The organism is Enterococcus gallinarum NBRC 100675 (assembly GCF_001544275.1).
GTDB lineage: Bacteria > Bacillota > Bacilli > Lactobacillales > Enterococcaceae > Enterococcus_D > Enterococcus_D gallinarum.
On sequence record NZ_BCQE01000008.1, the window covers coordinates 1 to 115343 of the forward strand.

95 protein-coding genes, 3 pseudogenes and 1 riboswitch (1 of these 99 running past the window's edge) are annotated in these 115343 nt (G+C 40.8%); of the genes and pseudogenes, 22 read left to right on the top strand and 76 right to left on the bottom strand.

From position 1 onward, the window contains the following. The 5 genes and pseudogenes from EG2_RS19505 to EG2_RS05745 all read right to left on the bottom strand — a co-directional run. Positions 1-470: pseudogene (locus EG2_RS19505) on the bottom strand (cell division protein FtsK); the annotation flags it as partial. 24 nt (positions 471-494) lie between these two features. Next, entirely contained in the window at positions 495-851 is a 357-nt protein-coding gene (locus tag EG2_RS05730; protein WP_060813904.1) for a hypothetical protein, read from the bottom strand. Positions 852-918: 67 nt separating this feature from the next. Continuing rightward, a complete protein-coding gene (locus tag EG2_RS05735) occupies positions 919-1371 on the bottom strand; it encodes a hypothetical protein (protein ID WP_060813905.1) in 453 nt (150 codons plus the stop codon). 1 nt (position 1372) lies between these two features. Then, on the bottom strand, positions 1373-1738 hold the full coding sequence (locus EG2_RS05740) for a hypothetical protein (RefSeq protein WP_060813906.1): 366 nt from the start codon (positions 1736-1738) through the stop codon (positions 1373-1375). 227 nt (positions 1739-1965) lie between these two features. Further along, complete coding sequence (locus EG2_RS05745; protein ID WP_139243382.1) at positions 1966-2211, bottom strand: hypothetical protein; 246 nt, start codon at positions 2209-2211, stop codon at positions 1966-1968. Between the two features lie 47 nt (positions 2212-2258). Between EG2_RS05745 and EG2_RS05750 the strand changes: the two genes are divergently transcribed. Further along, positions 2259-2852 (top strand): hypothetical protein, encoded by a 594-nt coding sequence (locus tag EG2_RS05750; RefSeq protein ID WP_060813908.1) that lies wholly within the window; start codon positions 2259-2261, stop codon positions 2850-2852. Positions 2853-2928: 76 nt separating this feature from the next. On the opposite strand, the gene EG2_RS05755 is transcribed toward EG2_RS05750, so the two are convergent. The 7 genes from EG2_RS05755 to EG2_RS05785 all read right to left on the bottom strand — a co-directional run bounded on the left by EG2_RS05755 (position 2929) and on the right by EG2_RS05785 (position 10584). Next, the gene (locus EG2_RS05755) at positions 2929-7203 is read right to left on the bottom strand and encodes a VaFE repeat-containing surface-anchored protein (RefSeq protein ID WP_060813909.1); all 4275 of its coding nucleotides are present in this window, start codon (positions 7201-7203) and stop codon (positions 2929-2931) included. Between the two features lie 171 nt (positions 7204-7374). Beyond that, positions 7375-8343 carry a LysM peptidoglycan-binding domain-containing protein gene (locus tag EG2_RS05760; RefSeq protein WP_060813910.1) on the bottom strand — a complete coding sequence of 323 codons (969 nt, stop codon included), beginning with the start codon at positions 8341-8343 and terminating at the stop codon, positions 7375-7377. Between the two features lie 227 nt (positions 8344-8570). Continuing rightward, positions 8571-8780, bottom strand: a complete 210-nt coding sequence (locus EG2_RS05765; protein ID WP_249024274.1) for a hypothetical protein — start codon at positions 8778-8780, stop codon at positions 8571-8573. 176 nt (positions 8781-8956) lie between these two features. Continuing rightward, entirely contained in the window at positions 8957-9241 is a 285-nt protein-coding gene (locus tag EG2_RS05770) for a hypothetical protein (protein WP_060813911.1), read from the bottom strand. Positions 9242-9267: 26 nt separating this feature from the next. After that, positions 9268-9546, bottom strand: coding sequence for a hypothetical protein (locus EG2_RS05775; RefSeq protein WP_060813912.1), 279 nt, complete (start codon positions 9544-9546; stop codon positions 9268-9270). A gap of 220 nt (positions 9547-9766) precedes the next feature. Further along, on the bottom strand, positions 9767-10279 hold the full coding sequence (locus EG2_RS05780) for an LbetaH domain-containing protein (protein ID WP_139243300.1): 513 nt from the start codon (positions 10277-10279) through the stop codon (positions 9767-9769). A 74-nt stretch (positions 10280-10353) separates the two neighbouring features. Continuing rightward, positions 10354-10584, bottom strand: a complete 231-nt coding sequence (locus EG2_RS05785; protein ID WP_060813914.1) for a hypothetical protein — start codon at positions 10582-10584, stop codon at positions 10354-10356. 171 nt (positions 10585-10755) lie between these two features. Here EG2_RS05785 and EG2_RS05790 point away from each other — a divergent pair, with 171 nt between their 5' ends. Then, the gene (locus EG2_RS05790) at positions 10756-10956 is read left to right on the top strand and encodes a hypothetical protein (RefSeq protein WP_060813915.1); all 201 of its coding nucleotides are present in this window, start codon (positions 10756-10758) and stop codon (positions 10954-10956) included. A 113-nt stretch (positions 10957-11069) separates the two neighbouring features. Here the strand turns inward: EG2_RS05790 and EG2_RS05795 are convergent. Then, positions 11070-11312, bottom strand: a pseudogene (locus EG2_RS05795) (hypothetical protein); the annotation flags it as partial. Between the two features lie 1211 nt (positions 11313-12523). Continuing rightward, complete coding sequence (locus tag EG2_RS05805; protein WP_060813918.1) at positions 12524-12895, bottom strand: hypothetical protein; 372 nt, start codon at positions 12893-12895, stop codon at positions 12524-12526. 186 nt (positions 12896-13081) lie between these two features. Here EG2_RS05805 and EG2_RS05810 point away from each other — a divergent pair, with 186 nt between their 5' ends. Beyond that, positions 13082-13375 (top strand): hypothetical protein, encoded by a 294-nt coding sequence (locus tag EG2_RS05810; RefSeq protein ID WP_249024275.1) that lies wholly within the window; start codon positions 13082-13084, stop codon positions 13373-13375. Positions 13376-13608: 233 nt separating this feature from the next. On the opposite strand, the gene EG2_RS05815 is transcribed toward EG2_RS05810, so the two are convergent. The 3 genes from EG2_RS05815 to EG2_RS05825 all read right to left on the bottom strand — a co-directional run bounded on the left by EG2_RS05815 (position 13609) and on the right by EG2_RS05825 (position 17902). Then, on the bottom strand, positions 13609-15447 hold the full coding sequence (locus EG2_RS05815; RefSeq protein WP_060813919.1) for a glucosaminidase domain-containing protein: 1839 nt from the start codon (positions 15445-15447) through the stop codon (positions 13609-13611). Between the two features lie 93 nt (positions 15448-15540). Then, on the bottom strand, positions 15541-16905 hold the full coding sequence (locus tag EG2_RS05820; RefSeq protein ID WP_060813920.1) for a C40 family peptidase: 1365 nt from the start codon (positions 16903-16905) through the stop codon (positions 15541-15543). Between the two features lie 400 nt (positions 16906-17305). Continuing rightward, the gene (locus EG2_RS05825; protein WP_003126028.1) at positions 17306-17902 is read right to left on the bottom strand and encodes a TetR/AcrR family transcriptional regulator; all 597 of its coding nucleotides are present in this window, start codon (positions 17900-17902) and stop codon (positions 17306-17308) included. A 103-nt stretch (positions 17903-18005) separates the two neighbouring features. On the opposite strand from EG2_RS05825, the gene EG2_RS05830 reads away from it, so the two are divergent. Beyond that, positions 18006-18608 carry an ECF transporter S component gene (locus EG2_RS05830; protein WP_060813921.1) on the top strand — a complete coding sequence of 201 codons (603 nt, stop codon included), beginning with the start codon at positions 18006-18008 and terminating at the stop codon, positions 18606-18608. 181 nt (positions 18609-18789) lie between these two features. Here EG2_RS05830 and EG2_RS05835 read toward each other — a convergent pair whose 3' ends face one another. The 13 genes from EG2_RS05835 to EG2_RS05895 all read right to left on the bottom strand — a co-directional run bounded on the left by EG2_RS05835 (position 18790) and on the right by EG2_RS05895 (position 34028). Continuing rightward, positions 18790-19149 carry a DUF1304 domain-containing protein gene (locus tag EG2_RS05835; protein WP_060813922.1) on the bottom strand — a complete coding sequence of 120 codons (360 nt, stop codon included), beginning with the start codon at positions 19147-19149 and terminating at the stop codon, positions 18790-18792. 123 nt (positions 19150-19272) lie between these two features. Beyond that, on the bottom strand, positions 19273-19911 hold the full coding sequence (locus EG2_RS05840) for a nitroreductase family protein (protein ID WP_060813923.1): 639 nt from the start codon (positions 19909-19911) through the stop codon (positions 19273-19275). Positions 19912-19925: 14 nt separating this feature from the next. Beyond that, on the bottom strand, positions 19926-20327 hold the full coding sequence (locus EG2_RS05845; protein WP_060813924.1) for a MarR family winged helix-turn-helix transcriptional regulator: 402 nt from the start codon (positions 20325-20327) through the stop codon (positions 19926-19928). 143 nt (positions 20328-20470) lie between these two features. Then, positions 20471-23125, bottom strand: coding sequence for a cation-translocating P-type ATPase (locus EG2_RS05850; RefSeq protein ID WP_060813925.1), 2655 nt, complete (start codon positions 23123-23125; stop codon positions 20471-20473). An 805-nt stretch (positions 23126-23930) separates the two neighbouring features. Beyond that, a complete protein-coding gene (locus EG2_RS05855; RefSeq protein ID WP_060813926.1) occupies positions 23931-24875 on the bottom strand; it encodes a cation diffusion facilitator family transporter in 945 nt (314 codons plus the stop codon). 346 nt (positions 24876-25221) lie between these two features. After that, positions 25222-25683, bottom strand: a complete 462-nt coding sequence (locus EG2_RS05860; RefSeq protein ID WP_225585845.1) for an arginine repressor — start codon at positions 25681-25683, stop codon at positions 25222-25224. 184 nt (positions 25684-25867) lie between these two features. Continuing rightward, entirely contained in the window at positions 25868-26557 is a 690-nt protein-coding gene (locus tag EG2_RS05865) for a Crp/Fnr family transcriptional regulator (protein ID WP_249024277.1), read from the bottom strand. Between the two features lie 23 nt (positions 26558-26580). Beyond that, positions 26581-27516 carry a carbamate kinase gene (arcC, locus tag EG2_RS05870; protein ID WP_060813927.1) on the bottom strand — a complete coding sequence of 312 codons (936 nt, stop codon included), beginning with the start codon at positions 27514-27516 and terminating at the stop codon, positions 26581-26583. Between the two features lie 16 nt (positions 27517-27532). Beyond that, positions 27533-28555: an ornithine carbamoyltransferase gene (gene argF / locus EG2_RS05875; RefSeq protein WP_172461442.1), complete on the bottom strand. Its 1023-nt coding sequence runs from the start codon at positions 28553-28555 to the stop codon at positions 27533-27535. Between the two features lie 51 nt (positions 28556-28606). After that, positions 28607-29830, bottom strand: coding sequence for an arginine deiminase (arcA, locus tag EG2_RS18760; RefSeq protein WP_060813929.1), 1224 nt, complete (start codon positions 29828-29830; stop codon positions 28607-28609). Positions 29831-29872: 42 nt separating this feature from the next. Beyond that, positions 29873-30988: an aminotransferase gene (locus tag EG2_RS18765; protein WP_060813930.1), complete on the bottom strand. Its 1116-nt coding sequence runs from the start codon at positions 30986-30988 to the stop codon at positions 29873-29875. A gap of 11 nt (positions 30989-30999) precedes the next feature. Next, positions 31000-32412 carry an arginine-ornithine antiporter gene (arcD, locus tag EG2_RS05890; protein WP_060813931.1) on the bottom strand — a complete coding sequence of 471 codons (1413 nt, stop codon included), beginning with the start codon at positions 32410-32412 and terminating at the stop codon, positions 31000-31002. Positions 32413-32972: 560 nt separating this feature from the next. Then, the gene (locus EG2_RS05895) at positions 32973-34028 is read right to left on the bottom strand and encodes an LCP family protein (RefSeq protein ID WP_060813932.1); all 1056 of its coding nucleotides are present in this window, start codon (positions 34026-34028) and stop codon (positions 32973-32975) included. 414 nt (positions 34029-34442) lie between these two features. Here EG2_RS05895 and EG2_RS05900 point away from each other — a divergent pair, with 414 nt between their 5' ends. Together EG2_RS05900 and EG2_RS05905 are read left to right on the top strand one after the other, a co-directional pair. Beyond that, entirely contained in the window at positions 34443-36167 is a 1725-nt protein-coding gene (locus EG2_RS05900) for an ABC transporter ATP-binding protein (protein WP_060813933.1), read from the top strand. Further along, positions 36164-37918 (top strand): ABC transporter ATP-binding protein, encoded by a 1755-nt coding sequence (locus EG2_RS05905; RefSeq protein WP_060813934.1) that lies wholly within the window; start codon positions 36164-36166, stop codon positions 37916-37918. Before EG2_RS05900 ends, EG2_RS05905 begins: the two co-directional genes overlap by 4 nt. 78 nt (positions 37919-37996) lie before the next feature. On the opposite strand, the gene EG2_RS05910 is transcribed toward EG2_RS05905, so the two are convergent. The 6 genes from EG2_RS05910 to EG2_RS05935 all read right to left on the bottom strand — a co-directional run bounded on the left by EG2_RS05910 (position 37997) and on the right by EG2_RS05935 (position 44202). Continuing rightward, positions 37997-38269: a GNAT family N-acetyltransferase gene (locus EG2_RS05910; protein WP_003126008.1), complete on the bottom strand. Its 273-nt coding sequence runs from the start codon at positions 38267-38269 to the stop codon at positions 37997-37999. Continuing rightward, positions 38269-38532 (bottom strand): (4Fe-4S)-binding protein, encoded by a 264-nt coding sequence (locus EG2_RS05915; protein ID WP_060813935.1) that lies wholly within the window; start codon positions 38530-38532, stop codon positions 38269-38271. Before EG2_RS05915 ends, EG2_RS05910 begins: the two co-directional genes overlap by 1 nt. 320 nt (positions 38533-38852) lie before the next feature. After that, positions 38853-41042: an alpha-galactosidase gene (locus EG2_RS05920; RefSeq protein WP_060813936.1), complete on the bottom strand. Its 2190-nt coding sequence runs from the start codon at positions 41040-41042 to the stop codon at positions 38853-38855. Between the two features lie 25 nt (positions 41043-41067). Continuing rightward, complete coding sequence (locus tag EG2_RS05925; RefSeq protein ID WP_060813937.1) at positions 41068-41889, bottom strand: carbohydrate ABC transporter permease; 822 nt, start codon at positions 41887-41889, stop codon at positions 41068-41070. Next, positions 41886-42761, bottom strand: a complete 876-nt coding sequence (locus EG2_RS05930) for a carbohydrate ABC transporter permease (protein ID WP_021150076.1) — start codon at positions 42759-42761, stop codon at positions 41886-41888. The genes EG2_RS05925 and EG2_RS05930 overlap by 4 nt, the downstream gene beginning before the upstream one ends. 154 nt (positions 42762-42915) lie before the next feature. Continuing rightward, positions 42916-44202 carry an ABC transporter substrate-binding protein gene (locus EG2_RS05935; RefSeq protein WP_060813938.1) on the bottom strand — a complete coding sequence of 429 codons (1287 nt, stop codon included), beginning with the start codon at positions 44200-44202 and terminating at the stop codon, positions 42916-42918. A gap of 168 nt (positions 44203-44370) precedes the next feature. On the opposite strand from EG2_RS05935, the gene EG2_RS05940 reads away from it, so the two are divergent. Both EG2_RS05940 and EG2_RS05945 read left to right on the top strand, forming a co-directional pair. Further along, the gene (locus EG2_RS05940; protein ID WP_060813939.1) at positions 44371-45888 is read left to right on the top strand and encodes a response regulator transcription factor; all 1518 of its coding nucleotides are present in this window, start codon (positions 44371-44373) and stop codon (positions 45886-45888) included. Further along, complete coding sequence (locus EG2_RS05945) at positions 45885-47570, top strand: sensor histidine kinase (protein ID WP_060813940.1); 1686 nt, start codon at positions 45885-45887, stop codon at positions 47568-47570. The genes EG2_RS05940 and EG2_RS05945 overlap by 4 nt, the downstream gene beginning before the upstream one ends. Positions 47571-47821: 251 nt before the next feature. Here EG2_RS05945 and EG2_RS05950 read toward each other — a convergent pair whose 3' ends face one another. Further along, positions 47822-48868: a hypothetical protein gene (locus EG2_RS05950; RefSeq protein WP_060813941.1), complete on the bottom strand. Its 1047-nt coding sequence runs from the start codon at positions 48866-48868 to the stop codon at positions 47822-47824. A 776-nt stretch (positions 48869-49644) separates the two neighbouring features. Between EG2_RS05950 and EG2_RS05955 the strand changes: the two genes are divergently transcribed. Both EG2_RS05955 and EG2_RS05960 read left to right on the top strand, forming a co-directional pair. Continuing rightward, positions 49645-51126: a helix-turn-helix domain-containing protein gene (locus EG2_RS05955; protein ID WP_060813942.1), complete on the top strand. Its 1482-nt coding sequence runs from the start codon at positions 49645-49647 to the stop codon at positions 51124-51126. A 458-nt stretch (positions 51127-51584) separates the two neighbouring features. Beyond that, the gene (locus EG2_RS05960; RefSeq protein WP_060813943.1) at positions 51585-52472 is read left to right on the top strand and encodes an Rgg/GadR/MutR family transcriptional regulator; all 888 of its coding nucleotides are present in this window, start codon (positions 51585-51587) and stop codon (positions 52470-52472) included. 106 nt (positions 52473-52578) lie between these two features. Here EG2_RS05960 and EG2_RS05965 read toward each other — a convergent pair whose 3' ends face one another. The 4 genes from EG2_RS05965 to EG2_RS05980 all read right to left on the bottom strand — a co-directional run bounded on the left by EG2_RS05965 (position 52579) and on the right by EG2_RS05980 (position 56179). Further along, the gene (locus EG2_RS05965; RefSeq protein ID WP_060813944.1) at positions 52579-53763 is read right to left on the bottom strand and encodes a glycoside hydrolase family 3 N-terminal domain-containing protein; all 1185 of its coding nucleotides are present in this window, start codon (positions 53761-53763) and stop codon (positions 52579-52581) included. Positions 53764-53915: 152 nt separating this feature from the next. Next, the gene (locus EG2_RS05970; RefSeq protein ID WP_029486579.1) at positions 53916-54446 is read right to left on the bottom strand and encodes a folate family ECF transporter S component; all 531 of its coding nucleotides are present in this window, start codon (positions 54444-54446) and stop codon (positions 53916-53918) included. Between the two features lie 26 nt (positions 54447-54472). Continuing rightward, positions 54473-54571, bottom strand: a riboswitch (THF riboswitch). 181 nt (positions 54572-54752) lie between these two features. Continuing rightward, positions 54753-54935 carry a hypothetical protein gene (locus EG2_RS05975; RefSeq protein WP_003125992.1) on the bottom strand — a complete coding sequence of 61 codons (183 nt, stop codon included), beginning with the start codon at positions 54933-54935 and terminating at the stop codon, positions 54753-54755. A 20-nt stretch (positions 54936-54955) separates the two neighbouring features. Next, positions 54956-56179: an MFS transporter gene (locus tag EG2_RS05980; RefSeq protein ID WP_115241650.1), complete on the bottom strand. Its 1224-nt coding sequence runs from the start codon at positions 56177-56179 to the stop codon at positions 54956-54958. 258 nt (positions 56180-56437) lie between these two features. Here EG2_RS05980 and EG2_RS05985 point away from each other — a divergent pair, with 258 nt between their 5' ends. After that, positions 56438-57094 (top strand): Crp/Fnr family transcriptional regulator, encoded by a 657-nt coding sequence (locus EG2_RS05985; protein ID WP_060813946.1) that lies wholly within the window; start codon positions 56438-56440, stop codon positions 57092-57094. Between the two features lie 68 nt (positions 57095-57162). Here EG2_RS05985 and EG2_RS05990 read toward each other — a convergent pair whose 3' ends face one another. The 14 genes from EG2_RS05990 to EG2_RS06055 form a co-directional block, all read right to left on the bottom strand. Beyond that, positions 57163-57555 (bottom strand): OsmC family protein, encoded by a 393-nt coding sequence (locus EG2_RS05990; protein WP_060813947.1) that lies wholly within the window; start codon positions 57553-57555, stop codon positions 57163-57165. Beyond that, positions 57552-58442: an ATP-binding cassette domain-containing protein gene (locus tag EG2_RS05995; RefSeq protein ID WP_060813948.1), complete on the bottom strand. Its 891-nt coding sequence runs from the start codon at positions 58440-58442 to the stop codon at positions 57552-57554. The genes EG2_RS05990 and EG2_RS05995 overlap by 4 nt, the downstream gene beginning before the upstream one ends. Next, on the bottom strand, positions 58439-59311 hold the full coding sequence (locus EG2_RS06000) for an ABC transporter ATP-binding protein (RefSeq protein ID WP_060813949.1): 873 nt from the start codon (positions 59309-59311) through the stop codon (positions 58439-58441). Before EG2_RS06000 ends, EG2_RS05995 begins: the two co-directional genes overlap by 4 nt. A 5-nt stretch (positions 59312-59316) precedes the next feature. Next, on the bottom strand, positions 59317-60147 hold the full coding sequence (locus EG2_RS06005; RefSeq protein ID WP_060813950.1) for an ABC transporter permease: 831 nt from the start codon (positions 60145-60147) through the stop codon (positions 59317-59319). Beyond that, positions 60144-61106: an ABC transporter permease gene (locus EG2_RS06010; RefSeq protein ID WP_005470889.1), complete on the bottom strand. Its 963-nt coding sequence runs from the start codon at positions 61104-61106 to the stop codon at positions 60144-60146. The genes EG2_RS06005 and EG2_RS06010 overlap by 4 nt, the downstream gene beginning before the upstream one ends. 310 nt (positions 61107-61416) lie before the next feature. Next, positions 61417-62997 carry an ABC transporter substrate-binding protein gene (locus EG2_RS06015; RefSeq protein WP_060813951.1) on the bottom strand — a complete coding sequence of 527 codons (1581 nt, stop codon included), beginning with the start codon at positions 62995-62997 and terminating at the stop codon, positions 61417-61419. 15 nt (positions 62998-63012) lie between these two features. Then, complete coding sequence (locus tag EG2_RS06020) at positions 63013-63828, bottom strand: MetQ/NlpA family ABC transporter substrate-binding protein (protein WP_060813952.1); 816 nt, start codon at positions 63826-63828, stop codon at positions 63013-63015. A 266-nt stretch (positions 63829-64094) separates the two neighbouring features. Beyond that, entirely contained in the window at positions 64095-65186 is a 1092-nt protein-coding gene (locus EG2_RS06025) for an aminotransferase class I/II-fold pyridoxal phosphate-dependent enzyme (protein WP_060813953.1), read from the bottom strand. A 321-nt stretch (positions 65187-65507) separates the two neighbouring features. Then, the gene (locus EG2_RS06030) at positions 65508-66461 is read right to left on the bottom strand and encodes a homoserine O-succinyltransferase (protein ID WP_060813954.1); all 954 of its coding nucleotides are present in this window, start codon (positions 66459-66461) and stop codon (positions 65508-65510) included. Positions 66462-67094: 633 nt separating this feature from the next. Further along, on the bottom strand, positions 67095-67865 hold the full coding sequence (locus EG2_RS06035) for a C39 family peptidase (RefSeq protein ID WP_249024278.1): 771 nt from the start codon (positions 67863-67865) through the stop codon (positions 67095-67097). A 215-nt stretch (positions 67866-68080) separates the two neighbouring features. Then, positions 68081-68695, bottom strand: coding sequence for a hypothetical protein (locus EG2_RS06040; protein WP_060813956.1), 615 nt, complete (start codon positions 68693-68695; stop codon positions 68081-68083). Positions 68696-68950: 255 nt separating this feature from the next. Beyond that, complete coding sequence (rsmA, locus tag EG2_RS06045; RefSeq protein WP_060813957.1) at positions 68951-69853, bottom strand: 16S rRNA (adenine(1518)-N(6)/adenine(1519)-N(6))-dimethyltransferase RsmA; 903 nt, start codon at positions 69851-69853, stop codon at positions 68951-68953. After that, complete coding sequence (gene rnmV, locus EG2_RS06050; protein WP_060813958.1) at positions 69850-70425, bottom strand: ribonuclease M5; 576 nt, start codon at positions 70423-70425, stop codon at positions 69850-69852. The genes rsmA and rnmV overlap by 4 nt, the downstream gene beginning before the upstream one ends. Continuing rightward, positions 70415-71188 (bottom strand): TatD family hydrolase, encoded by a 774-nt coding sequence (locus EG2_RS06055; RefSeq protein WP_060813959.1) that lies wholly within the window; start codon positions 71186-71188, stop codon positions 70415-70417. The genes rnmV and EG2_RS06055 overlap by 11 nt, the downstream gene beginning before the upstream one ends. Before the next feature lie 187 nt (positions 71189-71375). Between EG2_RS06055 and EG2_RS06060 the strand changes: the two genes are divergently transcribed. Together EG2_RS06060 and EG2_RS06065 are read left to right on the top strand one after the other, a co-directional pair. After that, a complete protein-coding gene (locus EG2_RS06060) occupies positions 71376-72056 on the top strand; it encodes a hypothetical protein (protein ID WP_060813960.1) in 681 nt (226 codons plus the stop codon). A gap of 360 nt (positions 72057-72416) precedes the next feature. Next, complete coding sequence (locus EG2_RS06065) at positions 72417-73277, top strand: metallophosphoesterase (protein WP_060813961.1); 861 nt, start codon at positions 72417-72419, stop codon at positions 73275-73277. 66 nt (positions 73278-73343) lie between these two features. Here EG2_RS06065 and EG2_RS19890 read toward each other — a convergent pair whose 3' ends face one another. From EG2_RS19890 to EG2_RS06140, 15 genes are all read right to left on the bottom strand, one after another. After that, entirely contained in the window at positions 73344-75101 is a 1758-nt protein-coding gene (locus EG2_RS19890) for a metal ABC transporter permease subunit (RefSeq protein WP_082709527.1), read from the bottom strand. 1 nt (position 75102) lies between these two features. Beyond that, complete coding sequence (locus tag EG2_RS06075) at positions 75103-75825, bottom strand: metal ABC transporter ATP-binding protein (protein ID WP_060813962.1); 723 nt, start codon at positions 75823-75825, stop codon at positions 75103-75105. Between the two features lie 341 nt (positions 75826-76166). Further along, positions 76167-77132 (bottom strand): D-2-hydroxyacid dehydrogenase, encoded by a 966-nt coding sequence (locus EG2_RS06080; RefSeq protein ID WP_060813963.1) that lies wholly within the window; start codon positions 77130-77132, stop codon positions 76167-76169. Beyond that, complete coding sequence (locus EG2_RS06085; RefSeq protein ID WP_060813964.1) at positions 77129-78448, bottom strand: APC family permease; 1320 nt, start codon at positions 78446-78448, stop codon at positions 77129-77131. The genes EG2_RS06080 and EG2_RS06085 overlap by 4 nt, the downstream gene beginning before the upstream one ends. A 96-nt stretch (positions 78449-78544) precedes the next feature. Next, positions 78545-79768, bottom strand: a complete 1224-nt coding sequence (locus EG2_RS06090; RefSeq protein ID WP_060813965.1) for an MFS transporter — start codon at positions 79766-79768, stop codon at positions 78545-78547. Positions 79769-80129: 361 nt separating this feature from the next. Next, entirely contained in the window at positions 80130-80714 is a 585-nt protein-coding gene (locus EG2_RS06095) for a YczE/YyaS/YitT family protein (protein ID WP_003125961.1), read from the bottom strand. Between the two features lie 107 nt (positions 80715-80821). After that, entirely contained in the window at positions 80822-82312 is a 1491-nt protein-coding gene (locus EG2_RS06100; protein ID WP_060813966.1) for a response regulator transcription factor, read from the bottom strand. Next, entirely contained in the window at positions 82296-84041 is a 1746-nt protein-coding gene (locus tag EG2_RS06105; RefSeq protein ID WP_003125959.1) for a sensor histidine kinase, read from the bottom strand. Before EG2_RS06105 ends, EG2_RS06100 begins: the two co-directional genes overlap by 17 nt. Then, on the bottom strand, positions 84034-84654 hold the full coding sequence (locus EG2_RS06110) for a YesL family protein (protein ID WP_060813967.1): 621 nt from the start codon (positions 84652-84654) through the stop codon (positions 84034-84036). Before EG2_RS06110 ends, EG2_RS06105 begins: the two co-directional genes overlap by 8 nt. A gap of 196 nt (positions 84655-84850) precedes the next feature. Beyond that, entirely contained in the window at positions 84851-86323 is a 1473-nt protein-coding gene (locus EG2_RS06115; RefSeq protein ID WP_060813968.1) for an ABC transporter substrate-binding protein, read from the bottom strand. Positions 86324-86345: 22 nt separating this feature from the next. Continuing rightward, positions 86346-87266 carry a carbohydrate ABC transporter permease gene (locus EG2_RS06120; protein WP_060813969.1) on the bottom strand — a complete coding sequence of 307 codons (921 nt, stop codon included), beginning with the start codon at positions 87264-87266 and terminating at the stop codon, positions 86346-86348. A gap of 13 nt (positions 87267-87279) precedes the next feature. After that, complete coding sequence (locus EG2_RS06125) at positions 87280-88161, bottom strand: ABC transporter permease (protein WP_086269301.1); 882 nt, start codon at positions 88159-88161, stop codon at positions 87280-87282. Positions 88162-88409: 248 nt separating this feature from the next. Further along, entirely contained in the window at positions 88410-89267 is an 858-nt protein-coding gene (locus EG2_RS06130) for an ROK family protein (RefSeq protein WP_060813970.1), read from the bottom strand. A gap of 5 nt (positions 89268-89272) precedes the next feature. Beyond that, positions 89273-91957: an alpha-mannosidase gene (locus tag EG2_RS06135; protein ID WP_060813971.1), complete on the bottom strand. Its 2685-nt coding sequence runs from the start codon at positions 91955-91957 to the stop codon at positions 89273-89275. A 32-nt stretch (positions 91958-91989) separates the two neighbouring features. Next, the gene (locus tag EG2_RS06140) at positions 91990-93279 is read right to left on the bottom strand and encodes a glycoside hydrolase family 125 protein (RefSeq protein ID WP_060813972.1); all 1290 of its coding nucleotides are present in this window, start codon (positions 93277-93279) and stop codon (positions 91990-91992) included. 155 nt (positions 93280-93434) lie between these two features. On the opposite strand from EG2_RS06140, the gene EG2_RS06145 reads away from it, so the two are divergent. Both EG2_RS06145 and EG2_RS06150 read left to right on the top strand, forming a co-directional pair. Then, entirely contained in the window at positions 93435-94505 is a 1071-nt protein-coding gene (locus EG2_RS06145; RefSeq protein WP_060813973.1) for a GntR family transcriptional regulator, read from the top strand. A gap of 18 nt (positions 94506-94523) precedes the next feature. Continuing rightward, on the top strand, positions 94524-96692 hold the full coding sequence (locus EG2_RS06150; RefSeq protein WP_060813974.1) for a GH92 family glycosyl hydrolase: 2169 nt from the start codon (positions 94524-94526) through the stop codon (positions 96690-96692). Between the two features lie 265 nt (positions 96693-96957). Here the strand turns inward: EG2_RS06150 and EG2_RS06155 are convergent, their stop codons facing one another. Next, on the bottom strand, positions 96958-97773 hold the full coding sequence (locus tag EG2_RS06155; RefSeq protein WP_060813975.1) for an HAD-IIB family hydrolase: 816 nt from the start codon (positions 97771-97773) through the stop codon (positions 96958-96960). A gap of 166 nt (positions 97774-97939) precedes the next feature. On the opposite strand from EG2_RS06155, the gene EG2_RS06160 reads away from it, so the two are divergent. Then, complete coding sequence (locus tag EG2_RS06160; protein WP_060813976.1) at positions 97940-98935, top strand: ROK family protein; 996 nt, start codon at positions 97940-97942, stop codon at positions 98933-98935. A gap of 109 nt (positions 98936-99044) precedes the next feature. Here EG2_RS06160 and EG2_RS06165 read toward each other — a convergent pair whose 3' ends face one another. Further along, complete coding sequence (locus EG2_RS06165; RefSeq protein WP_003125943.1) at positions 99045-99425, bottom strand: VOC family protein; 381 nt, start codon at positions 99423-99425, stop codon at positions 99045-99047. A gap of 292 nt (positions 99426-99717) precedes the next feature. Here EG2_RS06165 and EG2_RS19945 point away from each other — a divergent pair. The 4 genes and pseudogenes from EG2_RS19945 to EG2_RS06185 form a co-directional block, all read left to right on the top strand. Then, positions 99718-100236: pseudogene (locus tag EG2_RS19945) on the top strand (FAD/NAD(P)-binding protein); the annotation flags it as partial. 1387 nt (positions 100237-101623) lie between these two features. After that, positions 101624-102562, top strand: a complete 939-nt coding sequence (locus EG2_RS06175) for an AAA family ATPase (RefSeq protein ID WP_060813978.1) — start codon at positions 101624-101626, stop codon at positions 102560-102562. Positions 102563-102564: 2 nt separating this feature from the next. Further along, positions 102565-103590, top strand: coding sequence for a DUF58 domain-containing protein (locus EG2_RS06180; protein ID WP_060813979.1), 1026 nt, complete (start codon positions 102565-102567; stop codon positions 103588-103590). Continuing rightward, positions 103587-105737, top strand: a complete 2151-nt coding sequence (locus EG2_RS06185; RefSeq protein WP_060813980.1) for a transglutaminase-like domain-containing protein — start codon at positions 103587-103589, stop codon at positions 105735-105737. The genes EG2_RS06180 and EG2_RS06185 overlap by 4 nt, the downstream gene beginning before the upstream one ends. A 96-nt stretch (positions 105738-105833) precedes the next feature. Here the strand turns inward: EG2_RS06185 and EG2_RS06190 are convergent, their stop codons facing one another. Continuing rightward, on the bottom strand, positions 105834-108491 hold the full coding sequence (locus tag EG2_RS06190; protein ID WP_060814024.1) for a cation-translocating P-type ATPase: 2658 nt from the start codon (positions 108489-108491) through the stop codon (positions 105834-105836). Positions 108492-108839: 348 nt separating this feature from the next. On the opposite strand from EG2_RS06190, the gene EG2_RS06195 reads away from it, so the two are divergent. Next, the gene (locus EG2_RS06195) at positions 108840-109574 is read left to right on the top strand and encodes an NADPH-dependent oxidoreductase (RefSeq protein WP_060813981.1); all 735 of its coding nucleotides are present in this window, start codon (positions 108840-108842) and stop codon (positions 109572-109574) included. A 231-nt stretch (positions 109575-109805) separates the two neighbouring features. Here the strand turns inward: EG2_RS06195 and pepV are convergent, their stop codons facing one another. Further along, complete coding sequence (gene pepV, locus EG2_RS06200) at positions 109806-111230, bottom strand: dipeptidase PepV (protein WP_060813982.1); 1425 nt, start codon at positions 111228-111230, stop codon at positions 109806-109808. A 170-nt stretch (positions 111231-111400) separates the two neighbouring features. Between pepV and EG2_RS06205 the strand changes: the two genes are divergently transcribed. Beyond that, on the top strand, positions 111401-112228 hold the full coding sequence (locus EG2_RS06205) for an NAD(P)H-hydrate dehydratase (RefSeq protein WP_060813983.1): 828 nt from the start codon (positions 111401-111403) through the stop codon (positions 112226-112228). A 26-nt stretch (positions 112229-112254) separates the two neighbouring features. On the opposite strand, the gene EG2_RS06210 is transcribed toward EG2_RS06205, so the two are convergent. After that, positions 112255-114315: a beta-galactosidase gene (locus EG2_RS06210; RefSeq protein WP_060813984.1), complete on the bottom strand. Its 2061-nt coding sequence runs from the start codon at positions 114313-114315 to the stop codon at positions 112255-112257. A 4-nt stretch (positions 114316-114319) separates the two neighbouring features. Beyond that, positions 114320-115343 carry the final stretch of an alpha-galactosidase gene (locus tag EG2_RS06215; RefSeq protein WP_060813985.1) on the bottom strand. Its footprint extends 1205 nt past the window's final position, so only the last 1024 of its 2229 coding nucleotides appear in the window; the start codon falls outside the window, past its right edge; the stop codon is at positions 114320-114322.

Sequence of the window (115343 nt, forward strand, 5' to 3'; positions counted from 1 at the left end):
CTACCCATTTTTAAAAATCGTTCGTGAAAACGCCCACCATCTAAAGGAAAAGAAACCACTAATTCTTGTTTCTTTTGATAAAAATAAACTTTTGGTAATCTCATTTTTTCCCTTGTTTGTTTCTCACTAACTTGTTTCTTTGTATAAACAAACCGATTATCAATTAACATTCGAGCAAGTAACTGACGCCAATAAACAGAGGCAAAATATCCTTCTTTTAATCGCGACCAACGCATCAACCCTAAAATCAATCCACTAACCAGCAACAAATACAACACAATACTTATTCCAGGAATAAGATACATTTGCCAATTTGAATACGTACTTAAACGTGGATAAAATACTTTCCAACTAAACCAACCTAACAGAATCAAAAATGGGAACAAAAAGAAACCATAATAGCAAAACCATAAATAACGATTGAAATAGCGAATTCGCCGACCACGATACTTGAAAAAATGAGCTTCCAATTGTCACATTCCTCCTTTCTGTTTTTACTTCTTCTGTGCTAAAAACTTTTGACAAAAAGCAACTAATACTGGAATATCACATTTAATAAAAAACCATAATCGAAAAAGATTTAATCGATTTTTATATGGGTGTGCACACATATTACATATTCGTACTACACGAATCCAAACCACTTCCTGATGGTCTTGTTTCCACTGGTACGGTAATGAAAAACGAACAAGATCACGTAAAAACATACACTGCCCAATCACCGCACAAATATACTCATTTGTTTGTACAAAAATCGTTGGATTGTCTCCAAAATACTCAATCAATTGTTGGATATTTTGACAACAAGCCACAATCTCTCGAAGTGTTTGATTGGTTTTATCTGAATTCAAAATCTCCCCTTCCTTCTACCTTAGATAAAAAGAGTAGGAAGACTTCTTCCTACTCTTTCAAAAAAACTTATTTTTTCTCTTTTTCCTTAGAATCAACACTTAGTTGTTTTTGATCCAAACCTTTTTCTTGTGATTGTTTCGGATTAGGATTATTTATTGGAGCTTCTGCTTTCTCTAATCCTTTCGCATAAACCACTAAATCTGCATACTCTCGATTCCCATCTTGTGCTGGAATATACATCAAATGATATTCTGGATCAATTAATCGAACAGGATCACGTCGTTTAAAACCAGTCAAATCCGCATCAGGTGGAAATTTAACCCGACGAGCGATTTTCGGTTGCCCTGGATTTCCAAAAATAAGATTTGCGTGTTGTTTTTTGATCTCACCTGTATATTCTTTCATCTCATTATCAAATACACGATCAGGCTCTTCTAATGCGCCAAAGCGTACGGCTCCCAAACAAGTTTCATCTAATGCTTCTGTAATATCATAATTATTTGAAAATTTTAATCCCATCTTACAAAACCTCCTCAATTTTTACACCAGTTAAAAAGACACCAACATCTTGATAGCCAGTTGTTCGACGTTCTGTTTGTCCCATATCATTTGTTTCACGACTGGTTACTCGTTCTTTACGGAAAACAAAATAAGCTTCTTCAAATGAAATACGTACCTCTTTTTCTGGTAATCGTAATTTTCTATCTTCTTCAGCTGTGAGATAAACAAAAAAAGCAGGTTGATCTTCTCGCGAACACTCTGCTTGTAGTTGAACATATCGCCCAGACACACCATTAATTGCCTTTGGTGGATTAGGTTCCCGTGCCCCCAATAAAAATACCTGACCTAAAAACTCTTTCTTCATACGTAACGCTTTTTCTGCCATATAATTTTTCCTCCTCTTAAAATTCACAATCAATTCTAAACGACTCTATATTACACAATGGAAAATAATGTTTAACAGCAAATGGCTCATCACCAGGAGACATATCTACTATTAACATCCCGTCTCATTCATGCACAGAAATATCAGTACACTCCTCATACGTACATTCTTTTCCACTCAAAAAACAAATCTTTATATTTTTCTTTTCCATATTCCTTTTTCCTCCATTATTTTCTTTTCTGTAAAAACCAAGCAATAATTCCTTTTCCATCTTCCAACACAAACTGATGATATATTTCCCTAGCAACAATCCACACACATGCTAAAATAAAGAAAATAATAATACTACTAAAGATGCACTCAGCCTTACTGTCAAACGGAAAAAGATACATCATATTTGAAAATCCCATAATTAAGAAACCAATTGATACAAACAAAAACTCTACAATCATACAAAAGAATATTTCTTCCAACTCTTTTACAACCTTTCTAACTTTTTATAAAAAAGGAGATTATTTTTATGAACACTTTTATTCAACAACTATTTTCAAATGAATTACACATTGTCATCTCAAGTATAGTTTCAATCGTCACTATTATTTGGTCCATTTCTAGCTTTTATTTAAAACATCGTTATACAAGAAAAAAGAAAAGCACTGAAATACTAACAAAAGAAATATTTATCCCATTTGAATCTTCAATTGAAAATTATCTGTTTCAAAAAATTACAAGAAAAAATATTCTAGAACGAAAACAAACAATTCAACATCTAATCCAAACAGTTGAAAATAAAAATATAGACTTTTATTTGCCTTATGAACTTATTTATTTTGCCAAAGAAGTACAAAAAATAATTAACACAAATAAACATTTGAAAAAAATCCCCTTCAAAGTACAAATAATGTATTTTGAATTCTCATACTGCTACCTAACAGAACTAAATAAAGTAAGAAAACAATTAGGAGTAGCTAAACGTGATTTCTTCTATAGAAGAAAAAAGAAACTGTATTATCACATAATTATATTCTATCTCTTTTGTGTCCTTAAATTCTTATTTATTACACTCAGTATTTTATGGTGTATCCTCATGATCATTTACTACTCAACACAATAATTTATTTGCCTTTGATAAAAAATTCTTTCTAAAAACCAAACAAGCGGCTAGTTGTCTAACCGCTTGTTCGTTCTTTTTAGTCTTTGACCTTGTATAAGTCATAACCAATCAAGCCTACCGCAAGGACAAAGATCATGCCAATCATGATCCATAACCCATTGTCTTCAGAGCCTGTTTTTGGCAACATTGGAACCATAACTGCTTCTTTGACTTCTGGTTGTAGTTGTTCTGGTTTCACTGGTTGTGGTGGTTTTGGCGCTTCCACAATTTGAACCGTTTGATCTTTATTCGTTAGATCGACATTGTGTTTCGCCACTTCTTCAAACGTTTCTTTCTCATCTTCCGTTTTCGCTTGCAGCCATTCCGCAAAACTCAAGCCTTTTCCTGCAAGATTCCGACCATCAACTAAGAATTCAAACAAGAATTCCATGGTTTCTTTGTCTGCCGTAAAGATTTTTTCTGCATGTGTGCCTTCAAATGGCATGCCGTCTGGTGTTAAATAGCCTTGGACAATCAGCTTATACAACTGCCCGATTGCTAGACCATCTACTTTGACCCATTCCAACACGGTTTGATTTGGCAAAGCGAAGATCTCTTTTCCACCATTTTTATTGGTGGCTTTGGTGGTAATGGTTGGATTAACGATTTTGATGGTTTGGTCTTTATCGGTAATGTCTGCGTGAGAGGCTAATAACACACCGTCTCTAAACAGATCTTCAAAGACCACAACTTCTTTTCCACGTAACGCATGTGCGTCTAGAATAAAGTCTAGATTGACTGTACCATCCGTTGTTTCTGCTACAAACGTTAAGCTACTTGTGACTTCTTTTCCATCTACTAGCACTGGTTTTTCCGTTACTTTATCCATTAGAACACCGTTAACTGTGTATGTTTTTCCAACGATCAAATCATGGTATTTCACAGCGTCTGTAATGGTGACTTTCGTTAATGGATTAACCACTTTTAAGCCAGTTGGTTTATGCGTAGCCGTTGTACGTACACTTGGGTTCGTCACACGTACAGTCTGGCCTTGGTCATTGATATCTCTATGGTTTGCCAGTTCTTCATCATTTCTAAAGAGACTTTCAAACACGACGATTTCACGACCGTTTAAGCCCGTTAGATCAAAGTTAAATGGTACGATCACCGTTTCATTTTCTGCTTTGGCAATAAAGCCAACACTCGTTTCTACCGTATTTCCATGTACAAGCAACGGTTCACCAGTTGCTTTATCCATTAAGATCCCTTTGACCAAGTAAGCTTTTCCTGGAAGGATCTCATTAATTTCAACGGTATCATTTAAGGTAAACAGCCCCGTTGGGTCTGCGACCGTCAAACCATCTTCAAAAACAGCAGTCGTATGAACCGTTGGATTGTTTACCCGAACACTTTGATTGTCATCATTGATATCCGCATGTGCCGCAACTTCAATGCCATCACGGAAAAGTTTTTCAAAGACAACGATTGTTTGACCTTTCAGAACACTAGCATTAACCACAAATTCAAGATCTTTTGTGCCATTGGCTTTGTCTGCAATAAAGGTCAAGGTACTTGTGATTTCTTTGCCATTTTGTAAGATTGGCGCATTCGTTGCCTTATTCATCAATACCCCTGAAATAGTGTATTCTTTTCCGACAAACAAGTTCGTATACGAAACACTGTCTTTAACGACGATCGTTTCTAATGGATCAACCACTTTTTCACCATCGGCTTTATTTGACGCTTGTGTTTCTAATTTTGGTGGAATCAAGTAATTACGTACAGAAACCAATAAGGTTTCCCCATCATCTGGCGCATTTTGTTTGAATGTAACAGTGAATGCTTGTTTGCCTGTATTTGGTTGGAAACTTTCTAATGGTGCATTTTCGGTAAAGTAATAGTTATTGGCAACCAGACCTTTTACTAAAATCTCACCATTTTGATCGGTAGTATACTCACCAATTGCTTGGCCTTTTCCGTTATATAGCGTAAAAGTCACACCTGCAAGCGGTGTTTTCTTCTTGTTCCATTCTTCATACTTGAACAATTTCACGTTTTTCCGTGCTTGTCGGTTCGCAAAATGGATCACTTTGATCGGTTCTGTATCATTGGTAATCGAGAACACCAATGGGTTTTGATTCAAAACGTAATTTACGGGCGCCTTGATTTCTTCCAAACGATAGCGATCTTTTCCATAAGTAAGTGTACCGTTAGTTAGGAAAAAGCCTTTTTCATTGGTTTTAAAGATATCCGTCGTTTCTGTATCATTTGGAATCTCCATTGTGACATAACGATTGGCTAAGGTATCAAAAATCTTGAATTCTGTATTGGCAAGTGGAATCACTTTTCCTGTTTCTTGATCCACTTTTACCACTTTAAGACGTTGTTCGATTACTTTGTCTTCTAAAACATAATGGAAGGTTTGCCCTTGTTCAGAAATTGTGACTTCGAATGGTTCAAATAGTTTATACCCTTCTTTTCCTTTGGTTTCAGAAAGAATGTACGTATCGAAGACAACAGTATTTTTACCAAAGCTAGCGTAACCATCTTTGTCTGTGACAACTGTTTTCACCACTTGACCAGTTGTTTTTGACATCAAAGAGATTTCAATACCAGCTAATTTTGGTTTGTTGTCTGGATTCGTTGAATCGACTAAGTCTTTATTCGCAACTTTCACTAAATCAATGGTGCCTTTTATCACATGATCTTTTGCAGTCGCATTGACAGTTTTTCCAGGTTCAACAACAATTTCAATTGTTTCATCAGAAAGTGCATAGCCTTTTGGCGCTTTAATTTCTTTTAAAACATATTTGCCAGGATCAAGGTCTTTAATTTCTGCTTGTACTTTGCCATTGACATTTTTCAACGTGATTTCTTTGATTTTCTTTCCATTTGCTTGATACAAGCCATACACCGCATTTTCTAAAGAAGCTGCGCCTTGTGCTTTCACACCGGTTTCCGCATCTTCTTTAAAGACACGAATGTTTCCTTGTTTCAAAATAGTCAAATTGACAACAGAGTCACCAGGTTCAAAAGGATTCAATACACCAATTGTTTGGGCACCTGGACGACGATACGCTAATGGCGCACCTAATGCTTCAATCTGATTGAAGTGAATTTTTGCCTTTTCTGGTGCTTCTTTTGTGACTGTGATCCATGCTTCATTCCCATGAATAGATACATTGACACCTTTTGGCTTTTGAATGTCTTTTACACGTTGTAAAAAGTCATTGCCACTTTTTACTTTTAACGTTTCGCCAATTTTTACCGTATGTGTTTGATTATGAAAAGTAGCTCTTACATCAAAATTATTAAGCAAACGTTGAATTTCTGCTTTTCTACGATCATAGTCAATACGGATATTTTTAATTGGAATTTTTGTGCCCAAAGCTTCCCAAATCATAAATTGTGCCGCAATGTATTGTTCATCGGATTTGTCTTTGTTTGTGACATATCCTAAATAAGAGATCAAGCTTGTTTTTTTCCGTACATTTGAATTTTTCAAATAGTTTTCTAAAGCAGTAGCTGTATAAACTTGACCTTCTGCGGCTGCGACACCAGGCTCAATACAAAACGCCACTTGTCCATTAATCTCAAAACGAACCATGTAATTTAAAGTGAAGTTTGGATTATTCGGACTAGAAGTAACACCAATATTTTCGCCCCAATCAATTTTTCGACCACCTAAAACAGCTGTATTGGTTGCACGTCGCACCCGTGCACTTCGAGCGATTTGTGGTACAATCAATGTATCTTCTTTTGAAAAAGTAGGAGAAACAACCTCTTTTTTCATTGTCTCTTTTTGCGTAGCACCTGATTCCTCAACTTTTTTCAATTCAGGTTCACGAGATTCTGTCGAAAGAGCTGTCTTCTCTTCTTTTTCAGAAGAAAGAGAAGTATTAGAATCCATTTCTTCTTTCGTTGATTCAATCGGAGTCGTTACCTCCTTTGAATCTTCTAATAGAACTGGTTCTGTTCCTTCATTTATTTCAGTAGAACCACTTTCTTCTAATGAATTTTCCTTTTCAGGAATTGCTTGAACTTCAGGTGTTTCTACTGTAGTTTCTTCTGCCACAACTGGACTATCTCCTGGTTGTTGGCTTTTCCCGATGGTTTCATCGAGTACTGTTTTTTCATTCGTTGAAGGTGCTTCTGTTGTTGGAATAACTTCTGATTGTGTCTCTTCTTTGACGGCCTCTTTTGATAAAGCAGATTGTACTTCTACTTCATTTGAAGTAGGAGAAACTTGGGAAACACTTGTTTCTGAAGTTATTTCTTCCGCTTGTGTTGTCAATGCCCCAGTCAAAAAGGCTACTTGACAAAAAGCTGCTAATAAAGCTACTTTCAACCAATGCTTTTTGTTTCTTGCCATCACAAGAAACCTCCTTCCTTTTATTTTTTAATGTGAGGGTGCTCTCACACGAATATGGATCATTAAAGAAACCTCCTCTTCTTATAAAGAAAAAACAAAAAAGAACCTAAACAAACCAGATTTGTTCAAGTTCTCTCGCTTTCTCTTCTTAATTTTTATATAAATACACTATTAATTGTTTTCACCTGCATTTGCCACATCGCCTGCTTCGTGGAAATCAACTGTCCATTTCCCAATTGGAATACCAGCTTTATTAGCAACTTCACCACCACCAAATCTCATACCATACCATTTACTACCTTCATCTTTAATTTCTTTCCAACCATATGACATAGCTTCATCTAATGAATCAAAAAGCATGCCACTATTACCAATTGTTACAGGATCTGGTGTAAGATCTTCAGGAAGTGAGGAATCAATTACTCCATAATTTCCTGTTTCACTTGTATTTGTCGTTCCATTATCAGTTACTGGTTGTGTTGGTTGATTTGTTTTTTGTGTTTCTCCTGACTGATTCGTTTCAGTAGCTGGAGTTTCAGTGTTTGTTTCTCCAACTGTTCTATCCGGAGTTGAATTTTCGTTTGACTGACTTGTGTTTTGTTCAGACGTATTTACTTTTGGTGTCGCTTCTTCGATTTGACTTCCTACATTAGAAGCAGAAGGTGTCCCTTGAGTTGTTGGATTTTCATTCTTAACAGTAGGATTTTCTGACTGATTTTGAGTTTCTTGTGTAGTGGCTGTTCCACCTGTATTTCCTACTGGTTTAGTCACATCATTTTTCTCTTGATCCGTCACTATACTTTGAACCAATGTTTCTCCTTTTGCATTTGTCGCAGTGACTACATTTCCATCAAAAGTTAAGGTGTTTCCTGCATAGATTAGATCCACATTCGCAATCTTATTCAACTCTGCTAATTTTTGAATGGTAATATTTGTTGCTTGGCTAATGCCACTTAACGTATCTCCCCAAACAATGGTGTACTTGTTTCCTTGAGATTTCGCAATATCCGCTTTGATTTGATCAACTGTTCTTGGTATCCAAATACCATCTATTTCGGAAGCATGTGCTTCTGAACCTCCAGTCACAAATACCACACCAGCTGCAGCCCCAACAATCATACTCAATAACATTTTTTTCATCGATTTTTTCCTCCTTATGTTATAATAAATTTATTCGATGAATAACGAACATTCATTTTATTTTTAAAGTAAAAAATGTTCGCCTCTTTAATCATTTTAATTTATACTTTTTCACTTTTCAAGCCCTTGTTTTTCTTGTATTTCCATATAATTTTATCTTTCAAGTGATAGATCTTTCGTAATCTGTAAAAAACCACTCCTGTTCATTTTATTCACAATCGATCTTTTTAACTTGTAGTTTTATTTTCTTTTGAAAACATTGCTTTTGATAACGAACAACCTGTCTGATTAAAATGAATCAATTTTTTTGTTTCGCTTGACGATTTTACCGTACGGTTAGTTCTTAAAGGAATAAACGTCTTAATTCGTGATTTTTGTTTTTGTAATTTCTTTTCCTCTAATTCTGCTTGATACACATCAAAATTAAATCTTCCCATCTTTTTTTACCCCTATTCTTTTATTTTCTCTTTTTTATATCGTTGGTCGTACATAGGGAAAGGATAATCCTTGTGTTTGACTCAGTGTTGGAATCACCTCCATCATGACATACTTGTCATCAGCACTATCGATTAATTATCGTTTGCATCTATCCCCCTTTTTATGTTTCTCACTTTCATTCCTTCTCGATTTCTCCTTCCTCATCCAACGGGAAAGGATCCCCTTCTTTCTGCATATAAATATGACGTTCCATATCTATACCAGATCGCAACAACTCTTCTCTTTCCATCTCAATCGCCCCAAGAATAACGGACACCGGTATTTCTAACATATGAGAATAACGAGCTACATAGCCCATACACAAATTTAACGCATCGAATAGATCCAAATTGTATAGCGTAGTTTTTTCCTGCTTTTCGAAAAGCTCAACACAGAAAAAACAATCGGACGTTGTTTTCATTTTTTCGCATTTCTCCTTTGCGTTTTTTATCCAATCAATTCACTAAATCGGTAAAAGAGATAAATCTCCACATCGTTCTCAAGCAACCACTCTACGCCTATTTCCCAATAAGCACCTTTTTCTACTGCACGGAATACATGTTCTTCAAAATTTTCAGGTATGACGATCAAGCCATCTTCTTTGTAATCAACCACGATTGCTTTGAAAACCCCTTTATCAATTCCACAGCTTTCCTCATAAGAAACCACACGGACAATATCACCATGTTTTACGTCTTCGACTTTTTCCAATTGTTTTAAACTCATCAAAAATCCTCCTTTGATTTATTTCCTTGATAGGCTGAAGGGTACGGGCGTTTGTCAGGATAGTTAGTTGTTTTCTCAAAAAAGCCATTTTCTGTTGGAGTTTATCGATTTTCATGCGTTTTCTATTTGTCCATGCTCATAGAAAGAAGATTGAAACACCCGTACCCGTCAACCTACCAAAAGACTTACCTCATGTTACATACAACTCGTTTTTTCATACTCAGTAATACAATTTAAAGCCAACCAACTCAGATAACGATCTACCAATCAATCGTTCCTGCCCATTATAACGACGTCCATTTACAAGAAAAGCTGTTTGATATGCCCAAGAGTTACTTGCTAACACCGTTCTTGCACCAATTTCTGCAAAATCTGTGGCACGAGCATTCTCACAAATCAATGCATGATCTCGAATAATAGCACTTCCTGAAACATACGCATTCCCTTTAACTACTGCATGATCTTTTACGATCGCTTTAAACGTAATTTCTGCATTTCCTAATATCCGAGCATCTCCTTTCACCATTGCGTCTTGTGCAACATACGCATGATCACTAACGATTGCATTGTCATATATCCAACAATCACCATATTGGCTTAGATTAGACAAATTCCGAACATATCCTCCGTATTGTCCTTTTACAACATCACCAAAATTCTTCAGTGATCGAATTCGATAAAGAACTTCTCCCTTAAATAAAATTGTTTGATCTGTTAATTCATATTTTTTCACAGCTCCTTCCTCACTTCCTTTTGTATATAAAAAAGCTGCCTGAATAGACAACTTGAATTTTCCTTGCGTACCTTTCATTTTTTACTAAAAACAAAATAAATCTTATTTTTACCTCCTAATGTTCGATCAATTCTTCGCAACGAAGAAAAATCTTTCATTTGACTATAAAAAATCCTTCTTTCTTTTTCCTTCTTGAATAAAAATAAGCAGTCATCAAAAGAAAGTTCTTTTCGATTTGTGGCTTCCATGTATGCAATCAAATACTGTTCACTAAATAATTCACTCTGATTACTTAAACACACCATTTTCCCTCCTTTTAAGCCGATTAACAAAGTTTTTCAGTCATTTTTTTCTGTCCTAACATTAAAATGATATGTTACAATCTCAGTGATTACTTCATTCATTTTGTCCCTTCTAGTTCATCAACTTTCTCACCCCATTCAAGTAAAGCTTGAATGAACTAGGAGGTGAACAAAATGATTGAAGTGATTCAAAACATCATGATACGAATAATCATGATAATCGAATTTGCTTGGAAACATAAAATAGGAACAGCTTTTTTTCTACTCCTATTTTTCGGCAGCTCTATTAGTTATTTCTTTTTTAGAGTTCTTCCTGAAGCAATATTCGAACTGTTGTTAGAAGTAATGGAAAGTATAACCACTATTACCTTCTAACAAAAACAGGCCTAGTTAGAATTCTCTAATTAGGCTTATTTTGATACAACAATTGATTGTATCAATCAAAAAGAAAACTTTTGTTTTCCTCTTGATTCGTACAATCCATTCTTTTATGGTTGAACAATGTCATTTTCAATTTCCCATTCAAACCATTCTGCAAAATCTTGTTTAAAGCCATCAACTCGGTATTTATTTTGTAAATAGGCATCTTCTGAAGTTGCAGGATCTAAGTAGGTTGGTTTATTTTCTGGACGAGCATACACGCCTATCCACGTCTTGTAGTCCCCTTCGAAATAACTATCTACTAAGTATCCTTTCTTTCTGAGAATCTCTCGAACTTGTTCCTCAATCTCTTTTCGTACATCCGGTTCCACTTCTTCCATTGTTTTTCACTTCCTTTTTATTTATTAAAAAAAGCTTCCATTGATCGGAAGCTACATTCTTCTTTTCATTCTTTTTTCAAAAAATCCTCATATTTCCTTCTTATTTGTATCTTAATCTGATAGCAAAAATATTAAAGAAAGAAGTTGGTCATTGTCATCACCATCAGTTTACTCCTACAGTAAACTGAAAGGAGGGTTTGAAATGAAACCCAAAAACTTAGTAAAAACTGGTTTCATTGTTTTTCTAGCTTGTATACTCATTCATTACATCCTAGAATTTCTATTGAAACATCCTATAGCATTCATTCTTGTTATTTTTATAGGAATAAATACTTTTAAACAAAAGAATCAGTTAAAACTGGCTCTTTTTTATTTTTTTCAACGCCTAAACAACAACCAACTCTTTCTTTAGATCCTTTACCGAAATTCACTTCTATAGAAAACGAAGATGTTGAGATTAAGACTGATAATGATCCTCGTATTTCTTTCAAGATAAATCGGGATCAAGATGGATACCCTATATGTTGTCCATGAAGTTGCGGTTAAGGATAGAAAGAATAGAACATTTTTATTCTATTCGGTCAATGATCCATCACTTATTGATTACTCAACGAATAAAATAAAAAAGCCTTTGTTTTCTTTTACAAAGCCTCTATCTTCTTAGTCTTGTTTAGCCGGGGAAATGGACACACTGATAGCGTATCATTCGACGCTGCGTTTTTTTTAAGAGAAATTCTTAAAAAAGACCGTACTAGTCCCGCATTGTCCGATTATTTCCTCAGAAAAGATCCCTCAATTCTGTAGAAATAATCCCATCTTCTTGCTGGTTCCATTTCCCCAAACAAGAATTTGGCCGATCCACCTACCCTGACCGTTACTACGCCCTCATCACCGCGTGTTGACCGTGTAAGCATTCCCCACAGATCCCCGAGTCTCCATGACCTGGATTCCCGACGCTGCAGCGGACGACATATGCACTAAACATATGCCAGGTGTCGCTGTGCCTTTTTGATTAGGAAGCACTACAGACCTGTACTCATCTGTAGCTTATCAGGCTAACTCCCGCTAGGATTTTATATATATATGATTGGATTGTGACCTAGCAACTTATATTTATATGTTATGAATAAATGAAGTAAGTATCTTTTATTTTGAACAAAATGATCGACTCAAAAAGAGTGCTAATTTAAATTGGCTTGACGTATATATTTTCTACGTCGTTCTTTTTGATAGTGTCGTTCTAATTTATTCACTTCCCAAAAAGGAAGATTCAGGAGACGAGCAATGACTTTTTTTGATTTATTCAATCGGACTAGCTGTTTGTATTCTTCGTACTTTGTACGCCTCACTACTTCCATAAACTGGATCCAACAAATCGTTACTCGTAAATAAGGAATGTTTTTCCGCTTCAACAATCGCTTCGTCTTTAATCGGGCAATATCCATTGCATTCTTTTTAGATTTATCGAATGTTGTTATATGAAACACATGCATCTTATTTTCGCCATTTCGTTGAACAGCTACCGTTTCAATAACCCATTGAAAAAGTTCCATTGGGTACCTCCATATAAAAAATACTTTGAAATGTAAAGAGCTATTACTAACTCTTTGCACTTCAAAGTATAATCCACCTTAGAACTGCCGACAAATTGGCAAACTGTAGCCGATTTTGAGTCACTAAATCCAGATAATGATTTTATGCTTTCTGATTCGTTACAAACAAAATTTCTGGCGGCTGTTGTGGAGTCTAAACAAGACTTTGCAGATTTCGACAGTTATCTTGCATTGGTTCAAGACAGTTTAGCATCGAATTTTGGTACCAACGCGACATTTTTACCGGTTCCTGGTACTCAAACCCAAATGGTTGATTTTGCTGCAACTGTAGAAGGGTTGAACATACATTACTTATATTATGTAACGGAAACCGATAACAATTATGTTCAATTGTATGGTTGGACCTTAGCAAGTCTTTTTGATTCCTCAAAAGATGAACTAACAAAGATCATGGATAGTTTCCAGGAGCTCCCTCAATAAAGGTATGAATGCAGAACAGCCGTGGTTTTAAACTCAAATGAACAAAGGAAGGAGACCAACACTAAAATTGTGCGGTCTCCTTCCTTCATTTGGAAGTTTTTTACAATTTATTTTTTTCTCATACTTCCTTTATCTGGCAGCTATAGGAGTATTGCCCTCTCTGTGCCTTCATCTTTGTGCTTCTATCTTTGTACTTTCATCTTAATGTTTCTATCTATTGCCTATTATTAGGGTCATTTGCTGACGATCAATCGTTGTCCCACAAAAATCAATGATCCGCTGATATTGTTCCATTGCATCAGCTGATTGATTGAGACCCCATAGCTCTGTGCAATTCCCCATAAGGTATCTCCTGATTTTACGGTATATGTCTTAGAACTAGAGGTACTGCTGACTTCTTTCACATAGGCACCACTGACCCAGCCTTTGCCTTCCACCCGGTACCAGGTACTGTTGCCATTAACACTGGTTCCTTGTTTTTGGGCCACTGCCTTAAAAGTCGCATTGTTGGCTAATGACCCTACGACACTAGCACTAGTTGATGGATTGGAACGGATATTCAAAACTGCGGTGGTTTTGAATTGCTTGTTGATGGTTTGCTCTGAATTATTGCTGTTATTGTTGGACCCTGCCTCAGTAACATACGCGGCACTGACCCAGCCTTTGCCTTCCACCCGATACCAGGTACTGTTGCCATTGACGCTGGTTCCTTGTTTTTGGGCCACTGCCTTGAAGGTCGTATTGTTGGCTAATGACCCCACTACACTGGCACTGGTCGAAGCATCTGAACGAATATTCAGCGCTGCCGTGGTTTTGAATTGCTTGTTGATGGTTTGTTCTGAATTATTGCTGTTATTGTTGGATCCTACTTCCGTCACATACGCGGCACTGACCCAGCCTTTGCCTTCCACCCGATACCAGGTACTGTTGCCATTGACACTGGTTCCTTGTTTTTGGGCTACTGCTTTGAAGGTCGTATTGTTGGCTAATGACCCCACTACACTGGCACTGGTCGAAGCATCTGAACGAATATTCAGCGCTGCCGTGGTTTTGAATTGCTTGTTGATGGTTTGTTCTGAATTATTGCTGTTGTTGCCATTCCCGCTACCGCCACCGGTCGCGGAATCAAATTGTGTCAAATTGTAGGTTTCGATCAAATTATTCAGCTTGCCGGCATAAGTCGTATCTGTCGCATACCTTCCTTGAAGCCATTGGGTGGCATCACGATAGGAAGAGGTATTGGATTTCCAAGCCCCACTGTAAAAATAAACGCCTGGTGAAAAAGAAGTCGTTTTTAAGACATGGGCATTATCTTCAAATGATTCCTTTAAAGACGGATATTTGCGGAATTTTGCAACGATCTCATAAAGATTGCCGTTACCATCATCTTCCATTGTTCGCATCTCAACATATTGACCATTGTATGAACCTTTGATCCCAAACATATTGTTTGCTTGTGTCGTAAGTGTGGATTGTCCCCATCCTGATTCAAGGATCGCTTGTGCTATCATGACGGAGGCATAAAGATCGTTGACACTTGCTACTTGTTGCGCCATTGGTCCTACTTGCTGGATGAAGGCTTGTTGTGTATTAGATCTTGCCATCACACGATCGATGTTAGGCATGATCTTTGTTTCTAATGCAATTCGCTCTGCCTCTGACAACATTGGGATCTCACTTGTCGATTCTGCAGAATCAGCGTCACTGGTAGCCTCCGTTGCTAGAGGTTCTTCTGAAGACTCGCTGGTTGCTGACTCACTTGATGATACTGTGGGACCTGTGTCCTCCAGCGATGTTTCGGTTCCAGTATCTTCGGTGGTCGTTACTTGACTCGCTTGTGATTCATCTACTGAATCGTGAGAATCGGCTGTATCATCCGACGAAGCTACCGTAGGCTGGTCAACCACTTGTACACCTGTGTCCTTCGCTTCTTCAACAGAAGTTGCGAGCACACTAACCGGTACTAAATTCAGAGTACTAACGAGAGCGGTAGTGGTAGCAGCTCCTTTCCGGTACAATTGACTGCGTTTTTGCCGTTGCAACTCTTTGCGGATCTGTTTTCTGCTTTTCATTTTTCTCTCCTTCTACTAGCGCTGATTCATTCTGCCCATGGGGTTCAATGAGAATCAGTTCCACTGGATCAAGTATTTATAAAGATAAAATAATTAATTGACTCTAACTGCAAAGCTTGGAGTGTAGTATGCTGTATTCCCCACAGAAACGGTCTGTCCTGGACGAGGGGCATGAATGTACTGGTTGCCTCCTAAAGAGATGGCTACATGGTGGGTACTGCCGGCAGCACCCCAAAACAGTAAATCACCAGGTTGCGCTTGACTAACAGAAATCATTGTACCAGCAGTTTCTTGCGGTACTGTCCAGCCACCGATATCTTTTCCGGTTACTTGTAAATAGACATAGCGGGTAAATCCTGAACAGTCAAAACTATCTGGTCCTTTTGCTCCCCAGACATACGGCTTACTGAGATGATTGTAAGCTTCTGCTACGATCGCAGCTCCAACGTTCCCAATTGGCGCAGATGGCGTCGGAGGTGCAGGCTTAGAGCTAGGAACAGGCTGAGGATCAGGATTTCTGTTGCTTTCCGTACTTGCTGCCGTCGAAGAAGAATCTGGAGTAGTTACGGGGCTTGTTTCATTATTCGTTGGTGTTTCTTGGATATCCCCTTGAACATCAGCGGATTCTCCTTGAGCAGAACGTTCGGTTTCAGAAGAATCAGCTGCAGAAATCGAAGAATTTTCAGAAGACTCGGTAGTCGTTGGTATGAGCTGATCTTCAGCCGCTGCCTGCTGTCTTGCTGCGACCCGCTCTGATTCTTCTCTTATTCGAGTTTGTTCTGCCTCATAGGCTTCTTTTTGAGCGATCAATGCTTCCTTTTCACTTTCTTTATTTGCTTGCCGTAAAGCAAGGTTTGTCTGCAAGACATTCAGATCTGCTTGCTTGGACGCCAGCTTCCCTTTTTGGGCTTCCAGCTGGCCTTGCATTTGCTGCATTTCCGCCATTTTGGTTTCTGCTTCATTTTTCTTTGTCTCAACAGCTGCTTGGTCCGTTTGTTGCTGTTGGATCATCTGATTATTGGCATTGACGATCGTTGTCATTCCGTGGAACCGCTGAACAAAGTCACCGAAAGATTCGGAATCCAAAAGCACGGAAATAAAGCGATCACTTTTCCCATTGACTTGAGTGTCTCGTGCTTGATTCTGGATCGCTACTTGTCGTTTCTCGATCCGAGCTTCCAAATCAGTCACTTCTTTTTCTAAATCATTGATTTCATTCCCTAGTTTTTTCTGCTGAGCGATTAATTCAGCAGCTTGTTCATTGATGTCAGACACTTCATTTGTTAACTGATCTATTTGTATCTGCACCGATTGATGCTGTTGTTGCAATTCGGCTACTTCGTTATTTTTTTGCTGAATCAATTGATCGTAATCATCGGCGAACACGGTGGTTGGGATGACAGGACTTGTCAGCGCTATTGCACAAATGCACAAAGATGATACAAGTTTCTTTTTCATTTTCTCCTCCAATTCGTCAATTTTAATCATCAAATTACATTTATTTGACATTTATCATTTTAACATACTCCTATTCACAACCCAATTGATTTCCCGTTTACATTTTCATTACAAGTAAAATCACTTGTTTTTTAATTCTTAATAGTTTCTTAAAAAACGCTCCACCTTCCATTATGATCACTTTTCGAAGAGACATCTAAGTTGGCGAGTTTATTAAATCCAGTAGTATCTGAAGATACAAACCGTTCTTGATTTCAAAAAGATTACAAAGCCATAGAAAAAAGCCGTAACAGAAGAATTCAATACAAAAAAGTCCGGAGATCGTTCTATATCAATCAAACTTGAGAAAGGTTATTTCTCCATTTTTTGTATTATCTTCTATCACAGCTTCTAAAATCTTTTATTGGTACGGCAACAGTGTTCGCATCACTTGGATTTGATGATCGATTTGTTCTTCTTGAATATGACCCGTCAAAGCTAAAATACCCAGACCTTCGATAACAAACATATAGTTCTCTGCGATTGCTTCCAGATTCCGATCGGCAATCACGCCTTGCGCGACCCCAACTTGAAAAATCTCTTGGATCGTGCGTTTCGTCTCAGTCAACTGCGTTTGCTGCAACGAACTCGTCTCGACTGACTTATGCGTATAATAATACTCATACGTCGCTCGCAGCATGCTGTCGGATATGCTATGAAGCAATCGGTATTTATGGTCCTCAAAATATTTCGTCAAGATGGTCTCGAAAGAAGCATTCGCTTTGATCATTGCTCGAACTTCATTAAACCGTCGTTGCGAACGTTGTTGCAGCACTTCTAAGAAAATCGCATCCACCGATTGAAAGTACAGATAGATTCCGCCGCGACTAATGCCGCATTCTTCGATGATGTCTTGCATCGTCGCATCGATCAATCCTTTCTTGCTGAATACTACTTTGGCACTTTCCAAAATTGCTTCTCGTTTTTGTCGTTTTTTTTCTTCGATCGGCTTTTTCATGCTTCCACCTCACTTTATTAATGACACCTGTGTCATTTTATTGTATAATCATCCTAACATAAAAATGACACGAGTGTCATTCTATAAGAAAGGGTGTTTTCTCATGAACACAAAAAACAAAACGTATCGTTTAGTGATCCGTGCAATTCTAACCGCAATCATTATTTTACAAACTATGGTACCTTTCCTTGGCTTTATTCCTATCGGCATCACTAGTCTGACGATCATTCATGTCACGGTCATTGTTGCTGCCATTGTTTTAGGAACGAAAGATGGGATGTTTATCGGCTTGGTTTGGGGGATTTTCACGATTATTCGGGCATTCACTTCCCCTACGACCCCTTTGGATATCACAGTATTCACTAATCCGATCATCTCAGTTCTGCCAAGGATCTTAGTAGGTCTCGTCGCTGGTATATTGTTTACTTGGCTCTATCGTAAAACAAAGAAAGTCGTTCTTGCTTCTATTGTAGCAGCTATCTTTGGTACCCTTACCAATACGGTTCTTGTGTTAACGTTGATGGGAACCCTGTACACTAGTTTGGTGGCAACTACCTATGGTGTTGATGCTTCCGCTTTGTTTGTCACATTAGGAGCTATTGCAGTGACTAACGGCGTTTCTGAAGTGATCACAGCAGTGATCCTGACACCAATATTAGTCAAAGCGCTTTTCGCAGCCACCAGTTTACGTCCAGAAAACCGCTGAGCAAAAGTCCGATTCTTTTAGGTTTGTATCGTTAGCTTTATCCTATCATTTTTTACGACAAGTGCAAACTTGTCCTCTCATTTAACAAATGAAATCAACAAAAAAACCTCTCACTAGCAACGGTTCCATCATTTAACGGAACACATAACTGTGAGAGGTCATTTTGATTATCTTTCAGAAATCAGAAAAAAGTTGCTATCAATGCGAGGATTGCTAATCCGCCTTGTGTCAATATGATTTTTTTGTCACTAGTGATGCTGCCATACAGAGCAACTAAAATGATATAAATCAAAAGCAGGCGACTCAATTCGACAGGAGAAGCGGAAAGAAACACGCTATAGAGCAAGCCGATGCCGATTAACCCATTATAGATTCCTTGATTTTTGAACAATGTATTCAGTGAAGGGCGTTCTAATTCTTCTTTTGATAAATTGAAAACCCGTTGCGTTCTCTTTGAAGTAGTCGCAAAAGTTTCCAAATACATGATAAATAGAAATTCAAGTGCAACGAACACGATTAAACCTATAGTAATAGTGGACATTTTGCTTCCTCCTTTTTAATCTGGTTTTCTTTATTATAAAGTAAAACAAGCAATCTTCCGTCCTTCATGCTTCTTAGCAAACACAAAGACAAGCGGAAGACCACATAGAAAGTAAGAGTAGATTTATTTAAATGTCGTGATTTTTTCTGCATCCAAACGAATTGATTCATAGCCTAATTCTTCGGCTTTACCAATTGATAGAATCATAACTGGAACGTAGCGTTCTGGATCGACATCAAAAGCCTCTGCTAATTGATCTGCTTCAAAACCACCAATTGGATTCGTTTCGTAGCCATGGGCACGCGCGACTAACATCAGCTGCATTGCCGCTAAGCTGGCATCAACTTTTACGATGGAGCTCATTTGATCTTTCGTGAAGCTTTTGTAGTAAGGAATGATCGTTGCCAATTGTTGGTCTCTGACTTCTGCCGGCATTTTCCCTGCTTCAACTGCTTGATTGTAAATTTCTTCCCCGTATTCATAACAAGCTAAATCACCAAAAATCAAGATCATGGCTGCCGAGGTGTCGTTTTGACGTGTGTTGAAGCGGATCAGTGGTTTTAGTTTTGCTTTTTGCTCAGCACTTTCAACGACAACAAAACGCCATGGTTGCATATTAACAGATGAGGGGGCAGTCGTTGCTTCTTGAATCATCGTTAACATTTCCTCATGAGAGATTTTGACCGTCTCGTCATAGACACGGACGGATCTTCTTCCAAAAGTGATATCTGAAAAATCGTTGTTTACTCTATTGGTTGACATATTAGTAGCCTCTTTCATTTCATTAATTTATTCAACAACTGCAAAAACGCAGCTGCTTCTTCTTCGGTCAGCGATAGTGCGAATGCTTCCTTCTCTTGGTGGTTCTCGCATGCAGACAGCTCTTGTTTGGCTTTAGGTGTTATTTCCACAAAGACTTCACGATTGTTGTCTTTGTTCCTTTCCCGCACTACATAATTCTTTTGTTCTAAAATTTTTAGATGTCTCGTAACTGCTGCACTATCGATCTTTAATTCAGTCTGTAAGTCAGATTGCGAACAACGTCCATTTTCTTTGATGAACATCATTAATTCATATCGAGTCAGACTGAACCCGGTGCTTTTTTCAAAAGTTGCCGTCAATTCTTGATTGGCAATTTTCAACTGATAAAGCAGGCGGCTGATTTCTCTTAGCTGCATGGAATGCTCCTCTCTAATAATTGACTCATCAATCGTTGACTCGTCAATAATAACTTTTTTTCTTGCTTTTGTAAATAATTTCCTGCGATAGACAAAAAGCAAACAAAAAAACCAACATCATCGTTGGTTTTCTTGCTGTTTTTTCACTTCAACTGAAAGGCTTTTTTCAATCCCATTACAACCAGTGTGGAAAGACTAGCCGCTAGGAAAATGATTCCCCATGTGCCAGCTTGCAATGGTGAGGTTCCTAATAATTCATTCATGAAAGGGAGATAAACAGCTGACAACTGCAACCCGATCGAAAGGATCAGTGCGCCGATCAACGCTTTATTCTTAAAAAAAGACTTGTCTAATCCAAATCCGCTTTGCTTGCGAACATTAAAAATATGCATCAGTTGTGCGATCGCCATAAAGGTAAACGTGGCGGTCTGGGCATAAGCTAATTCATGATTTGTTTGTATCAAAAAGCTAAAAAAACCAAATGCCGTCAAACCGATCACTATTCCGCTTAAAATAATTCGACCTAAGAATCGTTTATTGACCAAACTGTCTTCTTTGGAGCGAGGCTGACGTTTCATCAGGTCTTCTTCTGCAGGTTCAAAGGCCAACGCCATCGCAGGAGCGATATCAATCACTAGATTCAAGAACAAAATATGCAGCGGTTGAATTGGCATGGGAAGAAGAAAAATGACACTTAGAAAGATCGTCACGATTTCGACCATATTACAAGAAAAAAGGAAAGAAACGTATTTTTTGATATTGTCAAAGATGATCCTTCCTTCTTTGATTGCATCGACGATCGTCCCAAAGCGATCATCAGTCAAGATCATATCAGAAGATTCCTTAGCTACTTCCGTGCCGCGAATGCCCATCGCGATCCCAATATCGGCACCATTAAGAGCAGGAGCGTCATTCACGCCATCACCAGTCATAGACACGATCTCTCCTTCTTCCCGCAGTGCTTTGACTAGTTGAAGTTTATTTTCCGGTGAAACCCGAGCAAATACAGCCACTTCTTTGATCCGTTCATTAAACTCTTCTTTTCCTGCCAAGGCGTCGATCTCTTTTCCCGTCATCGTCTTATCAAAATCGATCAAACCAATTTCTTGTGCGATCATGGAGGCTGTTTGCGGGTGATCACCTGTGATCATTTTGACACGAATCCCCGCTTCTTGAGCGATTTTGACAGCTTCTTTAACATCTGTTCGTGGTGGATCAATGATGCCAACAAAACCTTGGATCTCTATATTATCCAATGATTCTGTCAACTCGGACTCCGACAAACCACCCTGATAGTTACTGATTTGTGCCACCGCAATCACTCGTTGCCCATTGGAAGCTAGTGTATGATTGATGTCATTCAACTGCTCTTTCACAGATCGATCGACGGCAGCTTTCTCGATCAAAACATCTGGCGCACCTTTCATGATCAACGTTCGCTGTTCTTTTTCATAGACGGTGATCATAAATTTGTTTTCTGAATCAAAAGGAAGCTCAGCAATTTTTTCAATGCCTTGATCCATCAGTGTTTGACGATCGATACCTTCTTTTTTACCTAATACAACAAATGCTCCATCGGTTGGATCTCCTAGGACCTCAAACTGGCCATCCGTTTCTTTCAAAGAAGCGGACGTACATAGTGCACCGTTTTCAATCATCGCTTGAAGTGCCGGCTCTTCATTGACTGAGATTTCTTGTCCTTCTTTATGGAAGCTCCCCGTCGGTTCGTACCCTTTACCGGTCACAGTGTATTGCTCTCCATTACTTAGAATGATCTCAGCGATCGTCATCTGATTTTCTGTCAATGTCCCGGTTTTATCACTGGCAATGATACTCGTAGCGCCCAAAGTCTCAACCGCTGAGAGAGTTTTGACCAATGCTTTGTGTTCAGCCATGATCCGCATGCCGCGAGAAAGAGTAATGGTTGAGACAGCGGGCATTGCTTCTGGAATGGCTGCTACTGCAAGGATGATCGAGATATGCAGCATTTCCACCAAAGGCTGATCCGTTAGAAGACCTGCAATTAGGACCGTCACGGCGGCAAAGAGTGCCGCAATAATAATTGCTTTTCCTAATTTATCCAACTCGATATCCAAAGGTGTTTTCGCGCTTTTGTTTCCAGTCAGCATATCGCTGATTTTTCCGACTTCCGTTTTCATTCCTGTGGCTGTAACGACGGCATAGCCATTTCCTCTTGTCACTGCTGTTCCTGCAAAAACAACATTGCGGCGATCACCTAAAGGGACGTCTTCATCATACTGTTCTTCCGCATTTTTCTCTACAGCTTCGGACTCGCCCGTCAATGCGGACTCAATACAGGCTAAATTGCGGCTTTCCAGCAAACGTGCATCGGCAGCGATTGCATCACCTTCTGCCAAAACGAGAATATCCCCTGGAACGATCGCAGCAGATTCGACTTCCATCACTTGCCCATCACGAATCACTTTTGCGGTAGTGTAAATCATTTCCTGAAGGGAATCAATTGACTTTTGTGCACGCAACTCTGTCACAAAACCCGTCATCACGGCAATTACCACCGCAATCAACACAGCAATTCCTTCTATCGTTTCTCCCATTGCAAAAGAGAGCAATGCGGCGGCTAGTAATAAATAAACGATCAGATTATTTAAATTGTGCCATAACAATTTCCAAGGGGAAGTCGATTCTTGTTGCTGAATCGTATTTTCACCATATGTATCTAGCGCTTCTTTTGCGCCTTGCTTACTAAGCCCTTTCGTCTGATCTGAATGAAAGTATTCGAGTGTTTCTGTCGGTGTTCGTTGATAAAAATTTTCCATCTATTCTCCTCCTCGTATAAGTATCTTCTATTTCTATAGCTCTGTTTTTATAATGAGATTTTGTCCATGACAAATTATGGCTTCAAGTAAAGTTGTGTCACTTGTGCTTGGAGTCAGGGCGTATGATTGACAAAACGGAAAAATCAAGCAAGGATTGCTTCTTTCGTATGTTGTGAGGGTGTTTGTAATCTTGATCGAATGCGAATACAGATGGGAAAACGCCTCCACAAGTTTTTTACAAGTTGATTGGAACACAGCAATTGAAAATCATTGGTTTTAGAAAGGGAAATCTGGGTACTTTGTAAAAGGGTGTCTTCAGATAAGGATGTTTACTTTGTGAAAAAAACTGTTTTTCTATCTTTAAGTTATCATGGATTAAAAGACAGGTAAATTATTTTGCTTGAAAAATATCAATATCATTAAGATAAAGAACAAATTTTATGTAAATTTGAATTTAAAATAAAGAGAATCAAGATTTCCGATTTCTCTTCACAAATAAATCTGATCAAGCAATCCCTTTCCTTGTGAAATAAATAAAAATAACAACTATTTTTTTAATAAGAATTTCTTTCTCTCGCGCTTTTCCACCTGAATCTATTCGTTTTAAATCAACCCGATTTAATCCACGACCCCCAGAAAAAGGAGTGATTCTCTTGAAGAAATCAGCCTGCCGCAAGTATTCATTTGAAATACTATGAATGGTTTGAGAGTAGCAGTGAATCATTTAACCCCAGATATTTATCATCTAGAGGAAAACTAACCGCTGCTTAGTAAAAAAACCAATTCCTTTGAGGTCTTCTTCCCCTCATGGAATCGGTTTTTTCACCTGTTCTTGCTGCTGTCTTTCTGTCTCTAAGTAAATATATGTTTTTTTCGGAGCTAATTCCGTGCGAATTTCTTGTTCCAATTGATCGATCACCTCATAGTCACTCGAAGTTACTTTAGGAGAAATCGTCAATTCAGCAACGATCAGTAATTCATCTGGACCTAAATGCAGAGTACGCAAGTCAAACACTTCAGCTACTTCCCTAGACGATAATACTTGACGAATTTTTTTCAGATCACTTTTCGAAGCACTCTCTCCGATCAATAAACTATAAAATTCTTTCCCTAAAAAACCAGCTACAATCACTAGAAGGACCCCACCAATGACGCCTCCTAAAGAATCAAAGATGGGGTTGTTGGTGATTGCTGTCAATAAAATACCCACCAATGCAATGCTCACGCTGATCAATGCAAACAAGTCTTCTGTAAAGCCTAAAAGGATCTCGCTCTCTCGACTTTCTTTCAAAAAAGCGATCAGCGGCTGTTTATCCGTGTTTTGCTCTTTGATTTCTTGCCATCCACTTTGGACTGCTGAACTTTCAATAAAAAAACCAGCAAAAAGAATGGCTGCAACTAGTTGAATGTTCACCACTTCGTGGGTAGGATCCAAAAGATCCTGACTTGCCTCCATGATTGCCAACAGGCCACCACCGAAAAAGACTGTCATTGCCACAACCGTACTAAAAAAATAAGTCGCGCGCCCCTCACCAAATTGATAAAGTTCACTTCGGCCGCGCCGTGCTCGTTTTTCGCCGATTGCTAGTAATCCCTGATTGAGACAATCAATGACACTATGAATGCTTTCATTCATCAGCACCGCACTGCCGCTGAATAGAAATCCAATGATTTTGACCACTGCTGCAATAATATGCGTGACTAAGACAATCCCTCGTGCCTGTCGTTTTTCTTGATCGGCCTCTTTCATTTTCCATGTCTCCGTTCTGTCCACTTTTATCAAGTGTTTCCTTCTGCTTATTTAAGAATAGCACCTTCCAACAGAGGAGGAAAACAATTGCGCTTAGCGCTAACGAGACCCAGAAATAGAATTCAACTTTTTTAATACAAAAAAAGAGACAAGTGAGCGGTGCATTCTCCTTCGAAAGCTGGCTACAAGTGAGAGGATTGCGACAGTAACTGTCACTCTCCGGCTTGTCGTTCCGAGTGAATCGCGGTGCTTTTTTGTCTCTGGTTGATTCTGTATTCATTTGTTCCATGCTTGTTCGTGCCGAGAGGCAGTGGTTGTCAAGCATTGGTGATGGGCATGGTCCCCACTAGTCGATATATTTTTCTAAGTGATGAATCAACTGTGTGGCTTGCTCTTTAGATGGCGAGAGAATCAATAATACATCAAAGCCGGCCATCGTGGCAACAATCCCTTCAAGGTCCATCTCATCTAAATAGTTAGCAATAACGTCCGCCCCATTGCTGACAGTATGGATCACTGTGATGAACTCCACTTGTTCAATTGACTTCAAGTATTCATTCATCGATAGCTTCAGCTTTTCGGTCACATCTGCTTCCGCTGTAGCAATCATCGTATACTTCGTTTTGCCTTCTTTCGTATAAGTTTTTGCGATATTCAACTCCCGCATATCTCTTGAAATAGTCGCTTGTGTGGAACACACGCCTTGTTCGTTCAATAAGCGCATCAATTCTTCTTGTGTCTCTACTTCTTGGTTGAGGATCAAACGCTTGATAATCGCTTGTCGCTGGTTTTTCTTCAAAATGATCACCTGCTTCTACTCTATCCATTATCTGCGGATACGCCATGTATCCGCATTCAAAAAACTATCACTGATGGACACTCGGGTCACTTAAAAGTAAGCGAGATCGATCATCCGTAAATCAGCTGCTTGCCACAGTAGTTGTTTGGAAAATCGATCCCACCCTTTAATGATTGTCGTCACAGTGCTGTTATTATTCATCTAATTGGAAAAACGCATCATCGATAAAAATCAATTCTTTATATTGGTAGGAAATTTTTTTCTGTTTGATCAATTGTTTCAGCACTTGACTAACCGTTTCTCTCGTCGTACCGCTGAATTTCGCAAGATCGTTGATCATGATCGGATAAGGAATATACCAAGACTCATCCAGCTTTCCATGCTTTTTCATAAGGATCGCTAGTGTATTGATGACACGATCATGGGCACTGGAAGTAATACAGTATTGCATTCTGGTCACTTGCTGCTCCAGTACTCGACCTTGTTTCTTAACGATCATTTTCAATAATTCTCGATCTGCTACCATCAATTGTTCCAAAACAGCAGTTGCCACATACGCGACTTCGATTTCTGTCACCGCAATGGCAGAAAAGTCATGACACGCTGCTTCAAAAAGGCCATTTACCGGAAACAGTTCACCTTCACTGATGAAATCCGTATAAAAGAAAGAATCGGTTTGATCATTTTTTTCGATACGAATCAGTCCGCTACACAGAACAAAAATACGATCACGCAAATCTCCATCGTTGAATAGAATCTGCCCTTTAGGAAAGGTTCGGTAATACATATTTTCTTCCAATCGTTCCCTGTTTTCTTGCGTCAGCACTTTTAGACAATCAAAATTGTCTTTTACGTATTCTCGCATGTTTCCACTAATATCCATCACTCCAATACTTTGTTTGCCAGTTAATCAGAAATGATACGAGTCCCTGTTTCGTGATCAAAATCAGCTAGGTCTTCTAACGAGGTAATGATCGCAACATTGTTTTTGCTAACCTGTACAAAATCCATCGCTGCTTGAACTTTTGGCAACATACTTCCTGGCGCAAAGTGACCTTCCTGGATGTATTGTTCCAGTTCTGTCAAATTGACTTGGTCTAACCATTGCTCATTATCTTTTCCATAGTTTAAGGCAATTTTAGAGACACCTGTCAAAATAATCAACTCTTCTGCCTCCAAGACCTCTGCCAGTTTCTCTGAAGCAAAATCTTTGTCGATCACGGCTTCGACTCCTCGTCCTGATTCAGTAACGGGTATCCCTCCGCCACCTGCACAAATGACAATAAAATCGTTGTCGACCAATGCACGAATGCTGGCTTGGTCATGGATTGCAATCGGTTTTGGGCTGGCAACGACTTTACGCCAACCGCGACCGGCATCTTCTTTAAAGATCGCATTGGTTTCTGTCATCATCTGCTGCGCTTGCTCTTCAGTCAAGAAAGGTCCTACTGGTTTTGTCGGATCGGCAAATGCTGGATCCTTTTCACTGACTACTACTTGAGTGACTAGCGTTGCTACCTTTGTTGGTAAACCTTCTGCTGCTAATTCTTCTTCCAATGCATTCTGCAACCAATAACCGATACTTCCCTGAGTCATAGCCACACAAGTATCTAATGGCATCGCAGGATTTTTGGGAGAGTTTGCTGCTTGTTGCTGTAATAAGAGATTCCCAACTTGCGGTCCATTTCCATGGGTGATCACTACTTGGATCTCTTGCTTGATCAACGCAACTAAATGTTTGGCTGTTTGCCTAAGCGCCTGTTGCTGCCCTCTTGCGCTAGGATCATCGGTCAAGATCGCATTTCCACCTAATGCGATGACTACTGTTCTTTTATTCGTCATGGTATCCCTCGTCCTCTCACACTCTTGGAATAAATAGATTTCCTAAAGTAGCGGCCATGATTGCTTTGATCGAATGCATCCGATTTTCAGCCTCTTCAAATTGACGGCCATATTTGCTGCGGAAGACTTCATCAGTGATCTCCATTTCTTTGATCCCAAATTCTTCTTCGATTTTCTTTCCGTAGACAGTATTTGTATCATGGAAGGCAGGCAAGCAATGTAAAACAATCAAGCGGTCGTCTGGTGTACCTGTCGCTTTGATCAAATCCATATTGATTTGGTAGTCTTTCAGTAAGTTGACCCGTTCGGTGAACTTGTCTTCTTCACCCATTGATACCCACACGTCCGTATAAAGGACATTCGCACCACGAACACCTTCAGCAGTGTCATCTGTGATCATCAATTGGCTACCAGATTTTTTGGCAAATTCGTTGGCATAACGAACAACATCGTCTTCTGGGAATAAAGATTTAGGTGCACAGATTCGAACATTGACTCCAAGAATCGCACCAGTAACTAACAAACTATTCGCCATATTGTTACGGCCATCTCCCACATACACCAACGTGATGTCTTTCAACGTACCAAAGTTCTCTTTGATCGTCATGAAATCAGCGATCATTTGGGTTGGATGCCATTCATCTGTTAATCCGTTCCATACAGGAACACCCGAGTACTTCGCTAAGTCTTCGACAACTTGCTGGCTAAAGCCACGAAATTCGATTCCATCAAACATACTGCCTAACACTTTAGCGGTGTCTTCTACAGATTCTTTTTTTCCTAGCTGAATGTCATTAGCACCCAAGAATTCTGGGTGAGCACCTAGATCGATGGCAGCTGTCGTAAAGGCCGCCCGTGTCCGGGTCGATGTTTTTTCAAAAAGCAGAGCAATGTTTTTTCCTTCTAAATAGCGGTGCGGGATATTTCTTTTTTTAAGTCCTTTTAAGTGAATCGAAAAGTCAATCAGATACTCGATTTCTTCTTTCGTAAAATCTTTTTCTGCTAATAAACTTCTTCCTTGAAATACTTGTTCCATTATTCATTCCTCCTATGATACCGTTAGTCTTTATTTTTGTAAATTTCAGGTTGCTCAAAGATCTTCTCTGATAAATGGCATGCTCATACAGCGTGGACCGCCACGTCCGCGGACTAGCTCACTTCCAGGGATGTAATTAAGTTTGACCCCTGCTTCAACTAGTTTTTCATTCGTGATCAAGTTCCGGTCATAGACGACTACTTCTCCTGGTGCAATCGTCAACGTGTTCGAGCCATCATTCCATTGTTCTCTGGCAGCTGCTGTGATATCTCCACCTCCGCAACGAATGAGTTCCACTGCATCTAAATCAAGATAACGGCAAAGAATCCGTTCCAATGTTTCTTTTTCTTCATAGATTTTGATTTGGTCATTTTGTTTGGAGATGGAATAAACCGTTAACTCGCCTTCGATTTCCGGATGGATAGTGAATTTGTCATAATCCACCATTGTAAAGACCGTATCTAAATGCATGAATTTACGCTCTTCACCGATATTGAAAGCTAGCACATGTTCAAAAGTCGGTTCTTTCTCAAATAATTTTTTCGCCAATTTTTCAATTGAAGCGACATCTGTGCGTTGTGAAATCCCAACAGCTAACACTTTTGATGACAAGACTAATTCATCGCCACCTTCGATTCGAGTGGATTCATCCCGATTGTATAAAAGATGCTCGGCTTCTTTTTTGAAAATTGGATGATAGTTAAAGATATACTTGCCGTACAATGTTTCCCGTCGTCTCGTTTCTAAGTACATCCGATTCAAGGAAACACTATTTCCGATCGTAGCAAATGGATCGCGGGTAAAGTACAAGTTCGGCATTGGATCGATCAGAAACGGATACTGATCGTCTACAAGATCGGTCAGGTTCTGATGGCCAGCGATCTTCATTTCATTTTTCCTCAATCCTGCCATCGTTCGGTCGATCAGTTCACGATTATCAGAGATCGATAGTAAATATTCTTCAATCACTTTGCGGGTGTTTTCACTTTGGATGTTTGCTTCCTGCAAGTACTCTGCAACAAATTGTTCCTTGAGTCCTGTAGAGGTCAAAGATTCAGCTGCTAAATCTTCTAAATAAAGCACATCAACCCCTTTATTTCGCAATGTTTCGGCAAAGAAATCATGTTCTTTTTGCGCTTGCTGTAAAAAAGGAATATCATCAAACAGCAATTGTTCCAAATAATCCGGCATTAAATTTTCCAATTCTTTTCCTGGACGATGAAGCATCACTTGTTTTAATCGTCCAATCTCTGAAAAAACGTGAATAGGTTCATTCATTTTTTCATCCTCCTCATTCCTATACAATTTGTTTCCCGTTTTCTATGAAACTTTTTTTAAATAGTCTGAGAGTAATCTCAAACCAGTTTCTAGCGTCTCTTTCTTACAGCAATAACCTAAGCGGGCGTACCCTGGTACCCCAAAAGCTGTTCCCGGAACAAGCAAAACTCCAGTTTCTTCTAATAGATCCACACAGAATTGATAGTCCTCTTGTTGGATCTTCAACTTGATAAATGCCGTAGAAACATAATGGGGAACGATTAATTCCACTTTCGGTTCTTGGTCTACCCACTGCTTGACGATGGCAAGATTCTCTGCGACGATTTTCTTGTTTCGTGCGATAATCTGCTCTTTGTTTTCCAATACTTGAATCGCTATTTCATCAGCGATAACACCGCCACAAATCATCGTATAATCTCGGTATTTACGAAAATGTTCCGTGAGTTCTTCACTAGCGGCAGTCCAACCGATACGAATGCCTGGCGTTGAGTAGGTTTTTGACAAAGAGTTGGTGGCAATTCCCTTCTCATAGCAATCGACGATGGAACAAAATGTGCCTTCTTCTGTTAATGGTGCATAGACTTCGTCTACTAAAATGTAGGCATCTACTTCTTTAGCGATAGCGACAATCTGCTGTAATTGCTCTTGATCAAATAGCGTACCGGTGGGGTTATTCGCGTTATTTAAGCAGATCATTTTTGTTTCAGGTTTCACTTTGGCTTTCAAAGCTGCTAGATCAAGCTGCCAGTTTGCTTGATTTAATTCAACAAAGTCTACTTCTGCCCCAAATGCTTTTGGCAAATCATAGAGTTGCTGATACGTTGGCCGCATGGAGACAACATGATCCCCGCTTTCGATCAAAGCGAATAGTGCCAAGAAATTTGCTCCTGTAGCTCCGTTTGTCTGTAAAATATTCGCTGGTGTCATGTGTTGGTATAATGAAGCGACGAGTTCTTTGAACCGATCCGATCCTTCGATCCAGCCATAATCTAAAGGTTGCTGCGCGACACGTTTCAAAAATTCTATGCTCGTTTTGCCACTGAAGGCCATGATTTCCTCTAGCGTCAGTGCTTCGATAGAACTTTGGGCAATGTCATAGGTTGCTTTTTTCTCCCAGATATTCAACCATTCCTCGACACCAAAATTAGCAATATCCATAATCAACCCCCTTATACTGAAATCATTCCAGTAGCGATTGCTACGATCGATAATACTGCTGCTAAACTGACCACAGCCATGACAATTTTTTGCCTATTGCTAATTTGATAGTTGTTCTCTTTGCATGCCCGTAAGTAGAAATAGAATCCTGGTAAATAGGCGATGCTGCATAAGAGAACATAGGCAAAGCCTGCTAATGTGATCCCAATGATCTGAAAGGCCGTTGCGACTGCACCAATAAACAACTGTTTATTGTCTTTTTGCTGATAGGAATAAATCATTTGATAGATCCCCACGAGCAAGTAACAAATCAAAATCGCTGCGGTACACATCGAATAAGCAAATTGATACGCATAATCGGTCACAAGGAACGTTAACAAGAACACGTTCGTCAATGCAGCAGTGATAAACAATGAATAACTTGGGGCTTGTTTTCGATTGACCTTGCCCCAACTTTTTGGCAGCATCCCATCGCGGGACATCAATAAGGTTGTTTCGACTGGTAACATCGTCCATGACAGCCAGCAACCAATGATGGAAATGATTAGGCCGATATTGATAAAGGCTGCACCCCACTCTCCAACCATATAGCGCAAAATGTTGGCCATTGCTGGTTGTGGTAACGCCATCAATTCAGCTTGCGACATGACGCCGTATGGCAATAAGGAAGCTAGCACATAGATGACTAGCAAGGAAAGCAAACCGATGACTGATGCTTTTTGGGCATCTGACCGTTTTTCCGCACGATTGGCTAAAACACTTGCCCCTTCAATCCCAACAAAGACCCACATCATCACCATTAGACAACCTTTGATCTGTGTCCAGAGACTGACAGAAGCACCACTTTGTAGTGAGCTGCTGACGTTTCCCCAGAAATCTGCTGAGAAAATATCGACATGAAAACTAACGAGTGCGATAACCATAAATAAAAACAAAGGAACTAATTTACAGATCGTAACAATCGTGTTGATAAATGAAGCGCTCTCAATTCCGTTATTCACCAGAAAGGTCAATACCCAAATAAAAACACTTGCCAGTAAGATAGACGGAATATTTTGTCCTCCCTTGAATGCGGGTATAAATTCACCAATGGCACTCATGAGCATTGTCGCGAAGGCGACGTTTCCTAGCCAGGCAGAGAGCCAATAACCCCAGCCACTGATAAAACCTCCTAATTTCCCAAATGCCGCTTCTGCATACCCAAAAATACCGCCGTCTAAATCTGGTCGTTTGGCGCCTAAATTATTCAATGATAAAACTAATGCAAGAATGCCAATTCCGACGATGATCCAGGCGATGATTGCAGGTCCAGGAGCAGCGGACATCGCTAAGTCATTCGTGATACCGAAGATTCCACTACCAATGGATGAACTGACTACTAAGGCAATCAAGCCGACTTTACTGATTCCTCTTTTCTTTTCCATTGTTCTCCAACTTTCTTTAGTATTGTGTAGTAACTTGCATAAATCCCACTTGCAAAAAAAATCACAAAAAGCATTAAAACCAATCTACCTAAATGAAATACTCTCTCGCCTCTTTCCTTTTATTTATTGATTTTTTCAGCTGAAATCAATCACTCTTCTTCCTGAGAAATAACACTTATTTATCAGGTACATGTATATGATAACCAGTTAAAAACGCTTACATTGTGATTCAGTTATCATTTCCAATGCCAAAAAATTGGCATTATTCATCCGTAATGAATAATCGCTTTTATCCTCTTTTTTTACCCATTTTTTACTCCTCTATCTCATAATCATTCAGAGATTTTTTTCTAAGAATTTCATTAGAAAAATTGAATAGCGTCTATTTTTTGAAGAAAATCAATCATTTTCTAACTACCTATCAAAAACCACTCTCTTCTCAAAGATCTATGAATTTATTGCATAGGACCGCCAAAAATAGCCCTTTTAGAAACAAAAAAAAGAAACGCCGCAGCGTTTCTTCTTTTTGTTATTTCCTATTATAAAAGAACATCTTTTCATTAATAGTTTGTACTTGTATCCGTAGTAGTCCCTTGATTTTCTGTTGTCGTCTCATCTAATTGACCCAATGCTTTCAGCATATCATTACGGATCTCATTATAGGAGTAATCTTGAATATAAACGACTGACTGGCCATCATTTGAAAAACCGTCATACCATTCAAAAGTGTGCGTATTTATTTCAAAACCAGAAAGCATATTTCCCGCTAGAGAAACTAAGTCCTCAAACCTAAAATTCGTGTTGACATTATCTGAAACAGAATCAAGAATTTCTTGATATTTCGTAACATTATTAATTTTCAAAGCCTTGTGAATAGCTGCTTCAATCACTTCTTGTTGTCTGTTTCCACGATCAATATCCGAATCCATTTTTCTAATTCTGGCAAAAATCAAGGCTTGCTCACCATTAAGCTGTTGTTTACCTTTTGGAATTAAGGTTTCTCCAGAGTTGTCTGAAGCGTAGTCAGTATTAATATCATAGGGAACATTGACGGTAATTCCTCCAATCGCATCAATGATCTTTTTGAAACTGATAAAATTGATGTTGACGTAATAATCAATTGGCAGATTCAAATAGTTTTGGACAGTCTCAATTGTCGCATCTTCTTCCCCAACAGTATAGGCACTATTTATTTTTGCTGCGTCTACAATATTTCCTTTACCATCATAAATACTTGTCCATATATCTCTGGGAATACTAATCATATCAATCTTCTTATTTTCACCATCGTACACCATATAAATTAAACTATCTGTACGTGCCGAATCTAAATGATCCACTTCTTCTCTTTCTTCATCGTTGTCGATCCCCATTAACAGGATCCCAAATTTAGAATCAACATTTGCTGATTTCAATGAATTGTCTTTTTCTTTATTGGATTTGATCACAGCGGATTCTTTAAACATTTTATCCACAGAATTTTTTGCAGCATAATACGTATATCCTGCAAATAAAAAGACCCCTGCAATCGCAAAAAGTACGACGCCTCCTATGATTCGGCGCTTATTACGAGCTTTGCGGGCCCGCTGTTTGCTGAATTTCGACTTTCTATCCATAGTGCCTCCTTCATGTTTCCTACTTCATTCTCCCCGATTGTACCAGATTTTGTTTTCAGCGCCTATTTTTTTAAGATATTTTATATTTTTGCTGTGAATTTTTATGCTAATGCAAATTTGTTCGAAAAAAATTTCCTATGATTTTTCCTTGAAAAAATCTAAAAAGATCATAGCCAAGTAGAGTATCATACGCAGTATTTATCGTATAATTATCAAAAAAAATGAAAATCAATCGGTTATTTCTGAAATAAGAATGAAACTTTCTTTTCTTTCTTGATTGCTCCCCCTCAGTTTGGAACTATGGTAAGATATGCTAGAAACGAAAGACTTTTTATTCGTAAGTTCACAGTGGAGAATTCCTCTCCTGATGCATTTTTTCTTTCATTGACTATTTTATTTTTACAGGAGGTTTTTATGATTGGATTATTACGCTATGCCAAAGACTATCGTAAGCAGATCGTCTTAGGTCCTTTTTTTAAGTTTTTAGAAGCTGTGTTTGAACTGGTTTTACCACTCCAAATGGCTGCACTCGTCGATCAGGGAATTCGCCAAAACAATTGGTCGAAAGTAGTTGAAATGACCCTCTGGATGATTGCGATGTCCGTCATTGGGATGATCTGTGCGGTCATCTGTCAATACTATGCAGCCACTGCTTCTCAAGGTTTTGGCACGGAATTACGCAATACATTAATGAAAAAAATCAATTTGTTGTCACACAATGAATTGAATCTATTTGGAACAGATACGTTGATCACTCGAATGACCAATGATATCAACCAAATGCAAGTTGCATTGGCTATGTTGATCCGTTTAGTCGTCAGAGCACCTTTTTTGAGTATTGGTTCAGTGATCATGGCGTTTGTCATCGATTGGCAAGCGGGCTTGATTTTCTTATGTGTGCTGCCGCTTTTTTGTATCATTTTATTTTGGATCATTAGCAAGACAGTGCCGTTATATAAGAAAGTTCAGATCCGCTTGGACGAACTAAATGAACTAGTCAGCCAAAATTTGAGCGGTATTCGCGTGATTCGTGCTTTTGCTCGAACAAAAACTGAGACCAAACGTTTTGACCAAGCCACGGATGATTTGACCAATGTTTATATTCGTGTGACCAATCTTTCTGCATTATTGACCCCGGCCACAACTATGATTATGAACGTAGGAATCATTGCACTCTTTTACTTTGGCGGTTTCAAAGTGAATATCGGAAACTTGGAACAAGGGGAAGTACTGGCGTTGGTCAATTATATGAACCAAATGCTGTTGGCACTGATCGTTGTATCGAATCTCGTCATCATTTTTACTCGCGCTGCTGCTTCGGCTTCACGAATCAATGAAGTTCTTGATACAGAACCATCGATTGATGATAGTTTATCTGAGGTTTTTATGGATCAACAAAAACAGGCAGGTGCCCTTCGTTTCGAACATGTGGACTTTCGCTTTTCACCTAACTATGGCTTAGCATTAAAAAATATCGATTTTGAGATTGCCCCTGGCACAACTTTGGGCATCACTGGTCCAACTGGCAGTGGGAAATCAACATTGACGCAACTGATCCCGCGTTTTTATGACACAGCTGCTGGTAAAGTGATCGTTGATGGACAGGACGTACGCAAGTGGCCGCTGCAGCAATTAAGACAAAAAATTGCCATGGTTCCTCAAACGGCTGTTCTGTTCACTGGAACGATTCGTGAAAACTTACAATGGGGAAAAAAAGATGCGACAGACGAGGAATGCTGGCAAGCATTAGAGATCGCCCAAAGTCGCGACTTCGTCGAAGCACTACCGCAAAAGTTGGATACGCCGATTTTTGAAGGAGGCAAGAACTTTTCTGGTGGGCAAAAACAACGCTTAACGATTGCTCGAGCAATTATTGCTAAACCTGATATATTGATTTTGGATGATTCATTAAGTGCGCTAGATTACCAAACAGATCTGGATCTGCGGATGGCTTTAAAAGAAAAAATTCGCGGAACGATCATCATCATTTCTCAGCGTGTTCGTTCGATTCAAGACGCACAGCAGATCTTAGTATTAGATCAGGGAAATCTGGTCGCCAAAGGCACCCATGACGAGTTGATGATCACTTCCAAAGCTTATCAAGAAATTGTGGCATCTCAAGAGGAGGAAGAAGAATGAAAAAGAAATCATTTGATTGGTCTGCCTTCCGCCGCTACCTCCCCTATCTCGCTGTGTATGCAAAAGAAACTTGGACTGCTGTCGTTTTAGGGATCGTTGCTGGCATCTCAACGGTTTTTATGACTTATGAAATAGGTCAGGCTGTCGATAAAATGATTGGTCCCAGCAAGGTTCATTTCGAAGAACTTTATCGCATTCTCGCGTTGTTTGGCGGTGTAGTGATCGTTACTGTTGTCAGTCAATGGCTGATTCAACGATTAGGGAATCGAGTGGCCTATCTGTCTGTCGCTGATCTGCGCAAAGAAGGTTTTGCTCATTTAAATACACTGCCCTTGCGTTATTACGATCAAACGTCTCACGGGAATATCGTCAGTCGTTTTACCAATGACATGGATAATATCTCGATTGCGGTTGCTGCTGTCTTCAACCAATTATTCTCCGGTATCTCTGTTGTGCTGATTGCCTTGGTAGTCATGGTTAAGATGAGTGTGCCACTGACTCTCGTCGTTCTTGTTTCAACACCGATCATCTTTTTAGTCAATTGGATCGTGGCACGAACATCACAAGCAGATTTTGCGCGTCAACAAGAGATCGTCGGTGAAATTTCTGGATTCGTTACCGAAATGATCGGCAATCAAAAAATTGTCAAAGCATTTGAACGAGAAGCGATCAATCAAGAACAGTTTGAAATGATCAATGACGAATTAAACCTTCGTGGTCGAAAAGCACAGTTTTCTTCCTCGTTAACCAATCCGCTTTCCCGTTTTGTTGACCATCTCTCCTATCTGTCTGTCGGTTTCGTCGGTGGTTTATTGTACTTTTCAGGCTCGGGTCTGGTAACAGTTGGGATGATTTCAAGCTTTACGATCTATTCTAGCCAGTTTTCAAAACCATTTATTGAACTGTCAGGCATCACCACTCAGATTCAGACTGCATTAGCTGGTTTGGCACGAACCTTCCAGTTATTGGATCAAGTACCAGAAAGTGCGGATGACACAGCAACACAAACGATGAAGGAAATCAAAGGCAAAATCGACTTTGAAAATGTGGCTTTTGCTTATGATCCAGGACAAAAACTGATCGAAAACTTTTCTTTTACAGCTGAACCAGGTGAAACGGTAGCAATTGTCGGAAAGACCGGTGCTGGTAAATCGACACTAGTCAATTTGCTAATGCGTTTCTACGATGTTGATCAGGGAACTATCCGAGTAGACGGCGTCGATATTCGTCAATTGCAGCGAACAGCGTTACGAAAGAGTTTTGGCATGGTCCTTCAAGACACATGGTTGTTCGATGCTTCTTTAAGAGAGAATCTCCAATATGGCAATGACACGGCTACCGATGAAGAAATATACGATGCTTTAAAAAATGCATATATGTATGAATACGTTATGCGGTTACCAGATAAATTGGATACGCCGATTGGGCAACAAGGCATCAAGATTTCCGATGGGCAGCGACAATTACTGACCATTGCTCGTACTATGATCAGTAATCCCCCGATGCTGATCCTCGATGAAGCCACAAGTTCAGTCGATACACTGACAGAAAAGAAAATTCAGGATGCCTTTTTGAAAATGATGGAAGGAAAAACCAGTTTCGTCATTGCCCACCGCTTATCAACGATCCGTGCGGCTGATAAAATTTTGGTTATGGATGCCGGACAAATCGTCGAACAAGGTACTCATGAAGAATTGTTAGCGGAAAAAGGGTATTATTACCGTCTCTACCATGCTCAATTTCAACATTAACAGTCATATTTTGATAGATTAACGCCAAAAGAAGTGGTTCTCTAAAAGAACCACTTCTTTTTTTAAAATTGAGAATTGTTATTTACTCCAAACATCGCTATATTCCGGTTTACGTTCAAACTCTTTTTTTGCAAATGGACAGAGTGGAATGATTGTTTTCTTTTCCGCGCGCGCTTTTTCTACCCCTTTTGCCACTAACTTTTCCGCCAGTCCTTGACCACGATAGGCTGGATCGACAAATGTATGATCAATGATCATTCGTTTTGTTCCTGCATTCGACCAAGTCATTTCGCCGATCTCTTTCTCGCCGTCTAATAAGGCAAAACGATTTTTTTCTTCTTTAATTTCCATTAGTTTTCTCCCCTTTGAATAAATTTTAATGCGCCGCTTGGACAAGATTGGATCACTTGAGCAACTTGTTCTTTTTGACCATTATCGGGAATGACCCACGGTCGACGTCCTACCTCAAAAACAGTTGGATTACCTCTAACACACTTCCCACTGTGAATACAAATGTCTTTGTGATAATAAACATCAAATGCTGAGCCATGATATTTGCGATACCCATCAGCAAGCAACTGTTCCTCTGGGTGTTCTTTTAAGTGCTCTGTCATTGTTTTCCCTCCGTCACTGCTTGACTTTTATTGACCGCCTTCATCATAAGCTAAATCAACAAAAAAATAAAACAATCGCCATTTATACGTAAAAGATTTAGCAGAAAAAATCAACTCTATTAGAAAAAACTGCAACATAAGCACTTCAACAAACAAACGATCCGAAGACACATCGAATCCTCTCTACAATCCGATCCTCGTCCCTAGTCACAGAGAGAAGAATTCTTTCTTAAGTCCAGTTTGGATCGTTTCGTCTGTTTTTGCTTCTGTTACAGCTCTATTCGCTTGATTTCATTTGATAGTGATTACTGAAAAGAACCTTAGTCATTATTGATCGCTGTTAGATGAACCATTTGTGTTGCATAGTCGCCGGATAAAGCAGGATCAATATAGAAACCGATCTGCATCAATTCATCGCCGCCGATTTTATTTTTCCCCATTTGATACAATGTATCTGCTGCTAATCCCGCCAATTTGAGAGTGATTAGCGGTGCAGATGCTTCGGCTAATACACGGAAATAGAAAACAATCGCTTCTTGTTTATCTTCAGAAACGTACATCCACGCAGTATCATTTCCTACAAAAGGACTCAGCAAGCGAATAAACGTGCCATATTGGAAGAGTTGTCGATGTTTTTTATAAAAGGCAACTTGCTCTTTGATGGCTGCTTTTTCTTCATCGGTCATTGTCGTCAAATCCAGCTCATAGCCCAAGACACCAGACATTGCAACGTTTCCACGGATCGCTAAGTCAGTGATCCGCTGTGTCTGATGGTTAGGCACTGCTGAAACATGCGAACCCATGCTAGAAGCCGGATATGACAGGCTGGTTCCATACTGGATTTTCAAACGGGCCACCGCATCGGTATTATCACTCGTCCATATCTGCGGCATGTAATACAAGAAACCTGCATCAAAACGACCGCCCCCGCCAGAGCATCCTTCAAACAAAATAGTAGGATGAGCAGCTGTCAATCGTTCTAAAAAGTCATACAGACCTAAAATATAGCGATGGAACACCTCCCCTTGCTGGGTAGGATCTAACAACAATGAATAGACATCCGTCATATTGCGATTCATGTCCCACTTAATATAATCAATGGGTACTTCGTTAAATAGAAGGGCTAACTGATCAAAAATATGTTTCCGAACATCTTCTCTAGAAAAGTCCAATACAAACTGACTGCGACTTAATGCTGGAGAACGTCCAGGTACTTTTAAGGCCCACTCGGGGTGCTGACGATACAACTCGCTCGCTTCTGAGATCATTTCCGGCTCTAACCAGAGACCGAATTTCAAGCCCTTCTGATGGACTTTTTCCGCAAACCCTCGCAGACCAGAAGCTAACTTTCCTTTATTCTCATACCAGTCACCCAGAGAAGTCAAATCATTTTCTCGTGCACCAAACCAACCGTCATCCAAAACAAACAATTCAATCCCCAATACCTTCGCTTCATCGACGATCTGCTCCAGTTTTTCTTCATCGAAATCAAAATAAGTGGCTTCCCAGTTATTGATCAACGTCGGACGTTCAGTCAGCTGATACTGTCCACGAATAAGATGACTATTATAAAAGCGATGATAGGTTTGTGACATTTGGTTGAGCCCTTGATTACTATAAACTGTAACCACTTCTGGTGATTGGAAGCTTTTCTGAGGCGGTACTGTCCAGGCAAATCGATAACTGTTGATGCCCATGATGAGCCGCGTTTGATCATAAGGGTCTTTTTCGATAATCGTTTCGTGATTGCCGCTATACAGTAAACTAACGCCATAGCATTCTCCCGAGAATTCTGTTGTAGCGGGATCTGCCAGAATAACGAAAGGATTCTGTTGATGGCTGCTGGAACCTCGCTTGCTGTCCAATTTCTTGATACCTGTCTGAACTGGTTCTCGACTGATTTGCCGTTCTTTCGCCCATGCGCCATTCAATTGAATCAAATCAAGCGGTCGGTTGGGAAAATCCAGTGATTGACTGGCTAGTTGATGGATAACGATTGGTTCAAGACCGTCATTTTTTAAGGCACTTGAACGAATGATTGCTGAGGTATCAGTAAAAATACTATAGTTCAAAACTAATTCAAGCGCGGCAACTTCATCTCGCAATATGATTTGCAACGTTTCGATTTCTTGCGGAGCACCGTGAGTTTGAGGCAAACCCGCAAGTGCTGGTTTGCCTTGACTGATTTCATGGCTTTGATAGATAAAATGCGCAACATGACTGCCATTTGGCAGTTGGATATCATATGCCGCTTCACGAAAATCACCGAACCCATTCCCAGGAAATTCCATCATCAGCGTATCCAGCGAGAATAAGCGATCATTGCTGCCTGCTGGATTTGGCGAAAAAGAACGATCTAATCGTGGGTAACGATAATGGCCAGAATAATGGGTAATTTTCTTTCCAAAGTAGATATGCGCTAAATTTCCACCTTCTTCGATCTGCATCACATAACTGATTTTGTTGTTGCTTAAATGAAAAATTTGGTTTTTTTTATCAAAATGGATCATTTCATTTCCTCGTTTTCTCTTTTCTTTACTTCACAGAACCTAACATGCCTTGTACGAATTGTTTTTGTAATACGAAAAAGATAATCGCTGTTGGCAAAGTAGCGATCACGATGCCGCACATCATCATGCCGTAATCCGGTGTATAGGAAGCCCCCATTGCAGATAAAACCAACGGAACTGTCCGTTTATCCGGTGATTGCAAGGCAACTAATGGCCACAAGTAGTTGTTCCAGCTATTCATAAAGGTTATGATCGCTGCTGCTGCATAAGTATTTTTGGCAGTAGGCATATAGACTCGCAAGAAAATACTTAACTCATTTAGCCCATCGATGCGGGCTGCTTCTACTAATTCTTTAGGAAAAGCTTTGATATTTTGGCGGAAAAAGAAAATCAGGAATGCTGTACAAACAGAAGGTAAAATGACCACTGCAAAAGTATTGATTCCGATTGGGGTTCCGCTAAGCTGACTAAACATGCGGTATAAAGGAATCATCAAAGCCGCAAAAGGAACCATCATCGATAAGAGTAAAATATTGAAAATGCGATCTTTTGTTTTGGTTCGATAGATCTCGAACCCATAGCCTGCCATGGAAGAAAACAGCAATGCGAAGACGGTCGTAATGACCGCAATCACTGCAGAGTTGCCCAAAGCACGAGTGAAGTTCAGTTCAGAAGCAAATAAATTTTGGAAATTGATCACCAACTGATCACCGATCATGATTTTTCCCGCCACAATGTCAAAGGTTTGATTGGTCATTCCCAATACCATCCAGACAAATGGAAAGACGGAAATAAAGGCCAAAAGACCTAGGAAAAGATACTTTAAGCTTAAAGAGAGTGTTTTCAATTTTCTTTCCCTCCTAATTTTGTTTGGATAACGGATAAGACCACAATAGCGATCACGATCACAAAGGATACTGCCGCCGCATAGCCAAAGTTCGGGGTGAATTTATAACTTAAATTGTAAATGTACTGCGAGAGCGTGGTGGTTGCATTGGCAGGTCCCCCACCCGTAATATTTTGTACTTCGTCAAATAACTGCAATGTTCCGATCGTTGAAGTAATTGTTGTGAATAAAATGATCGGCCGTAAATTAGGAATAGTTATCTTGAAAAGTTGATCCCATTTAGTAGCACCATCAATTTCAGCAGCTTCATAGATGCTAGGATCAATGTTTTGCATACCAGAAATAAAGAAAATCATATTGTAGCCTGTCCAGCGCCAAGTAATAGCAAAAATAATCAAGACTTTTGCCCAGAAGGGATCCGTTAGCCATTGAATCGGCACCTCAATCAAATGAATTTGCATTAAAAAATTATTGACTAACCCATTCGCTGAGAATAAACTTTTCATGATCAACGAGTAAGAGACCAATGAAGTGATACAAGGTAAAAACAAGGCTGTTCGGAAAAGACCTTTGAATTTTAATTTTTTGTCATTTAATATGTTCGAGACGATCAATGCCAAAAACAGCATGATCGGTACTTGGATCAATAAGTATAAAAATGTATTACCAAAAGCTTTCTTGAAGGTTGAGTCACTCAGCATCCGCTGATAGTTTCCCAAACCGTTGAATGACATCGTTGTCGGCGGTCCCGACTGGAAAGACGTAAAAAGAGCTGAAATCATAGGAACAAATACTAATAGTGTAATCAAGATCACAGGCAAAGAAATAAACGCGTTTCCATTCGCAAACCAATTTTTCGATTTATTTTTCATGGTGATTCCTCCTTCAAACGACACTATGGCACCAATCTAATGACTATACGAACGATTGCTGCTCAACAATCTCCTCTAATGGGAAATTAGTGGTACCAGCAGCTATCGTTCGTATCTGATTTGTTGATTATGAAACCATAGCTAAATGATTTGCTCAGTTTGCGATTTGTGCTTCTACTTGTGTTTGTGCATCTTCTAGTACTTTATCGATATCTTCCCCATTGATTACTCGCTGCAAGCTTTCTGTCAATACAGATTCGATCGCATAAGTATGATTGCCGTAGTTGACGGCCGGGATCTCTTGTGACCATTGAGAGAAGTCTTGGAAAACTTTTTGTCCTCCATAAAAATCAAGTCCTGAAGTATATTCTTTTGTCTCTTCGGCAGCATTCATCGTTGAAACCAGCCCAATTTCAGTTGCCAATGTTCCCATCAATTCTTTATTTGAAGCAAACGTATTCGCTAAAAAGTCTTTCGCATTCTCTTCACCAGCTACGCCTTTAATGACATACCACCCTGCTCCGCCAATACTTGATGCGTTCACTGAATTGCCACCAGCAAGTGCCGGAATCGGTGCAATCGCCCATTTGCCGCTTTGATCTTCAGCCCCTTGAATCGTACTAGAATACCAAGCGCCTGTTGGTGCTGCAGCAACATTTCCGGATTGGACTGCATTGACGCCGCCATCCCAATCAGAGACTTGTTCAACTAAGCCTTCATTCAGTAGTGTCGCCAATACATTCAAGCCGGCTTTGAATGATTCGTTGTCTTTGATCGTTACTGTGGTGCCGTCTTCACCGGTATACCATTCACCAGCTGACTGCATGATGATCCGTGCCAATCCCAAATCGCTTGGATCCAGAGACATCATGGCATGTCCCGTTTTCTCTTTGACATCTTTGGCAATTTGAATAAAGTCATCCCAGGTAATATCTTGGAGATCAGCAGCTTCATATCCTGCATCTGCTAAATAATCTGTACGATAAAACAGCCCTGCTACCCCACTATCAAAAGGTACACCGTAGATCACATCATCGATTTTGTTGACGGCGAATTTGTAGCTGGAAAAGTCATCTTCATTGACAATATCAGTTAAGTCGCTGAAAGCATCCGGATAGGAAGATAAATAGCCTTGAATACGATAGTCTTCGATCAAAACGATATTTGGCAAGCCATCCGTATTGCCTGATGCTAGACTAGTGTTCAACTTTTGAACGATGTCATCTTGTGACATGGTCACTACTTCCACATCAACATCCTTGTTTTCATAAACCTTTTTCGCTTCATTGACAGCTTTGATATTGAAAGTCTCATCCCAGGCCCAAACTGTAACCTTATCAGAAGAACCTCCAGTGTCACCAGTACTTTCGTTGTTGCTGCCACAAGCTGTCAATGTCAATACAGTAGCGGCAGTCACAAGTGATGCAAGCAATTTTTTCATTTTTCTCCCTCTTTCCTTTTAATTACATTTTTACTATACACTGGAGTTGTAAACGGATACAATACGTGTGAAAGAGCTTACTAAAATAGTCCAAAAATAGAAAATTTTTACCAATACCTTTCTTTTTTGAAAGCGTTTATACTAGAATAAAGAAATAGGGGGGATACCATGCATCATTTACATACAGTCTTGCTTGTGGATGACGAGACCACTATTCGTGATGGATTAAAACATATGATTCGTTGGGAGCAAGAAGGTTTTCGCTTGCTGGGAGATGCAGCAAACGGACAGGAGGCTCTAACCCTGATCCAGCAATTACGACCAGAGATCGTGATCACAGATTTAAAAATGCCGCAAATGGACGGCATCCAATTAACAACCATCATTCAACAACAATACCCAACTATCCATTTTCTGGTATTGAGCAGTTATGATGATTTTCACTATGTCAGTCAATCTTTTAAGAACGGTGCCATTGATTACTTGTTAAAGCCAACATTGACGCCTGCTTTGTTTCTGAAAGCCCTAAATACCATCCGCGAAAAAATATCTGATACCCGTCAAATAACCGCTGAGGTTCCATTGCAAGAATCTTTGAATCGCTATCTGGCTGGGTATGAAGAACCACTTACTCCTTTTGCTGACTATCTTGAAATAGCTATGAAACAGCATCTATGTTTTCTTTATACGAATGTCAGTTATTTTCGTTCTACTGAGCAGCTTTTTCATGCATTGACAGAATTCTCGCAATCGAATTCTCGCTTGAAAACATTGGCGTTCAAGACCAGTAATAATGATGCGGGACTATTGATCAGTTACGCAGAAGAAAGTGATTTTTTTGCTTCTTTGAAAAATTGTTTGGACCAGTTGAACTATACCGAACCAAATGCTTTTTTTACCCTTGGATGCCCGTTTGAATCGATTGAAGACTTGCGTTCGGCTTTTCTGACTCTCAAAGATAAAAGTCGTGAACAATCGTTTTTTTATAAGCAGCAGCGGCTTGTCTTGGAACAAGAGCTTTTTTTGTATATGGAAAGTGATCGTTTTGATACAAAAAAATTTTTACGGGCATTATTAGACAATAATTTTTTATTGGGGATTACACGTATCGAAGACTATTTCAATGAGATGATTCTATCAAATGTCGATCCTAACTTTCTGAAGCAGCAGGCCAGCAGTATTTTTTATACGCTGTTGTCCCGCTTAGAAGAAGAATTTCCAACAGCTCCCCGCTTTAGTCGCTTGCGAGCGGAATTTCTCCATGAGATCGGACATGTCTTGTATTTAGAAGATTTTTCCGATTTGTTATTGTCAACGATCGATGAGGTACGTCTGCAATTGACGACACTTTCCCCTATGGATGAAGATGACTTACTGGTCTCGATCCAGCGCTTCATTCAAGACAATTATATGAAGAGCCTCTCACTATCTGAGTTGGCAGAAACGTTCCACTTTAGTTATACCTACTTGTCAGCTTTCCTTTCTTCAAAATTAAAAATGAGTTTCTCCGATTATTTGAAAAATACTCGTCTAGAAAAAGCCAAAGAGTTGCTGATCCAATCTGAGTTGAATTTGTCAGAAATCAGTGAAGCAGTTGGTTATTCCGATATCAGCTATTTTTCTCGAATCTTTAAAAAAGAATTTCAAGTCACTCCTTCTAAGTATCGGCGGTTGAACCAATTATGAGAATCCAACAGTGGCTCAAAAAAAATGAATTGTTCAGCCGAATCTTTTTGTTTGTTGTGGTAGGAGTAATCAGTGTTTGTTTACTGACAGTGATCGTTATCTATGGACGGTCCAAAGATGCTTATGTGGCTTCGTATCAGAGCTCGAACCGCTTGCTTTTGGATAAGATCCAAGAAGATTATGAGCGCTTGAATGAGAATATCAATCGTATTTTTGATGTCGTCGATGAGAGCAAAGCCGTAGAAAATTATTTAAAAGGACAGCTAAATCAGGGAAGAACGATTTTAGAACTCAATGAGCAATTGAAAGATACTCGCTCGCTTTTTCAAACGATTCCTTCCAACTTGGTCTTGATTGGAACGAACGGACGATCATTCTTTCAAAATGATGCTGTCCGAAATCAGTCGGTTGAAACTTTTTTGGCAAGTAAATTTACGCAGCAAATCAATGAAAATGAGGCTATTAGTCAATACTATTTTCTGGAGCAAGGGTTGAGTACTTCTACGAGCCATTCACCAGGACTGATGTACGTACGGAAATTAATGAAAGACGATGCTTTATTCGGTTACGCATTGATTTTTTTGAAAGAATCTGATTTTTCTTCTATTTATCGGCAGTTGTTAGACACAACATTGCATACCATCTACGTGGTCAATGATCAAGGACAGATCTTGTCCACTTCTGAAGAACAAAAACTAGGAACAGCTTTTGATCCAGCAATGATCGAAGTGAAAAATGATTCTGTTAATCAAATGCCTCTTTATTCTTATCAATTCACATTTTATGATCTGCTAGATGAATCTCATTTAGTACGTAATATGAATCTGATCAAACCCGCCGTATTGATCGCTTTTCTTAGTATTTTGCTTTTTAGTCTGTTCGCTTTCTGGATCATTCGAACGATCACACAACCTATCTATCAATTGATCGACAAGCTGCCGGCAGTCACACAAGGTGATTTCAGCAATAAGGTCTCGATCAATGGCACGTATGAAACGCAAGAACTAGGTCGTGCCTATAATTTGATGCTGGAAGATTTAGAATCCTATGTCGACCATTTGATGATCACCGAAGCGGAAAAACGCAAATTTGAGATCCGTTCCTTACAGATGCAAATCCAACCGCACTTTGTTTATAATACACTAACAGCAATCAAATTTTTGATTTGGCAAAATGAACAGGAGAAAGCAACTCAAGCCATCGATAGTTTCGTCCAATTGCTTCGCCATACATTCAACCGCAAAGAGATCGTTCCATTAAAGGATGAACTAGCCATCGTAGAAGAATATCTGATCCTGATGAACGTTCGCTATGGTGACCGGATTCAATCAACAATCTTCTCCGCAGAAGAATGTGAAAATTGTTTGGTTCCTAAAATGATCTTGCAGCCAATCATCGAAAATGCTTATCTGCATGCGTTTCCTGAAGAAGAAAAAGGCTATATTCAAATCTTTTCTCGCATCAGTAAATCAGGGCTAATCCTCGAAATCATTGATACAGGTATCGGCTTTGATGAAGCATCCTCGTTGAATAAGAATCAGTCGATCGAACATTATTCTGGTATCGGATTGGAGAATATTGATCAAAGAATCAAGTTGCTCTACGGGGAAAAATATGGCTTGACCGTTGTCTCTCGCGTCAATGAAGGAACTACTGTACGCCTATTACTACCAAAGCAGTAAGCAGTATAACTATTGAAAGAACACAACAAAATCCAACCATTAGCACTCCGGCTATTTTTCTCAACTTTTAGAAAAACAGCTTCCTCAGAGGGCAGATGGTTGGATATATTTTGATAGTAATCGTTTAAGTTTTCATCATTGGAGGCAATGACTTGTTGATACAAAAACCAACCATCAATGATCCGTCTCCCATGGGGATACTGCATTGATGATTGGTCACTCACTACTATTTTCGAGTTTCTCTTTTTCCTTTAGATCCGATTTTCATGATCGGCAGTTTTGACTAAGTTCGCTCCGACCATGCCGCCGATCGATGTTAGAACTAGTCCTAAGACCATTGCTACAAAGCCCCAAATTGATGCTTTAGCAGTTGCATCACTTACTTCATCAGCTTTTTTACGCGCATCTTTGACTGCTTGATCGATATCTTGTTTTGCTTGTTCAAGATTTTGTTGTGCTGTTTCAATTTGTTGTTGTGCTTCATCAGAAGCTTTTTGCAACCCATTGACAATATTTTGTGTAGCTTCTTGTGCCTCTTGTTGATTTAGATCGGTATTTTTTGCTACCGCATTTGAAATGGCATCTTCATCAACGGAATCGCTGATTTTCGTTGCCCGATCTTGTAGTTTTGTTGAAAGATCATCGATGATTTCGTCTGCTTTATTTGGATCCGTAGCGATTTTCTTACCTGCATCGGTAATATCACTCGTTGCATCAGAAACTTGATCTTGCAAATAGTTTGGCTGCAATTCAGGAACGTCAGTATCTTTTAATACGTCGCGGACGTCCGTTTGCAATTGATCTGTATCAATATCTCCCATGTTTCCTGTAATCTCATCAAAGGCTTTTGATGCGACATCTGCTGTTCCTGATGCGACATTCTCTACGCCACTTCCGACAGCTGAAGCGATATTGCCCAATAGTGAACCAACTACAGAAAAAGCTCCAATTGTTAAATATGATAACATAACGATCGTAACGATCATACTGGTTGCCCAAGTAAGAAATCCATGGACCAAACCAACGCGTCTAGCTGCTACACCAGAAACAAATCCTGCGCCGAATAATGAAAGAATCAATGTCACAACAGTCCAAATCATCAAGCCTGTTCCCACACCATCCAGCGGGTTGTTTGAAGTAGGTTCTACCATTCCAAATCCGATCGCTGAGCCGATTAATGAAAATGTCATAAATAATGCAATAAACGTCACGACTCCTGCGAAAATTGAGCCCCAGGATAAGTTATAACCTGCCTCCCGCTCATTTGCTCCTAAATAATCTCTAAATCCGTGTTTCATTTTACACCCTCCTTTTTTTCCTCTAAAACCAGTCTAACAACCCTACGTTTTTTTATCAATCAAGACGACTTACCGCTCGCCCAGAAGTAAAAATACATTTGTTTTTCTATTCATCAACACTAGCTTTTCAACTTATATTTATTAGGTTTTGTTACCATTTATTGAAAGATAATAAAAATAATCGTTTTTGAAGAAACCCACGCCATTCTCAATTGCCTCCTAACCATTCTCACTTTTAAATGAACAACAATTTTTCAGATTATTTCCATGTAAACAAAAAAGCACAACTAACAACTCTCTTTTTCTCTAAAAATAATCGTCAAAAAGCTTTTGTACCGCCTCTTTCTAAGTTCAGCATGTAGGATTTCCTAAGGAGCAGCATCGTCTATTTACAGAAATCACATGGACAAAAATAAGTACACTCACTTGTCACTGTTTTTTAACTTGTAGGAACAGGTATTATGTGTTATTTTAAAAACAAAAAATCTTCTTATATCGTTCGTTTATTAATTACGTACATATATTTAAAAACCGAATAATTATTCTACAGTGATTCTTTTACTCTAAAAAAACGCATAAAAAAAAGAGAAAATCTGCTATTTTTGAATAGCGATTTTCTTCACATAAAATCCAACGATAATTTTACACCAAGATTATTTAATTACACAACACGACAAAAGAAGAACTTTTTTAATCAAAAATTGGCATCTCAAACTTACATTTTTGATTCATTATTAAATAATATTTATGATAATATTTTTAAAAGGAGGATGATTATGTTTGAAGATCTGTTACTCACCAATCATGCAAAGAAAAAATTAGCAATTTTGACTTATTTAAATGAGAATACCAATCAACCAATCAATATCAGTAAAATCGCCGAGCATCTGGGCTTGTCTTATCATGGGATAGCACCACTCATAGAGGAAATGCAACAAGAGTTTTCAACCCTTTATCAAGTTTCGTTATGTGAAAAAGGTTTCAAGGTTCGTTCCTTAGAAGAACCACTTTCCTATTCTCTTTATCAGAAGTATTTGATTCAGGAAAGCCTTGCTTTCCAACTTCTACTTACATCGATCATGAACCCGGAAATGACCATCAATGATTTTTCAACTGTTCATTTTGTCAGTCATTCAACGATCACCCGGGCACTTAAACCACTGAAGACTTATTTACTGGGAAAAGAAATCCATTTGAATGTTTCTCAGTTGAAACTAACTGGAAATGAAATCAATATCCGTTCATTTTACGTTCAAATTTTAACTTATTTAGAGAACTCACCATTAGAAGCGGATTACTTAACGGACTTCGTTGATCAAACGGTTTTGATCAACGAATTAGCATTACAAAAGTTTTCTCCTGTTAACCAACGACTGATCTTAGTCATTTTATTTGTATCCAAACTTCGATTCGAACAAGGCTATTTGCTTAACCCAATCAATGGCTTTGAAAAATTATTTTCAAAGATGAACCATCCTCTAGAAAAATATTTTATGGCATTTATGACTGACGAAAAGCAAGTAACTTATCAGATCAATTATGTCAAAGGAATGCTGTTCTTTCTAGTCCGTTTCGCTGAGCCAACACCAGAAAGAGCTGCTCTACTTTGTGATTTCTATGAACAGATCAAAGAAGATGATCCCATTTTTCATGAGTTTATGGCTGATTTTAGTCACGTATTATTACCAGAAATCGTTGGGATCCCTTTTGATGAAGAAGTATTTTCTGAAATTCAAAAAGATAGCTTCATTATTCTGTATATTTTTTATGCAAACAATGGCCTATTGATTGATTTTTGGTCTCAAAATGAGTTGAATCTATCCTTTCAAAAGAAAGGATTTACAAATCTACAGAAAAAGATTCGTCCGTTTTTGACAAAATACACTCGACGTGTTGGGTATGAATGGCTCAAAAAAGCCAAACCGCTAGTCCTAGACTATCTGACTTTCTTCATATATCCGTATTATCAACAGCATCATTTACAAAAATTACAGGTGGGAATCATTCCTTCATTGAATTTATCAGCCATTCAGCAAATCAGTTTTTTATTGGATCAAATTCAATTTGTGGACTATGATATCGTAAGAAACCACGAAAAAGACTTTGACTATTACATCGTTCCAGCAAATAGATTGTTGCCAGCAATTGAGTATCCTGCTTATGTCATGGAAGAAACTGAGACTCTAAAAGAGTTGTCGCCATTATTTGACGCTTTATGGGAGGAATATCTGACAATCAACGATTTTTCGATAAACTAAAAAAACCAGTGGCTTCCTTTTTGGAATGCCACTGGTTTTCTGTCTATCATTCTTGATTTAAACATAGGAAAAAGCAGAAATCGCTGTTTTTCTGCTTTTTCCTACTTCAAGTTCCTGTTTCCTCCTAAGATCGACAGCCTGGAATACCTGCTAAGCAGGACTTTGGGGAGAGGTCAACGACCTTGGAGGAGCAAATAGTAAATTATTACTAGAAACCACCTATTTTTGCGTTACTGAAATCTGATGTTGATCAGATTTACTGAACGAACTTTTAGCGTAAGAAAGAAAAAATGTTGATCATATTTTCAACAACTTCCCATGGAAACCCAAATAATTGGAACATTTTCTTTTCCTCCTTTAATTGACTTTCCTTCAGTTTAATTGGAAAATAGTACTATAGTTGATTTGGACTATTTTTTCGTCCACCTAATTTCTAGGTGCATTTAGGAGGTGCTTTTTTGGAAGCCAATCTATTACTGAAAAAGTTACGTACTGAACGTAATCTTTCCCAAAGAAAGTTAGCAGCCGATATATCTGAGCGGAGCACGTTAGCTACTTTTGAACAAAAAGGACATCGAATTGCTTTTGATATTCTTTACAAATACCTTGATCGCTTGAATGTGACTCTCGAAGAATTTGAGTATCATTTGACAAACAATCAACTAAATGAAAAGAAGCAACTCTCGAAACAATTTCACAATGCTTATTACCAACATGATTTTGATCAGCTAGCAACCTTGATTGACGAGTCAAAAACAACCTACCAAGAAACACAAGACTTTTTCTACTATCTGCTTTATAGCCAGTACTATTTGATCCTAAAGAAAAAGGGTTTTCTACATACCATCGATGAAACAGAAAAAATCGAGGCAGCGATAAAGAGCTACCTCGACAAAATCGAAACCTGGGGAAAATTTGAAATCACCATATTTGCAAATCTAATGTTTCTTTTCACGGACGAATATATTTTGTTTCAAATCGAGCAACTAAATAAGCAGGAGTTTTATAATAATTTGCTTAGTCTCAATTATCATATTTATTCTAAGTTGTTGACTAATGCTGCCTTTCTTTTCATTGACCGCAATCAGATCGATCATCTTAAACAAATTTTGTTTTATATGACCAAAAATATTCCATTGGACAACGACCGGATTCGATTGATGATCCGCTATTTCGAAGGGATCATCGCGATCTTCCATGGTGAAATCGAAACTGGAAAACAAACAATCACAAAAGCAATTGAGATCCTACACTTTTTAGGTCAATCTGCCTACGCTGCTGAACTATCAGAATTAGCAACCAACGTCCTTTTATCAGTGGCACCATCTGAAGAACCTTTTTTATAATGTCGCTGCTGGAAAAATCTGTATAGGATTAAAAAAAACGATCTGAAAGTCTTCTTTCTGCGCCAATACTTGTTAGCAGAAAAGAGTATCTTTCAGATCGTTTTCTTTAATTGATTAACCCAATGGAAGCTTTCCATTCAAGTACTCGTTTGACGGAAGCATCGATGGCTGCTTCCGGATAATTACCACTTCTGACAGCCTCCACAATCACTGGGATCTGTTGCTGATAGGTAGATGACATCACTAAATCATTCCCTGCTTCTAATGCTCTCAGCCCTGCTTCTGATTGGGAAATAAAGTCAGCTAGACCCGCCATATCCATGTCATCCGTCATGATTACTCCTTTGAAACCCAGCTGCTTCCTCAATAATTCATGGACAGGCTTCGAGATTGAGGCTGGCGCGCTGTCATCAATACTTGTGACAATATTATGTGAGACTAAAATACTGTCAGCTCCTGCTTTGATCCCGGCTTCAAAAGGTAAGAAATCATTTGTCTCCAACTCTTCTAACGGGCGATCATCGGTAACGATCTCTACATGTGAATCACGGTTATTGCCGTAACCCGGAAAATGCTTCAATGTCGAACCAATCCGATTCTCTTTTAAAACAGCAATGTTTCTACGAACAAATTCACTGGTTCCTGCTGCATCTAAACCTATGGTTCGATCGTAGATAAATGAATTAGGGTCAGTGGATACATCGGCGACCGGAAACAGACCGGTAGAAATGCCATATTCGTGGAAAATAGCTGCCTTTTGAGCAGTATCTTCTTCAATTGCTTGCCAGCCCCCTTGTTGGTAAAGTTGCTGAGGGGATAAAAATGGTGTTTGTACCAATGCAGGGTTGCGACTGATTCGAGTGACAGTTCCCCCTTCTTCGTCCATTCCGATCAGCAAAGGTATTGAACTGGCTTGCTGATAATCAGCAATCTTTTGCTTCAACGTCTCAGCTGTCTCATTCTCCGTATCACGTCCGAATAAGACATAGCCGCCTAAATGATAGGTTTGTATATCTTCGACTTGATTGATTTCAGACACTCGTACAAAAAATAGTTGCCCGACTTTTTCTTCTAGACTCATTTGGTCAATCCGCTTATCAATCGTCGTTTCCTCCTCAGTTGTTTTTTCGGGAATGCTCGACTCGGTACTTAGAGAACTTGTTGACGTTGTTTGTGAAGCGTTTGTCGGTTCTTCCCCATTTGTCTGTTGGTCCATCAGCCACTTCATTCCACCTATAATGAGCAACAGAAGCAAAATAAAGCCACCCATAAGGATCCCTTTTTTATTCATAAATTCCTCCAGTTCATAAATTCCTCGTCTTGTTTTATATCAGCCTATTTTAGCATGCCTTTTAAGGTAAAAAAAGCGAACACGACACACTTAAGTGTACTGTTCGCTTTAATGGATGTTTGTTTTTTATTCTTTTTTTGTTGCTAAAACGATCAGGTAAAACGCCGAGTCAAGCGTTTATAAGGCACTGCGCGCCCAACGAAATAGATCAAAACTGTCTGAATAGGAAACATGATAACAGCTTTCATCAATCGAGCCGACCAAATTGCCCAGCTTGTTAATGGAATATTCAGCATCATTGCCAACCAGATCGGTGTCAATATCAATGTGATCAAAAGGGTATTCAGCAAGACCACTGTTGCTGCCCGTTTCCAAGTTACTTCCTTTCTATAAAAAAAGTAACCGTAGATCAACCCACCTACGAATGCATTGATCGTAAATCCGAAGAAATAAGCGGATTTAGGGAATAAAATCATTCCTGCTATATCAGCAACCGAAGCCCCTACAGCAGTCCAGAATGGCCCAAAAAGCATCCCCATAATCAACTCAGGAACAAAAGTGAAGGTGAGTTTCAAATAGGCTGTTTCAAACCCCAAAATTTGCGACAAGACCACCATCAGGGCAATCAAAAGCCCCATGACCGCGATCATGTGTGCGTCGACTTTTCTTTTCATAACGAGCATCTCCTTTTAGAGCTGCTACAAATTCATGCAGCGAATGCGAAAATAAAACCGCGAACGAATCGTTCTTCGTCCAAAAGGCAACATCCCATCCTTTCGGCACTTAACGCTTTATTTCCTACTCTGATTTATTTAGGTATCTCTACCCAGACAAACTATAGCACAGATTCTAGTGGTCTTCAATTTTAGTCTCTTTAATGACAGCTGTTTTTAAAGAATCGTTCGTTTTTTGCCGTATCTTGCGCAAAAATTAAGGCAGAACAGTAGTGGAACCCAATACTACTGCTCTGCCTCTTTGATTAACGTTGATCAGCCAATGATATTATCGTTGATCAACACACGCTTGATGTTTTTCAATTCGTGGGCAATCTCAACTTGCTCGATCGTCAAACGTTGATTTACTTCTTCCATCGAATGGATTTCTTTGTTCAATTCATTGACGTTGTTTACCAAATTTTTCAGTGCTTCTAAAATCAATTGATTGCTGTCCATTATTCCTACACTCCTTGTCTTTATTCTTCCCTCGAACGTTCCGAAATAGCGGCGCTTTCGACGACTTTTTTGGTTTTATAAAAGAATTTGTACAGTACGATAACAACGACCGGAATCACTCCGCAAATGATATAGATTTGAGAATAATTAAACATTCCGTTCAAGCTACCCAATGCATAAGGACCGACACCTAATCCTAAATCTAGACCAATGAAATAAGTAGAAAGTGCAACACCGATCCGATGAGAATCGACTTCTTTTAGACATACGGCTTGTCCATTAGACATGAATGTACCATAGCCAAGTCCAACAAAACAGCCAGAAATCAACAGCAGCAAGCTATTGCTGGTAATACTCAACAAGAACAATCCTAATGTCAAGAAGATAAAACTTGGATACATCACTGCATCTGCACCACGACGATCAAACAAGCGACCTGTCATTGGACGAGTGAAGGTTACGGATAATGCATAAACAACAAAGAAAAATGCGCCAGCGGTTTCTAGGCCAAGATTTCCGGCATAAATAGAAAGGAAACCTAATACACTGGAATAAGACAACCCAATCAAAAAGGCCAGACCTGAAATAAACAAGACTTTTGGCTCAACAAAACTGCTGAATGACCATTTCTTTAGTTCTGCTCTGTGTTCTGGTGTTAAGGAAATATTTTTCACTGGGAAAGCGAAACAAGCAATGGCTGTTACTATCGAAAGAACAGTTGCTAATAGAATAATAAAATCAAAACCAAAAGAGGGTAACAGCAGCATTCCGATAAATGGACCGACAGCAGCTGCTAGACTCGTGCTTAATCCATAATAGTTGATTCCTTCTCCATGTTTTGAAGAGGGGATGTACGCCGTAACAATTGCATTTGCCGCTGTAGACACTGCTCCATAGGCAAAACCATTCAAGAAACGGACACCATCCAAAATCATGATATTCGATGAAATCAAATAAGCCGCCGTAGTTATGACATAAAAAATCATTCCCCAACGTAAGATGGCTTTTCGTCCAACTAGCTCCAATACCTTACCAATATACAAGCGGGCAATCAATGTTCCTATAATATAGATCCCTGCTGCAAACCCAGCTTGCGCAGCGGAAGCCCCTAATTCTTGCGTAGCAAACTTTGCCGTGATGACGACAAAACAATAATAGACCAGAAAAACAATAAAATTAATCAATGTAATAGTAATAAAACCTTTGTTCCATAGTTTTTCTGTTTGTTGCTCCTGTTCTGACATGTTGTGTTTTGCTCCTTTTTTATTGTTTCTTTGTTTCATCATCCTCTTTCTCAGATGACAGGTCTAACTATACCTGATATTTCAAGAGCGCAAATTCGCTTTTGTTGCTGAAAAAAAACAAAAACATAATACATTAACATTTGTTATTGCTTTTTGAGTTAGAATGTTCTTTAATTAAAAAGGAATATTCACCCAGATTTGGCGAATGTGACTGTTCATTGAAAAGGAAACACTATAGGAATAAGAGGAGTGCTTTGTTTGGCAAAACAGCTATTAATGGACTATTTAGAACAAAATAATATTCCAGTAGTCATACGTAAAAAAAGAAGTTATTTGACGTATGAAGGAATCCCTGATCGTTATGTCTATATTTTGAAAAAAGGGATCATCAAGACAAGTGTCGTCACTCATGAGGGGCGTGAATTCAATTTGCGCTATATGAATGATTTCGATATTGTTTCTCTTTTTAAAGATGAATCTTCACAAGAAGTCGAAGCGCCCTTCAATGTGCGGGTCGAGTCAGAAGAAGCCGAATTATATAAGATCGTGCGCGATCAATTCTGGACAGACGTCAATCAAAATCGGGCGTTGCAAGATTATGTCAAAGAGTACTATCGCAAAAATCTGATGTACTCCATGAAAAAAATGCAGCAAATGCTGATGAATGGCAAATTTGGTGCGGTCTGTACACAATTGAATGAATTATACGAAACCTTTGGGGTCCCAATGGGTGAAGGAACCTTGATTGATTTTGAGGTAACCAATGAGGAAATCGCCCGCTTTTGCGGTATCACTTCAGCAAGTAGTGTCAATCGAATGATGCAGCGGTTGAGAGAAAGCGGTGCTATCAAGACTCAAGACCGGAAACTGTTGGTTTTAGATATCGGGTCGATTCGCGAAAATATTATTTATTAAAAAAGGCAGCTAGTCTAATGAAATTCGACTAGCTGCCTTTTTGTTTAACGTGTTTTGTATTGTTTGAACTAGATGAAATGAACTGTTTCTGCTACCGTAATCGTCGGATCTAATGATTGGATGACTGGACAATTCGGAGAAACGAGTTTGAGACAGCGAATGGCTTTTTCTTGATATTCCGCTGAAATCCGCGCATAAAAATCGATCTGGATCGAAGAGATCGGCTCTGCTTTCTTCGTAGAATCTCTCGTATAACTGACTTCGATTTTTTCAATCTCAGCAGGCACATGGGAATTTTCCAAAACAGAAGTGTACACATAACCGCCACAAGCTGCGGCTGCAGTTACAAGCATCTGAACCGGTGAGTATCCTAGTTCTCGAGCCAAGACCCAGTTGCCATTTTGCTGTGGTAATTCTAATTTATCTTTTCCTTGAACCAGTGTTAAGGTTTCAACTGTCATTTCTTTTCTCTCCTTACATAATGTTCTTTTTCTACTTCTATCCATTCAAAAAGAGGACTTAAAGTGATCGTTTCTTGGATGTCTTTCTGATCCATTGCTGCTCGAGCCAGAATTGGATCAGCGATTGGTGCTGCTGCCAATAGTTTCTTTGTATAAGGATGCTGAGGGCTTTCAAAGAGTCGCTTTGTTGGCGCCAATTCAACCAATTTTCCTTGATACATGACTGCGGTGCGGTCACTGATATGACGGATCACGGATAAATCATGGGAAATAAACAAATAGGACAATGAAAATTCTTTTTGCAGCTTTAGGAGTAATTGAATGATCTGCGCTTGAATCGACACATCTAATGCAGAAGTTGGTTCATCACACAAGACAAAGGCTGGTCGATTAACGACTGCTCGGGCAATCCCGATCCGTTGACGTTGTCCACCACTGAAATTCCGAGGAAATTTATGGATGTCCTCTCCTTTGATTCCAACGATCGCAAGTATCTCTTTAGCCTTTGCTCGTGCAGCGTCTTTCGTTTCTTTCAGTAAAGGCTCCATCACTAACTCCAAAGCAGTCATTCGTGGATTCAACGCAGAATAAGGATCTTGAAAAATTACTTGCATCTGCTGATAGCGTTTCTTTTGTTCCTCTGGTGACAAACTTGCCAGCTCTTGTCCCTCAAAAAAGACTTTGCCTGCAGATAAAGTTTCCAGATTCAAAATACTACGGCCTAATGTTGTTTTACCACTGCCTGATTCTCCTACAAGGCCTAGAGTTTCGCCCCGATGGATCGTCAAACTAACATTCTCTACTGCACGGACTTCTGTCACTACCCCACGCCAGTTTTTGCTTCGAAACGTTTTGCTGGCCTCTTCGACTCGTATCAATTCCTTCAATTGATTGCCCCTCCTTCCCAAACACGATGCGTCTCAGAGATTTTCCGAGCGTGTAACACATCAGGAAGATCTTCCTGATAGTCAAAGATAACTGTTTCTTCTTTATCCCCTAAGTGGGCGGCCTCGAGCAGTTGCTTCGTATAGAGATGCTGAGGTTGATAGAAAATTTCTTCAGCAGTCCCTTCCTCTACCACTCTTCCTTGGTACATCACCTTGATAAAATCACACATACCAGCGACAACCCCAAAATCATGGGTCACCAGAACGACCGAAAGGTTCTCTGCTCGCTGCAATTCCTTGATCAATGCCAAGATCTGAGCTTGAATCGTTACATCTAATGCAGTCGTTGGTTCATCTGCAATCAGCAACTTCGGCTGTGCCAACAGTGCCATAGCGATCATGACCCGCTGCCGCATCCCCCCTGATAATTCATGGGGATACTGCTTCATCCGCTGTTCAGGAAGGGGTATCCCTACCTTGTTCAACTCCGCAATGGCAATTGTTTGCGCAGCTTTTTTTGACATCTTCTGATGTCTGCGAATGACTTCAATCAAGTGATACCCGATGGTTCGCAAAGGGTTCAATGATGTCATTGGATCTTGAAAAATCATGGCTAGCGGTAATTTGCTGCGATCAACAACTGGTTGGCCTTCAAAAACAAACGAGTCAAAGGAATCGGAGATATTTTCTGGTAAGATCCCCATCACGCTTTTCATCGTCATACTCTTGCCACTGCCTGATTCACCGACGATCCCCACGACTTGTCCTTTAGGAATGACTAGGTCGATTTCTTTCAGCAGCTGCTGATTTCCTTGTTTTCTATGAAAAAACACGTTTAAGTTTTTCACCGTCAGTAATGGCTCTGTCATGCTTGCTACACCTCCCGCTGCAAGACACGTTTGATCATGTCCCCCAGATTATTAAATGAATAAATGGTAAAAATCACGAATAAGCCGGGCAGAATTGCCATATAAGGGGCACGTTGCAAACTGCTTTGGGCATTTTGCAGCAAACTCCCCCAAGAAGCCATTGGCTGTTGGATTCCCATTCCCAAAAAACTCAACGCAGATTCTGTCATGATTGCTCCTGAGATGCTGGCAGAAGCTGCCACGATCAGCGTAGGTAAAACTGCTGGGAAAATATGGCGGAAAATAATACTAAAGGATGTCCGTCCAATAAACTTACCATAGACAACATATTCTCTTTCTTTCGCAGCAAGTGTTTCTCCCCGAATCAGACGAGCGATATTCATCCACGAAAAGCCGCCAATCACAATAATGATCGTCGTCAATCCTGGACGTAGAAAGACACTTAAAACAATCACTAATACCAACCAAGGAATGGAAGACAAGACATCAACAAGACGCATCAAAATACTGTCCACCCAACCACCAAAATATCCGGCAGCTAAACCGACCATCGTGCCGATCAATGTAGCTGTAATCATCGCTAGTACTCCCACTAATAACGAGACCCGACCACCGTAGACGACTCGAATGAAATAGTCTCGTCCAACTTCATCCGTTCCGAACAGATGGGCCCAGCTAGGTGCTTGGGACATATTGCTGACATCCGTCGCATTCGGATCGATTGGAATCAAAGGTGCCGCTAATGACAACAAAATCAGCAACGTCAAAAAGATAAAAGAAAAGGCGTAAACTGGAGAAGAGAAAATCGCCTTTCTGATTTTCTTCAATCGTTTCATGAACGATTCCCTCCTTTACGTATTCTTGGATCAACAATCGAATAAAGAACATCCGCCAATAGATTGCCTAAAATAACTAAGGTCGCTGACAGCAACATGATTGCCATGATCACAGGATAGTCCAAACTTTTCGTAGCACTCATCAAATAAGGACCGACCCCTGGCCAGCCATAGATGGTTTCTGTAATGATTGCTCCTGTGACCAGCATTGGCAGTGCCAAACCAATTTGCGTCACGATCGGGATTAACACATTGCGACTGATATGACGGCTAAAAATCTGCCATTTCGTAGCGTGAAATGCCTGCTGTACAACGACATAATCTTCTGATACTTGTTGCGTAGCTGAGGCGCGAATGTACCGAGTTAATTCTGGGAAAAAAGCGACCGTCAGTGTTGCATAAGGCAAAATGAAATGTTGAAGAAAATCGTTGAAATCTCCTTCTTTTCCAACTGTATACATCCCAATGATAGGAAACAGATTCAGCCGATACCCAAAAAGATAAATCAAAATCATTGCAAACCAGAATGTAGGCACCGCGATTCCTAAAGAAGCAATACCGTCGATCAGACGATCCCATACTTTTCCCTTGTTTGCTGCCGCCAACAGTCCTAGTAAAATTGCTAACAACAATGCAGTCAGATACGCTGGCAGAACCAGTCGAATCGTATTAGGGATTCTGACCGCTAATTCTTGAGCGATACTGTTCTGGGATACTAATGAAAATCCTAAGTTCCCTGTAAGGATATTTTTGATCCATAGAAAGTATTGCACTAGAAATGGTTGATCCAATCCATAGCGTTGCCGCAACAGATCGATTTGCTCTTGTGTCATATTTGGCGTTGTGATTGAATCGATCACATCATAGGGTGCGATATGAATCAGTGAAAAAACGATGAATGAAATAACGAATAGCAGAGGAATAGCCTGCAATACTCGCTTCATAATATATCGAAACATGGTTTCCCTTCTTTCTCTCAAAAAAAATCATGACAGAAGGCAGCTAGACTGATAACAAAGCGCATGCACCAGAGGAACAAGAACCTAAGTACTTCATCCAACTGATATCCGAAAAAACTTGAGATGGCTCCTGTCATACAAGAGCGGTTGTATCCTCAGCGTCTACCACTATCTCAACCATTCAAGCATTTTCATCTGGATGTTACTTAGGGCACAGCCCAACTTCTTGGTGCAGATCCGCCAACTTTAAAGAAGGCGAATCCGTCTATGTTTTTCCGTCTTTCTTTGACTTCTGTCACAACCATTCATGTTACTTGATCGTCAATTTTGACATATCTTCAAATGTATAGATTGGAATCAAGCCAGCTTCTTCTACATTGGCAATGCGATTGTTGACGGCTAAAATCTTTTTATTATCTACGATAGGATAGATTCTAGCATCATCGGCAATGGCTTGTTGCAGCTGGTCATATAACTCTTTCCGTTTTGTTTCATCTAACTCAACCGCTGCTTTAGCAAACAAATCATCGGTAGTTTTGTTCTCTGTTTGGAAATAATTTGAGCTGCCATCCGTTTTGAAAAGCATACCATAAAGATCTGGGTCATTCCCCATGATATAGCCGCCTAAAAATAAATTGTATTTTGTCGAACCGGCTTTTTTCAATTCTGTAAAGATCGCTGTTCCATCGCCGCCTTCCAATGAAACGTTGATACCTGCTTGCTGTAATTGTTGTTGAATCAATGTTGCCTGAATCGTTTGTGCAGGGTCCGTTGAAGTAAATGCTAGATTCAGTTGGAGATTGGATACACCTGCTTCTTGCAAAAGTTCTTTGGCTTTTTCCACATTTGTTTCATATTTTTCCACGTCTTCGGTCGCGTAAGGATTGTTCGGTGGCAAGAAAGAATATGGCGTATCATAATATTCATCACTCAAATACGCCGCCTGATTCATTTCATTTTTGTTCAAAGCATAAAGAACCGCTTGTCGTACTTTGACATCTTTGAGGGCATCAGAATGAGTATTCAATCCTAGATAACCAACCCGATTTTCAGTATACGGATATACTGAGATCGTTGAGTCATCCAAATCTTCAATATCAGAAGGTAAGACAACTGCCGCATCTACTTCGCCTTTTTGTAAAGCGACTTTAGCCGTATCAGTACTTTCAATGATCCGCAACGTAACATTTTTGATTGCTGCTTCGCCGCCGTAATAGTTTTCATTAGCTTCAAAAGTAAAATATTCGCCGCGCTTGTATTCCTTTAATTTGTAAGGCCCTGTTCCTACGGGGGTTTCAGGTAATTCGCTAACAGAAAAATCAGTCACATCTTTATAAATATGTTCAGGAATGATATACGTTTCAGTTGCGATATTATTTAATGCTGCTGCACTTGCAGAAGGTAACACGAACTTCACTGTATAATCGTCAACTTTTTCAATGCTGACCGGTTTTCCATCTACCCATAACGCATCTGCATTGCCGTTTTCTTTTTTCACTTTTTGTTCATAAGTAAAAACAACATCCTCTGCGGTAAAGGCTTCGCCATCTGACCATTTCACATCTTTTTTCAAATGAACCGTCAAAGACAAACCATCCTCAGCTGGCTCAACGGAATCTGCCAGTGCATTTTGGGTTGTTCCATCCGCTTCAACAATCACTAAAGGAGAATAGATCATGTTGGTGACAGTCAGCCCCCAACGGTCACTCGTATTGATTGGATTCGTTGACGTTGGATCACCGCTGATCGCATAAGTAAACGTGTCTTTATCTCCTGCTTGAGTTGAAGTTTTTGTTGTTGAATCTTGTGTACTGGATGAGGAGCACGCAGCTAAGAATAAACCTATACTGATAATCGCCGTCCCAATCAATCCTTTTTTCCAATTTTTCATCGTTCTCCTACTTTCTTACCATACAGGTATACTTGATTTTTTTGTTACTTTATCAATGATTTCTTTGACTTCATCTGTTTGATAATACTCAATGATCGTCTGATACGTCTGATTTTCTTTTTCCTCCGCTCGGGCCGCGATCACATTGTAATAAGGTTTGGACGAGTCTGCGACAGGCTCTAAGAAAATCGCATCTTCTGTTGGCACAAATCCGGCATCAACAGCCATCCCATTGTTAATCAATGAAATATCGACATCCGTTATTGCTCGTGCGGTCTGATTGGCATCCAGCAACTTGAACGTCAGCTGCTTCGGGTTATCGGTGATATCATTCGTCGTTGGCAGCAGACCTTTTGATTGATCCAATGTGATCACCCCAGCCGTTTGCAGCAACAATAATGCGCGACTCTCATTTGAAACGTCATTTGGTAACGCGACAGTAGCGCCATCAGCCAATTCAGCAATGTCTTTGATTTTGTCTGAATAAATCCCCAATGGATTGAGTGTGGTATAAGCAATCGTTGTATTGGAATATCCGCTTTCCTGATTGACATTATCCATAAAAATCTCTGTTAAGGCTGCGTGCAGATCAATCGAACCGTCCTCTAGTGCCAGAATGGGCTGACGATAATCAGTAAATTTAACGAGCTGTAGATCGATTTGCTCTTTTTCCAACAATTGTTCCTGAACATATTCCCAAGCTTCATTTTGCTCTCCAACAACCCCAAGCTTTACTGTAGTTGCCTCCGAGGCAGGTTTGCTGCAGCCTGCCAAAGCAAATACTAATACGCCTAAAAATATGCTACCCCATTTTTTCCAACTTATTTTCATTTTTTTCTTCCCCTTTTTCCCCCTTTGAGCGAAGCCTACAGAAGCAACGATCCCTTTCTTGTGATTGTCGCGAATAGACGCAATGACTGAATAGAATACTTAGTACTTAACTACAACTTTACATTTCCTGCTGTAGTCAATTGATCATCGGACTAACTATTCATATGTAGTGTAACTTTATCTTATACACCAAAAACTGTCAATAAAGAAACTCTAGTAAAGCCTTGCGCTGTATCTTTCTATAGTACTCGCAAAGAGGAGTTTTTTTAGATGTGAGACAATGCCTGCGTAAGATCCGCAATCAAGTCCTGACTATTCTCGATCCCAATAGAGAGCCGCAAGAGATCCGGCGTCAAACCATAGGACTCCCGCACCTCTTTAGGGATATCTGCATGTGTCTGCGTCGTAGGATAAGTAATTAGACTTTCAACTCCGCCCAAACTTTCAGCAAATGTAAAAATTGAGAGTTCCTTCAAAAATGAACGGACTTTCACTGCCTCCTTTAACCGAAGACTGATCATACCTCCTACGCCAGGATACAGTACGTCTTTGATTGCTGGCTGGTGTTTTAAAAACGCAGCGATTTCTTTTGCGTTTTGCTCTTGTCTTTCAAACCGTAACGGCAACGTTTTTAAACTGCGAATGAACAACCAACAGTCGAAGCTGCTTAAAGTTGGGCCAGTGGTATTGGCAAGATAGGTCAAGCGTTCACCCAGGGAGACTTCTTTTGCAATGATCACACCAGCCAAAATATCATTGTGACCTGTCAGGAACTTGGTCCCAGAATGAAGAACGAGGTCTGCGCCTAGTTCCAACGGTTTTTGCCTCAATGGTGTCAAAAAAGTATTGTCAACGATGAGTAAAGCATTGACTTGATGCGCGATCTCGGCGACCGCGGACACATCGATTTCTGTCATTAATGGATTTGTCGGAGTTTCTAAAAAGACCGCCGCAATCGTTGGACTGATTTGCTCTTCAAGTTCGTTCAGCGTATTGAAATAGTGAAAATAAGCAATCTGGCGCGCTTGTAACTCTTCAAAAAAACGATAACTCCCCCCATATAAATCTCTTGATACGAGAAATTCACTACCGCTTGGAAAAAGTTCAAAAATCAATGCGATCGCACTCATACCTGAGCTCGTGACGATTCCCCGAGCGCCATTTTCTAAGGTAGCCAGCCCGGATTCTAATAGCTCTCTCGTCGGGTTTTTGGTACGTGTATAATCATAACCGGTACTTTGACCTAATTCAGGATGCGCATAGGTGGTAGAGAGATAGATTGGTGCACTGACAGCTCCCGTCGCTTGATCCGAACGATTGCCTAGTTGTGCTAAAAAAGTCGTCATATCAACAGTCATAATCGCATTTTCCTTTCTTTGTTTAGTGTGCTCAATGAAGCGGGATAAAGTCGTTGTCGCAAGATTCTGACGATAGTAATGAAACTAGTTGCCTTAACTGCCAAGTTGTTCGTTGATGAGTAGAATGAATCAATCAAAGCCTTTTGTGAAACAATGAAGCAAAATGAGCTGTTTTGATCATTCGCTGTGGAAAACCTGACCATTGATTGAGGGTAGCAGTAAATGATTACAGCAGTCGCTAGTTTAAAACTAGCGGGCTTTTCGGATCAACCTTCTTTGTCTAGCACTCTTTTGTTTCACTGAAAAAATCATTGAATAAAATCACTGCCGTCTATGTCCGCCCTCCCATTCATTACCTATATAATAACCAGTACGCGTTGGCAGAATCTGTAAATCATAGGGCGTGCGCTGGTAGGTTTCGTGAATCCAGTTACTGAAAAACAAGGACGCATGCCCTCGCCAGCGATTGATGACCGTTCCTTGCTGGTCGGAAAAATAATTTTGGGGAAGTGCCGTTTTGAGTCCTTTGGCTTTATCTCGCAAATATTCTTCTTTCAACGTTTCTGTATGGTATTCCAAATGCCCTAAAAGAAAACTATTTTTATGGTCATGGGAAACTAAGAGTGCTGGACCGGTCTCTATTCCTGTAACAAGCACTTCCAGAGGTGCAAGTGGCAGCTGCGCCTCATTGATCCCCGTATAACGAGAATGGGGCATCATGAAGAAATCATCAAATCCCCGTATCAGCGGATGAGCCTCGATCACTCGCTGTTCAAAAACACCAAAAAGTTTTTGCTTATGAAGCACTTTTTCGATACCGTAATGATAGTACAACCCAGCTTGTGCTCCCCAACAGATATGCAATACCGATGTACAATTTGTTTGACTCCAAGCCATGACTTCCTGAAGTTCCTGCCAATAATCAATCATTTCAAAAGGCATTTTTTCGACTGGTGCTCCTGTAATGATCAAGGCATCGAAACGTTCTTCACTGACTGCCTTAAATGCGACATAAAACTTTTCTAGATGAGTCGAGCTAGTATTCTTGCTTTCATGTTGCTGCATTTTCAATAATGTTACTTCGATTTGCAAAGGACTTTGGGACAAAAGCTGCAGCAATTGATTTTCTGTTGTGATTTTTTGCGGCATCAAGTTGACGATCGCAATTTTCAAAGGGCGAATTTCTTGTTTGATAGCTCGCTGTTCTTGTAAAGCAAAAATATTGTGCTTCAAAATAGCTGCTGCCGGTAATTCTTTGGGGATGATGATTGGCATCTTCTCACTCCTTTTTCAATCGACTCCTATGAACATTCACTTTTTATTACCTTATCGCTTTTCGAGGTTTCACCTATCGTTGCTTCTGAACATGGTTGGTTCAGTGTGACTTGCATACCATGCTTTGCATGTCAGTCGCAGTGATTCGGGACGTGGTGACTACGTTCCCTTCGGTCGCCTAGTACTGTTCATCATCTACTCGTCTACTCTGTGCTTCGCCTACAGTCGCTTCTAAGCATAGTTCGCTAAGAAGGACTTGCATACCATGCTTTGCATGTCAGTCGCAGTGATTCACAGCAAAAAGTCGTCCCTTTTATCGTTACATTAACGATAAAAGGGACGACTGACTCGTGTTACCACCCTAATTCGTGCTGCCTTTGCAGGCGTGCACCTCAACAGTACCAATGATACTTGGCGCGTTATCGGGCGCATACCGTCTATTTGGCGTGAACTAAATAGAAACTCAGAGCTCATCTTCAACGCCTGTCTCATGTCTCCTTTTTCACCAACCGGAGTCTCTGTACCTTCAACGTAGCGCTTACTCTTCTCTTCAACGTTTCATCTCTATTTGTAATTTCTAAGAATTATAATCGTTCTTTCATTCAATGTCAATCCGCTTTTTAAGACTTTGGCTTATTTCTCTGAAAGATAGAGATATTGTTGATCCATTTGTTCATAGATTTCTTGAAGATCGTTCCGTGAGACTTCACGATCCTTGTAGCCATAAGGATCGTTGACATACATTTTGTCTCCATCTATTCCAGTAATAACAACGGAATGGATCAATGTCGTTTCGTAGATCATTCCCGATTGTGTCGGCCACTCAAAAAAATCAGCATTGGTTGGTACTTGCAATTCAAGGGTAGCAATCATCCAGATAGGTGTTCCCTGCTCCAAAACTTCAATAATCTCAGCAAAAGATTTATCTCGACCACTTACCACTTGATAGGATGCCCCTACCATCTGGCCAGCAACTTTGGCGATTGGCTCTACCGCAACCCCCATTGCTTCATCACCGCCATAAATATTCCCCACAAAACCTTCTCGCGGGTCTCCTCGATGAGTTTCATCTGCGTAAACAGGGACATAGTCTAATTTGGCAGCCAGCTCATTTTTATTTGTATCATACCCGTAGAAATTCAACAGCATGGATAAAGCAGTTACTTCACAGCCATTCCCTAAATATTCTGGATCAAATTGGCTTTCCAATGGTACATCTAATCGAATCACGGGCTCTTCTTTTTCTGCAGTCAGCTCCAGTCCTGATATCGGAGTCACCGATTGTGCCGCTTGTTCTTGCTTCTTCACATAAGGAGCTGCTCCAGCTTTATCGTAGAAAAGCAAGATAAAGAACAAACTAAAGGCGAGCAGACCTAAAAGCAAACGAATGCTTTTCTTTTTCATCAGTTTACTCCTTTCTTCTTTGACTATTATACCTTGAATGTCAAAGGAACGAAAAGAATTTATGTTTTAGAACCTTAATTTAGGAAAACAATGCTTCTCAAATCGTTGAATCCAATGATTTAGACCATCCCTAAATGAGCATAAAAATAAGCTAAGAGAACATGGGGAAAGTTCCCTTAGCATTTACCATTACGCTTTGTATTTGTTGTCTAATTCTAAGAAAGGACTTGTTTCTTTTTTCCTAGTAATAGTTTTTTTGCGCTTGAAAAGGAACGAATATCGAACTGTTTGCTTAGTGCCCCGGCAACAAAATAGGCTAAGTTATAATCTACCAAACTATGGATCAAGCCACCGATACCCATCAAGACAAACAAGAAGTAGTAAAAATTGCCATCAAAAGCGGTGCCTGGTACATTGCCGGTAAAATAGAAAACAGCTACAACAAGCATTTCCACAATAGAATGGATAAGGCCAATCACAAGATTAAAGGCTTGGAAACGAGCATTGAATAATGTTGGCTTGCCGTTCTTTAATAAAATACTTGGATTTTTTTGTAAGTAAATTGCCCCGATCACGGCAAAAACAACGTGCGACAATGCCCGCAAAGCAATGATTGGCGGTAATGTGATAAAAAAGCCAAATGTGGTACCTAAAGCTACTGCAATCGCCATCCCTGGTGAAAAGAACATCGCCACAAACAATGGCACATGACTAGCTAAAGTAAAGGAAGCCGGCCCGATGACGATCTTGGGCATCACCATTGGAATAACGATTCCCATACCAATTAAAAGTGCTGCAATCGTTAAATGACGTACTGAATGTTTCTTCATGAATAATTCCTCCTCCGATGTGTCTTGACACATTTATCTCGCTCATTGTAGCTTGAAAACACTAAGGTGTCAAGACACAAAAAAAACAGGACGATGATCTAAGTATGAACAGACAAAAATACCTGAAGGAGATAAGGTAGCGAATTCTGCTAAAAGGGCCTCTTGAACCAACGATACGGTTGGAATAGGTCCTTTCCCCTTTCCTTCAGATATTCAGTTTGTTGCCTCACTTATGCCATAGCCCTTGCTGTTTCATTATTCATTTATTTCAAGTCCCTTTTTGTGCGCCAGCATTTCATTGCTCAAACGTGCGAATTCTGCTAATGACAATGTCTCTCCGCGACGAGTTGGATCAATTTCACTGGCAGCTAAACTCGCTTTAAGCCATTCTTTCGTTTTTTCATCTTTTCCATAGGAATTCTGCAGGTTATTCCACAACGTTTTCCGTCGTAACTGGAAGGCCGCCTTCGTCAACTTGAAGAATTCTTTTTCATCTGTTACTTCAACCGCAGGAGTTGCACGACGAGTCAGCTTCAAGATTGCGGAATCCACATTTGGTTGGGGCACAAAAACCGTCTTAGGGACAATGAAAGCAAGCTCTGCTTCCATGTAGTATTGGACAGCGATCGATAAAGAGCCATACGCTTTCGTTCCTGGAACAGCTGAAATACGGTCAGCCACTTCTTTTTGCATCATGACTACCATTTCTTGGATTGGCGCCTGTGATTCTAAGAAATGCATCATGATCGGCGTCGTAATATAGTAAGGAAGATTCGCTACGACTTTGATTGGCAGTTCATCGGTAAAAGCTTCTCTGATCGTTGTAGACAAGTCTGCTTGCAAAACATCTTGATGAATCACTTGAATGTTCGGATAAGGAGCCAATGTATCTTGTAAAACTTGGATCAAACGGTCATCAATCTCAAAAGCCAGGACTTGACGCGCATGTTTCGCCAATTGCTCGGTCAGAGCACCGATCCCCGGTCCGACTTCAATCACATTTGTTTGATCATCGATTGCAGCAGTCGCAACGATTTTGCGCAAAATATTAGGTTCAGTCAAGAAATTCTGCCCTAGGCTCTTTTTGAAGGTAAAGCCATGTTTTGCTAATATTTCTTTCGTTCTTGATGGGGTTGCAATATCCCTTTGTTCTTTCACAATTCTTCCTCCACTATCTTCATTGCTTCAGCCAAATCTGTTTCAGTAATACGAAACATGGCAAGACGTTTTTCCAACTGTTTGGCATTCGTATAACCGATTCGTAAAACATCTCCGAGTTTTTCCCTTTTTGCTCGTGCTTGCTCACCAGCAATCAGCCCATAGCTTGCTAAAACTTGACGAGAAATTTTTTCACTCTCGTCTTCATCTTGCTGACTGACTGGCGTGACGACTCTGCGAAGTGCTTCTCTAAGCGCTTCATCACTAGCGTGTTCCACTCCTAAACTGCCCTTTTTCTTTGGTGCAGCTTGGCTTCGAGGCAAAAAGGCATGTTGGGCATCCGGGACAGCTTCCATTATGATTTTACGAATTTTTTCACCTGAAAAATCAGGGTCTGTAAAAACGATCACTCCACGAGTCTCTTGGGCATGTTCAATTTGACTTAAGATGGTTTCGTCAATCGCTGATCCGATCGTTTCAATCGTATCGACATCAAACACTTCTTGCAATCGGCGCGTATCGTCTTTCCCTTCGACGACAATGATCTCTTCGATTCTCCATCTATCCTTCATAAAGGTTGAACAACTTCTCAGCATTGATATACGTTTGCTTGGCGACTTCCTCAAAAGACATCTGACGCAGTTCCGCGATTTTTTCGACTACATAGCGGGTATACCCTGGTTCATTACGTTTTCCTCGGTAAGGCATTGGTGCAAGATAAGGTGCATCAGTTTCCACTAATAGACGATCGATTGGAACCACTTGCGCAGCTTCTTGGACATCCAACGCCTTTTTGAAGGTCACTACACCACTAAATGAAATGTGCATACCTAGATCCAAAAAGCGCTTTGCCCATTCGCCATCACCACTGAAACTATGCATGATGCCGCCGATATCAGTGATTTTTTCTTCTTTTAAAATCTGGTACGTGTCTTCGATCGCTTCTCGGGTATGAATACTGATAGGTAAATGCATCTCTTTGGCAATCGCGATTTGCCGACGAAAGACAGCCGATTGTACCTCTTTTGGATCTTCCATCCAATGATAGTCCAATCCAATTTCTCCTAAAGCTACAACTTTGGGTTGTGTCAGGCGCTCTTGGATGAATGCCTCAATCTCTTTTGTGTAAGATCCCGCTTCTGTTGGATGCCATCCAATGATACTGTATATCCCATCATATTCTTGACTTAATGCCAATGACTTTTCAATCGTAGGTTGATCAAATCCGACAACTGCCATTTTCGTTACTCCTAGCTCGCGAGCTCTGGCAATCGTTTCGGGAATCTCTTCATTAAATTGTTCTGCATTTAAATGCGTATGTGAATCAAAAATCATAAAACTTCCTCCTTGTTTCCTCTATACTCTAGCATATTTTGCGGCTTTAAGAAACGAATCCTTCTTGTTTTTTCATTTGCTAAAGAAAGTTTTCAGCAATCATGAAAAATCAGCCCAAAGGTGGAGGGAGAAAAAAAGCCAGTCGACTATAATAGACCTATGATCCATCAGATTCGGAGGTGAAAAGATGGAAAAATCAAAACCATTTACAAAATGTACTTTACGGCAACGCTATCACTATTATCGTCAGCAAAATGCTCATCAACAATTCAATGGGAATTTTCAACAAAACTTCCAAAAAGATTTCCCAAGTTTTGCTAACTGGCTCAAATTGCAGCAAAAGCCGATTGCCAAAGATCAAACAGCGACATTTTCTCACTGGTTCTTACTGATTCTATTTAGTTTAGTGACTGTAGCCACATTTACCCAACAGCTCTTATTTCTTTTATTTGTTTTTGTCATTGCAGCACTAGTCAAAGGTCCTGGAATGATTCTCTGGGGAGTTGTCTATTCGTTTCTGGTGACACTCTTTCCTCCTCTTGGTTTGTTGCTTTCAGCGCTTTTCTTTCTGCTCACTCTCAGACAGTTGACAAGAAACTTGACCTTTATTTTTACAGCCGTGTACTTTTACAGCTACCCTTTCTTGATCACAGCGATTCATCATTTTACAACATTCGATGATCAATGGATCATGATTGCAGCGGTTATTTTTGCCTTGATCAGCGGGCATCTTTTGTTCAAGCGAAATTATCAGTTTGCCTCTAGTAAAGCATTTGCTTGGCTACTGATCACCACTCCTTATGATTGTTTGACTGCATTGATTCCTTCAAAGAAAGGACGCCGATTACAACGACTGCGAAACAAATGATTTTTGCGAAACCTAAAGCTTGATTCCACGCTGACATTGAAACTGATTTGCCAGCATTTAAGATCCATGACTAGTGGAAAAGGACGCGATTATGAACACTTAGACTTCCAACACAGGGCTTCTGCAATGCAGGAGCCCTTCGCCTATTATTTCAAGTGTGCTTGACTGCTGCTCTTGTTATCTAAGCTGGATATTTTCATCGTTAAACAAAAACAATGGAAAAAGTGGATTTGTTTTTTTATTTTTTGAAAATCAATAAAAAAAAGGAAAAAATTTTTTACTGAATGTCTTTTGTTTGATTGCTTTTTTGGGGTGAATCTACTATGCTATTAGTTAGCTAAACAAAAAAGGAGACCCGCTATGCTGACCTTCATTTTTATCTTTTCCTTCCTTGTGGGCTTGCTTTTTTACGCCTTTATTATTGAGCCGCGCCGATTAAAACAGCGGCATTATTTGATCAAAAAAGAAAAGCAAACGGTCCTTGATATTTCCAAAGCCTATGATCTTTATCAAAATGAACAGAATGTAGTAGTCGCACATATCAGTGATCTACACTTTTCTCGTTGGTTCAAACCGCAACGCATCAATCGCATCATCCGTTCCACGATCTTAAACAAACCTGATTTGATCATCATCACGGGTGACTTGATCGACAATTACCGTAAGTGGCCTCACCGTTCAACCAGCCGCCTCATTGAAAAGTTAAAGAAATTGAATGCGCCAATGGGGAAAATCGCTGTGTTAGGAAATCATGATCATTTGAATGATGGGCAATATTTTGTGAATGAAGTGTATGAAAACGCCAATTTCACCTTGTTGGACAATGAATCTGTATTTGGTTCTGATGAGAAAACCTCAATGAATATCGTAGGGATCGATAGTGCGAGCAAAAGTGCCCACTACCATTACGAGCCAACATTAGCAGAATGGCAGATTCTCTTGATTCATGAACCTGACTATGTCTCTCGAGTAGATAACATTCGTGACTATGATCTCGTTCTATCCGGTCACAGCCATGGAGGCCAGATTCGTGTGCCCTTTTATCGTGCGAAAACGAAAGGCGCCCTCAAATATACAGATGGTCTCTATCTTTTAGCCGCGAACACACTTCTAAGTGTGTCCAATGGTGTGGGGACCACGGCGATTCCAGCGCGCTTTGCTGTGCCCCCGGAAATCACGTACTATCATCTCGTGCCGTCCGAAAAACATGCTGTAGCCTAAAACAAGCTCTTAAGTGATCCCCCTATCTTCGTTTGGATAGTTAGGATACTTAAGAGCTTGTTTTCGTTATTGGCGTAATCCGTTATAGATCGTCTCCAAATTCCACTTCATCATCGCATAATAACTATCGCCGTCTTGTCCAGGTTCAGCGATGGAGTCTGTAAAGACAGTGCCGTAGATCGGAATACCTGAATCCCGAGACACGCTTTGCATTGGGCGAGTATTAACGCTACTCTCGACAAACAATGAAGGAACTGCCGATGCTTGCAATTGGTCGACTAAATTCTTGATCTGAGCAGGCGTTCCTTCTTCTTCGGTGTTGATTTCCCAGATATAAGCGGATGGCACATCATAGGCTTTCGAAAAGTACTTAAAGGCGCCTTCACTTGTCACGATCAATTTCTTTTCTTCAGGAATTGAAGCAAAATTATCTTTGGCTTGTTGGTCTAATTCGGAAAGCTGCTGCAGATAGTGTTCTAAGTTTTCTTGATAAAACTCCTGATTTGCCGGATCTTTCTTGCTCAATTGTTGGGCGATATTTCGCGCATAAATCATCCCATTTTCCAAATTAAGCCATGCATGAGGATCTGCCTTTGTATGATCAGCGTCATCCGATAGATACAGGACTTCCACGCCATCACTGACGGCAAAATAATCTTCACCCGCTTTTTTGTTGGCGTTGTTCATTAATTTAGTAAACCAGCCGTTGCCGCCTGTCTCTAAATTCAAGCCATTATAAAATAGAATGTCAGCATCAGTGGCTTTTTGGACATCTTCTGCCAGTGGTTCATATTCATGAGGGTCACGCCCTACAGGAACGATGCTGTGGAGATTGATTTTGTCCCCGGCGATGTTTTTGGTCATATCTGCTAAAATCGAATTGGTCACTACAACATTTAATTTGTCATCAACGGTTGCCGCCTGCTCTGCTTGCTGATAAATCAAGAATCCTCCTGCAACAGCGGCAGCAGAAACCATTGCCGTGGTCAGCCAGCGTTTGGCAGGACTCGTTTGTTGTTTTGGTGAAAAGAGAAATCCTAAGACAAACAAAACAGCTGCAGTGAGGACAATACTTGATCCGGCTGCAATATTAAAGGTATAACCGATAAATAACCCAATCACAGAAGAAGCACCGCCTAGAATCCCTGCAATCACCATCATATGGCTAAGGCGTTTTGTAAATAAATAAGCAGTTGCTGCTGGCGTAACCAGCAAAGCCACAATCAAGATCGTACCGACACTTTGCATCGCCGTAACGGAAACTAATGTCAAAAGCAGCATCAACAAGTAATGATATACTTGTACATTCATCCCAAAAGCTTTCGCCATCATCGGATCAAAAGAAGTGATCAGCAATGGCCGAAAGAAGATCATTATCAATGCAATGACCAGTAAAGCAATCGCAATCGTGACCCATTTATCCCCATCTTGGACTGCGAGCACATTTCCGAATAAGATATGAAACAAATCCGTAGAACTGTTAGCTACGCCAATCAAGATAACTCCCAAAGCTAAAAAGGAGCTGAAGGTGATCCCGATCGCCGTATCACTTTTGATCAAACTATTGTTAGAAATATAGGTGATAATGATCGATGCAAGAACACCAAAGAAAATCGCTCCGACAAAAAAATTCACCCCTAAAATATAGGATAATGCTACTCCTGGAAGTACGGCGTGAGAAATGGCATCTCCCATCAATGACATTCCCCGCAAAATAATAAAACAACCAATCACCCCTGTAACAACACCGATTGCTACGGCAGTGATCAAGGCATTTTGCAGAAAATGGTAATGAACTAGTCCATCAATAAACTGACTAATCATCTTAAGCCCCTCCTTTCACGATGATCGTATCGCCGAATGTTTCTTTCAAATTTGTTTCAGTAAAAACAGTCGTCGTCGGTCCATATGCGATCAAATGCTGGTTCATCATCACTAGTTCATCGAAGTATTCAGTCACTTTGCCTAAATCATGATGAACAATAAAAATTGTCTTTCCTTGTTGGCGAAATTCACGCAGAAGTCCTACTATAATTGCTTCGCTCATCGCATCGATTCCTACAAATGGTTCATCTAAAAAAATGAATTCCGCTTCTTGCAGTAATGTGCGAGCGATCAATACTCTTTGGAACTGACCGCCAGATAGTTCGCCGATCTGCCGTTCAGCAAAGTCAGCCATTTGGACAGACTCCAATGCAGCGGTGACTTTCTGCCAATCTTTGGCCGTTATTCGTTGAAACAGGGAAAGCTGCGGATAGAGTCCTAATGACACCACTTCTTTTACTGTAATCGGAAATGTATAATCGACTGCAGTCTTTTGTTCCACATAGGCTATCTTTTTTTGGAACTTATTGAGCGCCATTCCATTCGATGTGACATGTCCTTCGGAAGGGATTAGTTGCAGTGCAGCTTTGATGAAGGTAGATTTCCCCGCACCATTCGGTCCGATGATCCCTACAATTGCCGGCTTATCAACACAGAAAGATAGTCCAGAGACAGCTTGATTTTTCCCATCATAGCTGGCGGATATTTTTGAAAATGCGATCATAGTTTGTGCTCCTTTACATTTATGTTAAAGTATCGTTTATTTATTTTTTAGGTATGCCTAACTTATTTCCAATTATACCGATTCTCCTGTTGAATGCAAGGGATTTTTTACACAAATAAAATCCAATAAGAAAAAATAAAGTGTTCCTTCAACTTCCTTGACCCTAGCAGATCGCTTTATTCATTCGCCGTTACTTTTAGTGTGACCAAACAAAAAAAGTTTCCACTCCTTTGAGGGAAACTTTTTAAAAGAAAACTTTCTAATCAGCATTCGCTGATTTTTTTCAAAATTTGTGATGAAGAATCAACCTAGAGTACCAGTTGTCGGCAATTTACTCGTCACTACTTAGATACTACGTTGACTGGTTGATTCTCTAAGAAATGTTTGTAATTTGAGACAGCGATAGCTAGCAATCGTTGCCGGGTCTCTAATGGTGCCCACGCAATATGCGGCGTCAAATAGCAGTTAGGCGCATGCAACAATGGATTGTCAGCCGTGATTGGTTCTTTCGAAACGACATCAGCTGCCAGAGCAGCAACTTGTCCAGCTGACAACGCTTCTGCTACCGCTTGTTCATCCAGTAATCCACCGCGAGCAGTGTTGATCAAGATAACATCCTTTTTCATTTGAGACAATGCACGGGCGTCGATCATCTTCTCAGTATCGGGAAATTGCGGCACATGGAGACTGATCACATCTGCTTGTTGAAAGAGTCTCTCCAACGAAACTTGTTCTGCCCATTCAGCCTGCGGCGTTTTTGGTCGATGATTGTAATAGATGACCTTCATTTGAAACGCATGAGCAATTTCAGCGACTGCCTGAGCAATCGCACCATAGCCGATCAAACCGATCGTCTTGTTGGCAATTTCAGTCAGTGGCGTTTGCCAATAAGAGAAATCGGGACTGTTTTGCCAATCTCCTTGATGGACGGATTGGTTGTGCCGCCCTACTTGATTCGTTACCTCAAGTAATAAAGCAAATGTAGCTTGCGCTACTGAATTCGTACTATAGCTGGGAATATTTGTGACGGTAATCCCTTGAGATGCTGCAGCTTGTAAATCAACAACATTGTAGCCAGTTGCCAGCACGCCGATATAATTGATGTTAGGACATGCTTGGAGTATTTCCTTTGTAAGGGGCGTTTTGTTCGTAAAAACAGCCGTTGCTTTGCCGATTCGCTCAATGATCTCCTTCGTATCTGTATAGGAAGTGCGATCATAAATCGTGATTTTCCCTAATCCAGCTAATGGCTGCCAATCTAAATCTCCTGGATTCAACGCATAGCCGTCTAAAACAACAATTTTCATTTTTTTGCTCCTCTCTGTTGGAAATAAAAGACTGGAATCCCTAAACAGGTGATCAAAATACCGATCAATGCAAGCACAGGGGCCGTAAGGATCGTCATTATTAAAATGAATCCGCCCCCTAAAAGAGCGATGATCGGTGTGATCGGGTACAACGGAACCTTGTATGGACGATTGAGCTCAGGTGCTTTTTTTCTTAACAAGATCACACCTACAAACAATAATACACTAAAAAACCACATCACAAAAATCAACATATCCGTTAAGAGATCAAAACTACCCAACAACATCATCAAACACGCAATTGCTAATTGGAAAAAAACCGCCGCATAAGGAGCCTTGGTTTTATTTGTCAATTTAACAAAGGTCGAACTGAATGGAACTTCATTCTCGAGTGCCATGGCATAAGGCACCCGCAATCCGGTCATCGTATACCCATTGAGTGCGCCATAAACTGAAATCAAAATACCAATCGTCACTAGTTTGCCCCCAAAATCACCAAACAATTGCAATGCGGTTTCTGAAGCACTATTTAAGTTTCCAGCAATCTGTTCTAAGGGCAATGTTTTCAAGAAAACAAGATTGATCAGGAGATAAACCAAGGTTACAAAACTTAATCCAAAGATAATGGCTTTCGGAAGATCCTTTTCCGGCCGCTTCATTTCACCAGCAATATTTCCAACACCTAACCAGCCATCATAAGCGAAGAGAGTCGCTAGTAATGCACTGCTGATTCCTGCGATGATCGAACCATCACTTGTTATAGAAAAATTGATTACCGAGACTGACACTCGTCCTGGTGTCATTAGTCCCACTAAAACGATCAATGCGATGGGAATCAATTTGATTGATAATGTAAATGACTGTACACCTGCGGCGGTTTTTGTCCCTAATAGATTGATCAAACTAACACTGGTACCGGTGATCAACGATAGCGGCAAGAGATAACTTGCGGGCAAATGAAACAGATTCAAACACTGAGTGGCAAAAATAATACTCAACGCTGCTATATTGGCAGGGAAATAAATAATGCTTTGAGCCCATCCTAGCAAGAAAGAAGGCAATTTCCCGTAAATTCGTTCAATGTAGCGAATAGGACCACCAGTTTCTGGTATTGCTGTTGCTAGCTCCGCTACCGTTAGTCCGCCACAGATCGTCAAACAGCCAGCAATCAACCACACAAGCAATGTTAAGCTAGAGGATTGCGTATGTTGGACCACTGCAGCCGCTTTAAAGAACACCCCGGCTCCAATCACAGTTCCCATGACTGTCGAAAGTGCTCCGAAAAAAGTGATTTCTTTCTTTAGTTGACTCTTCAAATACTCACGCTCCTTTTTTTGACTAAATCAAAGTATAGCGGATAGATGCTTTGTTGGCTAGAGTGATTCTTTTGGACCACAAAAAACAGCTGCTTTTCAACAGCTGTTTCTCTTATTTACTGTTGAAATCAAAACTTGTGTACGCCTTTGGTGCATTCGTTTCACTAAGAAAACTGCAAGCAACAAGATCAAAGGAAAGATCCCCGCTCCCAAAATTCCTTGCTGCAATCCTTTGTCGCTGCCTTCTGCCAACAAACCGACCAATGAAGGTCCCAACGAACAACCTAAATCACCCGCTAAGGCTAGGTAAGCAAACATCGCTGTACCTCCATTACGAATGTATTTTGTCGTTAAACTAAAAATTCCCGGCCATAATATACCGACAGCAAATCCACTCAATCCGCAACCGATAAAGCCTAGAATTGGGACACTCGATAACCCGATCAGCAAATATGCCACCAAGCAAAGCAATAAGCTTGCAAACATAAATTTCCGTAGATCGATACGTTCGCCAAATTTCCCATAATACAGACGAGCAAGTCCCATCATGATCGCAAACAACATTGGTCCCGCAAGATCACCGACCGTTTTGGACACACCAAGTCCTTGTTCTGCAAAAGTGGATGCCCACTGACTAACTGATTGTTCACTTGCCCCGGCACAGACCATCATGACTAGAAAAAGCCAAAAGCTTTTCAATGAGAACAGTTCACGATTCTTCAGTCCTACTTCGCCTTCCGCTACGATTGGTGCTAATGGAACTTGAGTAAAAACAACCAAATTGACTAGCGGCAAAATAGCCCAGATCAATGTAAGAAATGGCCAACGAGCAATGCCGAAAACAAAGAAAAAGAGTGTTGAGACTAAGACGACACCAACATATCCCCAACAATAAAACGAATGCAGCATACTCATGGTTTTTTCTTTATTCGGGGTTGGACAAGCTTCGACGATTGGGCTCACTAATACTTCCAGAAGACCGCCACCAATTGCATAGAGGAAGACTGCCGTCAGTAAACCGGTAAAAGGGGTCGGAAAGATAAGTGGAAAAACAGCCAACCCAATCAACCCTGCAGCCGCAAAAAAATGCGCCGCGACGATCGAGATACGATAACCAATCCGATCGACAAAAAAGATCGCTGCAAAGTCCACACCCAGCTGTGTTAGAAAGTTAAATGTAACTAAAAGCGTGATTTGACTTAGTGGAATCTGATACTGTGTTTGAAATGTCAAAAATAATAAAGGTGCAAAGTTATTGATGATTGCTTGAACAATGTACCCAGCAAAGCAAGCAATGATCGTTCGTTGATAATTTTTCATTTTTACCTCCTCCAGATTTATTTAGTATAGCAAGAGAACCTTCACAATCGCCATGGAAAATGCTATTCAAATTGCTAGAGTATGTTCTCTTTTTTGGTGTATTATCAGTTGAAAAATGCTCCCTACTGGTATTGCAAGTCAGATCTCAATAAAGCCAGTGGTGATAAGTGCTAGTATCAAAAAAAACGAATCTCCCCTGCCGATTTCAGCAGTCTGGAAATATCGTTTTTTGAAACACAACGATTGAAGATCTCTAATGACTAAAGATCTTTGGTCGTTGTACTTATTCTGTCCAACAGTCCTTTTATTTTGAATAAGTTGTCCGAAAAGGATTATACTTGCGCTTTTCAGAGACAGCAGTTTAGTTGGAATGTGCTGCCAGCATTTTGACTGTGGCTTCAAAAATTGGTCCAATAAAGATGATACAGAGCAATGTACCGATACCGACATTGGCACCCAGACCAAAGCCAATCAAGACCATCGCTGCATCCAAGCCGATCCGGATCGTCTTTTGGGTCAGCTTCGTACGTTTATAAATCAGCGCAGTTAGTGCTTCTAGTGCTGCTGATCCTTGATTTGAAGAGACATAGATCCCTGCCCCAACGCCGAACAAGATGGGGGCGATGAAAATCGCCAACCAAGAATAGAATGGCAAATGAACAAAAATCTTATCCATAACCGGCTCAAAAATCCCAATCAGCAAACCAAGACCGATCCCATTGATATAACTGCCGATTCCAAGCTCCTGGCGATCGAAAATAGCTACGATCAATAAGACGACCAAATTAAAACATAGACTGGCGATCCAAAACGGAACAGACACATAATTCAAGATTCCCAGCAAAAATGTACTGATCGTATCATACCCCTGATGGGCAGTGATCAGCAATGAAATTGCTAACGCAATCAAACACGTACCTAACAAGATTTGCCAAATTTTTTTCACGACATCACTCTCTTTTCCAATTTAGTTTTCTAGACTCTCTTAGTGTACCTTGCCGTTCCAGAGATTACTACTATTTCTTTTATCTGTCTAAAAAACCCTTCAAGCGGTCAATCCAGTGATTCGTAACTTTGCTCATACTTCTCTCGAAATTCTTTTGGCGTCAGACCATTCAACTTCTTGAACATCTTTGAAAAATAATTCGTATTATTGTATCCGATCGCGTCGGCAATCTCATTGATCGTTTGCCCCGTATGCAGCAGAAGCTGCTGAGCTTTTTTGATCCGAATAAAATTGACGTATTGATTAAAGCTTAATTCCGTTTCTTTTTTGAACACTTGTCCCAGATAGACTACACTAACATGCAGAGCTTCGGCAGCCGATTTAACCGTCAGCTCTTGCGTATAGTGCTCTTCAATCATGCCAACCGCTTTTTGAACAATCTCAGAATAACGCTTTTGCTGAGGCTGGTCTTTGGCCAACTGCAAAATCTCGTTGAAGAGCTGACGCAGTACCTGGATCGTATTCGATGCTCGAATCCGAGTGATGATCCGATCATAATTTTCTCTAGTCAAAGCAGGGAACTGGCGGTAAATATCATTGAATAATAGAAAGGCTACGTAACGGACATGCTCAGGGTCAGCCTGCATCCCCTCGAGACTTGAAAAGATTTTGTCTAATTCATCTTGAACGGTTTTTGTATCCCCGATCGTCAATGCTTTATTGAAAGAGAGAAAAGGTAGCGCTTCGTTGCGGTCTAAGATATCGACTTGAATGATTTGTTCATTAAGCAGCAAATCCGGGTAAAAGGTCTGCAGTGATTGGACTTGCTTGATTTTCTCATACCCTTTATATAAGTTTTCCCATTCATTGATCGTTTCACTGACCACCAATTGCCAATCCCCTGCTAGAATCGCTGACAGTTCTTTGAGCAGACACCAGAGACGTTGACGTTCACCATAAAAAACGATCAGCAACTGATTCTCTCCCAATCGTCCTGGCAGTAGCAATGGCTGTTCTTTTTCGACAAAAAAACGAAACCCATTTTCTAAGATTTCAGGCGTCCCTGTCAGCTGTAGAATCGTATAAGGCGGATGGATGGGTTGTGTGGACTGTTCCAATAATAAGTGGTACTCACTTTCATTTAATTCATCATTCAGCCAAAGTAACAAGCTGGATTCTCGATACAAGTCATTTTGTTCATCGATTCGTTGCTGATGTGCCAGTTCCTCCGCAATTGCCTGCACACTTTCATAGAGTTCAACCTTGTTAACTGGCTTAACGAGATAATTTCGGACTCCTAACTGCATGCCTTGCTTCACAAAAGCAAATTCTTGATAACCAGATAAAATGATGGAAAAAAAAGTATTGCCTTTTGCCTGTGCTTTAGCGATCATATCAATCCCATTCATTTCCGGCATGCGAATATCAGTGATCAGTAGATCAATGGCTTGTGTTTCTAAATATTCCAACGCTTCAGAAGCGCTTTTAGCTGTGTGAACGACTTCAAAGCCTAATTCTTGCCAAGGAATGATCATCTTTAGACCTTCTAGAATCATGTACTCATCGTCCACAAACATGGCTTTATATAAACTCATCATTCAACATCTCCTCATCGATCGCAATGGAAATCTTGAATCCGTGATTTTTTTCAGATTCAACTTCCATCTGATAATGATCGCCAAACATCCCCCTTAATCGTTCATGAACATTTTTCATGCCTATGGATGTTTGTACGACGACTCGGTCATCTGCAAGCTCTTGGCGGATCATCGCTAATTGCTCTGGATCTGCTCCTTTTCCGTTGTCCCGTACTTGCAAAAGAATCTTGCCATTTTGTCGGAAGGCTTTGATACTGATGGCATTATCATTTCGCTGATAGTCGATTCCATGCACAAAATAATTTTCTACTAAAGGTTGCAAAGTGAACTTAGGCAAGAGCAGATGTTTCAGATCTTCTTCGATAGTTACGTGATAGGCGATTTTATCTGGATACCTCATTTGATACAAGTAAACGTATTTCTCGCAAAACGTCACTTCTTCTGCCAATGTTTTGATCTTTTCCTGTGTCGTATTGTTGCGCAAAAGTGCCGAAAAAGCGTATACGACATCCGCTAATTCTTCCTGCTGGCGGCTCAATGCGTACATCCGAATGTATTCGAGTGTATTGTATAAGAAATGAGGATTGATCTGAGCCTGCAATGCCCGCATATCCGCATCCCGCTGTTTGATTTCCAGGGTATAGATGTCCTCAATGTAGTCATTGATACTGCCTGTCATTTGATTGATCGCCTCGGCGATCGTTTTTAATTCTTGTTGAACCCCCGTGGTATCAATGCGCTCATTAAAATCTCCGTGACTGACTTTTTGGGTTGCTTGAACGATCTGTTTGACCTGCTGGGTGTAACGCTTAAACGTACGATGCAAAATCAATAGCAGCACAAAAAGAATCAGCGTACCGCAACCAAAAATCAACAATGTATAATTTAGGACATCCCGCCAAATCACTTGCTTATCTAGTAAAACCAGCGTGATTTCTCCGTTGATATTCCCTTGTTTTTTTATGTAAAAATCATGGGACAATTTCGGCACGATCTCTTTTTGATTGTTGGCCATTGCTTGATCGATTTTGTCGATCATCGCCTGATTCAGATTCGGTGCATCTTTATAGAGACGCTGTCCACTGCTTGTGTATATGAAACTTTTGATACCGTGTTCTCTATTTTCATCACTACGATTAGCTAATACATTCTCTTCATTAAATACCACAAACACTTGTCCCATTGGTTGCGCAAAATTACTCGGTTGTGCGATCGACCGCGCAAAATATAGGCGATTTTTCAATTGGATCTGATCGCCCCGCAGTTTCTCTCCGTAAGGTCTGTCTGGTGTAGCAACTAGATATTCTTTGCTTTCATCCAATTGAACGATGATTTCTTCAATGTCAGGATGACTGCTGATCAAACGGTAAAGGATATTTGGCAGATAAATATTTTGTCCTGATTGTCGAAACATATCATTACTATAGGAAAAATAATCGGCGATCGATAACTGTAAATAGTTGCGCAATGATTCAAAGGTGGCATCCGAACTGGTGAATTCTCCTAATACTTCAGAAACAATCGTATTACGCTCTTGGATATACGTATCTAAATACGTGCTTGTTGCATCGACGAGTCGATTACTCATCCGAAACCGATCCACACCCGTATAGACACTCAACCCTAACATGATCAAAATCGAAATCAGAATCAACAAGGCACTATAAAGCTGCATCAATTGATTGATCAGGAAGTCACGCTTGAAAAGGGCTAAGATTCGTTTATTCATATTGCAGTTTTCCATCGATCAATGCGCGGTCTTTCCGGGAAGCGGAATGGACCCATAATAAGATCAAACTGAAGGTACCAAATAAAAACAATCCTTTCATGCTCCAAGTAAACACCAAAATACCTACGAGACCAAAAATGACTTTAGCGAAGGTGCCAAAATTTAGAAATAAACTGACAAATGCCAGTTTGATCGTATTCAATAAAGAGGTTTCATAAATTGATTCAAACAATAAGCTATACAAATACAGTAGAATCAAGAGACCACTTACTACTACTAGCAAAAAGTCGATCATCAGCCACAGTAGTCCTTGGATCTGACTGGAGAGATACAAATTATACGCTGCGATCGCCAGCAAACCGAAAAATAAATAAAAACGGGCGTTGGCTCGCCAAAAGTTTTGCTTCCAACAGCGAAAGGCCTTCCTAAACGATTGGTCCTCGTAAGATAAGCCCTCTTCTTCGATCAAATCACTGATAGTTTGAAATGCCGGACCAACCCCAAACAAAACTGCGCCCATCATTGTAAACAATACGAAGAAAAGATTCAGTTTAATGACCGCCCAAATCAGACGAAAAGCCTTCACTAACCCTCCACTTGTTGTCTCTTTCATTCTTCCTCATCCCCTCTTGATATTTGCCCGTTTTATTATAGCGTTTTTTTGTCACTTCTCAAAATGCAAGTCCTTACTTTTTCTGTATCTTATCGCCGCTTATTCTATTATGTACAACAAATGAGGAGTGACGAAATCATTCATCGGCTACTCCTCATCTGCTCCTACGCGCAGTTGCTCCGCTTATTTTAACTAATTATTTTCCAGATTCACGGTATTCATCGAATTGTTTTTGCATTTCATCACGAACTTTGTCCCAACCAGCTGTTTTCAATTCTTCCACTAGTTTTGGCACATTTTCTTCTGGATCGATGGTCCCTGTAGCCAGACTTGCTTTGTAACGATTCATGACATTGGCGATGTTGGTGATTTCAGTCTTCACGCTATCCGTTTTAAAGTTGAAACCTAAAATTGGTGATTCTTCGGCTTTAGCAATGTTTTCGTCACGTTCTTTGATCATTTCATCAGTGATCGATTCTTGCGTATACAAGATCATATTGTTCCCAGTATTCCATGCCGCCATATGAGTGTTTGGTTTGTAGCCATCCAACAATTTGATTTTGTTGTCTTGCCCTTCCACTTTTTCCCATGCTTCTCCTTCAACACCCCAGACAAGTCCATTCAACAATTCAGGGTCACTGTTTAACAAACCAAGGAATTCAACGGCTTTTTCTTTGTTTTTAGAAACATTTGCCACCACAAAGTTCGCCATTTGGGCTTGCCCTGTTGATTTCAATTGTTTGGTAAGCGGACGAGAAATCAATTCGTGACCGGCAGCATTGTTCAAAATTGTATCGCCGTAATCCATTGGACCTTGGGTTTCTTCACGCATAAACCAAGTATTTCCTTCTAATGGATAGCCAGTGGTATTGGTTGCGGCATCTGTTGGGATCAATCCTTCTTTGTACCATTTGTGCATCAATTTCAAGTTTGCCATTTGTTCATCATCTTCATATGGGTTGATGATTTTTGTAGTGTCTCCGTCAAGTTTGACCGCAAATGGATAGTCTTTCCCCATGACATAGTCATAGTTCCCTGAAATGTTGAAGGTTTGACCAATTGCGAAGCTGGCAATATTCGGTTCCTTCTCATGGAATTTTTTCAAGGCATCTTCTGCATCAGCATAAGAATTGATATTGCTGATATCAATGTCGTATTTATCGAGATATTGTTTATTGAATGTCAATACTTGTTGCGCATACACGTTTCCATTAACAGGAAAGGCATACAGCTTGCCATCGATGGTGTTGCCTTTGATATATGATTCGTCTAATTGATCATAAGCTTCCTTAGCATATTTTGGTGCGAGGTCGGTCAGATCCGCATATGCTCCTTTTTGGGCATTTGCCACAAAATTAGATGCAAAAGAGATATCATAGTTTTCACCAGAAGAAATGATCGTGCTCATTTTTTGATCCCAATCACCCCAGCCAATATACTGCAGATCGATCTTGGCATTGATTTTTTCCTCGATTCGTTTGTTGGCGATCTCCATCAATTGATCGAAGTTCTCTGGTTTGTCCCCTACTTGATACATCAACAAAGTCGTTACGCCATCTGCACTATTAGAATCAGAATCCGACGACTCCCCGTTTGACCCGCAAGCAGCTAAGCTCAACAGCATTGCTGAAGCGAATCCTGCAAACATTGTTTTTTTCCACGATTTCATTTGTTTTCCTCCTATATCCTTATTATTCTTTGACACCGCCAATTGTCAAGCCGCCCACGAAATATCGTTGGAAAAATGGGTAAGTAATGGCAATTGGTAATGTTGCTACTACAACGATTGCCATCCGAGCAGTCTCGTTTGGCAGTGCGGCCAATCCACCTTGAACTTGAGCGGCCATACCGGTACTTTTAGCTAGATAATCCAAGTTCGATTGAATCCGCATCAATAGTGCTTGTAAGGGCACTAGTGAATCCTTTTGAATGTATAACAATGCATTGAACCAATCATTCCAGTAACCAAGTGCCGCAAATAAACTGATCGTAGCGATTCCTGGAACCGCTAATGGTAAGACGATCGATAAGAAAATCTTCATTTCGCTGGCACCATCGATCCGAGCTGACTCAATAATACTGTCTGGCACAGTCTTCTTGAAGAAAGTCCGCATCACTAAAATATTGAAAGGGCCTAATGCAATCGGCAAAATCAATGCCCAAATCGTGTCTTTTAATTGAATCAAATTAACCATTACTAGGTAATTCGCTACCATTCCTGGGGCAAAAAGCATCGTTACCAATGCAAAGAGCGTAAAGAATCGCCGAAATGGGAAATTGGAACGAGAAATCACATAGGCATACAATGAAGTCATCGTTGCATTGATGACTGTTCCGAAGACGGTGATAAAGACGGAGATCCCAAATGCTTGAAAAATCTTACTGCTCATGGCGCCACTAAAGAGATAGCTATAGGCTGCAAAAGAAAATTCACCGGGCCAAAAGCGATAGCCATTCTCAGCTAGCGAAGTTTCACTTGTCAGAGAAATTGCAATTACAAATAAAAATGGTAAGACACAAGAAAAGGCAAATAGCGCCAAAACAATATTGAAAATCAGGTTGACCGTTGGATTAAAGGAACGGACTTCGACCTTTGCTACTTTCTTTTTCATTCGTCCATCCTCCTTAGAATAATGCTGAATCTGGTTCTAATTTACGTACCACTAAGTTGGCAGCTAAGAGCAAGCACATACCCACTACGGATTGATAAAGTCCGGCGGCTGCAGTCATGCCAAAGTCACCTGTTGCAGTCAAGCCGTTATAGATGTAGGTATCTAAAACGGAAGACACTTGATACAATGCGCCTGAGTTACGAGGGACTTGGTAGAATAGACCAAAGTCGGCCCGGAAGATCCCGCCAATATTCAAAATCAATAAGACAGAGATCATCGGCAATAATTGCGGCAGTGTCACGTTTTTGATTTGTTGCCATTTATTGGCCCCGTCCACCATCGCTGCTTCATAATAGGTTTGATCGATCCCCATTACCGATGCGTAATAAATGATGCTGTTGTAGCCCAAGCTCTTCCAGACGTTCATGAATACAAAGATGAATGGCCACCATTTTGGATCGGCATACCAGTTGATTCCTTCACCACCCATGTTGGTGATCCATTGATTGATAATTCCTTTGTCAGGGCTCAAAAAGGCATAGACAAAATAGGAAATAACTACCCATGAAAGAAAATAAGGCAGCAATGACATGGTGTGATACACTTTAACCAATCGCTTGTTCCGCAATTCACTCATCACGATCGCAAAGGCGATGGCAAAAAATAGATTGAATGCTAGAAACACGATATTGTAAAGCAATGTATTTCTAGTGATCAGCCAAGCATCATTTGATGCAAATAAAAATTTGAAATTATCAAACCCGACCCACGGGCTCTGTTGCAGACTGGCAAAAAATCCGTCTGGTGAAAGACGAAAATCTTTGAATGCAACGACATTGACAAATACTGGAATATAGAAAAAAAAGATGAACCAAATGACACCGGGAAGTGCCATTAAGATAAGTGCTTTAAATTGCCACACATTTTTCCAAAATCCCTTTTTCTTCACATTTGATCAACTCCTTCTGTTATAAGAATAACGCTTTCATTGTGAATAATTAAGGAACAAACTAAAGGTAAAAAGAAACAAATTAAAGATTTTGTCTCTTCTATTATCTTTTGTATGATTTTCCCCATCGTTCAAAAGACGATTTTTCTTCACAAAAAAACAAGCAGCACGTATTGCTGCTTGTTTTACTTTTTTTATTGGGCTTCTTTTCCTAATAACAGACTGCCAATAATACCGCTTTTGTTCGGCAGCCCCCAAGCAACAATGTATTCTGTGACTGCCGGTGTTTCCATGTAACCAGCCATTTGTTCAGTAAACTGATCGTGGATCTTCGTCAAAAGATGCGGCTGGTTCATGACTCCTCCTCCTAATACAATTCGATCAGGGGCAACTGTCAAAGTGATATTCACAAGTGCTTGCCCGATATAAAAGGCTTGTAAATCCCAAATCTCATGATCTTTTGGCAAATGTTGTCCTTTGATTCCTGTCCGTGCTTCCAGTGAGGGACCAGCTGCTAATCCTTCCAGACAATCTTTGTGGTAGGGACAGGTGCCGACATAATCGTCCTGCGGATACCGTTTCACAAAAGTATGCCCAACTTCCGGATGACCTGCGCCTTGGAAGATTTCCTCATTGATCACGATTCCAGCTCCAATACCAGTGCCAATAGTTAGATACACACAGCTGCGCATTCCTTGTGCCGCACCTTGTTTCAGTTCCCCAAAAGCCGCAGCATTGACATCTGTCGTCCAGGCAAAACGAGTGGCGGGATACCGTTTTTTCAAAGTCCCTAAAAAATCAAACTGCTGCCAGCCTTTTTTGGGTGTTGCTAAGATTTTGCCATACGTTTCTTGTTGAGGATCGATCCCAATCGGACCAAATGATCCTACCCCCATGGTGGCTAAGGTGTACTTATCAAAAAAAGCAAAAATAGCAGCCATCGTTTCCTCTGGTGTCGTCGTAGGTAGTGAACACTCATCAATGATAGATCGTTCATCAGCGACCGCACAATTCATTTTTGTTCCACCGGCTTCAATTGCACCATAAAACATCTTTTTCACTCCTTCAAACCGATTGTTCGAATTTCATAAGCAGCCAGTGTTTCTCCGACTGATTGAGACTGTTCTTCTTCCAACAAATTAAGCAGGCAACGATCTGTCTTTTCTTTCTTCGCGACAAAAGATGTTGCTGTATCGGCAAGATTGTACCCTCTTAGAACGAGCAAATCATCTTGGCGACGACGTTTAAGAGCCGTGATCGCCACTGTAGCGCCATTGGCTTCCACGAATTGCGACTGTTTTCCTAATAGACCTGAGTGGATGGCTGTTTGCCGGGCGATCCAAGGCACTTGAGCTGCTTGTGCTTGTCGATAGGTTTCGTAGCGTTCGTTGGCTTGAGCATGCAACTCAATCCCGTACTCAAACGTATGCTTTCCAATACATTGCGCTTCTGGTGTTGGGAAATAGCCCCAATCGCCAAGTTCTCCTGTGCATCGTAACAATGTCAAACAAATTTTGTCTTCTACGATCTCGTATTCATTTAAACCAGTATTGGAAACTGTGACGCCGAAATCTTCCTCATGTAAATTAACAAATGCGTGTTGATGCTGAGGATTTGTCGGATTTTGCCAATGACTAGATACTTGGTTTGGCCTTCTAACTGCTTCATAGATACTATCAGCTTCATGTTGATCCGTATGGATACCCGTAGGGAAAAGCGCCCGTAACCGGTGGTCTTTGCTTTGGTTGTTCACTGTCGTTTTAAAACTGATTCGTTTACTATTGCAGTCCAAGCGGATTTCTGTTTCCAAGGTAAATGGCACTGTTTGTTGCGCCCTTTGTGCTTTACGGAAACGGAAATCGACGACTGCTTTTTGTTCTTCAAGTAATTGCTCATCAGCCGATACTGGAATTTGCATCATTTGCGTTACTTTAACGACGCCATAAAGAGCAGAATTTGCGATGACCTCAATTTGATGAGGAAAAGCTGTTGAGTAAATGGCGCGATCCCCTTCAGGTTGTTTGAAAATATACTCATTGCCGATATCTCCAACATCTTCAAAAACCAATAAATCCGTCAATTCTTTCCCGGTTGTTTTTTCTTTGATGGTCAGACTGCCATTTGAAGTGATCGTTGCTTGGACAAACGCGTTTTCTAAAACACGACCATCTGCTGAAACGATTTTTTCTGTCGTAGATGCTACTTGTGGCTTGTCAGCCTCAATCAGTGCAAAGGTCTGCCATGAAAATTCCGGCATTTGATCCACTTGAACTTGTACATTGACAAAACGCTTCATAAAAGGAATCCGAAAAGCGTCTTTCGGTAATTCATAGTCAAAAAGCACTTCTTCTTCGCTGATTTTTGCCGGTAAGATCTTTCCTTCAGAATCAATGATTTGGTAAGAACCTTTCGGCTGTTGCTGCAACTCTTGATATAACCGGCTAGGAAGTCCTTCTCGGAATGTTTTCCGGCTCAGTTCTACTTCCACTTCAACGATGCCCGAACGCGTCGTCCCTGAGGTATTAAAGACAACAAATGGTCGGCTCTCTTTTGGAAAAGCGGAAGTATCTATGGCATTTAGCAACTGTGCTACTGCTTCATCAGCGACATACTTGCCGATTTCATTGGCTTTTTCAAATCGCGGCATCATCTCCCGATGCACTTCGTCCACCGAACAGCCACAAATACTGTCATGAGGATGATTTTGCATCAACAGCTTCCAAGCGTGGTCCAGCACATCATGGGGATACTTCTTCGTTACCTCATACGCCATCGTTGCTAATGGTTCAGCCACATTTTCCAATTGACGTGAGACGCGCGTATTCCATTGTTTCAAATAAACCCGCGAGGAGGCCGTGTTGGCTAGCGTATACCAGCCGTCTGTCTCTTGACTCGTCAATTCGCCGCTCACGGTCCCAAGGTCTGCTGGCAAATCCGCTTGAACTGCTGCAAGGTATTCTGTGAACCCAGCATGTTTGAATTCATAATCAGGGAACAATTCATTCGCTAAGCGGATCGCTTCACTGATATTTTTTTGGACAGGCTGATGGTCCACACCATTCATCATCAAGTAATGATTTGTCGAACCAAATTTCTCAACATCTTGCAATTTTTGTGTCCAAAACTGGTGAGCTTCTTCCCGATCAACCGGAATCTCATTGCCATTGGAATACCAGTTGGCAAAAAGTAGACCAAAGATCTCACTGCCATCTGGACCTCGCCAATTCATTTCTGAGTATTGGGAGGTAAACTGATCATCCGGTAAGACTTCGTTATCAAACCCGATTGGCTTAACTCCTCGACCAAAAGCTGCACTATGCAAGTTGGCTTGCTTCATCATTTGCGGCGTTTGACCCATATTCCCGAATGTATCCGGGAAATAGCCCAACATGACGGGTGTTCCCCATTTTTTGCTTTCAGCCATCCCAATCAACATGTTGCGGGTATTGGACTCTGAACTAATCAAAAAGTCATCTTGAAGAATATAAAAGGGACCAATTTGTAATTTTCCTTGATCGATTGCTCGTTTGACCGCTGCCCGCTTTTCCGGACGAACTTCCAAATAATCATCTAGGATAATGGTCTGACCATCTAAATGAAAACTGTGGAACTCAGGATCTTTCTCAAACAATTCCAATAGATCATCCATCAATTCAATCAAGCGCATATGGTGTTGCTCATAAGGCATATACCACTCACGATCCCAATGACTATGAGATACGATATAAATTTGTTTTTTCATTGTCTAACTCCTCTCGTTTTTGCCGGAGATGCTTATTTTTCTACTCGAATATCAAAGTAATCCATGACAAGCTCACAAAACATCATATTGGCCCATGAGAACCATTCCCGTGTATATTTCGTCGGATCATCCACGTCGAATCCTTCATGCATCAAATGGGTGCCAGCATCGGTTGCAACTAATTGATTGAGAATTCGTTCTTTCTCCGCCTTATCTGGTGTCGTCATGCCTTCCATTGCCATCGCGATCGGCCACACATAGTTTTCTGGTGTATGAGAGCTTCCGATTCCCTTCGCATATTTCCCTTCATAGAAGTAAGAATTTTCGGAACTGAGCAACGTTTTGCGTGTGGCTAAATAGGTTTCATCTTGATCTGATCCGTAACCTAAATAAGGGGCGGCAATCAAATTCGGTACGTTGCTATCATCCATCACAGTGGCATTGCCTTGACCATCGACTTCATAGGCATAGATCGTTTGACCCGCTTGATTGGTAGTTTTGCCAAACGCATCGATCCCTGCTTGGATCTCTGATTGGAGCTGTTTTGCTTGAGTAACAATCGCTGGTTCATTCAAGATAGAACTAAAAATCTCAACAATGTAGCCTAAGACCACTACAGCAAACATATTCGAAGGAACTAGATAACCATAGGTACAGGCATCGTCACTGGGACGAAATCCCGACCAGGTCATACCAGTTGGTACGACAGGCGCTCCTTTCCCGTCATTGATCAAGGTATCTTCTTTGCGCCATGTTTCTCTCTCAAAGCGATAAGGAGATTCTTGATGATTTTGTTCCGTGGCAAAAACATGAAGGGCTTTTTTGATACCGCTCACAAAATCGTCATTAAATTGATCTGTTCTGCCAGTATTCTTATACAACAGGTACGCCAATTGAATCGGATAACACAAAGAATCGATCTCATATTTTCGTTCCCAGATCCAATCATTCATCTCTGTCAAATCGCTTTGATGCCCGGCGCCATTTGCCGCTTCATTAAAGGCATTGGCATAAGGGTCGATATTGATATAAAAAAATTGCTTCTTGACTAATCCGCTGATCATTGCTGCCAGCTCTTCATCTTCTTTGGCAATTACTAAATAAGGCCGTACCTGCGCGGTTGAGTCTCGCAACCACATCGCCGGAATGTCCCCTGTCAGTAGAAATGTTGTGCCATCTTCATGGCGTTTGACCGTTGTCAACAATGTGTTAGCAAAAGCAGCATTGAAGTTTTTTGCCCAATCCGCATGTTCACTTCCGCAACGTTCGGTTATTTCCTGCATAAAGTTTGCAACTGAATTTGGTATTTCTTGATAAGCCATTTGGTCACCGTCCTAAATTTGATATATCATTTCACGAATTCAGTATAACGATGTTTCTTAGCATTGTCTAGTACAATTTGACAGAACTCTATTTTCAATTTTGAACGAATATGCTATCCTGTAAATATGATATATCAAAAGAAGGAGATCAACTCATGAAAGAACCATTATACAAAAAAATTTATCACGAATTGTATGAGCAGATTCAAAGCGGTGAGTTAGCTCCGGAAAGCCGTGTCCCTACTGAAAAGGAATTGTCAGAGAAATACCAAGTGAGTCGCATCACCTCCAAGCGAGCCTTAACTGAATTGGAACAAAATCAGCTGATCTATCGTATTCAAGGAAGTGGCAGTTTTGTTCGTAGACCGATCCAACCACAATCAAAGGGGAAAGTGCTGTTTATTTTACCCTTCGCGAATGACCTTTCCCTTGGCAATTTTACGGAAGGCATCTATCCAGTCATGCAGGAACAGGGATTCGAATTGATGCTGACACCTGTTGATTATCTGGAGCAAACCACGGCCGAAGCTTTGACCGAAGAATTTGACGGAATGATCTACTATGCTAGCAACACGAATTCAAATTATGATCTGCTTTTCGAACTGGCTTCACAAGGGTTCCCTGTTGTCACACTTGATAAAGCACTGCATGAGTTCTCATTCCCAGCTGTTTTGGCAGACAACTTTGAAGGAGGACAGTTAGCGACTGAACATCTTTTGGCACAAGGTCATCAACGCATTGGCTATATTTTTGGTGAGCGTCATCATCCACAGTCTGTCCGCCAACGTTATCTAGGCTATGTGGATCAATTAAAAAAGCAACAGTCGTCTTTTCGAACAAAACTTGATGATCCTCAGGCACTTTTGTCATCAGCTGTTAGTTATATTCAAGAGAATCAGTTGACTGGGGCTGTCTGCGAGAATGATCTTGTCGCCATCGAATTGATGCGCCAATTGAAACAAGTTGGGGTTCAGGTTCCAAAAGAGTTTGCTGTGATCGGCTTCGATGACATTCAAGCCGCTGCATTGGTGGATCCACCTCTCAGCACTGTAAAACAAAATTTTGCCGAGTTGGGTCGTTTGGCTGGTACAAAATTAGTACAGTTGATTCAGTCAAATACTGCCGACTTGTCTACGCTCGCCAAAGAAGATGAGTTTGCAACAGCGAATCAGAAAGTCGCAGTCACTTTAGTTGTCAGAAATTCAACAATTGACCAAAAACAATGACATAAAGGAGCAAACAAAATGAAAGTAACAATGATCGATACGAGGCATGGGACAGATAATCAATACAGCTTTTCTCACGGCAACTGTCTCCCTTATACAGGGGTTCCGTTTGGCATGAACTATTTTGCCCCTCAAACAAGCGACCAACGAGGAAGTTGGTGGTTCCATCCTGAAGACCGTACGTTTCAAGGATTTCGACTGACCCATCAGCCAAGCCCCTGGATGGGCGATTTTAGTCACCTTACTTTTTTGCCTATTAATGGGAAGCTATCAGAAAATACACTCTTCCATGCCCAAAGTTCCTATCGTCCAGAAGAAAGTGTCTTCAATCCAGCTTGTTTACAAGTGAAAAGCCAACGCTACCAACTCACTACAACATTGATCCCAAGCATGTACGGAGGCATTCTGGCTCTAGATGGCGCAGTGACTGATCCCGGCTTAGGAATTTCTTTGCCTGGGCGCTATCAGCTGCAGCAAGTCGACGAACAGACCGTCAAAGGACAGGTCATCAATTACTCCGGATGTGAAGACAACGACTTTGCTTTTCACTTCATCTTGCGTTTTGAAACAGCTGTTCATGCGATTGAAGGGGAATTATCAGGAGAAAATGGCTTTGTGGTGATTCGTTTTGAAGAAAAAAATCAGCAAACGATCCGTTTTGGGACATCTTTTTTAAGTTCTCAGCAAGCCTTTCTGAATCTCAGCCGTGAGTTGGATCAAACAACAGCCGACTACTTATCTAATGCTCAACAATCATGGGAAAACTACTTGAATCGAATAGATATCAAGCACCACGATCCAAAACAAGTTTCAACTTTTTATCATAATTTTTATCGGTTGTTTTTATTCCCACAGACTTTTTATGAACGAGATCAATCTGGTCAAAAAATCCATTACGATACACTTGCCAAGACCATCAAACCAGGACCGCTTTATACAAACAATGGTTTCTGGGATACTTACAAAACAGTCTACCCACTCTTTTCTCTGATTGCGGTCGAGCAGCTAGAAGATATGTTGGAAGGATTTTTGAACAGTTTTAAAGAAAGCGGATTCTTGCCAAAATGGTTATCTCCTGATGAGCGAGGGCTGATGCCAGGTACATTGATCGATGCTGTGATCGCTGATGCCTGCGTCAAAGGGATTCGACCTGACTTGATGCCAGAGTTCTTAACAGCTATGAAGAAAGCAGCCACCATTCAGAGCCCAAATCCAAATTACGGTCGGCAAGGAACTGCCGATTACTTGAAATACGGCTATGTTCCTAGTGAATACCATGAATCTGTCAATCATACCCTTGATTATTGTTACAGTGATTTTTGTATTGCCCAGGTGGCAAGTTATCTTGCTAACCCTGAAGCAAGCCACTATCAGCAGCAAGCAAAAAACTATTTAGCGATCTTTGATGCAGAAACAGGCTTTATGCGAGCAAAAGACAAAGCCGGTGATTTTCGGACAGATTTTGATCCCTATCGCTGGGGTCGTGATTATGCAGAAGGCAGTGCATGGCAAAGTAGCTTTGCTGTGTTCCATGATTTTGCTGGCTTGATCGCAGCTCATGGCGGCAAACAATCCTTTGAACAAAAACTGGTGGATTTATGCAATCAAGCTCCCCGATATACTACCGAGGGCTACGGTTTTGAGATTCATGAAATGAGTGAGATGGCGGCTTTGGATTTTGGTCAGTTAGCTATCTCGAATCAGCCTAGTTTCCACTATCCTTATCTCTTTAGTTACATTGGCAAACCAGAAATGGCACAACCATTGATTAAACAATTGCTGACCCAATGTTTCGATGATTCTCCAAAAGGGTATCCTGGAGATGAGGACAATGGCAGCATGTCCGGTTGGTATGTTTTTAACGCATTAGGTTTCTATCCTGTCACTCCTGGTACCGGCGAATACGTTTTGGGGATGCCTTTGCTTGACGAAGCAACACTCTTTTTGTCGAATGGAAAAGAACTTAAAATCCACAGCACGCCAAATCAGCCGCAGCAGCAATTTATCGACAATGTCACTATAAATGGTAAACATCACTCTCGGTTGTTCTTTACTCATGATGAACTGATCGCTGGTACGACGATCCGCTATACTTTAGGCATCGTTCCCCGCAGTAAGACTTGGTCAGCGGAAGCTTATCCTTATAGTCTGTCGCATAGTCAAGAGCCGAATGAAGACCATAATTAAAATCGGTAGGTACCTTTTTTAAAGAACGAGCAATACCGAAAGAAAAAAAAGGCTGCGACATAAGGATCAACCAAACTAAACTATCTGAATGACAGTAATTGAGTTGCGCGAGGTATTTCCCACTTGTGGAGATACCCTGCTGACCGCAGGGGCAATTACAACAACCTTCAGATAGTTAGTTTGTTGAAGAACTTATGTTGCAGATCTTTTTTTTGCTGGTTGCTCTTTTGCAGCTATCAATCAATGAACCGATAGCCTAAATCGATTAGATCAAATGCTTAGATTCCTGTAACGCCAAAATCAGTTCAATGGTTCGCAGCACACCATTTTCATCATTGGAGCGGGTCACAAAAGCTGCAGCTTCCTTGATTTCCTCAAAAGCATTTTTCATTGCAAAGCTGTAAGTGCCAGCAGCCATTAATTCGCTGTCATTCAATCCATCCCCAAAGACCATCGTTTCTTCGGGACTCACTGCCAGCAAATCCTGTAATTGGGCTACTGTTGTCCCTTTATGGACACCTTGATTAGTGATATCGATCCACGCAGCTTCTGAAGCAACGATGTAGGCATCTGCTGCAAAAGAAGACAGCTGCTTGACGCTATCGAAACAACGTAACTTAGGATCATATACCGTCACTTTCACGAAGTCTTCTTGGATCTCACTATAACTGGTGACCGTTTTGACGACACGATAAGAACCTCGAACCCGGGCTGCATTTTCTTCCGTTGTCGTTTCCTTGATATAAGCAGCTGTTGGGGTACAGGCAATGATCACGTGGTCATCTGCTATTTTTTCTAATCGTTGGATCAAACGCTGCCCTAATGCATTTGGGAGTAAGGATTCAAAAACATAGTCTCCTTGATGTTTGATTCGTGTGGCACTATCCCCTAATATCCAGATTTTCGCTGCTTGATCCCCAAACAGTTCTTCTACACGCTCGCACTGCTTGCCAGTACAAGCAGCAAAGGCTATCCCTCTTTGTTCCATCATCTGGCTGACTTTATCAAAATAGGTTCGATCAAAAGCCCCCTGGCTATTTAAAAATGTTCCATCTAAATCTGTAATGATCAGTTTGATCATCTCATTCCACATCCTTCGCCGCGTCGCTGCCGCCCTATTTATTTAACTACCTTAATTAAGTATACTTATTTAACTGAAAACCGTCAATTGCTTTAGGAACTTTCTTTACATTGCTGCGCTTCATCGCTATACTTAATAAACTAGGTTCACTAAAGGAGGCAATGTCATGTCTGCCAATAAAAACTTGATTCGCCACCAGAATATTCAAGTCGTCTTAAAAGAATTGTTTCAAAAAGGGACCTCTTTTGCATCCGATCTGGTAAAAGAGACCGGCATCAGTATGGTGACGATCAATTCTTTATTAAAAGATCTTGTTTCAGAGGGAATGGTAACGAAAGGCGAGCTCGTTCAAAGAGAGATTGGGCGCCCAGCTATCGAATATTGCTTTAACTATAAGTACTCAAAATCATTGTTGCTCGCTTTGATAGAAGTAAATCGTCAATTGGAGTTGAGAAGCTACCTCATCGATTTAAAAGGAACGATCTTAGCTACGCAGCACCAAGCTTTTCCCGAGATCACACCGACAGCCTTTCAGAGTCTTGCCCGACAATCCATCGAAGCTTTCGCTGATGTCGAACAGATCGCTGTGCTGTTGCCAGGAAAAATCAGTGAGGGTGTCGTGACTTCCAGCTGGTATGAAAAGTTTGATGGATGGGATCTTGACCAGTTATTCAAGGAGATCACGCCTATTCCTTGCTTTTATCAAAATGATGCCCATTTACTGACCGTTGGCCACTGTATTGCCAAGCAGATTTCTCTCTCGGAAAACATCGTAGGTATTTATAATCCCGAAAACAGTATGCCTGGGATTACGTTGATCTTCAATGCTTCCTTGTTAGAAGGCCAAAATGCGCTTGCTGGAGAAGCAAAATACTTACCAGGCTTTATCGACAAAGGTGCACCAAAAAGTACTCAAGAATTGGTGGCCCGCTTATCTGCTTTAGTGCCTTTTTATAATGCTGCTTTTGCTCCTGATCGCTTTGTTTTTGCCAGTACAGCAGCAATAGAAGAAGACTTGCTAACGGCTATCACTCACGACCCTTTAATTACCAAACAACCGAATCATCCTGTATATACCTTTGTTCACGACTTCGATCAAGCCATGATCTTGGGTATGCACTGGCTGCTTTTCCGCAATACCCCCTATGATCTATCTTACTAAACCTTTCCGTTGGGCATTGGGATTTGCGTCAAAAAAACGAACGAGTAGATCCCTCCTTTTTACAGGTGAAAAGTTACGCCAAATCAAGGGATCACCGTTCGATTTTTGTTTACGCAACAGTAATTTCGATCAAATTCCCTTCAGGATCTTGAATCACCGCTTCATAATAACCATCTCCTGTTGTGCGGGGACCGCTCAGTAGAGGAAAGCCATCTGAGACAAAACGTTGCGCATAAGCATCCACTTCCGCTTGACTTTTCAGAGCCATCGCTAAGTGCGTGTAACCCAGTGTATCTGTTCCACCAGGGTGAAGATGCTGCTTTGTCGTTAATTCGATACGACTGCCAGAATCAAAACGCAAAAAATAAGATTGAAACCCAGTCTTGGTGTTGTGATATTTTTCAGAACGTTGGGCACCAAAATAAGTTTCATAAAATTCGGCCATTTTTTCTAGATCACGAACCCAAATGGCAATGTGTTCCACAAACATCGTATCCCTCTTTTCGCTTTTTTATGAAAAGAATCCACTTTACTTGTCCTTTGATCATACACATCCAGATTCTTCTCTTATTCATTGTATCGAAGTTTCTTCTTTCCAGCAATTTTATTCCTATCACAGAGCAATCCTCTTTCTTCTTATTTCCTCTTATTTTTAGCCATTACTTGAATGGTTTTTCTGAAACCAGTCGCAATAGTTGCAGTTCCTCAAAAATTTCTCTAAAGTGAAAGAAAATAAGTCATCGATCAAAAAAGATTCTCCAGTTTGCGAAGGAGGAATGAAAATGAACATCGCAATCATCGGTGCCGGACCGCGAGGATTGTCCCTATGTGAAAGGTTGATTGCTCAAGCAAGTATCAATCAGCAGTCCCTATCCCTCACATTGATTGATCCCTATCCCCCTGGAGGCGCTATTTGGCAAACGAATCAACCGCAAAGTTTGCTACTCAATTCTGTGACCAGTCAAGTTACCCTTTTTACTGACGAAACGCTAGAAACTGGTGGCCCGATCACCCCCGGTCCCAGTCTTTACGAATGGGCAAAAAAAGACGGTAGGAATTTTGCTAGAAAAAATCAGCCCTCACTGGTACCAGAAATTGACAACTTAGATCCTGACGGTCATTGTTCTCGCGCAATATACGGGTTGTATCAGAAATGGTTTTATCAGCAATTGATTGAAACATTGCCCCCATTCATCACATTCACGTATTTGCAGGAAAACGCCATTGGCCTAATACCGAAACAAACGCACTATTTACTAAAAACAGACAGGCATTCTCTTCAATCGGACCGAGTGATTCTGGCAGTCGGGCATCATCAAGTCTCGCTCACTGAAGAAGAAGATCGATTAAACGAATTCGCCCGCCAGAAAGGCTTTTTGTATTCTCCGCCTCAGAATGCAGCGGATGTCGATTTTAATAAAGTTAAAGGCGGAGAACCTGTCATTCTTCGAGGTCTAGGATTGGCGTTCTTTGATTATGTCACTCGTTTGACTACTGATCGCGGCGGGGTCTTTATTGGTACTGATTGCCTTCGCTACATTCCTTCGGGCAATGAACCAACAATCATTGCCGGATCAGGAAGAGGTTTGCCATACCACGCACGAGGAGCCAATCAGAAGCAGCCAACAGAACAGATTCTGCCTCGCTTCTTGACAACGGAACGACTCCGCTCTTGGCAAGCGAAAGGGCAAGATCAGTCCACTGAGTTTTTCTTTTATTTGCAAAAAGAAATGGAACTTGTTTATTATCAACGCTGGCTGTCTCAAGGTGATCAAGAGGCTTTTCAAGCGGCTTTTACTGAACAGTTTGTCCGCCAAAATGGAGCCACCGATGTTTTGACAGACTTCCAAATTCCTCGCCAAAATTGGTTGGACTGGCGCTATATCTTAGATCCTTACGAAAGAAAAGAGAGCCAATCGGTTCGCGACTTTCTGTTAACCTATCTTACTTGGGATGTTACAGAAGCGGCCAAAGGAAATTTAACTAGTCCGATTAGCAGTATGTTTGAATTATTAAAGGATTTGCGTGATCCCTTGCGCTTTATGCTTGATCAACAATTGTTTTCGCCAAAAGCATTGAAAGAAAAATTCTGGCAGTCATTCGTTCCTTTGAACGCATTTTTATCGATTGGTCCCCCACTTCAGCGTATTCGGGAATTGATCGCACTGATCGAAGCAGATATCGTCACGATTCTTGGTCCAAAGATGACAGTAGAAGAAAGCGACACCTTTGTGGCCTATTCAACAAACTATCCCCAACAACGATATCCCGCTAAACAGGTATTGGAAGCTCGGATTCAATCGACGGATATTCGTCGTACCGCTAATCCATTGTTAAGACAATTACTAGCTGATGGCATTGCCAGTCCTCATAAGTTATACCTTCCTAAGGAGGCTCCGTTTTACACAGGTGCCATTGCGATCGATCCGGCCACAAGCCAGTTGCTTGATCCAAATGATCAGATCCAAGAGGGACTTTACTGTTTTGGTATCCCAACAGAAGGCATTCACTGGCTAACCGCCGCCACAGCACAACCGGGAACAAATGCTTTTAATTTACGTCAAGCAGATCAGATTGCTGCCCATTGCTTGACTAGTTCTCTGCTTGGGGATAGGAGCTGCCTTCAATAAATTGCGATTGCAAATAAAAACCGATACAATAAAAGAAAAGGCTCAAGGAGGTTGAAAAATGGCAGATGAACTACAAAAGATCGATGCGTTGATCAATGAAGTCGAGAAAGTGATTTTAGGAAAACGTGATGTGATCCAATTAACTGTGGCGGCATTATTGGCAGGTGGTCACGTTTTGTTTGAAGATATTCCCGGAGTAGGGAAAACGATGCTAGTCAAATCATTGGCAAAAGCCATCCAAAGCGACTATAAGCGTGTTCAGTTCACCCCAGATCTTTTGCCCAATGATATCTTAGGTGTATCGATCTTCAATTCAGAAAACCAGCAATTTGAATTTCGACCGGGACCTATCTTTACTTCTGTGTTATTAGCAGATGAAATCAATCGGACGACACCTCGTACACAAGCAGCATTATTGGAAGCAATGTCTGAGAATCACGTGACCATCGATAATCAAACCTACGCTCTAAGCCCTCACTTTTTTGTGTTGGCGACCCAAAACCCAATCGAATATGAAGGAACCTATCCTTTGCCGGAAGCACAACTAGATCGTTTTTTGTTTCGATTGCACATTGGCTACCCTGCTTTTCAAGATGAACTTGCCTTACTGATTGGTCAACGCCAACAATCACTCGAACAAATCAGAACCATATTGACCTCGCAAGAAGTTACCGCACTGAAACAAATGGTCGATCAAGTTTTTGTGGAAGACCAGGTCGCTCGCTATGCGCTGCAGTTGGTCCAAGCTAGCCGCAATCATAATGCCATAGATTTAGGCATCAGCCCTCGTGGCGGCATTGCTTTTTTAAAAGGGGCAAAAGCATTGGCTTTGACCGAAGGTAGAACCTATGTGACACCACAAGATTTGCAACGAATCTTGCCAGCCGTTTTTGGACATCGCTTATTATTAAAAGGCGGGATCACAGCTAGTCAGGAAAGTGTATCGGAGATCATGAAACAAATGATCCAACGAGTCCCTGTACCAGTGAGGCGCTGATTATGAGCAAACAGCGGTTATTCGGAAAGCATCTGGTATTTTTCACCACTTATTTTCTTTTATTGAGTTATTGTATCGTTTTTAATAATGAAGCAGGCTGGAGTCTCTTTTTCTTTCTTACTTTGTTAGTACTGGTTGACCTGTTATTCATTCTGCCTTCCTTGAATAAAATCCAAGTGACTCTTGAAGAATCTATCCAAACACAAAAAAATAAACAAACGCCTTTGCCACTGCAAGTTTTCAAGTACCGACCAACACTGTTGCCGATTCCGCAGCTGTCATTCATCTTTCAAAAACAGGAACAGACGCTCACTTTTTATCGGGGCGAATCTATCCGCTTTGAGATGCTGTGGCTTCCTACCGCTCGAGGAGCTTATAAAGACTTGCCATTGACCCTTACAAGTCAAGAACTTTGGGGATTCTTCAAAAAAAGACGGCAAGTAAAGATCCAGCAAGAAGTACTCGTTCTGCCAGAAAATAGACCCGAGGTCCTATCCTTGATGACGCTTTTTGAAAAAAAACCGCGAAAATATACTTACGGGGAACCAAATTTCACCATTCGAAACTACCGTAACTATCAGCAAGGGGATTCATTAAAGCATATTGACTGGAAGCTCTCCAGTAAACAGCAAGAACTGATTTATCGAGAACATGAAACGGAACAACAACAGGAGTTGACTTTGTTGTTTTGGGGTGAATCTCACCCTGCTTTTGAAGACACATTGGCGATCTTCTTTTCGCTACAAAATCTCTTGCTTAAAAAGATGCCTTTTCAGCAACTATTGATCGGCAAGGACCTGGATTCCCCTTATCAAATCCATGCTGGAGCTTTCGCAGCGATTCAGCCATTTATCACAGTCCCAGAACCATTGCCCAAAATCTCAGGGCGTCAGGTGATTATCATCACACCGGCTGTCTCGCAATCCTTAGAAGTCTATCTGGAATCCTTGACGCGAAGCAACATGCTGCAAGTTTATACGTATCATGACCTGATCCAACGACTGTCGAACAAAGAGGTGTCTGAATGAATCCTTTGATCAAAAAAGCCATAATCGGAGCTCTGACTTACATTGCGATCATTTTGACGGTGCTGCCGTTTTTAGCAGTCTACCACTTAGGGCATCAAACTACGTTGCTTCTGTACGCCTTTCTGATTTGCTTCGTGAGTATTTTAAGTCCTCGTATTCGCTACAGTCTGCCTTTTTACATCGTAGGCTGGTTTGTCACGCTTTACCGCTTTTTTCCTTATGGTGAAGGATTTTCCTTCACTTGGTTCCAAAGATATTTTTATGATTTGCAAACCGCTCTCAGCGAGATTCTGGCTGGCAAAGTCGGCTATATCACTGAACTTGTTGCAGTGACCATTATCGTCACCGGCATTCTTCTGTTTGCTGTGTTCTCGATCTACATCCAGCATTTTTATATTGTCTACGGTGCAATGTGTCTCTATCTGCTGACTGTCGTGATTTTTAATGATTTCAATCTAACGTGGCATTTGTTGGGGGTGTGTTTTTGCGGAGTTCTTTGCAGCCTGATCAAAACCCAACAGCTGAAAACTTTACGAGAATGGAGATTCTGGCTGGGACTCACCCTGCTATGCGCTTTACTCCTGGTGGGAGCGACACTACTGCCAAGAACCGCGATTCGCGATCGCTTGGTGGCAGCCACCACTAGTATACGCACACAAGCGAATCAACGCGGTTTTTATCAGTTTATCGAAGAACATGGTGCACCTAGCGGGTCCCGTACAGGCTTTAGCGAAAATGATCGGCAATTAGGCGGTCCCTTATTAGACGATGATACGGTGTTATTTACTGCCCAACAAGATACCCGCCATTATTGGCGAGTAGAAAGCAAAGATTTTTATTCTGGTAAAGGTTGGATCAACACGATACGTGAAGAAAATTTGCGAACAGAGCCTGATTCCCTGCTGATTGTAGATAACAGTTATCAACAAAATTATCTTCAAGAAGAAACTGTCCAGCTTTATTTGCAGAATCAGGGTGATTATTTGCCATTACCCTACGGAAGTAATCAACTGACTATTAAAGAAGGAGCCACTGGATTTATTGTGGATGATGCGGTCCAACGAGTAGATCTAATGGAGCCGCAGCAACAGATTGAAGTCTCACTGGCTTGGCAGCCAGCGGAATATGCCGCTGAAGCATTGCAGTCATTGCCGCGGCAACAGCCAGATACTCCCGTTGACTATACACAATTACCAGCGAACCTTCCTGAACGGATTCGGCAACTCGCTCTCTCGATCACAGAAGATCAAGGCACCGTCTTCGAACAAGTCACAGCCATTGAAAATCACTTGAAAAATTCGATTGAATTCCGCTATTCAAAAACGGATGCCGTCTACCCAGCAGAAGAACAAGACTATGTCGATCAATTCTTGTTCGAATCTAAAGTTGGCTATTGTGATAATTTTTCTACTGCAATGGTGGTCTTATTACGGACGCTCGATATCCCGGCTCGCTGGGTCAAGGGCTTTTCACCGGGAGATGCTCAAACTGAAAATGGCCTGACGACATTTACCGTGAGAAATCGCAACGCGCATTCGTGGGCGGAAGTCTATTTTGCCGGTTTTGGCTGGGTACCGTTTGAGCCGACGCCGAACTTTCAAAATCCTGATCGTCCCGAATTGCAAACAACAACTGCCTCTTCTGAAGAATTACCTGAAACGAGCAGTTCTAGTCGCGAGTCTTCTACCAGCAGCAGTGAGGCTAGCAGTTCGACAACAAGTGCGTCCACTGTTGCACCTTCAAATGAACAGCTTTTCTCTTCTGAAACACGGCAATGGATCAGTTATTTTCTACAAGCTATCGCTTGCTTGATGTTCTTAGGATTGCTGTATCTTTTGCGTCGCTACTTTTTCCGAATTCGCATCTGGTTTATTTATCGCTTTAGTTCCGAACCATTACCAACCGCCTATCCTGTCTTAATGAAACAAGCAACAAAAGTACTTTTCCATGCTGATTCGGAACCTCTTAGTGAGTATGCCCGCCGATTGGAAGATGTCTATCCTATTTTTCACGGCAGTTTTGTCCAACTGACTGCAAGTTATGAAAATTATCTGTACGGCGGGAAACCAGTAGCCAGCCAAAAGCAGCTGATCCTTCATGTCGCCCAACAAATCAGTCAATTAAAGAAAATCAATCAAGTCCATTAAGTGAACCAAGAGAAAAGAACCGAAAGCGCAGTGCTGTATTCTGCGCCTTCGGTTCTTATTTTGTTCATTTGATTAGCGAAAACACTCCCGCGAATATCATGAGTTAGTATTGTTACCTCGAGATTGTACCGCTAAAATAATCAGTTTTGTGATTTCCATCATCAAAACAGCACCAGCTGCCATAGCTATGCTTAACCCAACATGGTTCATTGTAAAGGTTTCTGGAATCGCAAAGACTTCCCGAATTCCAGGTAGCAATGTCACACTATAAAGCAGACCACAAACCACGATCGCCAGCCAAACCATTTTATTCGCAAACAATCCAGCTTGCCAAGCAGTTTCTGTATTGGAACGAGCAGGCAATGTTTGGAGTGTCCGGCTCCAGATCAAAGTTGAGAATGCCATTGCAACACCTAACTCCGGCGATTGATTCATCCCGATCCATTGCGCTACAATCACCACTGCCGCAATCAAGATCCCACGATAAGTAACTGAGATCAGCGTTTTACCAGAAAAGATTCCAGCATCAGGATTTCTAGGTTCTCTTTGCATGATAGTTGGTTCCGCTTTTTCCATCCCTAAAGCGATAGCAGGAAGCGAATCATTCACTAAGTTGATAAACAACAATTGCAAGGCTGTAAATGGATTGTCCCAACCCATTACTAAAGCAAACACAATGGCGATAATCGCACCGAGGTTACCAGCAAAAAGATAAGAAATCGCCTTTTTGATATTATCAAACACATTGCGGCCAACTTCTACCGCTCGAATAATTGAAGCAAAGTTGTCATCTGTCAAGACCATTGCTGCTGCATCTTTTGCAACGTCCGTTCCGGTCCCCATCGCAATCCCGATATCCGCTTGCTTCAATGCTGGTGCATCATTTACGCCATCACCGGTCATAGCAGAGATTTTCCCTTTATCTTGCCATGCTCGCACAATACGGATTTTATTCTCAGGAGAGACGCGTGCGTAAACAGTGATTTTCTCCAACTGATTCGTCAGTTCTTCTTCCGACAGTGCATCAAGCTCTGTACCGGTCAATGCTAAGTCACCTTCTTGCGCAATCCCGATCTCCTGAGCAATGGCCACAGCCGTCGTTTTGTGGTCACCAGTGATCATCACTGTTTTGATGCCAGCCGATTTCGCGTCTGCCACAGCTTGCTTGACTTCCTTCCGAGGTGGATCAATCATCGCCATCAAACCAACAAAGATCAACTCTTCTTCGACACCTAAATGCAGTTCTTCGTCTTCAGACACTGTCAGCGGACGATAAGCAAAAGCCAAAACCCGCAGCGCGCGTTTAGAGAATTCTTCATTTTGATGCTGCAACTGATGTTTGATTTCCTCAGTCAGTGGAACGATTTCATCATTGATAAGAACCTTTGTACTTCTTCCGATCACAATATCCGGTCCCCCTTTTGTCAAAAGGAGTTGTTCCGAATCGATGGTATGCAATGTGGACATCAATTTCCGATCGGAATCAAAAGGCAATTCTTGTAATCGCGGGTATTGTTGACGAATCTCACGATACGGTTGGTTCAATTTTTCTGTATAATCAAGAAAGGCAATCTCTGTGGGATCTCCTAGTTTAGCTCCTTCGGCACTGATCGCTGCATCATTTGCAAGCACACTGATCTCGATCAAGCGACGTTCAGGCAATGTCCATTCAGCAGGATTCTCAGAAAATTCACCCGTCTGTCCATTTGGTAAATAAAAATCAACGACCGTCATTTTATTTTGGGTCAATGTTCCAGTTTTATCTGTACAAACGATACTAGTTGAACCTAGTGTTTCAACCGCCGGCAACTTACGAATGATCGCATGTTGGCGAGCCATTTGTTTGGTACCAATCGATAAAACAATGGTAACGATCGATTGGAGTGCTTCAGGAATAGCTGCTACCGCAACAGCGACTGCAAACATAAAAGCGTTGACTAGATCGGCGGTCATATCTCCAGACCCATCGCCTAAAAATAGCCGAGCAACTTGGACACCTAAAATAATCAAGGAAAGAACGAGGATCGCCAAGCTCAATTTTTTGCTGAAGCGATCCAGCCCGCGTTGTAATGGCGTCTTGTGTTCCACTGTGTTTTCTAATAAACCAGCGACTTGCCCGATTTCTGTCACATTTCCTGTGGCAGTCACAATGAAACGTCCACGGCCATAAGTCACGATCGTTCCACTAAAGACCATGTTATCCCGGTCTCCAATAGGCGCTGTGCGGTCAATGACCCCAAGTTCTTTTTCAGCAGGTGTCGATTCACCGGTCAGCATTCCTTCATCGACTTTCAATGCACCTTCTTCAATCAGACGGCCATCAGCAGGTACATAATCCCCTGCTTCTAAAATAACGATATCACCCACTACCAATTCTTTTGCTGGTACCGTTTGTTCCTTTCCATCTCGGATGACATTTGCATTGGGTGCCGAGAGGCTTTTCAATGCATCTAACGATCCTTCTGCTTTTTTCGTTTGGATGACACTAACAACCGAATTCAGTAGCAAAACAGCAAAGATGACGATCGATTCAACATGGGCTCCCATGATCATCTGAACGATAGCCACGATCAGCAAAACGATCACCATCGCATCTTTGAAGGTTTCTAAAAAGAGTGTCAAACTTGATTTTTTGGGTGCTTCTTTCAGCTGATTCAAGCCATTTTCTAAGCGCTTTGCCGCTTCTTGCTGGGACAATCCAGATGGACTGCTGTTTACCTCGTTCATAACCTCTGTGATTTCTTTTTGATACATTTCTTTTGCCAATGATTTCTCTCCTTCATAGTTGCTATCCCTTGCATGAGTCCTTTTTTAGAAAAAAAGAGACCTAAGACAAGTGGATGCTTGTCTTAGGTCTCACCATTTCATATAATACCAGAAAACTGTCGCCAGTTTACTTACTGTTGATATTATCGCAGCCGAAGCCACTGGTTACTCCCCTAAGGGTTTATCAGAATGTAGAATCATCATAACGAAATTTTTTGAAGATAGCAACCTTTATGCACAAATTTGTCTTTTCCCAGATATATTTTTTTGAAAAAAGCTTCTTTTTTCTGTTACACTAATCTACAGCGTGACAAGCGTTACATAGGAGGAACAATAATGAAAACCATTGATTTTTTTACAAGTCACACATCGGTTAGAGACTTCCAAAAAAAGTCTTTATCAGCAGAAATGAAGCAACAACTCGTCAAAGTAGCACAAAGCGGTTCAAGTTCAAATTTCGTTCAAGCCTATTCGATCATCGAGATCAAAGATCCTAAAAGATTGGCAGAAATCGAGAAAATCGCCGGTGCTCCCCACTATATCACACAGACGGGTGTCTTTTATCTGTTCGTAGCAGATTTATATAAACACCATCAATTTATGCAACAAGCAAATCTGCCTAGTGCTGGACTATCGAATATGGAGGCCCTCTTGGTTTCGGTCGTAGATACCACGATTGCTGCTCAAAATATGGCAGCCTTTGCAGAAACCCAAGGTCTGGGAATCTGCTACATTGGCGGAATCCGGAATGACTTGTTCCGTATCGCTGAACTCACGGAGCTGCCCCCGTATACACTGCCATTATTTGGGTTGACCATTGGTTATCCCGCAACGAAAAATGAGCCGAAAGTTCGCTTACCGCAATCCGCTGTGTTAAGTGTCGACCACTATCAGCCACTGACCGAAGACCTCGTTGCTCGCTACAATGAAACTACCGCGGACTACTATGTCCATCGGGGAAGCAATCAACAAAAAACGGATTGGCAAACCAAAATGACTGGCTTTTTCCAAGAACCTCGCCGTCCGGACGTAGAAAAATTTTTGAAAAGGCAAGGCTTTTTGACACAGTAACTACGAAAACAAGCACCTGCTCCTTGTTACCGGTCGCTAGACAATCTCCATCAAAAAACGGGACTGTGACATAAGTCATCATCCAACAAGTTAAACCGAATCATATGCTATTGCGATAGATTCCTCTGACTTTTGCGACGAGGAGCCACTGCACCGCAGGAGCAATACTAGTTAATATTCGGATATGGTTACTTGTAGGAGACTTTTGTCACAGCCCCATTTCGAGTTGTTTTATTTTGCCAAACGGTAGATGACATCTGCATAAATCACTGCCGCGTTGAATAGATCATCCAAGCTCATAAATTCGTTTGCTTGGTGCATCGTATCTGTGTAGCCTGGGAACATCGCCCCATATGCGACACCACGTTTTAATAAACGGCCATAAGTGCCACCGCCAATGATTTGTTCATAGCCTTTTTGGCCAGTATGTTCTTCATAAACTTCAAGCAATGTTTTTACCAATGGATCATCAATTGGCACATAGTGAGGCTCCATGTTGCGCTCGTTCCGAGTCACAGTTGCGCCTTCCATGCCAACAGTCTTTTCAATGCCGATTTCCAGACCTTCTGCAGTCACCCCTTGTGGGTAGCGGAAATTCAAGGCAATAAAGTTGTCTGCTTGAACACCTGATTGATTAGCTTTAAAAGCAAACAAACCAGCATTCATGGTTAGTTTACCCATTTTTTCATCTTCATGCGCCACGCCTAATTTTTCACCATAAAAATCTTCATGGACATAAGCTGCCGCCGTATGGATAAATTGTTTAGCGCCGCCGCCAAAGGCAAAGTTATCTAAAAAGACTGCCAAGAAAGTTCCCGCATTGATCCCAGACTGAGGACTTGCACCATGGGCGCCTTTACCGACTAGTTCAATGGTAACTTCTTCGTTTTCTGTTTCGATGGTGCCAGTCACTGGTTGACCTTCGACATAATCAAAGAAAGCTTTTTCCATTTCTAATGCAGCTTCTGTAGATGGTGCAGTTAATTTTGCAACCGCAGTTCCTGGTACCATGTTTTCCCGCAAACCAGCAGTGAATTGTTGCAGTTGATAAGCACCTTCGTTATTTCCTTGGAAATGAAGCCCTAATGTTACATTCCCTTTTTCGCCATTGATGATTGGAAATTCAGCATCGGGAGAGAAACCAAAATCAGGTTTTTCTTCATGCTCGAAATAGTAATCCATATCACCCCAGCCGCTTTCTTCATCAGATCCTACGACAAAGCGGATTTTTTTAGATAATGGCAACCCTAACTCTTTAATGATCTTCATTCCGTAATAAGCAGCCATTGACGGACCTTTATCATCGGAAGATCCGCGAGCATAAATTTTATTGTCTTTGATCACAGGATCGTAGGGATCCGTCGCCCAACCGTCACCAGCAGGGACAACATCCATGTGGCCGAAGATCCCTAATGTTTCGTCTCCTTCACCAAATTCGATATGTCCAGCATAGTTATCGACATTTTTCACAGTGAAACCATCACGTTCCCCATAAGCCAACATGTGCAACAAGGCATCACGAGGTCCAGGTCCAAACGGAGCATCTGCCGTTACCTTATCATCTTCCCGTTCACTTTTTACTTTCAAAAGATCAATCAAGTCATTTAGCAAATCGTCTTTACGCGCTTCGACTTCTTTTTTCCAATCGATTGTCATACGATTCCCTCCAATTCTTTTCTCGCCTTTTATGATAACACTCTTAGCTGAAAAAAGGAAAAAAAATTGTGTATTTTCAGACGATATCTTTCATAAAACGAGTATAATAAAAGCAGTAGGTTTATTCTAAAAAATGAGCCCAGTGAAAGAAGCAGAAAAGGAGTCATTGTATGAAGCAACTGGAGCAAACTATTTTAGCAGCAGTGATTCGCAAACGCCCCGCCGAAAGCCACAAAGGTACCTTTGGCCGTGCGGTAGTGATTGGCGGTAACCAGCAGTACGGAGGCGCAATTTTGATGGCGGCCCAAGCCAGTGTTTACGGCGGAACTGGACTAACCACGGTGATCTCCGATCCTGTCAATCGTACGGCGCTACATGCACGACTGCCAGAAGCGATGTTCGTCTCTTGGGACCAGACTGAGCTTATCAGCACGGTCACTGAATCTGCGGATGTCCTATTGATTGGCCCAGGGATGGGCGAAGGCAAAACCAGTTTCAATCTGTTGCAAACAGTCGTCGCTGCACAAAAAAGCCATCAATGGCTAGTCGTTGACGGGTCAGCGATCAATTTAGCTGCGAAATACCCATTGACTTTCCCTTACCCCAATCAAGTCGTATTTACCCCTCATCAAATGGAGTGGCAACGATTAAGCGGCATCGAGATCAGTGAGCAAACACCGGAGAAAAACGCAGCATTCCAGAAAAAATTAGCCAGTATCGTGGTCTTAAAAAGCCATCGCACCCAGATTTATGGCACAGAGATCGTCGAAAACCTATTAGGAACGCCAGCTATGGCAACTGGTGGCACCGGTGATACCTTAGCCGGGATCATTACCAGCTTTTTGGCACAATTTGATCGAACCGAAGAAACGATCCACGCAGCGGTTTTTCTTCACAGTTTAATTGGCGAACATTTAGCTGCCGAGAACTATGTTGTCTTGCCCACCCAGATCAGTGAAGCATTGCCTAAATTTATGAAGGACCATTCCTTGCGCTGATTGGCGTAACGAATGGTCCTTTTTTCTTAGTGTACTTCAGAGGGGTGATATACGATCCTGACTTCATAGGGTGCCAACGTGATTTCTCCCGCTAACTGTTGATTTTTTTCCAAATCGGTTACTGGCTGCTTCAATACTAGTTGCTGTTCTTTCTCCGAAAAATTCATGATGAAAGCATACTCTCGTTGCCCTCCGATGCGTGTTTGAATCGATACCTCAGGAAGCGCTTCAGCAATCGCTGTTCTTCTCAATCCCAACTTTTCAATCAACTTTTGATAAAAAGCAGCTAAGAAATCACTGTTCGTTCGGGCAGCCAAATAATACGACGACCCTGCACCGAATGGCTTCTTCGTAACCGCAGGCGTGCCTTGATAGAAATCTGTCTGATAACGGCTTAAAACTTCTGCATCCAACACGTCAATGATCGCCGAATAATCTTTGGTAACAAATTGCTGATCTTGAAAATCAATCTGATTGTGTTCGTCTTCTAAAAGTGTTTCAAGCTCTAATGCCTCAATGCCAAAGAGCTCCTTTAATGGTTGAGGCAATCCGCCAATATAAAGCAAATCTGTTTCATTGACCATTCCTGTGAAATAGCTGGATATTAGTATTCCACCCTTTTCAACATAGCTCGTTAATTTTAGCATCGTTTTTTCTGTCATCATATACAGCATTGGCGCAATGACTAACCGATAATCAGAAAAATCCTGCTCAGGAGTTAGAATATCAACCGGGATGTCTTGTTCCCAGAAAACCTGATAATGATCCTGCAACGTTTGGGGATAACGTCTCGTAGGACGGCCGAATCCTCCCCCGCGCTTCAACGCCCAATTGCTTTCCCAGTCAAAGAGAATCGCCACTTCTTTCTTGCGGGTGGTTCCTTTGATTTCACTGATTTTTTCGAGACGCGCGCCGTATTCAGCAACTTCTTTAAACACTCGATTGTTCGTAGAATCATCATGACTGACAACGGCGCCATGAAATTTCTCCGAATTGCCACGAGATTGGCGCCACTGGAAATACAAGGTACTATCTGAACCATGAGCTAACTGCTGCATACTACTTAAAATATGGACCCCGGGGCGCTTGGATTTGTTGTATTGGTGCCAATTGACATAACTTGGGGTACATTCCATAACTAAAAAGGGTTGTTTCTTCAAAGACCAATACTGATCATGGACATAGGCAGACTTCATAGCAGTTGTAGCGATTGCTTCAAAGCGATTGTTCCAATCGGGATAACTATCCCAACTAACCACATCCACATGCTGAGAAAACTTGCCATAGTCGATTCCTTCCAGGGGAATGAAATCCTGTGTGGCATGACCTTCCGCCATAAAATTCGTCGTTACCGGAATATCAGGGGTTCGTTCCCGAATAGGGACAATCTCATTCAAATAAAAATCAATGGTCTGATCGGTGACGAATCGTTTCCAATCCAGATCCATCCCATGAACTTTATGTTCTCCTAAAGGCGATGGGGGCAAGACTTGTTCCCAATCAGAATAGCGATTGCCCCAGAAACTCATCCACCATGCATGATTCAATGCTTCTAGGTTTTTGTACTTTTTCTTTAACCAGTCACGCCAATTTTCTTGGCAGTATTCGCAGAAACATTCCCCTGAATACTCATTGGAAATGTGCCACATAGTTAGTGCCGGATGGTCGCCATAGCGTTCAGCTAATTTCGTGTTGATCTGCCGCACTTTTTCGCGATAGATTGGTGAAGAATAGCAATGATTATGGCGAAAGCCATGGGTATGTTTTTGTCCATACGCATTGGTGCGATTGACTTCCGGATATTTCTGACTCAACCACTGGGGCCGGCCACCGCTGGGGGTAGCCAAAATGACATTGCCTCCCATAGCATGGATCGCATCAAACTGTTCATCAAGCCAATCAAACTGATAGACCCCTTCTGTCGGTTCCAAAGCACTCCAAGCAAACACCCCTAGTGTGACCGTATTGATGTGGGCTTTTTGCATATACGCTAAATCCTTCTTTAGGATTTCCGGATAATCAAGCCACTGATCGGGATTATAGTCCCCACCATGTAGGAACCGCTGATCAAAGAAATAATTCGTCATCTTTTTACTCCTTTTTGATTGCTTTGATTTGATAAACAAACGACTGGAAATCTCCTGTTGCTTGCGCCGTTTGGTGATTGACAGCATTGAATAAGTACGGTTTGCGCAGTCCAATTTGCTTCAAAACCTTGCCAGACAACTGCTCATTCTCCAGCAGATAGCTTCGATCCGGATCAATGAAGGGTACCGGTATAAAAGCTTCCGCTGCAGGATTTGCTTCAGCAAGAATCCGAAAATAAGCAATCAATGCCTCCTCTTGATGAGAGACTCCCCATACAACTTCATTTTTTTGGCTCAAATCGGTCATCCGATAGAAGGTGCCATAAGTCAGAAGTTGTCGATGAGCTTTATAGAAAATGATTTGTTCTTTGATTGCTTGTTTTTCAGCTGCTGATAAACTGAAAAGATCCAGCTCGTAGCCTAATGGACCAAACATAGCCACCGATTGCCGAAATGCCAGTGACGTATTGCGCCCCACTTGATGATTTGGACAAGCGGACACATGATTGCTGAATGAAGACATCGGATAGCCAAGTAATGTGCCGGTTTGAATCTGTAGTCGTTCCACGGCATCGCTGTCGTCACTCGGCCAAATCTGAGGACTGTAAAATAAGATCCCTAAATCATAACGACCGCCACCGCCAGCACAGCCCTCGATCAAAATCTCCGGAAATTCTGTTAAGATTTTCTGATAAAGGGCATAGACTCCTAAAATATAGCGATGAAAGAATTCTGTTTGGGGAATCCCTTCGTCTGCTAAATAAGGTGAATAAGCTTCTGTGATATTCCGATTCATGTCCCACTTGATATAATCAAGATCTGTTTCAACGATGATTTTTTTGATCGCAGCAAAGATCGCCTCCACGACTGCCGGATTGGCAAAATCCAAGACATACTGGCCCCGCCCCACAGAGATGCGTTCATAAGGATGTCGAACCACCCAATCAGGATGTTCTTGATAAAGCTGGCTATCAGGAGAGACCATTTCCGGTTCAAACCAAACGCCTAACTGCAACCCTAGATCATGG

Excerpts from the sequence above, each read along its gene's own strand:
- EG2_RS05735 (WP_060813905.1), bottom strand. The coding sequence starts at position 1,371 with ATGGGATTAAAATTTTCAAATAATTATGATATTACAGAAGCATTAGAT.
- EG2_RS05740 (WP_060813906.1), bottom strand. The coding sequence starts at position 1,738 with ATGGCAGAAAAAGCGTTACGTATGAAGAAAGAGTTTTTAGGTCAGGTA.
- EG2_RS05750 (WP_060813908.1), top strand. The coding sequence starts at position 2,259 with ATGAACACTTTTATTCAACAACTATTTTCAAATGAATTACACATTGTC.
- EG2_RS05755 (WP_060813909.1), bottom strand. The coding sequence starts at position 7,203 with ATGGCAAGAAACAAAAAGCATTGGTTGAAAGTAGCTTTATTAGCAGCT.
- EG2_RS05760 (WP_060813910.1), bottom strand. The coding sequence starts at position 8,343 with ATGAAAAAAATGTTATTGAGTATGATTGTTGGGGCTGCAGCTGGTGTG.
- EG2_RS05765 (WP_249024274.1), bottom strand. The coding sequence starts at position 8,780 with ATGGGAAGATTTAATTTTGATGTGTATCAAGCAGAATTAGAGGAAAAG.
- EG2_RS05770 (WP_060813911.1), bottom strand. The coding sequence starts at position 9,241 with ATGAAAACAACGTCCGATTGTTTTTTCTGTGTTGAGCTTTTCGAAAAG.
- EG2_RS05775 (WP_060813912.1), bottom strand. The coding sequence starts at position 9,546 with ATGAGTTTAAAACAATTGGAAAAAGTCGAAGACGTAAAACATGGTGAT.
- EG2_RS05785 (WP_060813914.1), bottom strand. The coding sequence starts at position 10,584 with ATGGTGTGTTTAAGTAATCAGAGTGAATTATTTAGTGAACAGTATTTG.
- EG2_RS05790 (WP_060813915.1), top strand. The coding sequence starts at position 10,756 with ATGATTGAAGTGATTCAAAACATCATGATACGAATAATCATGATAATC.
- EG2_RS05805 (WP_060813918.1), bottom strand. The coding sequence starts at position 12,895 with ATGGAACTTTTTCAATGGGTTATTGAAACGGTAGCTGTTCAACGAAAT.
- EG2_RS05815 (WP_060813919.1), bottom strand. The coding sequence starts at position 15,447 with ATGAAAAGCAGAAAACAGATCCGCAAAGAGTTGCAACGGCAAAAACGC.
- EG2_RS05820 (WP_060813920.1), bottom strand. The coding sequence starts at position 16,905 with ATGAAAAAGAAACTTGTATCATCTTTGTGCATTTGTGCAATAGCGCTG.
- EG2_RS05825 (WP_003126028.1), bottom strand. The coding sequence starts at position 17,902 with ATGAAAAAGCCGATCGAAGAAAAAAAACGACAAAAACGAGAAGCAATT.
- EG2_RS05830 (WP_060813921.1), top strand. The coding sequence starts at position 18,006 with ATGAACACAAAAAACAAAACGTATCGTTTAGTGATCCGTGCAATTCTA.
- EG2_RS05835 (WP_060813922.1), bottom strand. The coding sequence starts at position 19,149 with ATGTCCACTATTACTATAGGTTTAATCGTGTTCGTTGCACTTGAATTT.
- EG2_RS05840 (WP_060813923.1), bottom strand. The coding sequence starts at position 19,911 with ATGTCAACCAATAGAGTAAACAACGATTTTTCAGATATCACTTTTGGA.
- EG2_RS05845 (WP_060813924.1), bottom strand. The coding sequence starts at position 20,327 with ATGCAGCTAAGAGAAATCAGCCGCCTGCTTTATCAGTTGAAAATTGCC.
- EG2_RS05850 (WP_060813925.1), bottom strand. The coding sequence starts at position 23,125 with ATGGAAAATTTTTATCAACGAACACCGACAGAAACACTCGAATACTTT.
- EG2_RS05855 (WP_060813926.1), bottom strand. The coding sequence starts at position 24,875 with ATGAAAGAGGCCGATCAAGAAAAACGACAGGCACGAGGGATTGTCTTA.
- EG2_RS05865 (WP_249024277.1), bottom strand. The coding sequence starts at position 26,557 with ATGGATATTAGTGGAAACATGCGAGAATACGTAAAAGACAATTTTGAT.
- arcC (WP_060813927.1), bottom strand. The coding sequence starts at position 27,516 with ATGACGAATAAAAGAACAGTAGTCATCGCATTAGGTGGAAATGCGATC.
- arcA (WP_060813929.1), bottom strand. The coding sequence starts at position 29,830 with ATGAATGAACCTATTCACGTTTTTTCAGAGATTGGACGATTAAAACAA.
- EG2_RS18765 (WP_060813930.1), bottom strand. The coding sequence starts at position 30,988 with ATGGATATTGCTAATTTTGGTGTCGAGGAATGGTTGAATATCTGGGAG.
- arcD (WP_060813931.1), bottom strand. The coding sequence starts at position 32,412 with ATGGAAAAGAAAAGAGGAATCAGTAAAGTCGGCTTGATTGCCTTAGTA.
- EG2_RS05895 (WP_060813932.1), bottom strand. The coding sequence starts at position 34,028 with ATGGATAGAAAGTCGAAATTCAGCAAACAGCGGGCCCGCAAAGCTCGT.
- EG2_RS05900 (WP_060813933.1), top strand. The coding sequence starts at position 34,443 with ATGATTGGATTATTACGCTATGCCAAAGACTATCGTAAGCAGATCGTC.
- EG2_RS05905 (WP_060813934.1), top strand. The coding sequence starts at position 36,164 with ATGAAAAAGAAATCATTTGATTGGTCTGCCTTCCGCCGCTACCTCCCC.
- EG2_RS05910 (WP_003126008.1), bottom strand. The coding sequence starts at position 38,269 with ATGGAAATTAAAGAAGAAAAAAATCGTTTTGCCTTATTAGACGGCGAG.
- EG2_RS05915 (WP_060813935.1), bottom strand. The coding sequence starts at position 38,532 with ATGACAGAGCACTTAAAAGAACACCCAGAGGAACAGTTGCTTGCTGAT.
- EG2_RS05920 (WP_060813936.1), bottom strand. The coding sequence starts at position 41,042 with ATGATCCATTTTGATAAAAAAAACCAAATTTTTCATTTAAGCAACAAC.
- EG2_RS05930 (WP_021150076.1), bottom strand. The coding sequence starts at position 42,761 with ATGAAAAATAAATCGAAAAATTGGTTTGCGAATGGAAACGCGTTTATT.
- EG2_RS05935 (WP_060813938.1), bottom strand. The coding sequence starts at position 44,202 with ATGAAAAAATTGCTTGCATCACTTGTGACTGCCGCTACTGTATTGACA.
- EG2_RS05940 (WP_060813939.1), top strand. The coding sequence starts at position 44,371 with ATGCATCATTTACATACAGTCTTGCTTGTGGATGACGAGACCACTATT.
- EG2_RS05945 (WP_060813940.1), top strand. The coding sequence starts at position 45,885 with ATGAGAATCCAACAGTGGCTCAAAAAAAATGAATTGTTCAGCCGAATC.
- EG2_RS05950 (WP_060813941.1), bottom strand. The coding sequence starts at position 48,868 with ATGAAACACGGATTTAGAGATTATTTAGGAGCAAATGAGCGGGAGGCA.
- EG2_RS05955 (WP_060813942.1), top strand. The coding sequence starts at position 49,645 with ATGTTTGAAGATCTGTTACTCACCAATCATGCAAAGAAAAAATTAGCA.
- EG2_RS05965 (WP_060813944.1), bottom strand. The coding sequence starts at position 53,763 with ATGAATAAAAAAGGGATCCTTATGGGTGGCTTTATTTTGCTTCTGTTG.
- EG2_RS05970 (WP_029486579.1), bottom strand. The coding sequence starts at position 54,446 with ATGCTCGTTATGAAAAGAAAAGTCGACGCACACATGATCGCGGTCATG.
- EG2_RS05975 (WP_003125992.1), bottom strand. The coding sequence starts at position 54,935 with ATGGACAGCAATCAATTGATTTTAGAAGCACTGAAAAATTTGGTAAAC.
- EG2_RS05980 (WP_115241650.1), bottom strand. The coding sequence starts at position 56,179 with ATGTCAGAACAGGAGCAACAAACAGAAAAACTATGGAACAAAGGTTTT.
- EG2_RS05990 (WP_060813947.1), bottom strand. The coding sequence starts at position 57,555 with ATGACAGTTGAAACCTTAACACTGGTTCAAGGAAAAGATAAATTAGAA.
- EG2_RS06000 (WP_060813949.1), bottom strand. The coding sequence starts at position 59,311 with ATGACAGAGCCATTACTGACGGTGAAAAACTTAAACGTGTTTTTTCAT.
- EG2_RS06005 (WP_060813950.1), bottom strand. The coding sequence starts at position 60,147 with ATGAAACGATTGAAGAAAATCAGAAAGGCGATTTTCTCTTCTCCAGTT.
- EG2_RS06010 (WP_005470889.1), bottom strand. The coding sequence starts at position 61,106 with ATGTTTCGATATATTATGAAGCGAGTATTGCAGGCTATTCCTCTGCTA.
- EG2_RS06015 (WP_060813951.1), bottom strand. The coding sequence starts at position 62,997 with ATGAAAAATTGGAAAAAAGGATTGATTGGGACGGCGATTATCAGTATA.
- EG2_RS06020 (WP_060813952.1), bottom strand. The coding sequence starts at position 63,828 with ATGAAAATAAGTTGGAAAAAATGGGGTAGCATATTTTTAGGCGTATTA.
- EG2_RS06025 (WP_060813953.1), bottom strand. The coding sequence starts at position 65,186 with ATGACTGTTGATATGACGACTTTTTTAGCACAACTAGGCAATCGTTCG.
- EG2_RS06030 (WP_060813954.1), bottom strand. The coding sequence starts at position 66,461 with ATGCCAATCATCATCCCCAAAGAATTACCGGCAGCAGCTATTTTGAAG.
- EG2_RS06035 (WP_249024278.1), bottom strand. The coding sequence starts at position 67,865 with ATGAAAAAGAAAAGCATTCGTTTGCTTTTAGGTCTGCTCGCCTTTAGT.
- EG2_RS06040 (WP_060813956.1), bottom strand. The coding sequence starts at position 68,695 with ATGAAGAAACATTCAGTACGTCATTTAACGATTGCAGCACTTTTAATT.
- rnmV (WP_060813958.1), bottom strand. The coding sequence starts at position 70,425 with ATGAAGGATAGATGGAGAATCGAAGAGATCATTGTCGTCGAAGGGAAA.
- EG2_RS06055 (WP_060813959.1), bottom strand. The coding sequence starts at position 71,188 with ATGATTTTTGATTCACATACGCATTTAAATGCAGAACAATTTAATGAA.
- EG2_RS06060 (WP_060813960.1), top strand. The coding sequence starts at position 71,376 with ATGGAAAAATCAAAACCATTTACAAAATGTACTTTACGGCAACGCTAT.
- EG2_RS06065 (WP_060813961.1), top strand. The coding sequence starts at position 72,417 with ATGCTGACCTTCATTTTTATCTTTTCCTTCCTTGTGGGCTTGCTTTTT.
- EG2_RS19890 (WP_082709527.1), bottom strand. The coding sequence starts at position 75,101 with ATGATTAGTCAGTTTATTGATGGACTAGTTCATTACCATTTTCTGCAA.
- EG2_RS06075 (WP_060813962.1), bottom strand. The coding sequence starts at position 75,825 with ATGATCGCATTTTCAAAAATATCCGCCAGCTATGATGGGAAAAATCAA.
- EG2_RS06080 (WP_060813963.1), bottom strand. The coding sequence starts at position 77,132 with ATGAAAATTGTTGTTTTAGACGGCTATGCGTTGAATCCAGGAGATTTA.
- EG2_RS06090 (WP_060813965.1), bottom strand. The coding sequence starts at position 79,768 with ATGAAAAATTATCAACGAACGATCATTGCTTGCTTTGCTGGGTACATT.
- EG2_RS06100 (WP_060813966.1), bottom strand. The coding sequence starts at position 82,312 with ATGATGAGTTTATATAAAGCCATGTTTGTGGACGATGAGTACATGATT.
- EG2_RS06105 (WP_003125959.1), bottom strand. The coding sequence starts at position 84,041 with ATGAATAAACGAATCTTAGCCCTTTTCAAGCGTGACTTCCTGATCAAT.
- EG2_RS06110 (WP_060813967.1), bottom strand. The coding sequence starts at position 84,654 with ATGAAAGAGACAACAAGTGGAGGGTTAGTGAAGGCTTTTCGTCTGATT.
- EG2_RS06115 (WP_060813968.1), bottom strand. The coding sequence starts at position 86,323 with ATGAAATCGTGGAAAAAAACAATGTTTGCAGGATTCGCTTCAGCAATG.
- EG2_RS06120 (WP_060813969.1), bottom strand. The coding sequence starts at position 87,266 with ATGAAAAAGAAAGTAGCAAAGGTCGAAGTCCGTTCCTTTAATCCAACG.
- EG2_RS06125 (WP_086269301.1), bottom strand. The coding sequence starts at position 88,161 with ATGGCACTTCCCGGTGTCATTTGGTTCATCTTTTTTTTCTATATTCCA.
- EG2_RS06130 (WP_060813970.1), bottom strand. The coding sequence starts at position 89,267 with ATGTTTTATGGTGCAATTGAAGCCGGTGGAACAAAAATGAATTGTGCG.
- EG2_RS06135 (WP_060813971.1), bottom strand. The coding sequence starts at position 91,957 with ATGAAAAAACAAATTTATATCGTATCTCATAGTCATTGGGATCGTGAG.
- EG2_RS06140 (WP_060813972.1), bottom strand. The coding sequence starts at position 93,279 with ATGGCTTATCAAGAAATACCAAATTCAGTTGCAAACTTTATGCAGGAA.
- EG2_RS06145 (WP_060813973.1), top strand. The coding sequence starts at position 93,435 with ATGAAAGAACCATTATACAAAAAAATTTATCACGAATTGTATGAGCAG.
- EG2_RS06150 (WP_060813974.1), top strand. The coding sequence starts at position 94,524 with ATGAAAGTAACAATGATCGATACGAGGCATGGGACAGATAATCAATAC.
- EG2_RS06155 (WP_060813975.1), bottom strand. The coding sequence starts at position 97,773 with ATGATCAAACTGATCATTACAGATTTAGATGGAACATTTTTAAATAGC.
- EG2_RS06160 (WP_060813976.1), top strand. The coding sequence starts at position 97,940 with ATGTCTGCCAATAAAAACTTGATTCGCCACCAGAATATTCAAGTCGTC.
- EG2_RS06165 (WP_003125943.1), bottom strand. The coding sequence starts at position 99,425 with ATGTTTGTGGAACACATTGCCATTTGGGTTCGTGATCTAGAAAAAATG.
- EG2_RS06175 (WP_060813978.1), top strand. The coding sequence starts at position 101,624 with ATGGCAGATGAACTACAAAAGATCGATGCGTTGATCAATGAAGTCGAG.
- EG2_RS06180 (WP_060813979.1), top strand. The coding sequence starts at position 102,565 with ATGAGCAAACAGCGGTTATTCGGAAAGCATCTGGTATTTTTCACCACT.
- EG2_RS06185 (WP_060813980.1), top strand. The coding sequence starts at position 103,587 with ATGAATCCTTTGATCAAAAAAGCCATAATCGGAGCTCTGACTTACATT.
- EG2_RS06190 (WP_060814024.1), bottom strand. The coding sequence starts at position 108,491 with ATGTATCAAAAAGAAATCACAGAGGTTATGAACGAGGTAAACAGCAGT.
- EG2_RS06195 (WP_060813981.1), top strand. The coding sequence starts at position 108,840 with ATGAAAACCATTGATTTTTTTACAAGTCACACATCGGTTAGAGACTTC.
- pepV (WP_060813982.1), bottom strand. The coding sequence starts at position 111,230 with ATGACAATCGATTGGAAAAAAGAAGTCGAAGCGCGTAAAGACGATTTG.
- EG2_RS06205 (WP_060813983.1), top strand. The coding sequence starts at position 111,401 with ATGAAGCAACTGGAGCAAACTATTTTAGCAGCAGTGATTCGCAAACGC.
- EG2_RS06210 (WP_060813984.1), bottom strand. The coding sequence starts at position 114,315 with ATGACGAATTATTTCTTTGATCAGCGGTTCCTACATGGTGGGGACTAT.